This is a genomic window from Caballeronia sp. ATUFL_F2_KS9A (genome assembly GCF_023630765.1).
GTDB classification, from domain to species: Bacteria; Pseudomonadota; Gammaproteobacteria; order Burkholderiales; family Burkholderiaceae; genus Caballeronia; species Caballeronia zhejiangensis.
In genome coordinates this window covers 1-113181 of the sequence record NZ_JALQEK010000027.1, presented here as the reverse complement: position 1 = coordinate 113181, position 113181 = coordinate 1, and the positions used below count along the sequence as shown (strand labels likewise).

Annotated in this window: 108 protein-coding genes; 33 read left to right on the top strand and 75 right to left on the bottom strand. The window is 63.7% G+C overall.

The annotated features are described in order from the left end of the window. Positions 1–35 precede the first annotated feature (35 nt). The 4 genes from NCS67_RS15410 to NCS67_RS15395 form a co-directional block, all read right to left on the bottom strand. Complete coding sequence (locus NCS67_RS15410; RefSeq protein ID WP_008353671.1) at positions 36–275, bottom strand: hypothetical protein; 240 nt, start codon at positions 273–275, stop codon at positions 36–38. Positions 276–570: 295 nt separating this feature from the next. Further along, entirely contained in the window at positions 571–1077 is a 507-nt protein-coding gene (locus NCS67_RS15405; RefSeq protein ID WP_033537144.1) for a cupin domain-containing protein, read from the bottom strand. Positions 1078–1100: 23 nt separating this feature from the next. Continuing rightward, positions 1101–1895 (bottom strand): alpha/beta fold hydrolase, encoded by a 795-nt coding sequence (locus tag NCS67_RS15400; RefSeq protein WP_250435627.1) that lies wholly within the window; start codon positions 1893–1895, stop codon positions 1101–1103. Further along, positions 1892–2929, bottom strand: a complete 1038-nt coding sequence (locus tag NCS67_RS15395; RefSeq protein WP_250435625.1) for a M14 family zinc carboxypeptidase — start codon at positions 2927–2929, stop codon at positions 1892–1894. Before NCS67_RS15395 ends, NCS67_RS15400 begins: the two co-directional genes overlap by 4 nt. A 209-nt stretch (positions 2930–3138) precedes the next feature. Between NCS67_RS15395 and NCS67_RS15390 the strand changes: the two genes are divergently transcribed. After that, positions 3139–3390, top strand: coding sequence for a DUF4148 domain-containing protein (locus NCS67_RS15390; RefSeq protein ID WP_033537146.1), 252 nt, complete (start codon positions 3139–3141; stop codon positions 3388–3390). A gap of 11 nt (positions 3391–3401) precedes the next feature. On the opposite strand, the gene NCS67_RS15385 is transcribed toward NCS67_RS15390, so the two are convergent. The 4 genes from NCS67_RS15385 to NCS67_RS15370 form a co-directional block, all read right to left on the bottom strand. Next, entirely contained in the window at positions 3402–4583 is a 1182-nt protein-coding gene (locus tag NCS67_RS15385) for an acyl-CoA dehydrogenase family protein (protein ID WP_250435624.1), read from the bottom strand. A gap of 81 nt (positions 4584–4664) precedes the next feature. Continuing rightward, positions 4665–5045, bottom strand: a complete 381-nt coding sequence (locus tag NCS67_RS15380) for a nucleotide pyrophosphohydrolase (protein ID WP_008353680.1) — start codon at positions 5043–5045, stop codon at positions 4665–4667. Between the two features lie 73 nt (positions 5046–5118). Beyond that, positions 5119–6099, bottom strand: a complete 981-nt coding sequence (locus tag NCS67_RS15375; protein ID WP_250435623.1) for a 2-dehydropantoate 2-reductase — start codon at positions 6097–6099, stop codon at positions 5119–5121. Positions 6100–6167: 68 nt separating this feature from the next. Then, positions 6168–6356 (bottom strand): DUF2970 domain-containing protein, encoded by a 189-nt coding sequence (locus NCS67_RS15370; protein WP_008353682.1) that lies wholly within the window; start codon positions 6354–6356, stop codon positions 6168–6170. A 318-nt stretch (positions 6357–6674) separates the two neighbouring features. Between NCS67_RS15370 and NCS67_RS15365 the strand changes: the two genes are divergently transcribed. The 5 genes from NCS67_RS15365 (at position 6675) to NCS67_RS15345 (ending at position 9627) form a co-directional block, all read left to right on the top strand. Next, on the top strand, positions 6675–7109 hold the full coding sequence (locus NCS67_RS15365; protein ID WP_008353683.1) for an Hsp20/alpha crystallin family protein: 435 nt from the start codon (positions 6675–6677) through the stop codon (positions 7107–7109). 13 nt (positions 7110–7122) lie between these two features. Beyond that, on the top strand, positions 7123–7527 hold the full coding sequence (locus tag NCS67_RS15360) for an Hsp20/alpha crystallin family protein (protein WP_250435622.1): 405 nt from the start codon (positions 7123–7125) through the stop codon (positions 7525–7527). A 179-nt stretch (positions 7528–7706) separates the two neighbouring features. Then, a complete protein-coding gene (locus NCS67_RS15355; protein ID WP_284504101.1) occupies positions 7707–8453 on the top strand; it encodes an ABC transporter substrate-binding protein in 747 nt (248 codons plus the stop codon). A gap of 126 nt (positions 8454–8579) precedes the next feature. Then, positions 8580–9176, top strand: a complete 597-nt coding sequence (locus NCS67_RS15350) for an H-NS histone family protein (protein ID WP_250435620.1) — start codon at positions 8580–8582, stop codon at positions 9174–9176. Between the two features lie 190 nt (positions 9177–9366). Beyond that, the gene (locus NCS67_RS15345) at positions 9367–9627 is read left to right on the top strand and encodes a hypothetical protein (RefSeq protein WP_250435619.1); all 261 of its coding nucleotides are present in this window, start codon (positions 9367–9369) and stop codon (positions 9625–9627) included. 45 nt (positions 9628–9672) lie between these two features. Here the strand turns inward: NCS67_RS15345 and NCS67_RS15340 are convergent, their stop codons facing one another. Further along, a complete protein-coding gene (locus tag NCS67_RS15340) occupies positions 9673–11088 on the bottom strand; it encodes an aminotransferase-like domain-containing protein (protein ID WP_250435618.1) in 1416 nt (471 codons plus the stop codon). A 148-nt stretch (positions 11089–11236) separates the two neighbouring features. Between NCS67_RS15340 and aptA the strand changes: the two genes are divergently transcribed. Continuing rightward, entirely contained in the window at positions 11237–12565 is a 1329-nt protein-coding gene (gene aptA, locus NCS67_RS15335; RefSeq protein ID WP_250435617.1) for an omega-aminotransferase AptA, read from the top strand. Positions 12566–12619: 54 nt separating this feature from the next. On the opposite strand, the gene NCS67_RS15330 is transcribed toward aptA, so the two are convergent. The 5 genes from NCS67_RS15330 to NCS67_RS15310 all read right to left on the bottom strand — a co-directional run bounded on the left by NCS67_RS15330 (position 12620) and on the right by NCS67_RS15310 (position 18328). Then, positions 12620–13069 (bottom strand): PaaI family thioesterase, encoded by a 450-nt coding sequence (locus NCS67_RS15330; RefSeq protein ID WP_008353692.1) that lies wholly within the window; start codon positions 13067–13069, stop codon positions 12620–12622. Next, positions 13066–14529 carry an efflux transporter outer membrane subunit gene (locus NCS67_RS15325; RefSeq protein WP_250435616.1) on the bottom strand — a complete coding sequence of 488 codons (1464 nt, stop codon included), beginning with the start codon at positions 14527–14529 and terminating at the stop codon, positions 13066–13068. Before NCS67_RS15325 ends, NCS67_RS15330 begins: the two co-directional genes overlap by 4 nt. 27 nt (positions 14530–14556) lie before the next feature. Next, positions 14557–16131 (bottom strand): DHA2 family efflux MFS transporter permease subunit, encoded by a 1575-nt coding sequence (locus NCS67_RS15320; RefSeq protein WP_175979173.1) that lies wholly within the window; start codon positions 16129–16131, stop codon positions 14557–14559. An 11-nt stretch (positions 16132–16142) separates the two neighbouring features. After that, a complete protein-coding gene (locus NCS67_RS15315; RefSeq protein ID WP_250435614.1) occupies positions 16143–17234 on the bottom strand; it encodes an HlyD family secretion protein in 1092 nt (363 codons plus the stop codon). 155 nt (positions 17235–17389) lie between these two features. Further along, positions 17390–18328, bottom strand: coding sequence for a LysR family transcriptional regulator (locus NCS67_RS15310; protein WP_033537151.1), 939 nt, complete (start codon positions 18326–18328; stop codon positions 17390–17392). Between the two features lie 175 nt (positions 18329–18503). Between NCS67_RS15310 and NCS67_RS15305 the strand changes: the two genes are divergently transcribed. Then, positions 18504–19040, top strand: coding sequence for a carboxymuconolactone decarboxylase family protein (locus NCS67_RS15305; protein WP_008353697.1), 537 nt, complete (start codon positions 18504–18506; stop codon positions 19038–19040). Here NCS67_RS15305 and NCS67_RS15300 read toward each other — a convergent pair. From NCS67_RS15300 to NCS67_RS15290, 3 genes are all read right to left on the bottom strand, one after another. After that, positions 19037–19810, bottom strand: coding sequence for a slipin family protein (locus NCS67_RS15300; RefSeq protein ID WP_175979171.1), 774 nt, complete (start codon positions 19808–19810; stop codon positions 19037–19039). The two genes, NCS67_RS15305 and NCS67_RS15300, sit on opposite strands and share 4 nt — an antisense overlap. A 24-nt stretch (positions 19811–19834) precedes the next feature. Then, entirely contained in the window at positions 19835–21217 is a 1383-nt protein-coding gene (locus NCS67_RS15295; RefSeq protein WP_372492556.1) for an NfeD family protein, read from the bottom strand. Positions 21218–21293: 76 nt separating this feature from the next. After that, positions 21294–21776 (bottom strand): BON domain-containing protein, encoded by a 483-nt coding sequence (locus NCS67_RS15290; protein ID WP_250435612.1) that lies wholly within the window; start codon positions 21774–21776, stop codon positions 21294–21296. A 124-nt stretch (positions 21777–21900) separates the two neighbouring features. Between NCS67_RS15290 and NCS67_RS15285 the strand changes: the two genes are divergently transcribed. The 3 genes from NCS67_RS15285 to NCS67_RS15275 all read left to right on the top strand — a co-directional run bounded on the left by NCS67_RS15285 (position 21901) and on the right by NCS67_RS15275 (position 24070). After that, positions 21901–22320, top strand: coding sequence for a secondary thiamine-phosphate synthase enzyme YjbQ (locus tag NCS67_RS15285; RefSeq protein ID WP_008353705.1), 420 nt, complete (start codon positions 21901–21903; stop codon positions 22318–22320). A gap of 39 nt (positions 22321–22359) precedes the next feature. Next, positions 22360–23643: an aspartate carbamoyltransferase gene (locus NCS67_RS15280; RefSeq protein WP_033537153.1), complete on the top strand. Its 1284-nt coding sequence runs from the start codon at positions 22360–22362 to the stop codon at positions 23641–23643. A gap of 94 nt (positions 23644–23737) precedes the next feature. Further along, a complete protein-coding gene (locus tag NCS67_RS15275) occupies positions 23738–24070 on the top strand; it encodes a hypothetical protein (protein WP_008353709.1) in 333 nt (110 codons plus the stop codon). Between the two features lie 166 nt (positions 24071–24236). Here NCS67_RS15275 and NCS67_RS15270 read toward each other — a convergent pair whose 3' ends face one another. The 7 genes from NCS67_RS15270 to NCS67_RS15240 form a co-directional block, all read right to left on the bottom strand. Then, the gene (locus NCS67_RS15270; protein ID WP_250435610.1) at positions 24237–24512 is read right to left on the bottom strand and encodes a BrnT family toxin; all 276 of its coding nucleotides are present in this window, start codon (positions 24510–24512) and stop codon (positions 24237–24239) included. Positions 24513–24621: 109 nt separating this feature from the next. Further along, positions 24622–25386: a CDP-diacylglycerol diphosphatase gene (locus NCS67_RS15265; protein WP_250435608.1), complete on the bottom strand. Its 765-nt coding sequence runs from the start codon at positions 25384–25386 to the stop codon at positions 24622–24624. Between the two features lie 129 nt (positions 25387–25515). Further along, positions 25516–26979, bottom strand: a complete 1464-nt coding sequence (gene hydA / locus NCS67_RS15260; RefSeq protein WP_250435606.1) for a dihydropyrimidinase — start codon at positions 26977–26979, stop codon at positions 25516–25518. A gap of 744 nt (positions 26980–27723) precedes the next feature. Next, complete coding sequence (locus NCS67_RS15255) at positions 27724–29211, bottom strand: NCS1 family nucleobase:cation symporter-1 (RefSeq protein WP_008353715.1); 1488 nt, start codon at positions 29209–29211, stop codon at positions 27724–27726. 73 nt (positions 29212–29284) lie between these two features. After that, positions 29285–30571, bottom strand: coding sequence for an NAD-dependent dihydropyrimidine dehydrogenase subunit PreA (gene preA, locus NCS67_RS15250; protein WP_250435605.1), 1287 nt, complete (start codon positions 30569–30571; stop codon positions 29285–29287). Positions 30572–30592: 21 nt separating this feature from the next. Continuing rightward, the gene (locus tag NCS67_RS15245; RefSeq protein ID WP_250435604.1) at positions 30593–31927 is read right to left on the bottom strand and encodes an NAD(P)-dependent oxidoreductase; all 1335 of its coding nucleotides are present in this window, start codon (positions 31925–31927) and stop codon (positions 30593–30595) included. Positions 31928–32014: 87 nt separating this feature from the next. After that, positions 32015–33295, bottom strand: coding sequence for a Zn-dependent hydrolase (locus NCS67_RS15240; RefSeq protein ID WP_250435603.1), 1281 nt, complete (start codon positions 33293–33295; stop codon positions 32015–32017). Positions 33296–33676: 381 nt separating this feature from the next. On the opposite strand from NCS67_RS15240, the gene NCS67_RS15235 reads away from it, so the two are divergent. Beyond that, a complete protein-coding gene (locus tag NCS67_RS15235; RefSeq protein WP_075583504.1) occupies positions 33677–34399 on the top strand; it encodes a TetR/AcrR family transcriptional regulator in 723 nt (240 codons plus the stop codon). 178 nt (positions 34400–34577) lie between these two features. On the opposite strand, the gene NCS67_RS15230 is transcribed toward NCS67_RS15235, so the two are convergent. From NCS67_RS15230 to NCS67_RS15150, 17 genes are all read right to left on the bottom strand, one after another. Further along, positions 34578–34901, bottom strand: coding sequence for a DUF4148 domain-containing protein (locus NCS67_RS15230; protein ID WP_033536343.1), 324 nt, complete (start codon positions 34899–34901; stop codon positions 34578–34580). A 318-nt stretch (positions 34902–35219) separates the two neighbouring features. Further along, positions 35220–36026: an N-formylglutamate deformylase gene (gene hutG, locus NCS67_RS15225; protein ID WP_175979161.1), complete on the bottom strand. Its 807-nt coding sequence runs from the start codon at positions 36024–36026 to the stop codon at positions 35220–35222. Between the two features lie 8 nt (positions 36027–36034). Further along, on the bottom strand, positions 36035–37414 hold the full coding sequence (locus NCS67_RS15220) for a formimidoylglutamate deiminase (protein ID WP_175979160.1): 1380 nt from the start codon (positions 37412–37414) through the stop codon (positions 36035–36037). A 31-nt stretch (positions 37415–37445) separates the two neighbouring features. After that, positions 37446–38018, bottom strand: coding sequence for a HutD/Ves family protein (locus tag NCS67_RS15215; RefSeq protein ID WP_250435602.1), 573 nt, complete (start codon positions 38016–38018; stop codon positions 37446–37448). Positions 38019–38020: 2 nt separating this feature from the next. Beyond that, the gene (gene hutC, locus NCS67_RS15210) at positions 38021–38716 is read right to left on the bottom strand and encodes a histidine utilization transcriptional repressor HutC (RefSeq protein ID WP_008353725.1); all 696 of its coding nucleotides are present in this window, start codon (positions 38714–38716) and stop codon (positions 38021–38023) included. Then, a complete protein-coding gene (hutH, locus tag NCS67_RS15205) occupies positions 38713–40242 on the bottom strand; it encodes a histidine ammonia-lyase (RefSeq protein ID WP_008353726.1) in 1530 nt (509 codons plus the stop codon). The genes hutC and hutH overlap by 4 nt, the downstream gene beginning before the upstream one ends. Positions 40243–40364: 122 nt before the next feature. Next, positions 40365–40844 (bottom strand): GNAT family N-acetyltransferase, encoded by a 480-nt coding sequence (locus NCS67_RS15200; RefSeq protein WP_008353727.1) that lies wholly within the window; start codon positions 40842–40844, stop codon positions 40365–40367. A gap of 168 nt (positions 40845–41012) precedes the next feature. Further along, a complete protein-coding gene (crcB, locus tag NCS67_RS15195) occupies positions 41013–41390 on the bottom strand; it encodes a fluoride efflux transporter CrcB (protein ID WP_008353729.1) in 378 nt (125 codons plus the stop codon). A gap of 33 nt (positions 41391–41423) precedes the next feature. Further along, positions 41424–41672 (bottom strand): hypothetical protein, encoded by a 249-nt coding sequence (locus NCS67_RS15190; protein ID WP_033536342.1) that lies wholly within the window; start codon positions 41670–41672, stop codon positions 41424–41426. A gap of 57 nt (positions 41673–41729) precedes the next feature. After that, entirely contained in the window at positions 41730–42548 is an 819-nt protein-coding gene (locus NCS67_RS15185) for a M55 family metallopeptidase (RefSeq protein ID WP_250435600.1), read from the bottom strand. Next, the gene (locus NCS67_RS15180) at positions 42545–43555 is read right to left on the bottom strand and encodes a DmpA family aminopeptidase (protein WP_250435597.1); all 1011 of its coding nucleotides are present in this window, start codon (positions 43553–43555) and stop codon (positions 42545–42547) included. The genes NCS67_RS15185 and NCS67_RS15180 overlap by 4 nt, the downstream gene beginning before the upstream one ends. After that, positions 43552–44442: a glutathione ABC transporter permease GsiD gene (gsiD, locus tag NCS67_RS15175; RefSeq protein WP_250435594.1), complete on the bottom strand. Its 891-nt coding sequence runs from the start codon at positions 44440–44442 to the stop codon at positions 43552–43554. Before gsiD ends, NCS67_RS15180 begins: the two co-directional genes overlap by 4 nt. Positions 44443–44449: 7 nt before the next feature. Further along, entirely contained in the window at positions 44450–45370 is a 921-nt protein-coding gene (gene gsiC, locus NCS67_RS15170; protein ID WP_008353734.1) for a glutathione ABC transporter permease GsiC, read from the bottom strand. A 46-nt stretch (positions 45371–45416) separates the two neighbouring features. Then, the gene (gsiB, locus tag NCS67_RS15165) at positions 45417–46967 is read right to left on the bottom strand and encodes a glutathione ABC transporter substrate-binding protein GsiB (protein WP_250435592.1); all 1551 of its coding nucleotides are present in this window, start codon (positions 46965–46967) and stop codon (positions 45417–45419) included. Positions 46968–47016: 49 nt separating this feature from the next. Then, on the bottom strand, positions 47017–48909 hold the full coding sequence (locus NCS67_RS15160) for a dipeptide ABC transporter ATP-binding protein (protein ID WP_250435590.1): 1893 nt from the start codon (positions 48907–48909) through the stop codon (positions 47017–47019). After that, positions 48906–49880, bottom strand: a complete 975-nt coding sequence (locus NCS67_RS15155) for an isoaspartyl peptidase/L-asparaginase family protein (RefSeq protein ID WP_008353738.1) — start codon at positions 49878–49880, stop codon at positions 48906–48908. Before NCS67_RS15155 ends, NCS67_RS15160 begins: the two co-directional genes overlap by 4 nt. Then, positions 49877–50851 carry a MurR/RpiR family transcriptional regulator gene (locus NCS67_RS15150; protein ID WP_250435588.1) on the bottom strand — a complete coding sequence of 325 codons (975 nt, stop codon included), beginning with the start codon at positions 50849–50851 and terminating at the stop codon, positions 49877–49879. The genes NCS67_RS15155 and NCS67_RS15150 overlap by 4 nt, the downstream gene beginning before the upstream one ends. 218 nt (positions 50852–51069) lie before the next feature. Here NCS67_RS15150 and NCS67_RS15145 point away from each other — a divergent pair, with 218 nt between their 5' ends. Further along, positions 51070–52335 (top strand): mechanosensitive ion channel family protein, encoded by a 1266-nt coding sequence (locus tag NCS67_RS15145; protein ID WP_008353740.1) that lies wholly within the window; start codon positions 51070–51072, stop codon positions 52333–52335. 187 nt (positions 52336–52522) lie between these two features. After that, entirely contained in the window at positions 52523–53515 is a 993-nt protein-coding gene (locus tag NCS67_RS15140; protein ID WP_250435586.1) for a LysR family transcriptional regulator, read from the top strand. 13 nt (positions 53516–53528) lie between these two features. Here NCS67_RS15140 and NCS67_RS15135 read toward each other — a convergent pair whose 3' ends face one another. After that, entirely contained in the window at positions 53529–53825 is a 297-nt protein-coding gene (locus NCS67_RS15135) for a YciI-like protein (protein WP_008353742.1), read from the bottom strand. Positions 53826–53975: 150 nt separating this feature from the next. Between NCS67_RS15135 and NCS67_RS15130 the strand changes: the two genes are divergently transcribed. Further along, the gene (locus NCS67_RS15130) at positions 53976–54212 is read left to right on the top strand and encodes a hypothetical protein (protein WP_008353743.1); all 237 of its coding nucleotides are present in this window, start codon (positions 53976–53978) and stop codon (positions 54210–54212) included. Between the two features lie 140 nt (positions 54213–54352). After that, positions 54353–56167: an OmpA family protein gene (locus NCS67_RS15125; RefSeq protein ID WP_250435584.1), complete on the top strand. Its 1815-nt coding sequence runs from the start codon at positions 54353–54355 to the stop codon at positions 56165–56167. A gap of 97 nt (positions 56168–56264) precedes the next feature. Here the strand turns inward: NCS67_RS15125 and NCS67_RS15120 are convergent, their stop codons facing one another. Next, complete coding sequence (locus tag NCS67_RS15120) at positions 56265–56753, bottom strand: hypothetical protein (RefSeq protein ID WP_008353745.1); 489 nt, start codon at positions 56751–56753, stop codon at positions 56265–56267. Positions 56754–56957: 204 nt separating this feature from the next. Between NCS67_RS15120 and NCS67_RS15115 the strand changes: the two genes are divergently transcribed. Beyond that, a complete protein-coding gene (locus tag NCS67_RS15115; RefSeq protein ID WP_008353746.1) occupies positions 56958–57209 on the top strand; it encodes a GlsB/YeaQ/YmgE family stress response membrane protein in 252 nt (83 codons plus the stop codon). A 65-nt stretch (positions 57210–57274) separates the two neighbouring features. Here the strand turns inward: NCS67_RS15115 and hutI are convergent, their stop codons facing one another. From hutI to NCS67_RS15100, 3 genes are all read right to left on the bottom strand, one after another. Further along, on the bottom strand, positions 57275–58495 hold the full coding sequence (hutI, locus tag NCS67_RS15110; RefSeq protein ID WP_008353748.1) for an imidazolonepropionase: 1221 nt from the start codon (positions 58493–58495) through the stop codon (positions 57275–57277). Further along, positions 58492–60168, bottom strand: coding sequence for a urocanate hydratase (gene hutU / locus NCS67_RS15105; RefSeq protein ID WP_250435582.1), 1677 nt, complete (start codon positions 60166–60168; stop codon positions 58492–58494). The genes hutI and hutU overlap by 4 nt, the downstream gene beginning before the upstream one ends. 155 nt (positions 60169–60323) lie before the next feature. Further along, the gene (locus tag NCS67_RS15100; RefSeq protein ID WP_008353751.1) at positions 60324–60788 is read right to left on the bottom strand and encodes an Lrp/AsnC family transcriptional regulator; all 465 of its coding nucleotides are present in this window, start codon (positions 60786–60788) and stop codon (positions 60324–60326) included. 129 nt (positions 60789–60917) lie between these two features. Here NCS67_RS15100 and NCS67_RS15095 point away from each other — a divergent pair, with 129 nt between their 5' ends. Next, positions 60918–61541: a LysE family translocator gene (locus NCS67_RS15095; protein ID WP_250435580.1), complete on the top strand. Its 624-nt coding sequence runs from the start codon at positions 60918–60920 to the stop codon at positions 61539–61541. A gap of 1 nt (position 61542) precedes the next feature. Here the strand turns inward: NCS67_RS15095 and NCS67_RS15090 are convergent, their stop codons facing one another. Continuing rightward, complete coding sequence (locus NCS67_RS15090; protein WP_250435578.1) at positions 61543–62772, bottom strand: ROK family transcriptional regulator; 1230 nt, start codon at positions 62770–62772, stop codon at positions 61543–61545. A 172-nt stretch (positions 62773–62944) separates the two neighbouring features. On the opposite strand from NCS67_RS15090, the gene NCS67_RS15085 reads away from it, so the two are divergent. Beyond that, positions 62945–63154: a hypothetical protein gene (locus NCS67_RS15085; protein WP_008353754.1), complete on the top strand. Its 210-nt coding sequence runs from the start codon at positions 62945–62947 to the stop codon at positions 63152–63154. Between the two features lie 10 nt (positions 63155–63164). Here the strand turns inward: NCS67_RS15085 and NCS67_RS15080 are convergent, their stop codons facing one another. From NCS67_RS15080 to NCS67_RS15070, 3 genes are all read right to left on the bottom strand, one after another. Further along, positions 63165–66134 carry a putative bifunctional diguanylate cyclase/phosphodiesterase gene (locus NCS67_RS15080; RefSeq protein ID WP_008353755.1) on the bottom strand — a complete coding sequence of 990 codons (2970 nt, stop codon included), beginning with the start codon at positions 66132–66134 and terminating at the stop codon, positions 63165–63167. Between the two features lie 154 nt (positions 66135–66288). Further along, entirely contained in the window at positions 66289–67065 is a 777-nt protein-coding gene (locus tag NCS67_RS15075; RefSeq protein ID WP_175979147.1) for an N-acyl amino acid synthase FeeM domain-containing protein, read from the bottom strand. Between the two features lie 554 nt (positions 67066–67619). After that, complete coding sequence (locus NCS67_RS15070) at positions 67620–68042, bottom strand: hypothetical protein (RefSeq protein WP_008353757.1); 423 nt, start codon at positions 68040–68042, stop codon at positions 67620–67622. Between the two features lie 325 nt (positions 68043–68367). Here NCS67_RS15070 and NCS67_RS15065 point away from each other — a divergent pair, with 325 nt between their 5' ends. After that, positions 68368–69588 (top strand): EAL domain-containing protein, encoded by a 1221-nt coding sequence (locus NCS67_RS15065; RefSeq protein WP_144403698.1) that lies wholly within the window; start codon positions 68368–68370, stop codon positions 69586–69588. Between the two features lie 12 nt (positions 69589–69600). Here NCS67_RS15065 and pip read toward each other — a convergent pair whose 3' ends face one another. Further along, complete coding sequence (gene pip / locus NCS67_RS15060; protein WP_008353760.1) at positions 69601–70590, bottom strand: prolyl aminopeptidase; 990 nt, start codon at positions 70588–70590, stop codon at positions 69601–69603. Positions 70591–70743: 153 nt separating this feature from the next. On the opposite strand from pip, the gene NCS67_RS15055 reads away from it, so the two are divergent. Further along, entirely contained in the window at positions 70744–71457 is a 714-nt protein-coding gene (locus NCS67_RS15055) for a lysophospholipid acyltransferase family protein (RefSeq protein ID WP_250435576.1), read from the top strand. Positions 71458–71464: 7 nt separating this feature from the next. On the opposite strand, the gene NCS67_RS15050 is transcribed toward NCS67_RS15055, so the two are convergent. Continuing rightward, positions 71465–71983, bottom strand: coding sequence for a response regulator transcription factor (locus NCS67_RS15050; protein ID WP_235366236.1), 519 nt, complete (start codon positions 71981–71983; stop codon positions 71465–71467). A 53-nt stretch (positions 71984–72036) separates the two neighbouring features. Continuing rightward, entirely contained in the window at positions 72037–72975 is a 939-nt protein-coding gene (pcaQ, locus tag NCS67_RS15045) for a pca operon transcription factor PcaQ (RefSeq protein ID WP_034471860.1), read from the bottom strand. Between the two features lie 115 nt (positions 72976–73090). Between pcaQ and pcaH the strand changes: the two genes are divergently transcribed. From pcaH to NCS67_RS15030, 3 genes are all read left to right on the top strand, one after another. Beyond that, on the top strand, positions 73091–73792 hold the full coding sequence (pcaH, locus tag NCS67_RS15040; protein ID WP_033536333.1) for a protocatechuate 3,4-dioxygenase subunit beta: 702 nt from the start codon (positions 73091–73093) through the stop codon (positions 73790–73792). Between the two features lie 6 nt (positions 73793–73798). Further along, positions 73799–74407: a protocatechuate 3,4-dioxygenase subunit alpha gene (gene pcaG, locus NCS67_RS15035; RefSeq protein ID WP_008353765.1), complete on the top strand. Its 609-nt coding sequence runs from the start codon at positions 73799–73801 to the stop codon at positions 74405–74407. 87 nt (positions 74408–74494) lie between these two features. Further along, positions 74495–74800 (top strand): DUF2288 domain-containing protein, encoded by a 306-nt coding sequence (locus NCS67_RS15030; protein ID WP_008353766.1) that lies wholly within the window; start codon positions 74495–74497, stop codon positions 74798–74800. Between the two features lie 48 nt (positions 74801–74848). Here the strand turns inward: NCS67_RS15030 and NCS67_RS15025 are convergent, their stop codons facing one another. After that, complete coding sequence (locus tag NCS67_RS15025; RefSeq protein WP_250435575.1) at positions 74849–75937, bottom strand: AI-2E family transporter; 1089 nt, start codon at positions 75935–75937, stop codon at positions 74849–74851. A gap of 174 nt (positions 75938–76111) precedes the next feature. On the opposite strand from NCS67_RS15025, the gene NCS67_RS15020 reads away from it, so the two are divergent. Next, positions 76112–76639 carry an OmpA family protein gene (locus NCS67_RS15020; protein WP_167561848.1) on the top strand — a complete coding sequence of 176 codons (528 nt, stop codon included), beginning with the start codon at positions 76112–76114 and terminating at the stop codon, positions 76637–76639. Here NCS67_RS15020 and NCS67_RS15015 read toward each other — a convergent pair. From NCS67_RS15015 to NCS67_RS15005, 3 genes are read right to left on the bottom strand one after another with little or no spacing between them, the layout of a single operon-like run. Continuing rightward, positions 76629–78632, bottom strand: a complete 2004-nt coding sequence (locus NCS67_RS15015) for an acetyl/propionyl/methylcrotonyl-CoA carboxylase subunit alpha (RefSeq protein ID WP_008353769.1) — start codon at positions 78630–78632, stop codon at positions 76629–76631. The two genes, NCS67_RS15020 and NCS67_RS15015, sit on opposite strands and share 11 nt — an antisense overlap. 17 nt (positions 78633–78649) lie before the next feature. Then, complete coding sequence (locus NCS67_RS15010; protein ID WP_175979144.1) at positions 78650–80257, bottom strand: carboxyl transferase domain-containing protein; 1608 nt, start codon at positions 80255–80257, stop codon at positions 78650–78652. A gap of 10 nt (positions 80258–80267) precedes the next feature. Then, on the bottom strand, positions 80268–81449 hold the full coding sequence (locus NCS67_RS15005) for an isovaleryl-CoA dehydrogenase (protein WP_062603797.1): 1182 nt from the start codon (positions 81447–81449) through the stop codon (positions 80268–80270). Between the two features lie 163 nt (positions 81450–81612). Here NCS67_RS15005 and NCS67_RS15000 point away from each other — a divergent pair, with 163 nt between their 5' ends. Next, positions 81613–82347: a TetR/AcrR family transcriptional regulator gene (locus NCS67_RS15000; RefSeq protein WP_008353774.1), complete on the top strand. Its 735-nt coding sequence runs from the start codon at positions 81613–81615 to the stop codon at positions 82345–82347. On the opposite strand, the gene NCS67_RS14995 is transcribed toward NCS67_RS15000, so the two are convergent. Together NCS67_RS14995 and NCS67_RS14990 are read right to left on the bottom strand one after the other, a co-directional pair. Continuing rightward, positions 82337–83233 carry a ferritin-like domain-containing protein gene (locus NCS67_RS14995; protein WP_250435573.1) on the bottom strand — a complete coding sequence of 299 codons (897 nt, stop codon included), beginning with the start codon at positions 83231–83233 and terminating at the stop codon, positions 82337–82339. The genes NCS67_RS15000 and NCS67_RS14995 overlap by 11 nt on opposite strands. 86 nt (positions 83234–83319) lie before the next feature. After that, a complete protein-coding gene (locus NCS67_RS14990; RefSeq protein WP_250435572.1) occupies positions 83320–84732 on the bottom strand; it encodes an MFS transporter in 1413 nt (470 codons plus the stop codon). A 374-nt stretch (positions 84733–85106) separates the two neighbouring features. Between NCS67_RS14990 and NCS67_RS14985 the strand changes: the two genes are divergently transcribed. Both NCS67_RS14985 and NCS67_RS14980 read left to right on the top strand, forming a co-directional pair. Next, positions 85107–85901 (top strand): ABC transporter substrate-binding protein, encoded by a 795-nt coding sequence (locus NCS67_RS14985; protein WP_008353777.1) that lies wholly within the window; start codon positions 85107–85109, stop codon positions 85899–85901. Positions 85902–86100: 199 nt separating this feature from the next. Then, positions 86101–87216: a succinylglutamate desuccinylase/aspartoacylase family protein gene (locus NCS67_RS14980; RefSeq protein ID WP_175979142.1), complete on the top strand. Its 1116-nt coding sequence runs from the start codon at positions 86101–86103 to the stop codon at positions 87214–87216. Between the two features lie 15 nt (positions 87217–87231). Here NCS67_RS14980 and NCS67_RS14975 read toward each other — a convergent pair whose 3' ends face one another. After that, a complete protein-coding gene (locus NCS67_RS14975; protein WP_175979141.1) occupies positions 87232–87600 on the bottom strand; it encodes a nuclear transport factor 2 family protein in 369 nt (122 codons plus the stop codon). Positions 87601–87840: 240 nt separating this feature from the next. Between NCS67_RS14975 and NCS67_RS14970 the strand changes: the two genes are divergently transcribed. Next, on the top strand, positions 87841–89037 hold the full coding sequence (locus NCS67_RS14970) for a porin (RefSeq protein WP_250435571.1): 1197 nt from the start codon (positions 87841–87843) through the stop codon (positions 89035–89037). Positions 89038–89097: 60 nt separating this feature from the next. Here NCS67_RS14970 and NCS67_RS14965 read toward each other — a convergent pair whose 3' ends face one another. The 4 genes from NCS67_RS14965 to NCS67_RS14950 all read right to left on the bottom strand — a co-directional run bounded on the left by NCS67_RS14965 (position 89098) and on the right by NCS67_RS14950 (position 94052). Then, positions 89098–90744: a bifunctional aspartate transaminase/aspartate 4-decarboxylase gene (locus NCS67_RS14965; RefSeq protein WP_008353781.1), complete on the bottom strand. Its 1647-nt coding sequence runs from the start codon at positions 90742–90744 to the stop codon at positions 89098–89100. A 49-nt stretch (positions 90745–90793) separates the two neighbouring features. Next, entirely contained in the window at positions 90794–92485 is a 1692-nt protein-coding gene (aspT, locus tag NCS67_RS14960; protein WP_008353783.1) for an aspartate-alanine antiporter, read from the bottom strand. Between the two features lie 157 nt (positions 92486–92642). Beyond that, a complete protein-coding gene (locus tag NCS67_RS14955) occupies positions 92643–93704 on the bottom strand; it encodes an alkene reductase (RefSeq protein WP_250435570.1) in 1062 nt (353 codons plus the stop codon). 54 nt (positions 93705–93758) lie between these two features. Further along, positions 93759–94052, bottom strand: coding sequence for an ArsR/SmtB family transcription factor (locus NCS67_RS14950; protein ID WP_008353786.1), 294 nt, complete (start codon positions 94050–94052; stop codon positions 93759–93761). Positions 94053–94238: 186 nt separating this feature from the next. On the opposite strand from NCS67_RS14950, the gene NCS67_RS14945 reads away from it, so the two are divergent. Then, positions 94239–94646, top strand: a complete 408-nt coding sequence (locus NCS67_RS14945; protein ID WP_250435569.1) for a DUF6232 family protein — start codon at positions 94239–94241, stop codon at positions 94644–94646. Positions 94647–94756: 110 nt separating this feature from the next. Continuing rightward, entirely contained in the window at positions 94757–95083 is a 327-nt protein-coding gene (locus tag NCS67_RS14940; RefSeq protein WP_250435568.1) for a hypothetical protein, read from the top strand. A gap of 8 nt (positions 95084–95091) precedes the next feature. On the opposite strand, the gene NCS67_RS14935 is transcribed toward NCS67_RS14940, so the two are convergent. The 6 genes from NCS67_RS14935 to NCS67_RS14910 all read right to left on the bottom strand — a co-directional run bounded on the left by NCS67_RS14935 (position 95092) and on the right by NCS67_RS14910 (position 103279). Further along, the gene (locus NCS67_RS14935; RefSeq protein ID WP_250435567.1) at positions 95092–97545 is read right to left on the bottom strand and encodes a glycogen/starch/alpha-glucan phosphorylase; all 2454 of its coding nucleotides are present in this window, start codon (positions 97543–97545) and stop codon (positions 95092–95094) included. A 245-nt stretch (positions 97546–97790) separates the two neighbouring features. Continuing rightward, positions 97791–98609, bottom strand: a complete 819-nt coding sequence (gene phnV / locus NCS67_RS14930) for a 2-aminoethylphosphonate ABC transport system, membrane component PhnV (protein ID WP_175979137.1) — start codon at positions 98607–98609, stop codon at positions 97791–97793. 1 nt (position 98610) lies between these two features. Continuing rightward, complete coding sequence (locus NCS67_RS14925; RefSeq protein WP_250435566.1) at positions 98611–99552, bottom strand: 2-aminoethylphosphonate ABC transporter permease subunit; 942 nt, start codon at positions 99550–99552, stop codon at positions 98611–98613. Then, positions 99530–100591 (bottom strand): 2-aminoethylphosphonate ABC transport system ATP-binding subunit PhnT, encoded by a 1062-nt coding sequence (gene phnT, locus NCS67_RS14920; protein ID WP_250435565.1) that lies wholly within the window; start codon positions 100589–100591, stop codon positions 99530–99532. Before phnT ends, NCS67_RS14925 begins: the two co-directional genes overlap by 23 nt. Beyond that, a complete protein-coding gene (gene phnS, locus NCS67_RS14915) occupies positions 100591–101664 on the bottom strand; it encodes a 2-aminoethylphosphonate ABC transporter substrate-binding protein (protein WP_250435564.1) in 1074 nt (357 codons plus the stop codon). Before phnS ends, phnT begins: the two co-directional genes overlap by 1 nt. An 859-nt stretch (positions 101665–102523) precedes the next feature. Next, the gene (locus NCS67_RS14910; RefSeq protein WP_250435636.1) at positions 102524–103279 is read right to left on the bottom strand and encodes a DeoR/GlpR family DNA-binding transcription regulator; all 756 of its coding nucleotides are present in this window, start codon (positions 103277–103279) and stop codon (positions 102524–102526) included. Between the two features lie 181 nt (positions 103280–103460). Between NCS67_RS14910 and NCS67_RS14905 the strand changes: the two genes are divergently transcribed. Together NCS67_RS14905 and NCS67_RS14900 are read left to right on the top strand one after the other, a co-directional pair. Continuing rightward, positions 103461–103646, top strand: a complete 186-nt coding sequence (locus tag NCS67_RS14905) for a hypothetical protein (RefSeq protein WP_008353795.1) — start codon at positions 103461–103463, stop codon at positions 103644–103646. An 87-nt stretch (positions 103647–103733) separates the two neighbouring features. Then, positions 103734–104618, top strand: coding sequence for a DMT family transporter (locus NCS67_RS14900; protein ID WP_250435563.1), 885 nt, complete (start codon positions 103734–103736; stop codon positions 104616–104618). A gap of 15 nt (positions 104619–104633) precedes the next feature. Here NCS67_RS14900 and NCS67_RS14895 read toward each other — a convergent pair whose 3' ends face one another. The 5 genes from NCS67_RS14895 to katE all read right to left on the bottom strand — a co-directional run bounded on the left by NCS67_RS14895 (position 104634) and on the right by katE (position 112730). Continuing rightward, positions 104634–105875, bottom strand: a complete 1242-nt coding sequence (locus NCS67_RS14895; RefSeq protein WP_250435562.1) for a L,D-transpeptidase — start codon at positions 105873–105875, stop codon at positions 104634–104636. A gap of 207 nt (positions 105876–106082) precedes the next feature. Next, on the bottom strand, positions 106083–106349 hold the full coding sequence (locus NCS67_RS14890; protein WP_008353799.1) for a hypothetical protein: 267 nt from the start codon (positions 106347–106349) through the stop codon (positions 106083–106085). A 227-nt stretch (positions 106350–106576) separates the two neighbouring features. Further along, positions 106577–107110: a hypothetical protein gene (locus NCS67_RS14885; RefSeq protein ID WP_008353800.1), complete on the bottom strand. Its 534-nt coding sequence runs from the start codon at positions 107108–107110 to the stop codon at positions 106577–106579. Positions 107111–107235: 125 nt separating this feature from the next. Then, the gene (locus NCS67_RS14880) at positions 107236–110391 is read right to left on the bottom strand and encodes an ATP-binding protein (RefSeq protein WP_250435561.1); all 3156 of its coding nucleotides are present in this window, start codon (positions 110389–110391) and stop codon (positions 107236–107238) included. A gap of 218 nt (positions 110392–110609) precedes the next feature. Next, the gene (gene katE, locus NCS67_RS14875) at positions 110610–112730 is read right to left on the bottom strand and encodes a catalase HPII (protein ID WP_250435560.1); all 2121 of its coding nucleotides are present in this window, start codon (positions 112728–112730) and stop codon (positions 110610–110612) included. Between the last annotated feature and the right edge of the window lie 451 nt (positions 112731–113181).

Here is a 113181-nt window from a genome sequence, read left to right as displayed (position 1 = left end):
TGGGACGATAACGGGGCGAGCGTGTGCCGCCCCGATCAGGAATACCCTTGACGCCGCTCGCTGCGGCTGAAACTCTGGCGCGAGCGCCAGTCTTCCGAGCGCAGGACGTGTTCGCCGTCCTCGCGTGCCTCTTCCTCGGATCCGAAGCCTTCGTCGCTATACGCGACGACCTTCATTCCGCCTCCCGCCGCTCGCTCGACGGTGATGCCCCAATGCCACCCTCCTTCCTGATGAAAGACGTGCAGCGTCGGTTGCGACGATGTGGTCAGTTCCATATGTGCGGCTCCCTCAGGCTGACGACCGTAATGCTTACCGGCCCGCCCGATGAAACGCTCTGTGCTTGCCGGCGTTTGATTGTTCGTGTCGATGCTCGAATGCGTGCGGCGGCGGCCTGTGCCACCTGCCAGGAACAGCATACGCAATGGGATGCTGCGTTGCAACACGAGATTTCCCCTATGCGTCGCGCGAAACGCACGTCCGTTACATGAGCTAACAGGAAATTCGTGACGGTTACATGGATGAAGCATGGAAGGCGGCGACGACGGTGTTCGCCATCCGCCTGCTGCATTTCTATTCGCCGTCCCAGTAGTGCAGCGAATCGCTTGCGCGAAACACGGCGCGCAAGCCCTTCACGCCCGGCTCGTCGGCGACAAGCACGGCCTGGCGGCCCGTATCCGGATACTCGACCACTTCGGGCGATTGCATCGTGCTGACCGCAAGGTAGCGCAACGGTTGCGCGCCCGTGTTGACGATCTGATGCGCCGTCGATGCATCGCCCGGCGGGCAGGCGATGACGTCGCCCGCGCGAATCGCATGCGTCTCCTGGCCGATGCGGACTTCGCCCTCGCCTTCCACCACGAAGAACATCTCCTCGTTCACGCGATGATGATGAAACGGAAACGCGCGCTTGCCCGCTTCGAGCACGATGAGGCTATAGCCGAGCTTCCTCGCGCCGAGCATGCCGCCGATACGCGCGATGCGCGGCGCGTAACGTTCGGCGGCGGCGCCCGTCGGCGCGAATTCCGGCGGCAGCGGTTGCGGTTCGAGCGCATCGAGATTGATGATGGGCGGTTTCATATTGACCTTGAAACAAATGGGTGTCATGCACTCGTCACGGAAACGTCACGCGTGCGCTTGCGCTCGTCGAGCCACGCGGCGATGGCTGCGCACGTCCAGTTGGCATCGTCGTGAGGCAGATCGTGGCCCGCCCACGGATGCACCGCGTGCGAGGCACGCCATTGCGCCGCGATGCGCAGCGAGCATATCGGATCGACGAGCCGGTCCGCCGCCGACGATAGCAGCAATACGGGACATGGCGGTGCATCGACGCGCGCGCGAAAGCGCGCCGCCGCCGCGAGTTGACGCAGCGCGTTCGCCGCGCTCGCGCCACGCGTGCGCCGAAGATGCGCCCAGTGCGCGATATCCGCGTCACGCGTGTCGATACGATTGCACGTCAGCGCGTGGATGAGCGTTTCGCATCGCTCGGGCAGCGTCCACGTCATCGCGATTCGCGCGAGCATCGGCCACGCATTGGGACGCAGGCGTTCGGACACGCCCGCGAACGGGCGCATGCTGGTGTTGATCAGCACGAGCCGCTCGATCTCGTCGGGATGATGTTCGGCCCACGCAGTGGCGACCATCGCGCCGAGCGACATCGCAAGCACGCGGCACGGCATGCGTATGTTCAGCGCGGCGGCGCGCTCGCGAACGAACGCCATCATCCTGACGACGGAAAGCGGCGCCCCATGCGCGCGTTCGACGCCATTGCCCGGCAGATCGATGCATATCGCGCGCTCGCCCGCGCCTGCGAGCCCATGCGCGGCGAGCGCCGCATCGAACGCGCCCCAGTGACGCGCTTCACGCGTGAGGCCGCGCAGAAGGATCCACTGGCTCATCGCAGGGCCGTGCGTTGCCAGTGCTCGCGCGCGCGCCGCAGCACGTCCTCGCGGAATTCGCCGCTCGGCAGCCAGCGACGCGACGAGAACGCCGCGCGCGTGAGGAAATCGAAGAAGTTCGGATGACGCCGCAGCACGCGCCTCGTCCGGTGCGCCTTGATCGGATTGAAGATGCCGAGGCGCGAGAAAAGCTGCATCGGATTCTTTCGAATCCAGCGCCACGAGCCGAGTTCGAGCGTCATCGGAAGGAAGATGTTGGGTGCGCGCGAGCGGTCATACGCGAAATCCCACAGATCGCCGTGCAGCAGGTATTGATGACTCTGCGGCTCGAACGCGTAGCCATGATGCGGATACGACTCCTCGAACATCGTCTTCAGCAGAAACATTTCCGGCAGATGCGCGATTTGCCGCTCGGTGCGCGCGTAGGGAAACCAGATGCTGTCGTCCCAGCCGAAGCCCGAATGACAATCGAGCGCGAAGCTCAACGGCCGCGACATCAACTGTTCCTCGACAACGGAAAGCAGCGCCGCGCTCTCCACTTCCATGCGGCCATCGGCCGGGCCGCGATACCACGGCAGCCACGGCCCGATGCGCTGTCCGCCCGCGAGAAACGGCACGCGTCCTTCGGCGCTTTGCGGCGCGTTGCGCATCAGATCGACGCCATTCGGATTCGCGCGGGTGCGCGCGAACATGCCGCCGGGATTGACGATCGGCATGAAGATGAGCCGCACCGCGCGCAGTTGATGATGCAGCGTGTCGTCCCATTCGAGCCGTCGCAACAGCGCGCGCATGTATTCGAGGACGAGTTGCGTGCCGATGCATTCGAGCCCATGCACGCCGCCGAAAAAGCCGATGGCGGGCGCTTGCGGATCGTCCGAGCCGATCGCCGCGGTCAGGATCGGAAACATATGCCCGCGTGCGCGCACTTCGCCGATCGTGTGCCACGCGAAGCGCGCGCCGCCCGCGATGCGAATCGCTTTCAGTTCGTCCATCTCCGGAAAACTGCTGCTGATGGCAACGCTCGACGTGCTCATGACTGGGCCTGTTTGTCGTGTATTCGTTGGCTCAGGCTATGGTTCTATGAATCGCCGGAACGCCCCGCCCGAAGAAATCGAGTATAGGGCGGTTCGTCAGCACACGACATATGAAACGCGACGCGCCGAACGCGAACAACGTGTTCTGCGCGTTTTCGTTCCGTCACCTAGAATGAAATCGCCGTGCTACGCGGTGTGAGGTATTCGTCATGACATCCATTTCCCGCATCATCCTCGGCGCGCTCGCTTTGTGCTGCGCCGCGTCCGCGCTCGCGCAACCGCCGGCGCAAACCACCGATCCGAACGCGCCGAAAACGCGCGACCAGGTCCGGCAGGAATTTCTGCTGTGGCGCTCGGTCGGCTACGATCCGAACGACTGGCTGGACTACCCGGACAACGCGATGCGCGCGAGCCGCATCATCGCGCAACGGCAGGCTCGCGGCGAAACCCGCGTGCAGTAAGCGCGCATTCGTCAGGCCGATTCGCCGCGCGGCTTCGGCCCGCGCAGGATGCGCCGCGCGATGCTCCATCGATGCACTTCCGACGGACCGTCGTAGATACGGAACGCGCGCATATCCGCGAAAATCCGCGCGACGACGGTTTCGTGCGTGACGCCCTGCCCGCCGAGCACCTGCACCGAGCGGTCGACGACCCGCCACAGCGCCTCCGACGACACCACTTTCGCGATGCTCGATTCGTGCTTGCCGAGCACGCCCTGATCGAGCACCCACGCGCAATGCCTGATGGCGAGACGCGTGACGTGCAGATCCATTTCGTTATCGGCGAGCATGAAGCCGACGCCTTCGTGCTCGCCCAATGCCTTGCCGAACGCCTGACGCTGCCGCGCATGCGCCGTCGCGACATCGTGCGCGCGCCGCGCGGCGCCGAGCCAGCGCATGCAGTGCGTGAGACGCGCCGGCGATAGCCGCACCTGCGCGTAGCGAAATCCTTCGCCCGGCTCGCCCAATACGTTTTCCTTCGGCACGCGCAGGCCCTCGAAGCGCACGACGCCGTGGCCGCCGGGAAAGCACGTATCGAGCGAATCCATCGCGCGCTCGATCACGATGCCGGGGCTCGACATATCGGCGAGGAACATCGTCGCGGGACCGTCGGCGAACTTCGCCATGATGATCGCGACCGCCGCGCCTTCCGCGCCCGTGATGAACCATTTGCGTCCGTCGATCACGTAGTCGTCGCCGTCCTGCACGGCGATGGTCTGCAGCATCGCCGGATCGGCGCCCGCACCCGGCGGCGGCTCGGTCATGCAGAAACACGAGCGAATCTCGCCCGCCGCGAGCGGACGCAGCCAGCGCTCCTTTTGCTGCGGCGTAGCGATGGCTTCGAGCAGATGCATGTTCCCTTCGTCGGGCGCGGCGATGTTCAGCGCGACCGGACCGAGCGGCGAATAGCCCGCCTCCTCGAACAGAATGGCTTTCGCGACGTGATTCAGGCCCAGGCCGCCGAATTCGGGCGATACGTGGCTCGACAACAGCTTCGCCGCGCGCCCTTTCGCGATCAACTCGGCGCGCAGCGCTTCGTTCGGGCCATGCGGCGTGCAACGCGGATCGCGCTCGAACGGCACGATCTCTTCAGCGATGAAAGCGCGCACGCGCGCCTGCAGATCGGTCAACTCCGGAGAAAGCGAAAAGTCCATCGACAATCCTCTAAGGGAACGGGCTGAACGCCAAGCTTAACCGCGCGGGCGCATCGTGCGCCAGTGACGTTCGTCCGGGTGTCAGTCGTCGTACTCCGTGTACTTGCGCGCGTCGCCCTTCACTTTGTGCGCCGGATATTTCGACCGGTTCAGCGCCATCTTCTCGATCAGCGCGCGATGCAGATCGACGTCGAGGGAGTCGGCGAGCATCACGAGATAGGCGAGCACGTCCGCCATTTCGTGGCGAATGGCTTGCAGCTTCGATTCGTCGAGTTCGGTTCTGTCGCCGGTGGCGAGCCACGTGAACGGTTCGAGCAACTCGCTCGCTTCCACCGACAACGCCGCAGCCAGATTCTTCGGCGAATGAAAGCGGCTCCAGTCCCGCTCGCGGACGAACTCGCGCAGCATGTCGCGCATTGCGACGAGCTCGCTCGCGGTTTCCCGCTGATCCTGTTGCTCCATGGGGTTCCTCTGAAGATGTCGGGTGTGCGCGAAGGTGCTGCCTTCGCCGGACAGAGTGGCGCGGTGAGCCGGCTTAGGCCGGATAGAGCCTGAGCGTGCGCGCATGCAGGCGTGCGAGCCCGAGAAGCGCATCGGTGAACGGCGTCGGCACGCCGGTCATCGCGCCCAACTCGCGCACGGACGCGACGAGCGCATCGAGCTCGACCGCCTTGCCCGCCTGAACGTCCTGCAACATCGACGTTTTCATCGCGCCGAGCTTGAGCGTCACGGCGTGGCGATCCTCGGGCTTTTGTTCGATGGGAATGCCGAAGCGCGCGCCGATTTCCTTCGCTTCGAGCATCACGTTCGTGACGAAGCCGCGCACGAGATCGTCGCTGAGAATGCGGTCGGTGGTCGCGCCGGTGATCGCGCTGATGGGGTTCATCGTCATGTTGCCCCATAGCTTGAACCAGACGTCGCGTTGAATCTGCGCGGAGAGCGTGGCGTCGAAGCCCGCCTTCGAGAAGAGCGAAACGAGCGATTCGGTGCGTGCGGTCGGTGCGCCCGTCGCCTCGCCCAGAATCAGCCCCTTGCCCTGATGATGCCGGATGACGCCCGGCGCTTCTACGAAGCAACTCGCGTGCACGACGCAACCGACCGTCTGCGTGCCCGGAATCGCCGCGGCGATCTTGCCTTGCGGATCGACGGACGAAAGACGTTTGCCGGTGAACGGTTCGCCAAGGCCGTCGCAGAACCACCAGGGCACGCCGTTCATCGCGGTCAGCACGGGGGTTTGATTCGACAGCAGCGGCGCGATATGCGCGGCGACGGATTCCATCGCGGGCGCCTTCACTGCAACCACGACGAGATCCTGCACGCCGAGATCAGCGGGTTCGGCGCTCGCCGCGACCTTCACGACATGCGTGGCGTCCTTTTCGACGAGCCGCAACCCTTCCGTCTTCAGCGCATCGAGCGTCGCGCCGCGCGCGACCACGCTGACATCGCAGCCCGCCTGCGCGAGCTTCACGCCGATCCATCCGCCGATGGCGCCCGCGCCATAAACGCATACTTTCATCGTTCCCGTCCTCGCTCGTGGCAATCATCCGATCGCCATTGTAAGAGCGGGACGGCGCGCTCGTGCGTTCAGTGCGCGATGCCCGTGGCGAGCTTCGCCACCGTCAGCAGCGTCAGGCCGAATGCGCCCGCGAGCATCACGGCGATGACCGGCAATAGCGGCAACCTGACCTGCGCGAAGTCTGCGTTGTGCGAAGCGCGCTTGCGCACGCCGAAAAAGCTCCAAAGCACGATGCGCAACATCTTCAAGAGTTCCATGAGCGGCTCCTTCGCCTGAATCCGTATCGATCTTTCACGCGATGATGATGCCGGCTCCATGAGATGAAAAACAGCAGCAGTTGCGCTGTATTCGACGGTAGCAGAACGACCTGCAAGAAGCGCATTCGGACGGATGTAAGCGCGCTTCGGCTTCTTTCAAGAGCCGCCCGGAGAAAAAAAATTGCGCTTGAAACATAGCGCGGCGGTATTGAAACGATAGCCTTCGCACCTACTTTCGATGCACTGACGGCGATAACCGCGTCGTCGATTCAACTTCCTGTTGCAGGCCGCGCTGGCCGCACTATCGGAGACTGGACCATGAGTGACTTTTATTTCAGCGGCGACGTTTTCTCTGAACTGGACCGCATGCAGCGGCAGATGTCCTCGCTCTTCGGCAATCTTCCTTCGAGCATGCGTTCGAGCCGCGCGGATGCTTTCCCGCGTCTGAACATCGGCAGCACGGACGATGCGATTCATATCGTCGCGTTCGCGCCGGGCGTCGAGCCTGCATCGCTCGATGTGACCGTCGATAAAGGCACGCTCACCATTAGCGGCGAACGCAAGGCGCAGGCAACGGTGGAAGGCGCGCGCACGTATGCGAAAGAGCGCTTCACCGGCAGCTTCCGCCGCGTGATCGAACTGCCGCAAAACGCGGACGCGGACAAGGTCGAAGCGCGCTATGAGAACGGCACGTTGTCCATCACCATCGGCAAGCGCGAAGCATCGAAGCCGCGTGCGATCACCATTCAGTAAGAGGAAGCACATCATGACCGAGAACACTCAAGTCGCCGCGCAAAACACGAACGACGCTGCGCGCAAGAACGAAGACAATGCACGCCGCGCAACGGTCACACCCGCGGTCGATATCGTCGAGGATAGCAATGGCATCACGCTGTGGGCCGATCTGCCCGGCGTCTCGCGCGAGAAGCTCGACGTGAAGGTGCACGATGCGCGCCTCACCATCGAAGCCGAAGCAGCATTGCCTGTGCCGGGCACGGTGCGCGTGCATCATGCCGAACTGCGCGCGCCGCGTTTCGTACGCGCCTTCACGGTGAGCGAAGACTTCGACACGACGAAGATCGACGCGAATCTCAGCAATGGCGTGCTGAGACTCACGATTCCGCGTCGCGAGCAAGCGCGTCCGCGCCGCGTCGAAGTACGCGCGGGTTAAGCATCGGAAAAGTTATCAGTTTTGTCTCGAGCGGCCGTGATTTTTCGCGGCCGCTTTTTCTTTTGCACTGCGCGCACGCCTCTATAATCTTCAACGGCGGTCTAATTCGCCAACCATTCGAATACTCATAGAAAGAAGGGACTATCGTGAAGAGGCTGGTAACGGTGTTGTTGGGTTCGATGCTTGCCGTATCGATCGGAGCGCATGCAAAAGAGTGGTCGACTATCCGCTTCGGCGTCGATGCGAGTTATCCGCCTTTCGAATCGAAAGCGCCCGACGGCACGCTGGTCGGCTTCGATATCGATGTCGGCAATGAACTATGCCGGCGTCTCAGCGCGAAATGCGTATGGGTCGAAAATGCATTCGACGGCATGATTCCCGGCCTCAAATCGCGCAAGTTCGACGGCGTGCTCTCCACGATGTCGATGACGCCCGCGCGCGTCAAGCAGATCGCGTTCTCCAGCAAGCTCTTTCACGTGCCCACGCGCCTCGTCGCCAAACGCGATGCGAACATCCGGCCGACGGCGGAATCGCTCGCGGGAAAAGCTGTCGGCGTCGAGCAAGGCTCGATGCAGGAAACGTATGCGAAGGTGCATTGGGGCGCGAAAGGCGTGAAGGTCGTGTCTTATGCGGATCAGGATCAGGTTTATCAGGATCTGCTCGCCGGACGGCTCGATGCGTCCCTGCAAAACGCGGTGCAAGCCGAACGCGGCTTTCTCGAGACGCCGCGCGGCAAGCCCTACGGTTTCGCGGGCGGCGCGCTGGAAGACAGTGCGATCTTCGGTCCGGGCACGGCAATCGGCCTGCGCAAGGAAGATACGGACCTGAAGGATAAGCTCGACGGCGCCATCGCCGCGATGATCAAGGATGGCACGTATAAGCGCATCGAACAGAAGTACTTCGACTTCGATATCTACGGCGAGTGATTTGGAATACGTTGCCCGCGAACGATCCATCCAATGCGGATAACTTCGTGCGCGGGCGGCGAGGTTATCCCGCTTGCTTCGCTCTCGCCTAGACTCACATACATAACCGACAACAAGGAGACAACGATGGCGACGCTCAAGCAGATGCAGGCGAAGTTGAAGAAGCTCCAGGCGCAGACCGAGAAGCTGATCGCGAAACGCGCGCAAGCCGTACTCGACGATATTCGCGCGCTGATGGAAAGGCACGGCCTCACGACCGCGGATATCGACCGTCACGGCAAGAAGGCCAAACGCGCGGGCAAGCCGCAGGTCGCGTACCCCGCGCCCGCCGGCCGTCACGAAGCGATGACCAAGCTCGCGAAGAAGGGCAAGCTGCCCGCGAAGTATCGCAATCCGAAGACGGGTGAAACGTGGAGCGGCTGGGCGCGCCCGCCCGCGTGGATCGCGAACGTGAAGGATCGCAGCAAGTTTCTGATCGATGCGGAAAGTGCGGAGAACGCGGTCAAACCGAAGGCTGTAGCGAGGAAAGCGGCGGCGAAAAAAACTGCTGCGAAGAAGAAAGCAGCGGCGCCGGCAGCAAGGAAATCCGTCGCGGCGAAACCGGCAGTGAAACCGGCGGTGAAGCGCAGCGCGCCCCGCAAACGCGCGGCAAAAGCCGCATTGCCGGAACAAGGCGGTGCCGAAACATCGCCATCCACGACAACGGGCGATGCTTCCGTATGAAACCCTGACGTCATCCCATTGTTTGAGATCGACGAAAACTCAATTGGCTTTTCGTGCGATTAAAAAAAGGCTCAGTCCTTCTACACTGCGTTCACATGTCGGGGGCGTTTCGTAGCAACGATTCGCTTCTCCGATTGCAGTTGTCGCTTCAGACAACCGCATCTCCTCATATCTTCGTTGGAGCGTCCTCGTGAACAAGCGACTCGTAGTGGGCTTTGCTATTGCATTGACTTCTCTTTTCGCCGGCTCGGCATTTGCAAGCGGTTATGGACCGGCGCCGCATTATCGTCCCGATGTCGGTGCGCCGGCTTCGCAGCATGGCGTCAGCGCGCAGACCTTCGCTGCGGAAGAAGCCGCACAAGGACGCGGCGATTTCGGCAATACGGAACGCACCGCGCAGATTCAACGCGGGCAAGTTTCGGCTTCCGCTTCTTCGCAAGTGGCGCAATAAATATCCGATTAACGGACACGATGATTTCACTTTGTAGTGTCCGTTTTAAAAGCCTTTTATCGTTCTTTCCAGAAATGTCCAAAGCGCATCGTCCACGGAATAAGGGACGTTGAATCGAAAACATGCGCTTTGAGCATCGTCCGGACGGAAATAAGAGCCGGGCGCGAGCCATATGCCGTGCTGCAATGCGCGTGTCGCGACGTCGCTTCCATCCGCCGGATCGATCGGCAACGCGCCCCACAGGAAAAGCCCCGCGCGCGGACGCCGGAACAATTCGACGCCCAGCGCATCCATGCGTTCTTCGACGAGCGCATGCGCATCCTTGAGCTTTTCCACGACGAATTCGACATGCCGCGCGTAGCGCCCTTCCGTCAGCACTTTCTCGACGATGCGCTCCGTCGCCTCCGATGACGTCAGCCCGACCGCCATCTTCGTGCGCGCCAGTTCGCGCAATACGTCGCGCTCGGCGATGACATAACCGCAGCGCAACGCGGGCGTGATCGTCTTCGCGAAACCGCCGACGTAGAGCACGCGGCTGAGCCCTTCCATGGCGGCGAGCAACGGCGCGCCGGGCGCGGCGAGCTCGCGGTTCACATCGTCCTCGACGACCCACAGGCCGTGCCGCTCCGCAATCTGCATCAGCCGAAACGCCGACGCCATGCCGAAGGTCGCGCCCGTCGGATTCTGCAAGGTCGTGTTGAGAAAGACCGCTTTCGGTCGATGCTCGACGACGATGCGCTCGAACACATCGGTATCGACACCGGCCGCCGTGCGTGGCACGCCATGCACCTGCAAACCCGCGAGCCGCAGAATCTGCAGCAGATTGCAGTAGCCCGGATCTTCGACGACGACCGCATCGCCCGGACGCAGCAGCGTGCGCACGATGAGATCGAGCGCCTGCGTCGCGCCCGCGGTCAGCAGCACGTTCGATGCGGCGTCGATCGGCAAGCCGTGGCGGTCCATCTGCTCCGCGATCCGCTCGCGCAGCGGCGCGAAGCCGTACGGATGCCCGTAATCCGCGATGCGCGCCGCCGGTACGCGGCTCACCGCGCGCAACGCGTGCTGCAGACCGCTCTCGTTGACCCATTCGTTCGGCAGCCAGCCGCAGCCCGATTTGATCGGCACGGAATGATCGGCGAATACGTCCGACAAAAGCCACGTTGCGGTGAGGCTCGGCGGCTGCCATTCGATGGCGCGCACGCGCTCGCTGCGTCCGCGTATTGCCACGCGATAACCCGATCCGCGCCGCGCCGTGACGAGGCCCATCGACACGAGCCTGCCATACGCTTCCGTCACCGTGAATGTGCTGAGACTTTCGGCTTCGGCAAGACGCCGCACCGATGGCAGAAGCGCGCCCTCGCGCAACGTCTGCTCCTCGATCGCCGAGGAGAACGCGCGCACGATTTGTTCGACGAGCGTCGGCGCCTGCCGCGCGCCGCGCTCCAGCTTGAGTTCGATCATGGCGTCGAGAATAACGCGGAGAAAGTCCGCCGGCCAATACAGTTTGCAGCATTCTGCCAGCACAGTTGGCAGCGCAGTGAAGCAACTGTCTATGCCTTGCAATTTTGCCGGGGAATACAGTGGCCGTACTTCTTCAGGAGACCCCGTGATGACCGCTCGCCCCGTGATCGAAGACCTCTCGTCGTTCTGGATGCCGTTCACCGCCAATCGCCAGTTCAAGGCCGCGCCGCGCATGCTCGACAGCGCCAAGGGCATGTACTACCGCTCGACCGATGGCCGCGAAGTGCTCGACGGCACGGCCGGACTGTGGTGCGTGAACGCAGGCCATTGCCGCGACGAGATCGTCGATGCGGTGCAAAAGGCACTTTCGACGCTCGATTTCGCGCCGACCTTCCAGATGGGCCATCCGCTCGCATTCGAAGCGGCTTCCAAAGTCGCGAGCCTGATGCCCGAAGGCCTCGACCGCATCTTCTTCACGAACTCGGGCTCCGAGTCGGTCGATACGGCGCTCAAGATCGCGCTGGCGTATCACCGCGCGCGCGGCGAAGGCCAGCGCACGCGTCTGATCGGCCGTGAGCGCGGCTATCACGGCGTCGGCTTCGGCGGCATTTCGGTCGGCGGCATCGCGCCGAATCGCAAGACGTTCTCGGGCGCGCTGCTGCCGTCGGTCGATCATCTGCCGCATACGCACGATCTCGCGCACAACGCATTCACGAAGGGCCAGCCCGCGTGGGGCGATCATCTCGCCGATGACCTCGAGCGCATCGTCGCGCTGCACGATCCGTCGACGATCGCCGCCGTGATCGTCGAGCCGCTCGCCGGTTCGACAGGCGTGCTCGTGCCGCCGCAAGGCTATCTGCAAAAGCTGCGCGATATCTGCACGAAGTACGGCATTCTTCTGATCTTCGACGAAGTCATCACCGGCTTCGGACGCTTGGGTAAAGCGACGGCCAGCGAATACTTCGGCGTAACGCCCGACCTCATCACGATGGCCAAGGCCATCAACAACGCGACCATTCCGATGGGCGCCGTCGCCGCGCATCGCAACGTGCACGACACGGTCGTCAACGCGGGCGCGGCCAACGCCATCGAACTGTTCCATGGCTACACCTATTCGGCGCACCCGGTCGCGACCGCAGCGGCCATCGCGACGCTCGATCTGTATCAGCGCGACAAGCTGTTCGAGCGCGCGGCATCGAAGGCCGCGAAGTTCGAAAGCGCCGCACACGCGCTGCGCGATGCGCCGTTCGTGAAGGACATTCGCAATCTTGGCCTCGTCGCGGGCATCGAGCTCGATCCGCGCGAAGGCGCACCCGGCGCGCGCGCGTATGAAGTGTTCGTCAAGTGCTTCGAGGCGGGCGTGCTCGTGCGCTACACCGGCGATATCCTCGCGTTCTCACCGCCGCTCATCATCGAAGACGATCAGATCGATCAGATCTTCGCGACGGTGCGAAAGGCGCTGGAAAGCGTGAAATAAGCGGCTTTTGCGGTTGCTCGCGGCCCGGCTTCCTGCGATGGAAAGCCGGGCTTTTTATCGCTCCATGACAAGCAACGTAGATGTCGCCGATGCGAACAATCTGCCGCTCGCGTCCTTGAGCGTCGCTTCGGCGAACGCGGCGCGCCGTCCGATCGACAGCACGCGTCCTTCCGCGCGCAACACGCCCGAGTCGCGCGTGAGCGCCTTGTGATACGCGACCTTCAGTTCGAGCGTCGTGTACGCCTGCGTCGCGGTCAGGCATGAATGCACCGAGCAGCCGCACGCGGAATCGAGCAGCGTCGCCGCATAGCCGCCGTGCACGGTGCCGATCGGGTTATACGCGTGATCGCCGGGGACGCCCGCGAACACTGCCCTGCCCGCTTCCACTTCGATGAAATCGAAATCCAGCGATACCAGAATGCCCGGCTTGCGCCCGCTTGCGATCAACCTGCGCAATTGCGCGAGACCGTCGAGGCCGGCGGCGGTTTCTTCGATCAAACTCATTTCGGCGTCTCCGTTTTATCGCTGGCGGTCTTGATCGCATCGTCGTCGCCGGCCGCGCTCCAACCGCCGCCGAGCGAGCGATAAAGCGCCACCGCGGCAAGCGCGTGTTCGCGCTTCGATTGATTCAGCGCATCGGCATCGCGCAGATACGATTGTTGCGCGTCGAGCACATCGAGAAAGCTGGCCGCGCCGCCCTTGTACAACTGCGTCGACAGCGTGAGCGATTGACCGGATGCCGAGAGCGCTTCGGTGAGACGCGCGGTCGATTCGGTCGTGCTGACGAGATCGCTGCGCGTATCCTCGACATCCTTCAGCGCTTCGAGCATCGTCTGACGCAGATGCAGTTCCGACTCGCGCATCCGGCTCTCGTTCTGCTCGACCTGCGCCGTGATGCGTCCGGCGTTGAAGATCGGGCTCGTCGCGTTGAGCGCGGCGGAAAAGAGGTTATCGGTCAGCGTCGGCAAGCCGAGATACGATGAGGCGAGCAAGCCATCCGACAAGCGCAGCGAGAACTTCGGATAACGCTCGGCACGCGCGACGCCCACTTCCGCCGCGCGCTGCTGAACGGTCGCATACGCGACGAGCACATCGGGGCGGCGCAACAAGGCATCGGACGGCAACATCTGCGGCGCGCCGCTGGCGGGAACGGGAATCACGGGCGCGTCGCCCGCATCCGCGAGCATCAGCCTGTCGATGGATTCCGGCGTGCGGCCCGAATACACCGCGATCAGACTCAGCTGATGCTGGATCGTCGATTGCGTGCGCGGGATGCGCGATTGCAGGTCGCTCAACTGATTCTGCGCACGCGCGACATCGAGCTGAGTCGACAGACCGTATTGCAGGCGTCGTTGCGTGAGTTTCAACGCGCGTTCGCGAATCTGCAGATTGTCTTGCAGGATCTTCGATTCCGCCTGCGCCCAGCGAAGGTCGACATACGCAGCGGCCGTATCCGCGGCGAGCGCGAGCCTGATCTGATCCGCGGCGTGTTCGCGGCCGACGAGCTGCGCCTGCGATGCCAGCAGTTCCAGCCGCTCGCCGCCGAACACGTCCGGCGTCCAGCTCAGCGCGAGGCCGAAGCCCGCCTGCTTCACATAGCCGAGCGGCGGCGGCGTGTTCTGCCGCGTGTACGCGCCGCCCGCGCTCGCATCCAGTTGCGGGAGCAAGGCCGCGCGGCGTTGCGTCGTGAGCGCTTGCGCCTGCTTCACGCGCTCGACGGCGGCTTGAACATCGAGGTTATCGTTCAGCACCGACGCGACGAGTTCATGCATCACCGGATCGTTGAACTGATTCCACCATGCAGCGGGATCGACGGCCTGTCTCGGCACATCGACGCTCCAGTCCGTGGGCGCGGTCGCGTTGACCGTCGCGGGAAGATCGGCGTGCGTGGCGGGCTGCACCGCGCACGCGGCGAGCGTCAGCGCGGTCACGCCGGAAAGTATTGCGACGAGAAGTTTCTTCATGATCGAAGCATCCAGATAAGGCCCGGTTCAATGCGCGTCGGACGAAGGCGGCGCGCTCGTGATCGGCTTGGCGAACATCACCGTCATCAGGCCGAAGAGGAAACACAGCGCGAGCACGTAGAAGCAATCGGCGAAGGTCAGCACGAGCGCCTCGCGCATCACGAGCGCGTGCAGCGATGCCAGCCCCGCTTGCGACGCGTTCAACGCATCGCCGGCGACGGAAGCGAGATGCGCCGAACTGCGCGCGATCATGTCGTCGACGACCGGCCGGCCAATCGTCACGCTCTCGTTCAGATGCAGGTAATGCAGATTGAGGCGATCGTTGAGCATCGTCGCGCTCACCGCGATGCCGATTGCGCCGCCGAGATTGCGCATCAGATTGAACAGCCCGCTCGCCGATTTGAGCCGCGATGGCGGAAGCGAACCGAGCGCCATCGTCACGATGGGCGGTACCGCGAATTGCTGGCCGATGCCGCGCAGCGCCTGCGGCAGCAGGAACTGTTGCCAGCCCCAGTCGTGCGTCAGCGGCGTATAGAAGTAACAGCCCGCGCCGAAGCAGATCAGACCGAATGCGAGCAGCACGCGCATGTCGATGAAGCGCGACGCGAACCCGTACACGCCGATGGAAAGCAGTTGAAAACAGCCGACGGAAAGCAGCGCGAGACCCGTATGCAGCGAATCGAAGCCACGCACGCGCGCAAGGAACACGGGCGTCAGAAACACCGACACGAAGATGCCGATGCCCGTCACGAACGAAAGCAGACTGCCGATCGCGAAGTTGCGCACCGCGAGCGCACGCAGATCGACGATCGGATCCTTCGCCGTGAACGCATGCACGAGGAACAGGAAGCCGCAGATCCCCGAAATCCACGCACAGACGATGATGACGTCGTCGCCGAACCAGTTCTTGCGCGGCCCTTCTTCGAGCACGTATTCCAGACAGCCGAGAAAGCCCGACATCAGCACGATGCCGATGTAATCGCCCTTCTTCAGCAGCGAAACATTGGGCTCGTCGACGTGCACGTACTTCGGCACGAGCAACGCGACGACGAGACCCGGCACCACGTTCAGATAGAAGAGCCAGTGCCACGACCATTGATCGGTGATCCATCCGCCGATCACCGGTCCGACTGCGGGCGCGAGCGACGCCAGCGCGCCGATAGTTGTAGATGCAATCAATCGCTGCTTGCCGGGGAACAGCACGAAGGCGGTCGTGAAGACGGTCGGGATCATCGCGGCGCCGAGCGCGCCTTGCAGTCCGCGAAAGAGGATCATCGAATTGATGTCCCACGCCATGCCGCACAACATGCTCGTGAGCGTGAAGCCGATTGCCGATGCGACGAACAGCCAGCGCGTGGAGAACACTTTCGAGAGCCAGCCCGACATCGGAATGACGAGAATTTCGGCAATCAGATACGACGTCTGCACCCACGACAGCTCGTCCTGGCTCGCCGACAATCCGCCGCCGATATCCTTGAGCGACGACGCGACGATCTGGATATCGAGCGTCGCCATGAAGAAGCCGAGGCACATCAGCGCGAAGGCGAACACGCGTTGCCGTATCGGCTGGCTCGCGGGATCGGAAGGAATGGTGTGTGTCATCGCCGCGCTCCTCAGCCGTTCGACTGCTTCGCGAGATGCACCTTCACCGTCGCCGACAAGCCCGGACGCAGCACCGTTTCCATGCCCTTCGGCACATCGAGGCGGATGCGAACCGGCACCCGCTGCACGATCTTCGTGAAGTTGCCCGTCGCGTTCTCGGCGGGCAGCACGCTGAAGGTCGCGCCGGTCGCGGGCGCGAGACTTTCGACGTGACCGGTGAGCGGCACGCTCGATGCGTCGAGTTCGACGTCGGCTTCGTCGCCCGCGCGCATCTTCTTCAACTGATCTTCCTTGAAGTTCGCATCGACCCAAAGGCCCGTCGACGGAACGATGGTCAGCAGCGATGTGCCCACGTTCGCGAGCACGCCCACGCGCGCCGTGCGATTGCCGACATAGCCATCGACCGGCGAGCGGATCGTCGTGTATTCGACGTTCAGCTCCGCGACACGACGTGCCGCTTCCGCTGTCGCGACGCGCGCCTGCGCATCGGCGATCTGCGCTTCGATCACGCTCAACTGACGCTTGGCCGCGACGAGCGACGCGCCGCTGCGATCCACCGCCGCCTGCGCCTTCGTGTAGTCCGCGTCCGCGCGCTCGACGATCTGGTTCGACACCGCATCGTCCTTCACGAGTTCGCGATAGCGCGAACGGTCCTGCCCGGTGCGCGTGAGTTCCGCCGACGACGCGCGCACTTCCGCCTGCTGCTGGTTGATGACGGCCGCCTGCAGCGCGTCCTTCGCCTGCAACTCGACCACCGCCGCGCGCGCGCCCGACAATTCGGCGTCGGCTTGAGCGAGGCGCGCATCGTAATCGCGGGCGTCGAGGCGGATCAGCACTTGCCCCGCCTTAACGGACTGATTGTCCTGCACGAGCACGTCGGTGACGAAACCGTTCACCTTCGGCGCGAGGACGGTGACATCGCCGCCGACGTAGGCATCGTCGGTCGTCTGAATGAAGCGCAGCACGAGCGCCCAGTACGTGGCCGCCGCGATCAGCACGAGCCCGACCAGGCCAAGCGCGAGCAGCATCCAGGGAATCTTGCGCGCGGGCCGCGCGAGCGCCGGCGCCGCTACCGAAGGAATATTCGTCGTAGGAGTCGTCATCTGCGATGAGTGCATATGCACAATTAAGTTTGAAGGAAGGCTTGAATCGATTGCCCGTCATAGCCCGGAAGACTAGTTGTGCATATGCACCAAGTCAACCGTCACGGCGCGCATGAATGAATGACGCAGACGGAAAGAATCGCGCCGAGCCTGTGCTACAAGGCGCGAAGACGGTTTGCCGGCGCGTCGGGACGCAGGCTCCCGTCGGCGCAGAAGCGCACGGCATGCTCGACGAACGCGCGCACCTTGGCCGGCAACAGCGCGCGCGTGCTGTACGCGATCCGGATTTCGATCGCGGAATCGACGCGCTCGTAGGCGTCGAGCAGCGTGACGAGCCGCCCCGACGCGACCTCGTCGGCCACGAGCGCCGTCGGCAACACGCCGATGCCGAAGCCCTGCAAGGCCATCTCGCGATTGAACACCGCACTGTTCGACGTGATGTCGTGACTGAGCGGCACGCGCAGTTCCTCGCCGCCGATGCGGAACGTGAGCGCCGGCTTGCGGATCGACGGCGACATCGGCACGAAAACATGATCGGCGAGTTCGGACGGATGGCGCGGCGCGGGACGTTGCGCGAGATACGCGGGGCTCGCGACGAGCACGAGCGGAATGGTTTCCAGCAGGCGCGTGACGGCGGTATCGGTCGATAGCATGAACGGCAGCACGATGGCGAGATCGTAGCCTTCGCCGACGAGATCGATGGGTCGCTCCGTCAGCGTCACGTCGAGGCGCACATGCGGATGCGCGCGCCTGAAGCTCGCGACGAGCGGCGCGTAGCGGCTCATCATCACGGTCGTGTGCGAGACGAGCCGCAACAGGCCGGTCGCTTCGCTCGCGCGGTTCGACGCGCGCTCTTCCATCGCCTGCAATTCGTCGAGCAGACGCGAGCAGTCGGCGAAGAAGCGCTCGGCGGTTTCCGTCAGCGAGATCTGCCGCGTCGTGCGATTGAAGAGCCGGCTGCCGAGGCGGTCTTCGAGGCCGGCGATGGCACGCGATACGACGGGCGGCGACAAGCCGAGTATGTCGGCCGCACGCGCGAAGCTCTTCGCTTCGACCACCGTGCAAAACACCTTCAGGCTCGTCAGATAGTCCATGTGCGCGTTCGCGATGCGTGCGGAAGCCCCGATCATGGCACGAAGCCGCCGCATTCGCACGATGAGACGATCGCGCGGTTTTACGAGCCGCGCGAGCATTCACGCGAAAGACGCACGCGCCTAAAGTTCAACCCATGCCATCCACATGGCCAACCACCGAACGAAGGAGCACACCATGTCACGTCTTTCCCAAATCAACGTCAACGAAGCAACGGGCGTCACCGCCGATCTTTTCGCCGCGATCAAGAAGGCCGCGGGCAAGGTGCCGAACGCTTACGCGACCATCGGCACGCATAGCCCGGCCGCGCTCGGCGCAGCGCTCAACGGCGATGCGATTCTCGCGAAGAGCAGCCTCGACAAGGCCGATGTCGAAGCGATCAAGCTCGCCGTCAGCGAACTCGCGGGCTGTGATTACTGTGCCGCCGCGCATACGCTCGTCGGCAAGATGGTCGGGCTGTCGCAGAAGGAAACGCAGCAAATTCGCGCGGGCGAAGCGACCGGCAATGCAAAGCGCGATGCGCTCGTGCGCTTCGTGCGGCATGTCGCGGGCACGACCGGCACGATCGACGCGGCGCGTCTTACCGAAGTGCGCGAAGCGGGCTATTCGGAAGCGCAAGTCATCGACACGCTGTTTGCGATGAGCGTCATCAATTTCACGAACCTCGTGAACCGCGTGAACGACACGGTGATCGACTTCCCTGCTCTCGTCTAAGTTTGCGTCGAGCCTTTGGTCAGCCGGTCGATGACGGAACTCACGAGATCGACCGGCACCGGAAAGACGATCGTCGAGTTCTTGTCGCCGGCGATCGACGTGAGCGTTTGCAGATAGCGCAACTGCATCGCCTGCGGCTGCTGCGCGAGCATCTGCGCAGCTTGCAGCAGCTTCTCCGATGCCTGCAATTCGCCTTCCGCATGGATGATCTTCGCGCGCCGCTCGCGCTCCGCTTCGGCCTGGCGGGCGATCGCGCGGATCATCGTTTCGTTGATGTCGACGTCCTTGATCTCGACGTTCGATACCTTGATGCCCCATGCGTCCGTCTGCGAATCGAGCACGCGCTGGATGTCGGTATTGAGGCGCTCGCGCTCGGACAGCAACTCGTCGAGCTCGTGCTTGCCGAGAATCGCGCGCAACGTCGTTTGTGCGAGCTGGCTCGTTGCTTCGAGAAAACGCGCGACCTGAATCACCGCCTTCTCCGGATCGACGACGCGAAAGTACACGACCGCATTCACCTTCACCGACACGTTGTCGCGCGTGATGACGTCCTGCGGCGGCACGTCGAACACGACGGTGCGCAAGTCCATTCGCACGACCTGCTGCACGACCGGAATGATGAGCACGAGCCCCGGCCCTTTCACCTTCCAGAAGCGCCCGAGCATGAACACGACGCCGCGCTCGTACTCGCGAAAAATACGCACCGCCGACGCGACGATGAAGATGACGAACGCAATGACAATGCCGCTGAAACCGAAGGTAAGCCCCATTTTCAAGCCTCGTTGTCGATGTGTTCAGGAATGGCCCGCCTCGCGTTCGCCTTCGAGCGGCTCGACGGTCAGCGTGAGACCGTGGCGCGACATCACCCGCACGCGCGCGCCTTCTTGCGGCAACGCTCGCGGCGCGTCCGCCTGCACGCGCCAGCGTTCGCCCTGCACGCGCGCCCAGCCGCTGCCGGATTCGTGCGCCAGCATCACGCCGATGGTGCCGAGCATCGCTTCGCCGCCGCTCACGACGGGCCGCTTGCGCGCTTTCAACGCGACGCCCGACACGGTGAACACGAAGAGCGCCGTGAAGAGCGCGAGCCCGGCAACGAGCCCGACGGGAATGCCGAAGCCGGGAACGTCGGTATCGATCAGCATGAGCGCGCCGATCGCGAACGCGATGATTCCGCCGATGCCGAGCGAGCCGAATGTCGGCAGAAACATTTCCGCGACGAGAAAGCCCATGCCGAGCACGATCAATCCGAGTCCGACGAAACTGATCGGCAATAGTTGCAAAGCGAACAATCCGACGAGCAGGCAGATCGCGCCCGCGACGCCCGGCAGCACCATGCCCGGATTCGCGAACTCGAAGAAGAGGCCGTACATGCCGATCATCATCAGGATGAGCGCGACGCTCGGGTCGGTGATCGTCGCGAGAAAGCGGCTGCGCCAGTCGGGTTGCAGCACGACGAGCGGCGCCTGTTTCGTCGCGAGAACGCGATCGCCGCTCGCGGTTTTGACATGACGGCCGTCGAGTTTCGCGAGCAGGTCGGGAACGTCGTTGGCGGTCACGTCGATGACCTTCTGCTCCAGCGCTTCCGTCGCCGATAACGCGACCGCCTCGCGCACCGCGCGCTCGGCCCATTGCACGTTGCGTCCGCGCAATTGCGCGAGGCCGCGGATGTAGGCGGCGGCGTCCTGCATCTGCTTGCGCGTTTCGGTCGATTGCGCGTCTGCGTTCGACGCCGCCTTGCCCTCACGCTCCGATCCGCCGATGCCAAGCTGCACCGGCGACGCCGCGCCCAGATTCGTGCCGGGCGCCATCGCGGCGATATGGCTCGCGTACGTGATGTACGTGCCCGCGCTCGCAGCGCGCGCCCCGCTCGGCGCGATGAACGCGGCCACCGGCACCGGCGACGCGAGCATCGCCTGAATGATCGAGCGCATCGAGAGATCGAGGCCGCCGGGCGTGTCGAGTTCGAGCACGACGAGTTGCGCGTGCTCGTCTGCGGCGCGGGCGAGCGAGCGCACGACGTAATCCGCGCTCGCCGGCCCGATCGCGCCCTTCAGCGGAATCACGACGACGGGCGCCGCCACGGCGGCTACGGCGCTCATCGGCACGAGGGCGAACGCCATCAGCAGCAGCGCGTGGCGCACGCGTCTGCACAGCCAGTCAGCGAAGTTCGTTTTCATCGGCGAAAGCCGGACGCGCATATGCGCGGCGGTTCCTCGTGTTTGGTCTCTCTTTTAGCTTAGGTCAATTGCGAGATCACGGCCGGCGCGTCGTTCGGTCGATGACCTTTTCGACGTCGGCCGTTTCGCCGAGCTCTTTCACGAAGCGCGCCGTGTCGAAGTCGCCCGACACGCAGCCGTCGAGATAGATGAAGCGGCGCTGCAACGTGAGCCACAAACTCGTTTTCTCGCGCCACTGCAGCGAGGCGTTGAGCGAATTCAGGCGCCGCGTCACGCTTTCGGCGATTTCCTTGTCGTAGTCGTAGCTGTTGGCGAGCCGGCAGCGCCCCGCGATCCAGCAGCTATTGCCGCGTTCGATGCGGTAATGCGCTTCGTCGAGCCATTCCTGATGCGTTTCGAACGGGCCGCGCGGAGCGGCGCAATCGGCGATGGCGCTCGAAACGTGCAGAAACGGATCGTTGCCGCGGTTCTCGCGCCTTTCTTCGGCGTGTGTCCCGTACGGGGCCGCGGCGAGCACAGCCGCCAGCGCGAGCGTTCCGTAAGCCGCGTTTCGTGTCATCGTGCGCGCCTTTCGTGGAGCCATCGTCCAGACAGCATAGTTCATCGCGTCGAATCGAACGCCACGCGGGAAGCCGGTAAACTCACGATGTGGCGCACCGCCCATTCCTCGCACCGAGACCGACATGAAACAGGCACTCCACCATCTGACGGTCGCGACAGGCTCGCGCGGCCTGCACGAAGTCACCCGCGACGTCGATCACTGGATCGACCTTCAGGACATCCGCACTGGCTTGCTCACGCTGTTTTGCCGGCATACGTCGGCATCGTTGCTGATTCAGGAGAACGCCGACCCCGACGTGCGCGTGGATCTCGAACGCTATTTCGAGTCGGTCGCGCCGGAAGCGCCCGGCCGCTACGTGCACGACACCGAAGGCCCCGACGACATGCCCGCGCATCTGCGCACCGCGCTGACCACGGTGCAGCTTTCGATTCCCGTCGAGGCCGGCCGGATGGTGCTCGGCACTTGGCAGGGCATCTACGTGTTCGAGCACCGGACGGCGCAGCATCAGCGCGAACTCGTCTTGCATCTGATCGGCGAGTGACCTAATATACGCACCGCGTATATTTCGGGAGCGGTGACGGTGACTCAGGAACTTCAGCAGCAGACGATTCTTCGCGATGCGATGCGGCGTCTGAACATGACGCGCGACGCGTTCGCATCGCGCATCGGCGTGTCGCGGCGTGCGTTGGACACATGGTTGCTGCCGGACGAATCGCCGGAGTCGCGCGCGATGCCGGAGATCGCCGCGCGCTATGTCGGCGAGATTCTCGGCGGTTTGCCGGAAGGTGGCCCATATACGCAAAGCGCACATTTGACCATCGACTTCGAAGGCCGGCCGCAATTGCTTTCGATCGACCAGTTTTCGCGCGACTCGGCTGAAGCGCTGTTCCGCACGGCCGACATGATGCAGCCCATCGCGCGGCGCAAAAAAATCACGCGCGTGCTCGAAGGCGCGGTGCTTGCGAACCTGTTCTTCGAGGCCAGCACGCGCACGCGCGTGAGTTTCGGCGCGGCGTTCGCGCGCCTCGGCGGCTCCGTGTGCGACACGACCGGCTTCACCTTTTCGTCGATGGCGAAAGGCGAGTCGATCTACGACACGAGCCGCGTCATCAGCGGATACGCCGACGCGATTGTCGTGCGGCATCCGGAGCAAGGCTCCGTCGCGGAATTCGCGCGCGCGACGAACATTCCCGTCATCAATGCCGGCGACGGCCCGGGCGAGCATCCGAGTCAGGCGCTGCTCGATCTGTATACGATCCAGCGCGAGTTTTCGCGTCTCGGCAAGATCGTCGATGGCGCGCATATCGCGATGGTCGGCGATCTCAAGTACGGCCGCACCGTGCATTCGCTCGCCAAGCTGCTCTCGCTTTACAAGGGGCTGAAGTTCACGCTCGTGTCGCCGGGTTCGCTGGAGATGCCGGCGCATATCATCGAGCGCATCGCGCGCGGCGATCATGTGATCGAACAAACGAGCGACTTGCGCGCGGGACTCGCGGGCGCCGACGTGGTCTACGCGACGCGCATTCAGAAAGAGCGTTTCGCCGATGAGTCCATCGAAGGCTATACGCCGGATTTCCAGATCAACCAGGCGCTCGTCGACGATGTATGCGGACGCGACACGCTCATCATGCATCCGCTGCCGCGCGACAGCCGCCCCGGTGCGAACGATCTCGCCACCGACCTGAATCACGACTCGCGCCTCGCGATCTTCCGTCAGACCGACAACGGCATTGCGGTTCGCATGGCGATTTTCGCGGTGCTGCTCGGCGTCGAGCATCAGGTGCGTCACTCGATGCGCGATGCGGCATGGAAGTCGCCTGCTTCCATCGGTCCGGACGATGCGGTCTTTCATGGCTTCGATTGATACGTTTTTTACACGCGGCGCACATGTCTTTGCGTGACGTTGACGCGAGCCGCCGTATCCTTCTACACAAGGGAAACGTGATGGAGCAACGGCCATGGATATGTCGCTTGCGTGGGCGGTCAGCCGTCGAAAATTGCAGGATGATGGGTTAGGTGCATGTCAACGTGTGCGGGTTCTGGCGCTTGCGCATTTCGCGGATAGCGAAGCGTCGCGGGAACGCATACGCGCGTTGTTTCATTCGCCGCTTGGCATCTACGTGAGTCAGGCGCAGCGTGAAGGCTGCGAACTGCGGCTCGAATTCGATACTGCTAGCGAAGACCTTGCGTTCACCTTGCGAACGTTGAAGCGCGTCTTGCCGGAAGCGCGTGTCGAAGGGATCGCGCCGCGTGTGTTTGCGCATCGGATGAACACGCGCGACGCGGGATGAGGGTCATGCGGCCGGAAGCTCGCCAGACATCGACTGCCGACGATGATAAGCGGCGGATGATTCCAGTCGCTCAAACTCTTCGTAGGACAGATTCCACGTATCCGGATCGAGTTCGATGCCGCGCTGAATCGCCGCCTCTTCCTCGGGCGTAGGAAGGATGAATCCTCTATACGTTTGTTGCATACCGATTTATCTCTCTTCTGTTGGCGCGGCGCAAACTGATGATGCGCCGCGTTTCGTTTCTCTGCGTGAACACTACGCAAAACATGAGGCCTCGAATAGGCGCGAAACCGACTTCGCGTACCTCTCCATAGTCGCGACGACCATCAACCTTCGGCGCGACATCGTCCCACGCAATCTCCCTCGCAAGCTCCAGCGACACACCATGCTGAAGCCGATTGATCGCGTCCTTCAACGGGTCAAACGTGATGTCGAAGTGCATTCATTGTGGTTCCCAGAAGTAGAAGTGACAAGGCGCGAAAGTTCTGATTTGCGGATTGCGATTCATCCGAACTCCGAACGATCTGCGTCACTTCATTCTTCTGAAAACCTCACGGCTTTTCTAAAGACCGATTGGCCAACGAGCACGTATGATCCTGCAGCTCTTCGGATGACGCCCAGTTGCCCGGCTGAACGTGATCGTTGAGAAGAAAGAACGCATGCGCGCCATCGCCACGCACGGCGCCGACGAGCAGCAGCGTCTGTTCGCCCATGGTCTGGCCGCGGCTTGCGGCATAGGGCGCGACGAGCTTGAAGGGATCCGTATGCGCGAGATCAGCATCATCGATACGCATCGCGCTGTACACATGGCCGCGCAATCTCACCGGCAGCGGCTTCCACGCCGTGCCGATGCCCGGTCCCAGTTCGCGCAGCGTCTGGGCGACATCCGACGCGAGACAGTCGATATGAATGTGCAATTGATTCTGCGTGCGCCCGCTTGCCGAGTTGATCGCGAGCGAAATTTCGTCGCGCGGCAGCGTCCGGCGCAACGCGCGAAAGACATAGCCGCGCGCATTCCATGCGTCGCGAAAGTAATTCGGCGCGTGGGGCTCGAGCAGTTCGGGACTTTCGATGCCGCTCACGCGCGCGGTCGGAATCAGCAGATATTGCGCGACGCCGACGATATCCTTCAGCACCGCATAGCCGCCCGCCAGATTCACGTCCGCGCATTTCTGCCGGACCTGCGCGCCCTCGGCGGCGGGCTCGCAGTAGTCGTGGACGATTTCCCACAGCGCGTTGGGATTTGCCGCGCACGCTAGCGGCAGACAGAGCAAACCTGGCGCGGCGAGGCGGCGTAGCTTCTTTGTGATTTTCATCGGCATGATCGGGCGGCGCAAAAAATCGATAGCCTGCCGGATTATGCTTGCAGGCGCGTGACCACGCCGCGAAACGTGACAAAACTCCGCGTCGAATGCAACGCGGAGCTTCGTCGACCGATGCGCAAATCAAGCCGACTCAGCGCGATTCACGGGATGCGGTTCCTTCAGCTTGTTGGCGACGCGCGCCGCCTCGAAGTACGACGCGTTCGGCGGACGCTTCAGATACTGTCCCGCGCCGCGTTCCGCGCGCAGATCGCCGTCGGTCCACGCGAGCGCGCCGCGCGTGAGCGTGTGCGTCGCGACGCCCTGCACTTGCATGCCTTCGAAGACGTTGAAATCGACCTTTTGATGATGCGCCTTTACGGAGATCGTGCGCGTCGCGTTCGGATCCCATACGACGAGATCTGCGTCCGCGCCTATCTGCACCGCCCCCTTTCGCGGATAGAGATTGAAGATTTGCGCCGCGTTCGTCGATGTCACGCGCACGAATTCGTTCGGCGTGAGACGTCCCATGTTGACGCCGTGATGCCACAGCACCGACATGCGATCTTCCACGCCGCCGCAACCGTTGGGGATCTTCGTGAAGTCCTCGCGGCCCATCGCCTTCTGCGATGCGCAGAACACGCAATGATCCGTCGCCGTCGTATGAAGCTGTCCCGATTGCAGCCCGCGCCACAATGCTTCGCGGTGCTCGCTCGTGCGAAACGGCGGGCTCATCACGTGCGCGGCGGCGCGCGTCCAGTCGGGATCGCGATACACCGATTCATCGATCACCAGATGGCCCGGCAACACTTCACCGAACACGCGCAGTCCTTCGTTGCGCGCCTTGGCGATGACATCGACTGCATCTTTCGCCGACACATGCACGATATAGAGCGGCACGCCGAGCACTTGCGCGATGCGGATCGCGCGATTGGCCGCCTCGCCTTCCACTTCGGGCGGACGCGACAACGGATGCGCCTCCGGTCCTCTGAAGCCTTTCGCAAGTAGTTGCTTCTGCAACTGAAAGACGAGCTCGCCGTTTTCCGCGTGCACGGTCGGCAGCGCGCCGAGTTCAAGCGAGCGCGTGAAGCTGTTCACGAGCACTTCGTCGTCGGCCATGATTGCGTTTTTGTAGGCCATGAAGTGCTTGAAGCTCGACACACCGTGTTCGTGAACGAGCAGGCCCATGTCGCGATGCACCGACTCGTCCCACCACGTCACCGCGACGTGAAAGCCGTAGTCCGCCGATGCTTTCTCAGCCCAGCCGCGCCATTCTTTGAACGCATCCATGAGTGGTTGCTTCGGGCTCGGAATCACGAAGTCGATGATACTCGTCGTGCCGCCTGACAATCCCGCTGCGGTGCCGGTATAGAAATCGTCGCTCGCGGTGGTGCCCATGAAGGGCAGTTCCATGTGCGTGTGCGGATCGATGCCGCCCGGCATGACGTACTGACCGCCGGCGTCTATGGTGTGCGTATCGGCCGGTGCCTTTATGTCGAGGCCTATCGCCAGGATCGTGCCACCGGCTTGCGGGTCTGCGCAGAGAACATCGGCGCGGTAGGTGCGGTCAGCGTCGATGATGGTGCCGCCGCGGATCAATGTTGGCATTGAAGTGTCCCTCCGGGGGGGTTGTCGTTGCGTTGCGTTGCGTTGCTTGTTCGCTTCCGCTCTCGTGAAATCCTTTGTTCGTGTCGGTCTATTAGCACTGCCCCTGTGCGGGGCGGCACTCACTTTCTTTGCTGCTGCAAAGAAAGTAAGCAAAGAAAGCAGCTCCCGATACGCCCGCGGTCACACGCAATTTGGGTAGTCCTCTCGTCCATCGTGGGCTGCCTAAAGAGTGCCCTCATAGGCCCCATCGGGCTTGGCTCGCGCACGGTCCGTCTCATCGCACCACACACCAAACCGGTTCAGCACCAAATAGCTCCAGCCCGCTTCGCGGCCGAACGGCCAATCGGGTCCGCGAGTGCTTCTTTACTTACCCTTCCCTCTGACCACGCCGCGTGTTCCTCACGTTGGTTTCCCTTGCAGACCCGGCGGCAGCGCGTAGCGCTGTGCCGAAGCTGTTTCGTGCTGATCCAGCGCCCTTGGAAAACTAGCTTGTCAGACCGTGCGCGATCCAAGCCCGGTGAGTCCTTCGATGGCACTCTTTAGGCGAGTGCCATCTGCGACGAGAGGACTACCCAAATTGCGTGTGACCGCGGGCCTTAACGAGCTGCTTTCTTTGGTTACTTTCTTTGCAGCAGCAAAGAAAGTGACTGCCGCCCCGCACAGGGGCAACGCTCATAGACCACTAAGAAAACGGGATCCGGCGAAGCAAAAGCAAAAGCAAAAGCGAAAGCGAAAGCAAAAAACTCAAGCACTCAAAACCCTGGCCCGCGCGCCACCGCGCAACTTCATCCACGATCCATACACAACGGCAGCCAGCACGAGACCAACGAACCACGCATACGTATAGAGCGTATTGAAAAACGCGGGCACGTTAGGAAAGGAACCCGGAAACGCAGTGTGCAAAAAACCCGGCAGATTCGGCAGCACGCCGACCAAAAGCGCCACCACCGCCGCCACATTCCATCCGCCGCTATACGAATACTCACCGTCTTCATCGAAGAGTTCGCGCTGATCGAGCCGCGTGCCGCGAACCAAAAAGTAATCGACCATCAGAATGCCCGCGACCGGACCGAGCAGCGCCGAATAGCCCACGAGCCACGTGAAGATGTAACCCTGCGTAGTCGCGAGAATCTTCCAAGGCATCATGACGATGGCTATCGTCGCCGTAATCATGCCGCCCGCGCGATACGAAATCCCCTTCGGCCAAAGGCTCGAAAAATCGTAAGCCGGTCCAACAAGATTGGCCGCCAGATTGCAGCACATCGTATCGAGCGTGAGGATGATCAGTGCCACGCCTACACCGATGCCCGTCATGCGGCTCGTGAGATCGATCGGATCCCAGATCGCCTTCCCGTAGATCACGACCGTCGCCGACGTGACGACAACCGAGATCACCGAGAGCAGCGCCATCGGCACAGGCAGGCCGATCGATTGCCCGATCACCTGATCGCGTTGCGTGCGCGCGAAGCGCGTGAAGTCGGGAATGTTCAGCGCGAGCGTCGCCCAGAAGCCGACCATCGCCGTGAGCCCCGGCCAGAACGTAGCCCAGAAAAGCCCCTCCTTCTTGCCGCCCGCGACGAACTGCGACGGCGCCGAAAGCATGGAACCGATGCCGCCCGCCTTGCTCGTCGCCCACCACACGAGCGCGATGCACATCACAACCTTGATCGGCGCAGACCAGCTTTCGAGCCAGCGAATCGAATCGGTGCCGTGCCAGATGAAGTAGAGCTGCAAGGCCCAGAACACGAGAAAGCACGCAAGTTGTCCGAGCGAGATATCGATGAGCGGCAGCGCCGCGCCATGCAATGCGTTTCCCGTCAGGATATTCAAGAGCGTATAGATGGCGCTGCCGCCCAGCCACGTCTGAATGCCGTACCAACCGCACGCGACGATCGCACGCAGCAGCGCCGGCAACTTCGCGCCTTGCGTGCCGAACGACGAGCGCACGAGTACCGCATACGGAATGCCGTGCTTCGCGCCCGCATGGCCGATCAGCAACATCGGCACGAGCACGATCATGTTGCCGAGCAGAACCGTCAACACCGCCTGCCACGGCGACATGCCCTGGTCCGTGAGACCCGCGGCCAGCATGTATGACGCAATGTTCATCACCATGCCGACCCACAGCGCCGCGAAGTGATACCACTTCCACGTGCGCTGTGCGGGGCCGGTCGGTGCGAGGTCATCGTTATACAAGCTGCTCGTCTCGACGTCATGCGCTGTCTGATTCATCGGATGCACTCCGGTTGAGTGTGCGGTTGATCATGGGGATTCAACGACGACGAGCGCTACGTTATGTCTATGTTCATGCCGCTTTCGCGGGTTCTTCCGCATCGATGCGCGCGGGATTGTTCGGATGCGTGGTCCAGTTCGCATATTCGCCCGCATCGACGCGTTCCATCGTGATGCACTGCTCGACAGGACAAACGTGCATGCACAGATTGCAGCCGACGCATTCCGAATCGACCACTTCGAAATGACGCTTGCCGTCCTTCTCCTTCACGATCGCCTGATGCGATGTGTCCTCGCAAGCGATATGACACAGCCCGCACTGGATGCACTTGTCCTGATCGATGCGCGCCTTGATGTCGTACTTGAGATTGAGATGCTTCCAGTCCGTGACGTTCGGCACGGCGCGCCCGCGAATGTCATCAAGCGTTGCGTAGCCTTTCTCGTCCATCCAGTTCGAGAGGCCATCGGCGAGATCGGACACGATGCGAAAGCCGTAGTGCATCGCGGCCGTGCACACCTGCACGCTGCCCGCGCCAAGCACCATGAATTCCGCCGCATCGCGCCACGATGAAATGCCGCCGATGCCGGAGATAGGCAGATTCGGCGTCTGCGGATCGCGCGCGATTTCGGCGACCATGTTCAGCGCGATCGGCTTCACGGCGGGACCACAATAGCCGCCGTGCGTGCCCTTGCCGTCGACGGTCGGCATCGGCGCCATCTGATCGAGATCGACCGCAACGATCGAGTTGATCGTGTTGATGAGCGACACGCCATCGGCGCCGCCTTTGAACGCGGCGCGCGAACCCATGCGAATATCGCTGATGTTCGGCGTGAGCTTCACGAGGCACGGCAGCTTCGTGCCTTCCTTCACCCAGCGCGTCACCATTTCGACATATTCAGGCACTTGTCCGACGGCCGCGCCCATGCCGCGTTCGCTCATGCCATGCGGACAACCGAAGTTCAGTTCCACCGCATCTGCGCCCGTGTCTTCCACTTGCGTGAGAATCCACTTCCAGTCCTTCTCGTTGCACGGAACCATCAACGAGACGATAAGCGCGCGATCGGGCCAGTCGCGCTTCACCTGTTCGATCTCGCGCAAGTTCACGTCGAGCGGTCTGTCCGTAATCAGTTCGATGTTATTCAGTCCTGCGATTCTTTGTCCGTTCCATTGCACCGCGCCGTAACGCGAACTCACGTTCACGACGTGCGGATCAAGCCCGAGCGTCTTCCACACGACGCCGCCCCAGCCCGCTTCGAAAGCGCGGTTGACGTTGTAGGCTTTGTCGGTCGGCGGCGCAGACGCGAGCCAGAAAGGATTCGGCGACGTGATGCCGGCGATGTTGCAAGTCAGATCGGCCATGTTCGTGGTTCTCCTTTTGGCTCAGGCGGCTTTGATCGCAGTCAGCTCGAACGACGCGTCGATGGACGCGGCCGCCAGCTTGCCGTCCTGTACGGCCTGCACGGTGAGATCGAGTCCTTCATGGGTCGCGCAATCGCCGCCGGCCCAGACTTTCGCGAGCGTCGTCTGACGGTTCTCGTCGGTGACGATGCGCCCGCCATCGAGCGTCAATAACTCGCGATCGATTCCGACGGGAACAAGCGTTTGCCCGATCGCCTTCAGCACCATGTCCGCTTCGATCACGAAGCGCTCGCCGCCGCGTTCGAACTCGACGCCCGTCACCTGCCCGTTATCGCCGACCAATCGCACCGGATTCGCGTGCGTGACGATGCTCACGCCGTTCGTCTGCGCGAACTCACGTTCGGCCCACGTCGCGCTCATGTTCTCGACGCCCCGTCGATACGCCATCGTCACGTTCGTCGCGCCAAGTTTGCGGCTTTGAACGCACGCATCGACCGCCGTGTTGCCGCCGCCGATCACGACGACGCGCCGCCCGACCGGCACGCTCGCGAGATCATCTGCCTCGCGCACTTGCTCGATGAAATCGACCGCGTTCATCACGCCTTCGAGCGCTTCGCCTTCGAGCGCCAGCTCGCGCACGCCAGCAAGGCCGAACGCGATGAACACTGCGTCGTATTGCTTGCGCAACCCGTCGAGCGTGAAGTCGCGGCCGAGCGACTGACCTATGTTGATCTCGATACCGCCGATCGAATACAGCCATTCGATTTCGCGCTGCGCATAATCCTCGACGGTCTTGTACGCAGCAATGCCGTATTCGTTGAGTCCGCCTGGCTTCTCGCGCGCATCGAAGATCACCGCGCGATGCCCCGCAAGCGCAAGCCGATACGCACACGCGAGTCCCGCCGGTCCCGCACCGACGATCGCAATGCGGCGCCCGGTTTCCGGCGCGCGTTCGAATAACGCGACGCCTCTGGCCATCGCCCAATCGGTCGCATGACGCTGCAACGCGCCGATCTTCACCGGCTCGTCGCCCTGATGGTTGCGTACGCAACTACCCTCGCAAAGAATCTCCGTCGGGCACACGCGCGCGCACATTCCGCCGAACGGATTGGCCGACAGGATATCGACGGCCGCGCCCTTCAGATTGCCGTTGCCGATCTTGCGGATGAAGCCTGGAATGTCGATGCTCGTCGGACATGCCTGGACGCACGGCGCGTCGTAGCAGTAGTGGCAGCGGCTCGCGGCGGCAGCGGCGGCGGTGGCGTCGAGGAGCGGCGCGACATCCGCGAATTCGCATGCGAGCTGTTCCTGCGTGAGGCGATGGCTCGCGATATCGCCGGTCGATTTCATGGTCATGCGCGTTCCTTGTGAGGACGTACGAGTGCCCGCCGTCCGCGTTCGATCGACGCGGACAGTGCTGAACGTAACAACAGAAAACGTCGCTTATGAAGCCGGTTCCGACGCGCGCTCCAGCATTGCGTGCAGCAGCACGTTCGCGCCTGCCTCGATCCATTCCTGCGTCGCGTCTTCGATCTCGTTGTGGCTGATGCCATCGACGCACGGCACGAACACCATCGACGTCGGCGCGACCTGCGCGAGATAGCACGCATCGTGGCCCGCGCCCGACACCATGTCGCGATGCGAATAGCCGAAGCGCTGCGCCGCCGCCCGCACGGAAGCGACGCACGCGGCGTCGAACTTGACGGGCTCGTAGTAGAAGATCTGTTCGAGCGCGGTCTCCAGACCGATCTCGCCCGCGATGCGTGCCACGCCCTCGCGCAACGCGGCATCCATGCGCGCGAGCACGGCATCGTCGGGATGACGGAAATCGACGGTGAAGAACACGCGGCCCGGAATCACGTTGCGCGAGTTCGGATGCACTTGCATCATGCCGACCGTCGCGCACCCGAGCGGCGCGTTGTCGAGGCCGATGCGGTTCACGAGATCGACCACGCGCGATGCGCCGAGGAGCGCATCCTTGCGGCGCGGCATCGGGGTCGGGCCTGCGTGGGCTTCCTGGCCCGTCAGCGTGATCTCGTACCAGCGCTGACCTTGCGCATCGGTGACGACGCCGATCGTCTTGTCTTCGGCCTCGAGTATCGGCCCTTGCTCGATATGCAGCTCGAACGCCGCGTGCAGCTTGCGGCCGCCGCACGGCACATCGCCCGCATAACCGATGCGCTCGAGTTCTTCGCCGATCGTCTTGCCATCGACGTCCTTGCGCGACAGACCGTAATCGAGCGAGAACACGCCCGCGAACACGCCCGACGCAACCATCGCCGGTGCGAAGCGCGAGCCTTCCTCGTTGGTCCAGATGACGACTTCGATCGGATGCTCGGTTTCGATGCCGCGATCGTTGAGCGAGCGGATCACTTCGAGTCCGCCAAGCACACCGTAGATGCCGTCGAAGCGCCCGCCCGTAGGCTGTGAATCCGCGTGCGAGCCAGTAACCACCGGCAGCGCCTCGAGATTGCGTCCTGCGCGGCGCATGAACACGTTGCCCATCTGATCGACGCTCACCGTGCAGCCCGCTGCCTTCGCCCAGCTCACGATGAGATCGCGCCCTTCGCGATCGAGATCGGTCAGCGCGAGACGGCAGACACCGCCCTTCGGTGTCGCGCCGATTTTGGCCATCGTCATCAGGCTGACCCATAGACGCTGACCGTTCACCTTGATGGACGTATCGAGACCAGCTTCTCTGATTGCATCCGTTACGACGTTCATTCGCCTCGCTCCTTACGATCGGACTTCGTATGTGAGTGACTTCGTTTCGTGCATGCCGGACGTTTGCGGTGCGATGCTGCACGCGCCCGGTGCACGTTTTTCTTATGCGATGAATGATGCGAACGACACGCCTCTTCGATAAATCGAGCGCTCTTCAATCCTGTCCAGTTGGACAGGTTGTAGCCGATTAAAATAAGCAAATCAACGTCTTTCGTGTGCGGGCAAACACCGAGCAAATAAAGCGATAAGAGTGCCATTGCGATGCAGCATCGGCAGCTATTGGTTGCAATGGCTTTTTCGACGCGATGCAGCGCCAAACATGCGAATGGCACGAATGACGCGAATCAGGCACGATGCGGCACACGGCCCAAGAATTCGACGATGAAGAACTCGACGATGAGATACGACGACGCGGCGAACGGCATCGCCGGAAACGAAGACACTGCGCCGCCTTCACGGCGTAGCAAGGCGCAAATCCGCGAGAGCAACGAAGCGCAGCTTCTCGCTTGCGCCGAGGAAGTGTTCGCGGAGAAAGGACTCGAAGGCGCGAGCACGGCGATGATCGCCGAACGCGCCGGCTTGCCGAAGGCCAACCTGCATTACTACTTTCCGACAAAGCTCGCGCTCTATCGGCGCGTGCTCGAAGATCTGTTCGAGGACTGGCATCGCGCGGCGGATACCTTCGAATGCAGCGACGATCCCGTGGAAGCGATCGGCGGCTATGTGCGCGCAAAGATGGACCTGTCGCGACGCAGGCCGCTCGGCTCGAAGGTGTGGGCGAGCGAGATCATCCACGGCGCGCATCACATGCAGGACATTCTCAACGAACGCGTGAAGCCCTGGCTCGATACACGCGTCATCGTCATCGAAAGCTGGATCGCGCGCGGCTTGCTCGCGCCGGTCGAGCCGGACACGTTCATGTTCATGATCTGGGCGATCACGCAGCACTATGCCGACTTCGATGCGCAGATACGCGCGTTGAAAGGCAAGCGCGCGCTCACACGCAAGGCCTTCGATGAACAGACGGAAGAAGTCGTGCGACTCGTGATTCGCGCGTGCGGGGCGGTGTCGCCGCGCATGGAAGAGAAAGACGACGCGCAATAAAAAACGCCGGCCGCTCGATGGCGGCCGGCGTTCACTGCTTGCTTCTTGCTTCTTGCTGCTGTACTGCTTTACTACGCACTACTACTGCATTCTCGCAAGTACTGCACTTTCTGATGCTTGCTGCTACTTCAACCGCTACTGCTCACCACATCTACTGCCCTGCTGCATCAACCTTCGATTAGTGACCGAAGTAGACCGAGTTGCGATCCGACATCGACACGTTGGCGCGTGCGGCCGGAGCAGCTACGCCCGATTGCGAAGTGCCAGCGGTCGAAGGACCATAAGCGTTCGCGCCATTTTCAGCGTTCACGCGTGCTTGAGCGGCCTGCAGATTCTGCGGATAGTTCACGCGGTCTTCCGACGGGTTGTAGCCAGCCTTTTCCAGTTGAACCAGTTCAGCGCGGACTTGAGCGCGAGTCACCGGCGCATTGCTTTGTGCCGAAGCGAAAGTCGGGGCAGCCAAAGCAGCAGCGACGACGAGTGCGGGAACGAATGCCTTGATCATGATGAACCTCCAGTAGTCTTGTTTTGAAATCGAAACCGAATCGGAAGCTTTTTAAGCGTTTTCTGATTTCGTTTCGCTTGAAGACAGTGTAGGAGGCCGCGGACTTAGGGGAAACCCCAATTTCAAGGAAACATAATTGTCCGGACCGCAACAATGCGTTTCGCTCCGTGTTGCGCGGCGTGCGCGGGATCGCGTGGCGGACCCTGCTTAAGTTACTGTTTTTCCAGCGTAATTTTCACGTCCGCCGCGCGCACGCGAGATCGCTGCGAATCCGGCCATTACGCCGACGCCAGCAATTCGTCATCCGGCTGACAGTCAGCAAGCCGCGGTCACATAGGCAAGCGCGGCCGATACGAGCTCGCGCAACAGCGGTTCGATCGCGTTCGCCTTGGCTTCGTCGTAAGCGAATGGCGGCGTTTCTTCCATGTAGCTGACCTGCGTAAGCTCCAGTTGAACCGCGTGAACGCCCTCTTCGGGCCGCCCGTAACGCCGGGTGATATAGCCGCCCTTGAAGCGCCCGTTGGCCACCGTCGTGTACCGGCCGTCGCGCTCGACGATGCTCGCAAGCCGTTCCGCCAGCCCCGGCGCCGCCGACGCGCCATCCGCCGTGCCGAAGTTGAAATCGGTCAGGCGGCCATCGAAAAAGCGCGGCACGACCGAGCGGATCGAATGCGCTTCCCATAGCAGCACGCGGCCGTGCGTCCGCCGCAGCGCATCGAGCTCGCCGGCGAGCGCATCGTGATACGGCTGCCAGTACATCGCGCGGCGCGCATCGATCTGATCGCGCGACGGCTCGTGGCCCGGCTTGTAGAGCGGCGCCTTGTCGAAGGTATCGACCGGACAGAGCCCCGTCGTGTCGCGGCCGGGATAGAGATTCGCGTCGTCGGGCGGGCGGTTCAGATCGACGACATAGCGCGCGTAGTGCGGCGTCAGGATCGATGCGCCCAGATCGCGCGCAAACGCATAGAGGCGTTCGAGATGCCAATCGCAATCCTCGGTGAGCTTGGCGACGGGCGTCATCTCGTCGGCGAGCGCGCAGGGAATCTGCGTGCCGCGGTGCGGAATCGAAATCAGGAGCGGCGCGTTGCCGCGTTCCAGCGTGAAGATCGAAGAGCCGTTCATGTGAGACCTCAATCCAGCAAGCCGCGCAAGGCGGCGCGATAACGCGCGAGCGCTTCGTCTTCGTCGGCGTGACGGCGCGCGTTGATCACCTTGCGGCCGGAGACGAAGACATCGCGGATCGGCGTCTCGCCATGCTCGCAAAACACCGCGCTCGACATCCACGCGTCGCTCGCATGTCCGCCGATGCCCGGATGCGCGTCGTCGAGCACGAGCCAGTCGGCGCGCAAGCCTTGCGCGAGCGCACCGACAGCGCGTCCCGTCGCGTGCGCGCCGCCATCGAGCGCGGCATCGAAAAGACGATCGGCCGGACGGCTTTGCGTCGGCGACGCCAGCACGTTGCGTTGCTGGCGGCAAAGGCGCTGCCCGTATTCCAGCAGACGCAGCTCCGAGCGCCAGTCGACGCCGACATGACTGTCGGACCCGACGCCGATGCGCCCGCCCGCGTCGAGATAATCGCGCGACGGGAACACGCCGTCGCCGAGATTCGCTTCGGTCGTGAGACACAGACCCGCGACCGCGCCGCTCGCCGCGAGACGCGCGCATTCGTGGGCATCGACGTGCGTCGCGTGCACGAGGCACCAGCGCTCATCGACGTTGAAATGTTCGAGCAGCCAGTCCACCGGACGATGCCCCGTAGCCGCGACGCAGGCGTCCACTTCGGCCATCTGTTCGGCGATATGGATATGCACCGGCGCGCGCTCAAAGCGCGCATCGATTCCCTCGATGAGCGCCGCGAGCGATTCGCCCGACACCGCGCGCAACGAATGCGGCGCGACGCCGTAACGCCGCGCGCCGTTTTCGGGCCGCGAGCGCGCGAGGGCGTCGATGAGCCCGAGCAGCGAATCGGGCGTATTGAGAAAGCGCCGCTGATCGTCGCGCGGCGCGCTCTTGCCGAAGCCGCTGTATTCGTAGAGCACCGGCAGCATCGTCATGCCGATGCCCGCGCGCTCCGCCGCATCGACGACGCGCTCCGCGAGTTCCGCGCGATTCGCGTACGGCGCGCCATCGGGCGCGTGATGCACGTAGTGAAACTCGCACACCGACGTGTAGCCCGCCTTCAGCATCTCGATGTAAAGCCAGTGCGCGATATCCGCGATCGATTCCGGGCCGATCCGCGCGGCGAAGCGATACATGAGATCGCGCCAGCTCCAGAACGTATCGGCGACGCTCGCGCGATACTCGGTGAGGCCCGCCATCGCACGCTGGAACGCGTGCGAGTGCAGATTCGGCATGCCGGGCAGGATCGGTCCTTTCGCGCGCTCGACGCCCGCGGGCGCCGCGCTGTCCGGCGTGACGCGCACGAGCGTGCCGGCGTCGTCCCATTCGAGCAGCACGTCGCGACGCCAGCCATCGGCGAGGCGCGCGTGCTCCGCGAAGAATGCGTTCATCGCTTGTCTCCGTTGTTATGTCGATGCGCGTCTACATCATGTCGATGCCGATATGCAGCCACGATGCGCCATCCCGCACAGCGCATTCGAGCGCGCTCGCGCCATCGATGCGCGAGGTGTCGCCTGCTTCGAGCGTATGGCATGTGTCGTCGGCGAACTTGATGTCGAGCCGCCCTTGCACGCAGAACAGAAACGTCACGTCGTGTTCGAACGCGAGCGAGCATGACGCGCGCCCGGCGTTCACCGTTGCGCGCGCGCGATCGCGGCGCACCATCACGTTGAAATCGCGCGTCGGGCCGGCGAGGAGCGTGGCGTGAATCGGCGTCTCGCCGGCAAAGCGCGCGATTGCGAGCGGCGCATCGAGAACATGCACGTTGCCGTGCGCTTCCGTCAGACGCATGCCCGCGCCGTCGAGCAGCACGAGCACGCGATCGAGGCCCTCGAACTTCGAGAACGCACCGTCGGATGCGACGTCGGCGAGCGACAGACGCCACGCGAACGCATCGAGCGACACGCCCTGCGGCCCCGCCGCGATCTCGCGCGTGATGCCGCCGCCGTTCTTCCACGGCGTGGGCGTCAGCGAATCGGCACGAATGATCGTCACGTTCAGAAGTGTCCGGTGAATTGGTAGCGGTCGCCGGGATGCCAGAGATTCGCAACCGACGCCACCGCATCGCGCGACCACGTGCGCCGATGCAGCAGCAGACACGGCTCGTGCTCGGCCATCGCGAGCGCGAGCCGAATTTCCGCCGACGGCACCGATGCCTCGATCCGATACTCGACCCGCTGCAGCGGCGCGGCGGTCATCAGATACTGGTTCGGCGTGATCGTCGTGAAATCCTGGCGCGCGTATTCCGGCGCCAGCGCGGGATTCACGTAACGTTCTTCCATCTGTACCGGCTCGTCGTTTTCGAAATGCAGCACGCGCGAATGAAACACCGGGCTGCCGAGCGCGAGATGCATTTCGGCGGCGAGCGCTTCATCGACGATCGACGCGCCCAAATGCAGCACCTGCGCGCGATACGTGTGACCGCGCGCGACGATTTCATCCGAAATGCTGCGAATCTCGACGAGCGTCGACGCGTATTTCGGCTGCGCGACGAAGGTGCCCGCGCCCTGCACGCGCGTCAGCACCTGTTCGGCGGTCAGTTCGCGCAGCGCGCGGTTCACGGTCATGCGCGCGACCTTGAATTCGCGCGCAAGCTCGTTTTCGGAAGGCACCTGGTCGCCCTCCTTCCACTCGCCGATATGAATGCGCTGGAGAATGTAGTCCTTGATCTCCTGATACGCGGGCGTGCTCATTCAGCTTGTTCCGACGCGAACGAGAACGGGCTGTGCCGCGCGATCGCGCCTTGCTGCACGAGCGTCGCGATCGCGGCGATGTCGGGCGCGAAGTAATGGTCGAGGTCGTAGTGCGGCACGTGCGCGCGCAGCGTCTTCATCACTTCGGCGAGCGGCGCGCTCGTCTGATGCGGCGCGCGCAGATCGACGCCTTGCGCCGCCGCGAGCAGTTCGATCGCGAGGATGTTCGCGGTGTTGCTGGCGATGTCGCCGAGCTTGCGCGCGGCGAACGTCGCCATCGAGACGTGGTCTTCCTGGTTCGCGGACGTCGGCAGCGAATCGACCGACGCCGGATGCGCGAGCGTCTTGTTCTCCGATGCGAGCGCGGCCGCCGTCACGTGCGCGATCATGAAGCCGGAGTTGACGCCGCCATCGCGCACCAGGAACGGCGGCAGGCCCGAGAGGGTCGCGTCGATCAAAAGCGCGATGCGGCGTTCCGCGAGCGCGCCGATTTCGGCTGCGGCGAGCGCGAGATTGTCGGCGGCGAACGCGACCGGCTCCGCGTGGAAGTTGCCGCCCGAGAGCACTTCGCCCGTATCGGGGAAGATCAGCGGGTTGTCGGAGACGGCGTTCGATTCGATCAGCAGGACATCCGCCGCGTGGCGCATCTGGTCGAGGCACGCGCCCATCACCTGCGGCTGGCAGCGCAGGCTGTACGGGTCCTGCACCTTGTCGCAATCCGCGTGCGACAGATTGATGCCGGAGCCCTTCAGCAGCGTGCGATACGCCGATGCGGCTTCCATCTGCCCGCGATGACCGCGCAGTTCATGGATGCGCGCATCGAACGGAACGACCGAGCCGGCGGCTGCATCGACGGACAGCGCGCCCGCGACGAGCGCGGTGCGGAACAGATCTTCGATCGCGAAAAGGTTGTAAAGCGCGAGCGCCGCCGACGCCTGCGTGCCGTTCAGCAGCGCGAGACCTTCCTTCGCCTGCAGCGTGAGCGGCTTGAGGCCCGCGACCGCCAGACCGTCGAGCGCACTGGCGCGCTCGCCGCGAATCGTGACTTCGCCGATGCCGAGCAGCACCGTCGACATATGCGCGAGCGGCGCGAGGTCGCCCGATGCGCCGACCGAACCCTTGATCGGGATGATCGGCAGGACGTCGGCGTTGAAGAGCGTGATGAGCGCGTCGATGACTTCGCGGCGGATGCCCGAATGGCCGCGCCCGAGACTCGACAGCTTGAGCGCCATCAAAAGCCGCACGACCGGACGCGACATCGGCTCGCCCACGCCCACCGCATGCGACAGCACGAGATTCTTTTGCAGCAGTTCCAGCTGATCGGCCGGAATGTGCGTATTGGCGAGCCGCCCGAAGCCCGTATTGATGCCGTAAGCCGGATCGCCCTTCGCGGCGATCGCGGCGACTGCGCGCGCGCTGGCATCGATCGCGTCGAAGCTGGCCGGATCGAGCAGAAGCGGGTCCGAGCCTCGCGCGATGCGGCGCAGTTGCGGCAGCGTCAGTTTTCCGGGCGTAAGCGTGATCATGGTTCGTCCTGTCTATACAAGTTAGACTCAAGTCTAATCGCGCAGAAAGGACGAAACAAGGGGTTATCCGGGATTTCACTAGGCTCGCCCCGAAAGATCGACGCGTGTTGTCTATACAGATTTCACAGATCCAGCACTTTCTCCATCACGAACTGGACAAAGCGCTGCTGCCGCACGACGACGGCGCGCGCCAGCAGCATCGTGAAACCGCAATATTCGAAGAAAGGCCGCCCCGTGACGCTCGAATAGGTATGCAGCGTCGTCAGGCCGAGCACCTCCGCTTCGGCCTCGATGCGCGCGAGCAGCGACGTCGCCACGCTTTTGCGCTGATGTATCGGATCGACGAACATCATGTCGATGAGACCGTTCTTCTCGAGATCGGCGAAGCCCGCGAGTTCGCCGTCGACAAGTCCGACCCAAGTCGGGCGGCTCAAGCGCGCGAGTTCCCATTCGTCGCGATCGGCTTGCGACCAGGCTGCGATCTGCGCTTCGTTATAGTCGGCCGATGCCGTTTCGCGAACGGCGCGTTGGAACAGATCGATTACACCGTCGAGATCGCTCGCACGATACGGTCTGACTTCGATGAGCGGCAGGCCTGGCATTTCATCACCTTCGTTACTGTCAAAAGAAAAAACCGCTGCCGAAGCAGCGAGGGTCTAGCGTTCAAAACGCGGGAAAAAAAACTTTACGGGAATGAGCGGAATCGGCGCGCGCAAACGTTCAAATCGATAAAAAGACGGATGCCGATGCCGCGCCGCCGATCGGGTCCTTCAGGAAGCGACGGCCACCGTCGCGATGCCGAGCGCGGTCATCACGAGCGACGCGCCAACGTGAATCGCGATCTCCCCGAGCGCCCAGCCGAGCCGCCCTTGCTGCAGATGCGCGACCACTTCGGCCGAGAACGTGGAAAACGTGGACAGGCCGCCCATCAATCCGGTGATGATGAACAGGCGCCACTCCACCGAAATATCGGGAAAGCGCGCGAAAAAAGCGACTGCGACGCCGATGATGTAGCCCGCAATGACGTTCGCCGCAAAGGTGCCGAGCGGCAGATTCGGAAAAATCGCATTCAGGCGCAAGCCGAGGACCCATCTGAGCAACGAACCCAGCCCGCCGCCGAGCCCCACGGCGATGATCGACAGATACATGAAATGTGTTAAATCAGTTCGAAGAAAACTGCGTTATGCCCCGCGGGCGAGCCGCTCGATCAGCGCGCCACGGCTCGTCTCGACGATCCAGCCGCCCTTGTGCCGCACATGCGCCGCCCATGTGCCGTCGCGCCGCTCTTCCCAGCAACCGGCATCGTGACCGTCGATGAAGAGCGAGCCGCGCACGACAAGTTGCGGATCGGCGGGATCGAGGACTTCGTCGTCGTTATGTTCAAGCTTCACGGTATGCATGAGCGTCGTCTGCAAGCAAGTCGAAACCATGAGCGGTCTCGCGAAAGACGCCATTCTAACGATACTCGAAGCGCCTGGTTCAACCACTCACCGTATCATGAAAGACATTGCCGAAAGGCAATTGAGTATCCGCACGACATGCTCCATCGAAGGCGCATCGAAAGCGAGCGTCACGGCATCGATGCGTTCGAGCGTCGGCCATTGGCAGAAGAGATCGGCGAATGCGCTCGTTTGCGCGCGCAACTCGCAGCGGTGTTCCGTGATCGCCGGACGGCGGGCATGTCCGGAAGACGTTTCGATCGTTTCGCGCGCGGCGAGCCGGATCGCCTCGCACGCTGCGGCGGGCGTTTCGGTGACACCGCTCGAATAGCCGTGCGCCGTCTTCACGCAGAGAAAGCGCGCGCCTGGGAATGCGGGCAGCGTTTCGGCGCCGAACACGTCGTCGCCGGTCAGCAGCGCGACGCGTGCGCCGCGTTCCTCGGCAAGCCGCCCATAGAGTCCGGCCTCGCCCACTTCCTCGCCGTCGAGCATGACGCGCGCAAAGGCCGCGCTGTTGATCGTATGCGCGAGAATGCCGCGGCTTTGCGCGCGCGCGTGATAGCCGATCATGAACACGATTTCCGGCGATGCCTCCAGTCCCGCCATCATGCCGAGCGTGCGCGGCTTGCCGAGCACGAGCCGCGCGCGTTGATCGATGAGATCGGGCATCAGATTGCGAAAGCCGCCATGCGAATCGTTGATCCAGACTTGCGTCGCGCCGCCATCGAATGCACCTTGCGCGGCCGCATCGGCTTCGCGCGACATCCAGCGGCGCGCCTGTTCGTATTCCGTGTTGCCGGCGCGCGTCTGCTCCGGATGAAACACGCCCGCGATGCCTTCGATATCCACCGAGATCAGCACTTTCATGGTCGTGTTCTCAATGCGTCCTTGAGTGAGATGCGCCGATGACCGTTGCGCCCGGCGACCGTTTCCGCGCTGTAAAGCGCATCGAGGATCGCCTGTTCGGTGGCATCGGCGGCGGCTTGAAACAGCGGATCGAGACGCGCGTCGTTGATGAGCGGCGGCATCGCGATGAAGTCTGCATCGTGCGGCACGGTGTACGCGGTCGTGAAGGCGAGCGAGATGTCGCCGCTGCCGTGTCCGAAGACCGATCCGGTGCGTGCGAGACCGGCGGCGGCGCGCATCGCGAGACGGCGCAACTGACGTGCATCGAGCGGCGCATCGGTGGCGATCAACATGATGATCGATCCTTGCTCGGGCTTCTCATCGATGCTCGATTGAAGTTTGCGACCGAGCGCTTCGCCTTCGACAATCAATTGCTGCAGCTTGCCGAAATTGGCGAGCACGAGCGCGCCCGTCGTATAAGCGTCGCCGCCGATATGCACCACACGCGAAGCCGAACCCATGCCGCCCTTCAGTTCGAAGCACGACATGCCCCGCCCGGCGCCGACCGCGCCGCGCTCGAACTCGACACTGCACGCATCGAGTGCGCTCGTGTAGTGCGCTTCGTGAATCGCGAGCGCCTGCATGTCGTTGAGATAGCCATCGTTGCATTCGAACACGAGCGGATTCACGCTCGGGTCTTCGCGTCCGATGCGCGGATTCGCAGCAATGGCCGCGCGAATCTGCGCATTGGCGAGCGTGCCGACGCCGAATGTGTTGGTCAGCGCGATCGGCGTTTCGATCACGCCGAGCTCGTCGACCTGAACGAGCCCGACGCTCTTGCCGAACCCGTTGATGACGCACGCCGCAGCGGGCACCTTGTGGCGATACACGTCGCCGTCATGCGGACGAATCACCGTGACGCCGGTCTGCACCGCGCCTTGCGCAAGCGTGCAATGACCGACCGTCACGCCCGCGACATCCGCGATCGTGCCGCGCGGCCCCGCGACGAGCGAGCCGATGTGCATCATGGCCGGTCGAGCTTCGGATCGAGCGCGTCGCGCAGGCCGTCGCCGAGCAGATTGAACGCGAGCACCGTGAAGAAGATCGCGAGACTCGGGAAGATGGCGACATGCGGCGCCATCGCCATGTCGGCGCGCGCTTCGTTGAGCATCGCGCCCCACTCGGGCGTCGGCGGCTGCGCGCCGAGTCCGAGAAACGACAGGCTCGCGGCCGTGATGATCGACGTGCCGATCCGCATCGTGAAGTACACGACCACCGATGAAATCGTGCCGGGCAGAATGTGCCGCGCGAGTATCGTCCAGTCCGAGGCGCCGATGCTCTTGGCCGCCTCGATATACGTGAGATGCTTCAGCGCGAGCGTATTGCCGCGCACGAGCCGCGCGAACGCGGGAACGCTGAAGATCGCGACCGCGCACACGACATTCACCATGCCGTTACCGAGAATCGCGACGACGCCGATCGCGAGCAGAATGCCGGGAAACGCGAAGAGCACGTCCGCGATACGCATCACGATGCGGTCCCACCATCCTTCGTAGTAGCCCGCGAGCAAGCCGAAGAACGTGCCGATCACCGCGCCGAGCACGACCGAGAGCAATCCCGCCGTCAACGATATGCGGCTGCCGACGAGTATGCGGCTCAGAATGTCGCGGCCCAGAGCATCGACGCCGAACCAGTGCGCAGCCGAAGGACCGGCGTTGAGGGCGTCGTAGTCGAAGTAGTTTTCCGGGTCATACGGCGCGATGTACGGCGCGATGATCGCGATCACGATCAGCAGCAGCACGAACACGGCCGCGATCATCGCGATGTGTTGCCGCCTGAACTTGCGCCAGAACTCGGTCCACGGCGTGCGGATCTCTTGCGGCGCGGTTGCCGCGCTTTCGGCTGTCACGCTCATCGCGTCCTCACTTGAAGCGAATGGTCGGATTGATGATCGCGTACAGCACGTCCACGATCAGATTGATCACGATGAACTCCAGCGAGAACAGCAGCACCTCTGCCTGAATCACGGGATAGTCGCGCATCTCGACGGCATCGACGAGCAGGCGGCCAAGGCCCGGCCAGTTGAACACCTTCTCGACGACGATCGAGCCGCCGAGCAGAAAGCCGAATTGCAGGCCCATCATCGTGACGACGGGAATCATCGCGTTGCGCAGGCAGTGCTTCACGATGACCATCGGCTCATGCACGCCCTTGGCGCGCGCGGTACGCACGAAGTCCTCGCCGAGCACTTCGACGAACGACGCGCGCGTGAAGCGCGCCATGACGGCGGCCACCGCCGCGCCCAGCGTGATCGATGGCAGCACGTAGCCTTTCCACGTTCCGTCATCGACGATGGGCAGCCAGCCGAGCTTCACCGAGAAGATTTCCATCAGCAGCATGCCGAGCGCGAAGGCCGGAAACGAGATGCCCGACACCGCGAGCGTCATGCCCAGTCGATCGGGCCAGCGATTGCGCCACACCGCCGACACGATGCCGATGGTCATGCCGAAGATCACGGCCCATACCATGCTCGCGAGCGTGAGCCACAAGGTCGGCATGAAGCGCTCGGCGATTTCCGTCGACACGGGCCGCTTGCTGCGCGTGGACATGCCGAAATCGAAATGCACGACCTTGCCGAAGAAGCTCACGAGCTGTTGCGGCAGCGGCTTGTCGAGGCCGAGATCGGCGCGCACGAGCGCGACCGTGGCTTCGTCGGCTTCCGCGCCTGCTGCGAGACGCGCGGGATCGCCCGGCAGCATGTGCACGAAGAAGAACACCAGCACTGCGACGATGAAGAGTGTCGGCAGCAATCCGAACAGGCGTTTGGCGATGAAGTTGAGCATCGTGTTCGTCAGATAAGGCCGGGCGATGAAGCCCGGCCGTCGTCCATCACTTGATTGCGATTTCGTCGAAGTTGAACGAGCCGTCCGGCATTACGTATGCGCCCGACAGACGCTTGCTGCGCGCATACACGACCTTTTCCGTGACGAGGAAGATCCACGGTGCGTCGGCCCAGATGCGTTTTTGCGCATCGGCGTAGAGCTTCGCTTTCTCGTTGCGATCGGTCGTCGCGAGCGCTTTTTGCAGATCGTCATCGACTTGATCGTTCTTGTAGTACGCCGTGTTGAAGAGCTTCGGCGGGAACGAGCCGCCGCTCAGGAGCGGCGAGATCGCCCAGTCCGCTTCGCCCGTCGACGACGACCAGCCGATGTAGAGCATGCGTACCGGCGCGGTCTTCGGATCGGGCGCGCTCTCGATGCGCTGCACGCGCTGCCCCGCTTCGAGCGCTTCGACCGATGCCTTCACGCCCACTTGCGCGAGTTGCTGCTGCACGAACTGGATGATCTTCTGCGCGGTCGTGTGGTTATAGCCGGACCACAACACGGTTTCGAAGCCGTTCGGATAACCGGCTTCCTTCAACAGCTCGCGCGCCTTCGCGGGATCGTATTTCCACGGTCCGAGCTTCGGCGTCGCGTAGTCGACGCCCGGCGGCACGACGCCTTCGGACGGCACGGCATAACCCGCGAACGCGACCTTGACGAGCGCTTCCTTGTTGATCGCGTAGTTCATCGCCTCGCGCACCTTCGGATTGTCGAAGGGCTTCTGCAGCGTATTCATGCTGACGTAGCGCTGAATGATCGAAGGCGCCGCGATCAGATCGACCTTCGGACTCGACTTGAGCGTCGCGGCCTGCTCGAACGGAATCGAGAACGCGAAGTCCGCTTCGCCCGTTTGCATGAGCGCGGCGCGCGTGTTGTTATCGACCACGGGCTTCCAGTCGATCATGTCGATCTTCGGCAAGCCCTTGCGCCAGTAGCCCGTGAACTTCTTCACTTTCAGGTCGTCGGTCTGCTTCCATTCGACGAACTCGAACGGCCCCGTGCCGACCGGATGGAACGCGATGTCCTTGCCGTATTTCTGCAGCGCGGTCGGCGAGATCATCACCGCCGACGGGTGCGCGAGCACGTTGATGAACGCCGAGAACGGAATCTTCAGCGTGATCTTCACCGTGTACGGATCGACCACTTCGGTCTTCTCGATCTTGTTGAAGAGGTTGTAGCGCTTCAGCTTGTTGTCCGGATTCGTCACGCGGTCGAAGACGGCCTTCACCGCATCGGCGTTGAAGTCGGTGCCGTCCTGGAACTTCACGTCCTTGCGCAGATGGATCGTGTACACCTTCGCGTCGGGGCTCGCCTCGTAGCTCGTCGCGAGCACGTTGCGAATCTTCATGTCCTTGTCGAAACCGAACAAGCCTTCGTAGAACGACTTCGCCACGGCTTGCGAGAGCGTGTCGTTGGCGTCGTACGGATCCATCGTCGTGAAGGTCGAGGCGACGGCCATCACGGCGGTGCTTTGCGCGTGCGCAGCGACCGGCGCGAGAACGGTCAATGTGGCGAACGCGCTTGCTGCGAGCATCGCGCGCAATTTGAAGGACGGCATCGTTGGACTCCTTGTTGAAGTGCTTTTCGAGGTGCTCTTCGAATTGCTTTTAGTAAGCGCCGCCAACTTGATGCTCGGCGACAAAGTGATCAGGTCCGACAGCAACCAGTTTTGCGACGATCGGCTCATCGCCGAGCTTGCGGATCGGGCTTGGAATCTCGTCGGCGGCGAGCATGCGCTTCGCGTGCCGACGCGACGGATCGGCGACCGGCACCGCGCTCATCAGCTTGCGCGTGTACGGATGACGCGGCGCTTCGAACACCGCCGCGCGCGGCCCGATCTCGACGATCTGCCCGAGATACATCACCGCCACGCGATGACTCACGCGCTCCACGACCGCCATGTCGTGCGAAATGAAGAGATACGCGACGCCCAGTTCGCGCTGCAAATCCAGCATCAGATTGACGATCTGCGCGCGCACGGAGACATCGAGCGCGGACACGGATTCATCGGCGATCACGACTTTCGGGTTCAACGCGAGCGCGCGCGCAATCGCGATGCGCTGCCTCTGACCGCCCGAGAATTCATGCGGATAACGTTGCGCGGCTTCGGGCGGCAAGCCCACTTTGTCGAGCAGCCAGTCGACCCGCGCCTGTGCTTCTCTTCCGCTCGCGACGCCATGCACGAGCAGCGGTTCCATCACCGAAAAGCCCACGGTCAGACGCGGATTGAGCGACGCGAACGGGTCCTGAAAAATGAACTGGATATTGCGCCTGAGCGCCTGCAACGCGTGACCTTCGAGCTTGCTGATATCGCGTCCGTCGAATTCGATGGAACCGCTCTGGCTCTCGACGAGCCTGAGCAGCGAACGTCCCGTCGTCGATTTGCCGCAACCCGATTCGCCGACGAGCGCAAGCGTTTCGCCAGGCCGCAAGTCGAAGCTCACGCGTTCGACCGCGTGCACTGCCGCCGTCGTTCGGCCAAAGAGGCCGCTCTTCACCGGAAAGCGCGTGACCAGATCGCGCACGCGCAGTATCGGTTCAATGGCTTCATCGACGGCGGGCTGCTTCTCCTTCTCGACCGCTTCCGACGGACGCAACGCGCTCGCATCGTCGGGCGCGATGTCGGCGGACTCGACTTCGAGGATCGGAAATTTCGCGGGACGATCGGTGCCGCGCATCGCGCCGAGCGTCGGCACGGCGGCGAGGAGCGCTTTCGTGTACGGATGCTTCGGCGCATGAAACAGCGCGTCCGATGGCGCCTCTTCCACCTTCTCGCCGCGATACATGACGAGCACGCGATCGGCCACTTCCGCGACCACGCCCATGTCGTGCGTGATGAAGATCACGCCCATGTTCATCTCGTCCTGCAAGCCGCGCACGAGTTGCAGGATCTGCGCCTGAATCGTCACGTCGAGCGCGGTCGTCGGCTCATCGGCGATCAAGAGCGCGGGCTTGCACGAGAGCGCCATCGCGATCATCACGCGCTGGCGCATGCCGCCCGACAACTGATGCGGATAGCGCGCGAACACGCGCCTCGCCTCGGGAATCCGCACGAGATCGAGCAGACGCAATGCCTCGGCGCGCGCATCGGAACGGCTCTTGCCTTGATGCAACGCGATCGCTTCCGCAATCTGGTCGCCGACCGTGAACACAGGATTGAGCGATGTCATCGGCTCCTGGAAGATCATCGCGATGTCCGCGCCGCGTACACCGCGCATCGTCGCCGACGGTGCTTTCGCGAGATCGAGCACTTGCCCGTTGCGCCGGCGAAACGCGATGCTGCCCGACACGATCTGTCCGCCGCCATGCTCGACGAGACGCATGAGCGCGAGCGACGTGACCGACTTGCCCGAGCCCGATTCGCCGACGATCGCAAGCGTCTCGCCGCGGTCGACGCTAAACGAGATGTTGCGCACCGCTTCGATGGTGCGCGAGCGCGAGCGGAAATTCACGGACAGGCCGTGTACGTCGATGACGCACGCTTCGGGCAGCGTCATCATCGATAGATCGCCGTGACGGGCGCTTCGCCCACGCGCGCGAATCCGCGATACATGCCTTCCGTGTTGAACGGCAGCACGACGTTGCCTTTCGCATCGACGGCGACGAGTCCGCCGCGTCCTTCGATGCGCGGCAGCTTGTTCATCACGACATCGTTCGATGCTTCTTCCAGCGACACGCCGCGATATTCCATCTGCGCCGACACGTCATACGCCGCGAGCATGCGGATGAACATCTCGCCCGTGCCCGTGGTCGAAACCGCGCACGTCGCGTCGTTCGCATAGCAGCCCGCGCCGATCAGGGGCGCATCGCCGACGCGACCCGCCTGCTTGTTCGTGATGCCGCCCGTCGACGTCGCCGCCGCGAGATGACCGTTCGAATCGAGCGCGACCGCGCCGACCGTGCCGAACTTCTTGTCGGGATCGATAGGATCGTCCGGGCCGTTATCGAAGGCGAATTTCGTCATCGCATCGTGATCGAGCATGGTGCCGGACGTGCCACGCGCCTTCTGCCATTGCTGAAAGCGCGCTTCCGTGTAGAAGTACGACGGATCGACGAATTCGAGACCCTGCGACTGCGCGAAGGCTTCCGCGCCGGCGCCCGTAAACATGACGTGATCGCTCGCGTCGAGCACGCGGCGCGCGGCGAGCACCGGGTTCTTCACGCGCGTCACGCAACTGATCGCGCCCGCTTCGAGCGTCGCGCCGTCCATCACGGAGGCGTCGAGTTCGTGCGTGCCGGCCGCCGTGAACACCGCGCCGTGCCCCGCGTTGAAGAGCGGACAGTCTTCGAGCAGACGCACGGCTTCGGTGACGGCGTCGAGCGCGCTGCCGCCATCGGCGAGCACGCGCTGAGCCGCGCTGAGAATGTCGGTGAGCGCGGCGAGATAGCGCCCTTCCGTTTCGGCGTTCATCGCGCTGCGCAGGAGCGTGCCCGCGCCGCCGTGAATCGCAATGACTGGTGTGACCTTCATGAGTCGCGCGGTTCCCTGTGAGTGTGTCGTTTCACGGTCGTGCGGCGCGTCGTATGAGCGGCGTGCGCATCTTTGGCGAGCGCCGGGGCGACGAGCCACGGCAACACGAATTCGGTCAATCCCGATGCCGCCTCCACCGAACGCTTCGCCCGATGCGCGACCGCATCGCACAGCGCTTCGATGACGGCGAGCACGGCGGTATCGCAATTCGCCGCGAGCCTGCGTTCGGCTCGGATCGCGAGCACGAGATCGGCGACCTGCGCGAGCGGCGACGCGGCGCTGTCCGTCAACGCGACCACGCGCAAGCCGTGATCGCGCGCGAGCCGCGCAAGCGTGATGGTGTCGTCGACATAGCGCGGGAACGCGATCGCGACGAGCACATCGCCGCGCGAAGCCGTGAAAAGCCTGCGCGCCGCGTGCGACGGCCCGCCCATCAGCGCGAGCGATTGCACGTTCGCGCAATACGGCGTGAGACCGTGCTCCATCAGGCCGGCGAGAAACGCGCTCGCGCCGTAGCCGATCACGAAGACGCGCGGCGCGGCGAGAATCGTATCGACGATCGCTTCGGCCCTCGCGCCATCGACGGATGTTTGCGCGAGACGCAGATTCGCCGCCGCCTGTGCAAGCGATGCATCGAATACTTCGGCGCCGCTCGCCGGCGATTCGAGCGCGGTGCGCAAGCGCTCGACCGGCGCGATGGTCGCCTCGAAGCCGCGCACGAGCGCCTCGCGAAACGCGGGATAGCCGGAGAAGCCGAGCGCACGCGCAAAACGGTTCGCCGTCGCCACCGACGCGCCCACCGCGCCCGCCAGTTCGTCGATACGCATCGTCGCCGAGCGGAACAGGTTCGCGAGCACGAACGCCCCCATGCGCCGATGGATCGGCGTGAGCGTCGGCATGGCCGCCGCGATGCGCGCGGAGATCAGATCGTCGGCGCTCGACGGCGCACGGACCGATAGTGAACGGGACATGAAATGCGCTGCGCCCTCATGGCGATTGAACGCGATGAAAGTATATTTACTCGAAAATCCGGCCAAAAAAAATTCATTTTCATCGAACTCGGGTTTTCGATAAGGCGCGCCACGGCCCGCAACTCGGCCGCATCCGATGCCTCGAACGCGCACGATCATGCACAATACGGAGCGCGTCGCGATGCAAGATCGCGCGTCTTCAGTCCTCCACGATCCCTATGAATTTCGATTTCCTGCCCGATCCGCTGCCGCATCTGCTCGCCATTCATCCGTGGGCGCAAACGGTCGCGGGTCTCGTCGCGCTCGCGCTGATCGCGCTCTTCGTGCAATGGGTCGTGGCCCGCATCGTGCTCCATGTCGCGCATCGCCTGCTCGTGCTCGCGGGGCATCAGAAGTGGGACCGCGCGTTCATCAAGCATCGCGCTTATCACCGGCTCTGGTATGCGGTGCCGTTCGCGACGGTCGCGCTCGGCATCGACGAAGTGCCGCGCATCGGTCACTGGGCGACGATCATCGGCCGCGTCGCGCACGGCGGCGCGTGGATCTGCATGTTCTTCGCCGCGGGCAGCGCGCTGTCCGCGTGGCAGGACGTTTATGCGGAAAGCAAGGAAGCGCAGACACGCTCGATCAAAGGCTACATCCAGATCGGCAAGCTCGGACTCGCGCTCGTATGCGGCGTGCTCGTCCTGTCGATACTGATCGACCGTTCGCCGCTCTGGATGCTCTCCGGTCTCGGCGCGCTTTCGGCCGTGCTGCTACTCGTGTTCAAGGACACCTTGCTGTCGCTCGTCGCGAGCACGCAACTGACGTCGAACGACATGCTGCGCATCGGCGACTGGATCGAAATGCCGCAAGCCGCCGCCGATGGCTTCGTGAAGGACATCGCGCTGCACACCGTCAAGGTGCAGAACTGGGACAACACCGTGACCACGGTGCCGACCTACAAGCTCTTTTCGGAGAGCTATCGCAACTATCGGCACATGTTCGAATCGGGCGGGCGGCGCATCAAGCGGACGATGCGTATCGACGCGCAATGCGTGCGCTTTCTCACCGAGGAAGAGACTGCGCGCCTGAAACGCTTTCGCCTGCTGCACGATTATCTGGAACAGAAGCAGACCGAGGTGGAGCAAACCAACCGCAATCTCGGCGAACTCGCGAACGAGCCCGCGAACCGGCGGCGGCTCACGAACATCGGCACGTTCCGCGCGTACGGGCTTGCGTTTTTGCAGCGCCATCCGGAGATTCGCCAGGACATGGCGATCATGGTGCGAATGATGGAGCCGCAATCGGACGGCATCCCTGTCGAGGTTTATTGCTTCACCGCGACGACCGCGTGGACGCAATACGAGCGCATTCAGGGCGACGTCTTCGATCATCTGCTCTCGATCCTTCCCGAGATGGGCCTGCGGCTTTATCAGGCGCCGTCGGGCAGCGACTTCTCGGGCGTCGCGGGCCGCCTGCGCGGCGAAATGCCGATGCTGTGACGCGCGCAGGATTCGCCGTCGAAAAGAATCAGGCAAGAATCCGCCATTTTTGTGTATTCACGTTGACGCTTCCCGTCCGTACGATTCAACCATCGCCGATGCGCCTTTTTTCCGCGGTTTCGCAGCCGCGGTGAAGTCGTTTTTTCTCGCGCATCGCCATTCAATCGTCATAAAAGGAAAACTCAACGTGATCGATCGCGTCCATGCCATGCGTGTCTTTACGCGTGTCGTCGATACGAACAGTTTCACGCGCGCCGCCGAGTCGCTCGGCATGCCGCGCGCGAGTGTTTCGACGACCGTGCAACAACTCGAAGCGCTAGTCGGCGTGCAATTGCTCGCACGCACGACGCGGCGCCTGAATCTCACCGTCGACGGCGCCGCTTATTACGAGCGCTGCGCGCAAATTCTCTCCGATATCGACGAGCTCGAATCCGGTTTCGGCGCGGGCGAAGAGCGCCTGCGCGGACGGCTGCGCGTCGAAATGCCGGATACCGTCGCGACGTCGATCGTCGTGCCCGCGCTGCCGGAGTTCCACGCGCGCTATCCGCAGATCGAACTGTCGATCGGCATCGGCAATCGCAATGTGGATCTCGTCGGCGAAGGCGTCGATTGCAGCGTGCAGCTCGGCGAATTGCCCGATTCCGGATTGATCGCGCGCCGGCTCGGCATGCTCGAACAGGTGACGTGCGCGAGTCCCGCGTATCTGGAGAAGCACGGCACGCCGGAAACGCTCGACGAGCTCGCGCAGCACGTCGCGGTGAACTGTCTTGCCGAGAAAAGCGGGCGCCCGGCCGATTTCGATTTCGCTGTCGACGGCGAAGCCGTCACGATGAAGATGCGCGGTTTCGTTCAGGTCGCGGACGAGCACGCGTACCTCGCGTGCGGCGTCGAAGGGCTCGGGCTCATTCAGCCGCTGCGGATCGCGGCGCAGCCTTATCTGCGCTCGGGACAGTTGCGCGAAGTGCTGCCGCAATGGAAATCGCCGCCGCTCAAGGTGTCGGTGGCGTTCCTGAAGAGCCGTCAGGCGACGCCGCGCGTATCCGCGTTCGTCGACTGGCTCGCGACGCTCTTCGAGCGTTCGCAACAGATCGACGATACGTTGACGAGCCTGTATCGCTCGGCGCAGCGGCGCGGTTCCTCGCGGCGGGACCGGCCGGAGGAAGAAACCGCCGACGCGTGATCTTCGCGTCGCGCTATCGCACGGGCGTGGCTGCGTTCGCGCCCACGACCGTGTTCCACTTGCGCACTTCCCAACGCTCCACCAGCCCGTTCGTCACGTAAGGATCGTTCTTCGCGAAATCTTCGGCGGCGGCGGGCGATTCGCTGTGAAACAGCAGCATCGCGCGATCGGTGGGTGCATCGAGCGCCCCGGCGAGCACGATTTCGCCCCGTTCGACCGCCGCCCACGCGAGCGCCAGATGTTCATCGCGAAACTGCGCGCGGCGCTCCAGATAGTCAGACCGAAGTTCGTAAATCAACAGATAATGCATCGCCATCTCCTTTGGTGCGAACAGTGCCGGATTTATCAAGCTAGTTTGTCCTATTTCCGAAAATAAAACCAAGAGTTCAATCGGAAGGCTCTGATCGCCTTGCGATCCCGTATCGAAGATCATGTGCGGATACTTGTAAAGGACTCTGCCATGAACCGCGATCAACCTCCCTGCAATATGTGCGCGAAGCACGATTGCCGCTCGTGCGCGTGGACGTCGCCGCTCGACGCTTCGTATCGCACGCTCATCCAGTCTCATTCCATGCTGTCGCTCGTCGCGCTTTCCGTGAAAAGCGCGGAAACCGCGCCCGCCGAACCGTCGTGGCTCGGCATCGCCTGCAAGCGGATTCTCAAATTTTTCTCGCAAATGAGCCCGCTTGCACGCTAAAAAAAGCGTAAGGCAAGTCGCATCGAAGCACCGTTTTTGTAAAGAAGTTTGCACGATTCTTTTTAGGATAACTGTGCATATAGAATCCGCTGCGCTTCTGCGCTTGCGTTAAGCGCTCATGTAGAAAGGAAATTCAGTCGATGAGCATCAATCTGGTCCAGGCGGTCAACGCCGCGATCTCGGAAAACGTCGCGGAGCAGTTGTCGCAGCAGTTCGGCATACCTGGGCAAATGGTCCGGCAACTCGCGGCGCGCATCGCGCCCGGACTCGTCGCCTCGCTCATGGACCGGGCGACGCTCGTGCCCGGCTCGCAGTCGGTCTACGCCGTCATCATGCAGCCGGAGACCAACGCCTACATCGCGGAACAGTTCTCAAAGCTGATCGCCACCACCGGCGGGCTCAAGCAGCTCGAAACCACCGGGCACTCGCTTGCCGCGCTCGCGACGGGCCAGCGTGTCGATGCCCTGACCGACGCCGTCTCGGCAGAAACCGGCGTTCCGACGCAAGCGACGTCGGCGCTCGCCGGCATCGTGGCGGCCGTGCTGTTCGGCGTCATGAAACGCCACTTCCTGCTTGCACAGTGGGGACTGCCGCAGGTGCCCAAGCTCCTGCGCGATCAGGTCGGCGAGATCAATTCGTCGATGTCGAACGCGGTCGCGACGGCCATCGGCGTTGGCAACACCGAAGGCTTCACCAGTTGCATCACGCCGCGCCTCGATACCGTCGCATCGAGCCTCGAACCGCGCATCGACGGCGACGTCGCGGTAGCGCTTGCGCCCGAACCCGTCGTGAAAGCCGTCACGCAAAGCGCCCCGGCGCCCAAACCCGCGCCGTCCTTGCCCCCCTCGCCGCCGCCGATGCGCGCACCGGTTCGCAAGCCGGCGGAGAAGCGTTCGAACAAGTGGATCTGGCTGCTTTTCGCTGTGTTGGCCGTCATCCTCGCGCTCGTCTATTACCGTGGCTTCACGCATGGCGAAAGCGTCGATCTGAGCGCCGCGCCAGCCACGCAGCCGGTCGCCGATGCGTCGACGCAGGCTTCCTCCGCGACGCCATCGGTCTCGCCGGTCAGCGATGAAACGCCGGCCGTGTCATCCATCGATGCGTCGGCCAACACGGCGGCGGCACCGCAATCGGCCTCGGCAATGAAAGCCGCGCCGGCTTCATGGAAAGACGCGCAGTTGCTGTTCAGCGTCAACTCGGCGGGCATCCCGGCGATCGAGGCGACGGTCGGCACCGAAGCAGAGAAGAAGCATCTCATCGACGCATTGACGGCTCGCTTCGGCAAAGCCTACACGGCTGATATTTCCGTCGTTGCCGAAACACGCCCGGCAGCCTGGCTTTCGCGTCTGAGCGACTTCTTCCCGCTCATGGCCGTGCCCGGCGCGGAAGCCAAGATCACCGGCTCGAAGGTGGAACTGAGCGGCGCGGCCGCAAACGCGAAGCTCGGCTGGGTCGATAGGATGAGAAGCTCGCTCGGCGGCATGTTCCAGGTCGCGGCGTTCGACGTGGACGGCGCGGTCGCCACGGCGACACGATCCTTTCGCAGCGCGCTAAAGAGCCTGCTCGCCACGGACACGCCTTGCTCCGGCGACAAGCTGACGCGCGTGCTCGACCTTCAGGTTGTCAATTTCGAGCGTTCGAGTGCGCAGGTGCCGGAAAGCGCCTACGCCACGCTCGGCGAGACGGCGCAGCTGCTCAAGAACTGCGCGGCCAAGGGTTCGATGGTGAATCTCGAAATCGCGGGTTATTCGGATGCCCAGGGCGGAGCGGCGGCCAAGCTGGAAGTGTCAAAGGAACGCGCTCAGGCGGTCCGAGGCTTCCTCGTGCGTAACGGCGTGCCGCCGCAATCGCTCACGGCAGCGGGCTACGGCGACGCCAATCCGATCGCCGACAACGATACTGCCAGCGGACGTTTCGCGAATCGCCGAATCGAGTTCGTCGTCAGAAAGGGCTGAGCGCCGCTTCGACTCGCAAGATTTCTTCAAACGCCGTCGCACGAAAGCGCGACGGCGTTTCTATTTGTGCCCGCGCCATGCGCGGTCTGCAGCCGATTCAGTTCGGCTTGGCGAAATCGTTCTCGGCCCAGCGTTCGGCGCTCGCCTTGCTGAGCTTGAACGCCGGCGACACACGCACGAACGCGAGCTGCGCGCCGTACGCATCGAAGGCTTTGAGATTGGCGTAGGGATCGTCTTCATCCGGAACGATCTCCAGCGTGACGGTGATGTCCTCACCCCGCACGTCGATGGTGACGTTCTTGTTCAACATCGCATGACGTTGCTGTTCATGGCGACGCAAGACTTCCGACGCCGTCTTGACGAGCGTGCGGAACGCGCCTGCATCGAGCGGCTTCGGATTTTTCTTGTCGCGGCCCATTGTCCACGGGCCGACGAGCGCGGGTTCCGCCTCGCCTGCCTGAATCATCTCGACGGCCCAGCCGTCGTCGTCCTCGTTCTTGATGACGCGCGCGGTCCAGCCGTCGTCGCGCCAGAGGCGGTCTTCGTGGATGGCTTCGTCGGTGGAGGGGAATTCGGAATCGGTCATATCGTAGCAACGCATGCAGAGAGGCAATGCGACGAATTTTACCTTGGGGCGGGACGCGGCATCGTTCGTGCTCCACGGGTTAGCCGAACGGCTAGTGTCATACCCAAACGCATTGCGCCGTGCTACTTTGGATGTACCGGATCGTCCGGAATCCTTCCGCAAACGCAATCAAAACGCCGTAAAACTTAGTCAAGGAGCGACCGCATGCTTGCATTTATCGGTACTTTGATCGTCGGACTCGTCGTCGGTCTCATCGCGCGCGCACTGAAGCCGGGCGACGACAGCATGGGCTGGATCATGACCATCGTCCTCGGCATCGCCGGATCGCTGATCGCGGGGTACGTCGGCCGGGCGCTCGGCTGGTATCAGCCGGGACAACCGGCGGGTTGGATCGCCTCGGTGATCGGCGCAATCATCCTGCTCGTCGTCTGGGGAATGATCCGCAAGCGCACGTAACGCCGCGCCTCATCGTTTCTTTTCTTGGTGAAACGCCTCGTTCCGGTTCGGACGAGGCGTTTGTTTCATCGGGCGATGCGCTCGATATCGACCTCCGCACCGCCCCGCACGACGCGGTTCGGGAGCGCGCCGCCGAGCCAGTACGAAAGCTCGGCCGGCCTGCCGATGCGCCAGGCGACGAAATCGGCGGTCTTGCCCGCTTCGAGCGATCCGTGCGTCGCGTGCAAGCCGAGCGCCTTTGCCGCATGCAAGGTCACGCCGGCGAGCGCTTCTTCGGGCGTCAGGCGAAAGAGCGTGCAGGCCATGTTGAGCATCATGCGCAGCGAAAGCGCGGGCGACGTTCCCGGATTCAGATCGCTCGCGAGCGCGATCGGCACACGATGCCGCCGCAGTGCGTCGATGGGCGGCAACTGCGTTTCACGCAACATGTAAAACGCGCCCGGCAAAAGCACGGCGACGGTGCCGGATTGCGCCATCGCGATGGCGTCGTCCTCGGTCATGTATTCGAGATGATCCGCCGACAACGCCCGATACCGCGCCGCCAGCGACGATCCATGCAAGGACGACAACTGCTCCGCGTGCACTTTGACTGGCACGCCGAGATCGCGCGCGCATCGGAACACGCGCTCGACTTGCTCCGTGGAGAACGCGATGTGCTCGCAAAACGCATCGACGGCATCGACCAGGCCTTCTTCGACGAGCGCTGGCAGCATCTCATCGCAGATATGGGCGATATAGTCATCCGCGCGATTCGCGTACTCGGGTGGCAACGCGTGCGCGGCGAGGCAGGTCGCGCGCACGGTCAGCGGCAGCGCTTCGCCGAGACGACGCGCGACGGCGAGCATCTTCCGCTCGTTCGCGAGATCGAGCCCGTAGCCTGACTTCACTTCGAGCGTGGTCACGCCTTCGCGCAGCAGGCCGAGCGCGCGTGTTTTCGCCGCTTTGAACAGCGCGTCTTCGCTGGCTTCGCGCGTCGCGCGCACCGTACTCGCGATGCCGCCGCCGCGCGCCGCGATCTCCGCGTAGCTCACGCCTTCGAGCCGCTCCTCGAATTCGCCGCTGCGATCGCCGCCGAAAACCAGATGCGTGTGACAGTCGATCAGACCCGGCGTCACCCACGCGCCATCGAGTTCGACACGTTCGCATTCGCCGATATCCGGCGCGGCCGCGCGCGGTCCGATCCACTCGATGCGCGCGCCATCGGTCAGGATCGCCGCGTCGTCGATGACCGAATACTTGCCGCCGGCCATCGTCGCGGCGTGGCAGTGTTGCCAGAGCTTTTTCATCGCTTGTCGATCATCGGCAGATCGAGGCCTTGATCGCGCGCGCATTCGATCGCGATGTCGTAACCGGCATCGGCATGGCGCATGACGCCCGTCGCCGGATCGTTGTGCAGCACGCGCGCGATGCGTGCATCGGCTTCACGACTCCCGTCGCAGACGATCACGACGCCCGCGTGCTGCGAAAAGCCCATGCCGACGCCGCCGCCGTGGTGGATCGAGACCCACGTCGCGCCGCTCGCCGTGTTCAGCAGCGCGTTGAGCAGCGGCCAGTCGGACACGGCGTCCGAGCCGTCCTGCATCGCTTCGGTTTCGCGATTCGGGCTCGCGACGGAGCCGGAATCGAGATGGTCGCGGCCGATCACGACCGGCGCCGACAATTCGCCGTTGCGCACCATCTCGTTGAACGCCAGGCCGAGCTTCGCGCGCAGCCCGAGGCCGACCCAGCAGATGCGCGCCGGCAAGCCCTGAAAACTGATCCGCTCACGCGCCATGTCGAGCCAGCGATGCAGATGCGCGTCATCGGCGATGATCTCCTTCACCTTCGCATCGGTCTTGTAGATGTCCTCGGGATTGCCCGAGAGCGCGGCCCAGCGGAACGGCCCGACGCCGCGGCAGAAGAGCGGCCGGATATACGCCGGCACGAAGCCCGGGAAGTCGAACGCGTTCTCGACGCCCTCTTCCTTGGCCATCTGGCGGATGTTGTTGCCGTAGTCGAAGGTCGGCACGCCCTGTTCGCGGAACGCGAGCATCGCGCGGACGTGCTCCGCCATCGATTGCTTCGCGGCCCTCACGGTCGCCGCGGGATCGCTTTGCGCGCGATCGCGATACTGCGCCCACGTCCAGCCTTTCGGCAGATAGCCATTGAGCGGATCGTGCGCGCTGGTCTGATCGGTGACCAAGTCCGGCCGAACGCCGCGACGCACAAGTTCGGGCAGCACGTCCGCCGCGTTCGCGCACAGTGCGATGGAGATCGCGCGGCCTTCGGACGTGTAGCGCCGGATGCGCGCGAGGGCGTCGTCGAGATCGGTCGCCTGTTCGTCGACGTAACGCGTCTTCAGACGGAAATCGATGCGGCTCTGCTGACATTCGATGTTCAGCGAACACGCGAGCGCGAGCGTCGCCGCGAGCGGCTGCGCGCCGCCCATGCCGCCGAGACCGGCGGTAAGCACCCAGCGACCTTTGAGATCGCCGCCGTAATGCTGTCGCCCGGCCTCGACGAAGGTTTCATACGTGCCCTGCACGATGCCCTGACTGCCGATATAGATCCAGCTTCCAGCGGTCATCTGGCCGTACATCGCGAGACCTTTCGCGTCGAGCTCGTTGAAGTGCTCCCAGTTCGCCCAGTGCGGCACGAGGTTCGAATTCGCGATCAGCACGCGCGGCGCGTTTTCGTGCGTCTTGAACACGCCGACTGGCTTGCCCGACTGGACGAGCAGCGTCTCGTCCGCTTCCAGACGCTTCAGCGTTTCGACGATCTTGTCGTAGCACGCCCAGTCGCGCGCCGCCCGGCCGATGCCGCCGTACACGACCAGTTCCTTCGGATTCTCGGCCACTTCGGGATCGAGATTGTTCATCAACATGCGCAGCGGCGCTTCGGTCAGCCAGCTCTTTGCGCTGAGTTGCGTGCCGCGCGGCGCGCGGATCTCGGTGTCGCGAAAACGGGAAGTCGAAGTCACGGATTGCTCCTGCGCATCAAGAAGTGAGTGTGGACAGACGCGAACGACAACCCGCGTCGAGTTCACTTCATCTTCTTGTATATACAACCTACGTTGTATTAGGGGAATCCCGAGGCTTGCCATTCGAGCGATGTCGCTTCTTGTCTAGACAATCTTCACGGCAGGGGAAGCCCGCTGTCGCGTTTGACTTCACGCAGCGAGAGCATCGATTCCACGGCGGTGACGCCCGGCAAAGTCCGCAGCACGTCGCGCATGAAGATGCCGTATTCGTCGAGATCGCGCGCGATGATCTGAAGCAGATAATCCGCCGTCCCCGAAATGTTGTGGCACGACACGATGCGGGCAATGCCCTGAATTTCGCGCTCGAAGCGATCCGAGAGCGCGCGGTCGTGCACGCTGAAGCGCACCTGCGCGAACGCGACGACGCCCAGTTCCAGCGCCTTGCGCGACAGCACGGCGCGATAGCCGTCGATGAATCCCTCGCTTTCGAGACGCCTGAGACGGCGCGCGCACGGCGTTTCGCTCAGGCCGACGCGCTCGGCCAGTTTCGCGACGGGCATGCGGCCGTCGTGTTGGAGCGCAGCAAGCATCGCGCGATCGATGCGGTCGATTTCAGTCATGGTGCTATCCCCTTTAAACTCTTCAAATTTTAGAGGAAAGCTGTAACCCGACTCGCAAAATCGCCTCAAAAGACCATAAATCGCTCTTTCCGAAGTGGCACGATAAAGCCTTCTGAACAGGAGCGCATCATGGTTTCGGCACACTTGCTTTGGGTTTTCATCGGCGCGCTCGCGGTCGTCTACGCGCTGCCCGGACCGGACATGGCGCTCGTGCTGCAGACGAGCGGCACGCGCGGATTCCGCCACGGACTCGCCGTCGCCGCCGGTCTCGCCACGGCACGCGCGACGCACGTCACGCTGTCGGCGCTCGGCGTTGCAGCGCTTTTGCGCAGCGCGCCGTGGCTTTACGACGGCGTGCGTATCGCGGGTGGCCTATATCTCTCGTACGTGGCGATCCAGATCTTCCGCTCGCCCGCTTTCGGACTCGAAGCCGCATCCGGACACACTGCATCCACGCTGCGCTCTGCCTACACGAAAGGCATTCTGAGCAGCATCCTCAATCCGAAGGCGCTGCTGTTCTGCTCCGTGCTGCTGCCGCAATTCGTGCGGCCGGAGACGGGGCCGGTCTGGTCGCAAGTGGTGGAATTGGGCGTCGTGCTGGTCGTTGTCGGCGTCGCGTTCGACCTGACGCTCGCGGCGGGCGCGGTGCGTATTTCCGGCTGGCTGCGCCGTCATCCGAAAGCGCAGACGGTGCAGCGCTGGACGTTCTCCGCGGCGCTGCTCGCATTCGCGGCGCGCCTTTCGCTCGAATGATTCAGACGTCGAGCGGCTTCAGAAAGAGCTCGTGCTTCGGCGCGAAGTGCGCGTAAAGCGGCAGGATCGCGCCGCCCATCGCGCGGGCGTCGGGGCCGATCTGCCCTTCGACGAGACGCGGCCGCGTCATGCCTTGCCAGTCGAAGTTGCCGAGCGCCGCATCGGTGCGGCCAATGACTTCGCGCAGCAGATTCCGGTCGATTTCACCGTCGATCACCACGGCTTCGAGATCGAGCAATGCAGCCGACGACGCGATGCCCGTCGCGATCGCGGGACACGTCTCGCGCATCCACGCTTCCGACAGCGCGCGCCACTCCGGCGACCACGCGCGCTCATCGTGCGCCGCGGCGGCCGGCGCGCCCGCCGCGGCGAGCGCCTTTTCCAGCACGTACACCGACGCCGTGTTGAGCAACTGCCCGGCGCGCTTGCCTTTCCCTCCGCCTCCGCCGACGAGCGGCAGCGATCCGATCGCGCCCGCATTCCCGCCCGGTCCCGCGTGCAATCGGCCATCGATGACAAGCCCGCCGCCGATGAACGTCCCGATGAACACATACAGGAAATCGCGCAGCCCGCGCCCCTGGCCCATCACGAGTTCGGCGGCGCACGCGGCGGTCGTGTCCTTCGCGAATTCGACCGGCAGCGCGGTCATCGCTTCGATGCGCGCGCGGATGTCGATGTCGTCCCACGCCGCGAGCGCGTCGGGCGGCGTGTCGAAGAAATCGCGCCAGCCGCCGATCCACAACGGCGCCGCGACACCGATGCCCGCGATCTTGCGCGCGTCGTCGGCGAGCGCGGCGGTGACGCGCGCGAGCCGCTCTTCCAGCGCGGGAAACAGCGTATGCGGATCCGGATACGGATACTCCAGCGTTTCGCGCGTGCGCACGTTGCCGGCGAAGTCCATCGACAGCACGTCGAGGCTGCGCCGCCCCACTTTCACGCCGATGGAAAACGCGCCGTCCGCGCGCAGCGAAATCGGCACCGACGGTTGCCCGATGCGCCCGCGCACGCGCGAACGCGGCTCTTTAGCGAGCAGGCCGTCTTCGATCAGATGATCGACGATCAGCGAAACCGTCTGCATCGACAGGCGCGTCATGCGCGCGACTTCGGCCTTCGGCAGCGCGCCATGCAGGCGGATTGCCTGCAAGACGATGCGCTCGTTGAACTGGCGCATGCCCAGTTGATTCGAGCCGATGGAGTGCATCGAAGCTTTGTGCGCGGGCCGCTCAGACATCGGCGCGTGCCTCGTGGCGCGAGCGTGCGCGCCGTGAGCGATTCATGTGTTTGTCCCCGCTGGATTAATTCGAGTCCTTTTATTTAAACATCCGCGCCGAATTTTTTCCGGATTTTTAGTCGGTTATGTTCGGGAGAGCGTCATCGCCGATCAACCTCGTCTTATCGAAAACATGAGCACCCTGGAAGCCCTTCACGCGATCGTCAACGACGAAAACGCGCCGCAAATCATTCGCGATCACATCGTCGATTCTTTGCAGTTCGCGCTGCGCAACCATCCCGGCTATTTCACGCGCAAGGAGATTCAATGGCTCGCGCAATGGGAAGACACGCGCATTCCCATCGCGGCGGCGAAGATTTTGAACGAGATGAAGACGGCTTGACGCGCGCCGCTCAGTGCGTGCCCGAGGCGCGCGCGTGCCATTCGTAGTCGAAGACGGTCGCCTGCACCGGCTCCGACAGGCTTTCGACGAAACCGATGACTTCCGGATCCTTGACGAAGCTCGCAGCCGAGCTCGCCGCGAGAATCGCCGAGCTGTCCTGCGGCCGCGCGACGAGGAAACCCTGCACATAGTCCACGCCGATCTCCTGCAGCGCGCGCAAGGTATCGATGTCCTCGACCCACTCCGCGACGCTGCGCATGCCGAGATTGCGCGCCAGCGCGACGATCGCCTCGACGATGGCGATATCGGCCGGATGCGCGCACATCGAGCGCACGAATTCGCCGTCGATCTTGAGCGCATCGGCGGATAGCGCCTTCAGATATTTGAACGACGTGTAGCCGGCGCCGAAGTCGTCGAGCGCGATCTTGCCGCCCATGTCGTGCACGCGCGCGATGAAACGCTGCGTGTTCTCCAGGTCGTGCAGCGCGACGCTTTCCGTGATTTCGAGGCACAGGTAATGCACGATCGACTGATGCCGCGCGAAGAGCGCGAAGATGTCCTCCATGAACTGCTCGTCGTTCAGCGAACCGCCTGAAAGATTCACGCAAATGAACTGCGTGTTGCCGAGCTGATGCCGATGCGCTTCGATCCAGTCCAGCAGCGTCGAGATGACCCAGCGATCGATCGCCGCAATGTTGCCCGATTCCTCCGCCGCGACGATCACCTTGCCTGCAGGCAGCGTTGCGCCATCGGGCGCGCGCATGCGCAGCAGCACTTCGAAGTTGAGCGATTCGGTCGGCTTGGTGAGCGACATGATCGGCTGCATCACGAGGAAAAGTCCCGGCGGCAGCCGATTGCGCCCGAGCGTCTCGACGAGCTTCAGTTCCTCCGCGCGCTCCTCGAACGCCGCCGCGCCCTTGCGGTACGTGACGAGATGCGTGTGCGCGACCTTTTTCGCTTCCCGGCACGCGCGATCCGCGTGTGAGAGCGCGTCCTGCACGCGCACGCCCTGCGAGCATTCGACGAGACCGATCGACGCCTTCACCTGAAACGCGCGATTGCCGACCTGATACGGCGCATCCGACAAAATGGAGATGAGTTCGCGGCATTGCGCGATGGCGTCTTCGATCGACGTGTCGTGCATCACGCAGACGAACTCGTCGCCGCCGATGCGTCCGACCGGATAACTGCGCGCGAAGTGCGCGCGCGTGCGGGCCGCGACCTGGCGCAGCACTTCGTCGCCGCTGCGATGGCCGAAGAGATCGTTGACGAGCTTGAAGCGGTCGAGATCGACATAGGCCAGCGCCCACGGCAGCGTCTCTTCGCTTTGCGCGGCAATCGCCTTCTCGACGCCGCGCCGGTTGAGCGAGCCCGTCAGAGAATCGTGCTCGGCGAGAAAGCGCAGGCGCTCGACGGCCTTCGACCGTTCGGTCGTGTCCTGCAGCGAGCCTTCGATCCAGCCGTTCGAGCGGATTGCCTTCAACAGATAGCGGCGCTCGGCGGTGCCGCGTTCGGGCGAGCCGCCCATTTCGAGTTCGCCGTCGCTGCCCTTCGACGCGAGCGCCTGCAGCGCGCCCCACGCGCCGGCTTCGAAGTAGTCGTTCCAGTGCCGCACCTTGTAGTCGGCCTTTTGCAGATCGAGCATCGCGCGCAACGCCGGATTGGCGCGCACGAAGTGACCGTCGGAATCGAGCGTGAAGAGGCCGATCGGCGTGACTTCGTAGGTGTTGCGCAGTTCCATCTGCGCCTGGCGGCGGAAATCGCGTTCCGCGCGCATCTGCTCGGCGATCGCGAACGCCGCCATCATGCTCGACGACAGCGCGGCCATCACCGTATTGACGCCGCCGACGAGCACCTTCAGCCCGAAGGCCGCGCCGAGCACTTCCGAGAACGTGGAGAAAAGCACGATCGCGAGCGACGCGACATACCACAGCACGGTGCGCGAACGCGCCATCCACACGAGCCGCGCGAGGAAGAACAACAGCACGCAAATGCCGAAACCCGCGATGACCCAGAGCGTCGGAATGAAAAGCTCATACGGCAACGCGATCGCGGCGGCGAGCAGCACAATGCCGACGTACTGAATGACGCGCAGCAGCCAGCGATAACCGACCACGCGCAACTCGCGCCGGAAAAGCTGTTGAAAGAGCGCGGCCGTCAACAGGTAATAGGCCGCGAAGGTGATTTGCCGCAATGGCTGAATGTATTCGGTCGGCAATACGCGGCCGAGCCATTGCATGTCCCAGCCCATCGCATTTGCGCAGAGGCGCAGATTGCCGACGAGCCATACCGCGAAAATCACATAGGTCCATTCGTGATTGATGAGCGCCGTCACGAAGACGAATACCGCGAGCGTCAGCAAACCGCCGGCGATCAATCCGGAGCTTTCCTGAAAATCGAGCGCCGAATTACGGAGGCCTTGCCATTCCCATGTAAATGCGTTGATTTGCGCGGGTCCGGAAAATGTGCCCCGGCAGAGAATGTTTTCCGGTTCTTTCAATCGCCCGACGTGAATCGAGAAACCGGCTTTAACCGCGCGCATCTGGCCGCTGACGGATTCGCGGCTCGCCTCGCCGAGCGGCGCAAGCGTGTCCGCGTTCCAGCAGGCAAGCGTTTGCGCGTGACGCGACGGCAATTCGACGACCGTCGATGAATGCGCGCTCATGCTTGGCGTGGTGAAACTGAACCAGACCGGCTTTTCCGAAAGACGCGTGCTGTAGCGCGATACCGGCGTGACGCCTCGAAGCGCCACGAGCGCGTCGCCGGGATTCATGATCGCGGCTTTATCGGCGACGACGCGCAGTTGGAGCGGAACCGCGCCGCGCGTTTCGTATTGACGCGGAAGGAAATAGAGCGTGGCGATCGTACCGAGCAAAATCAGAAAAGGCACGGCGTAAACGGCGACCGCGTACAGCGCGTCGTCGATCCACGAGCCCGTGCGTCTGAATCTCGATAAGGAAGCTGGAATAACCGACGCCATTCTTGGAAAAACCCCCGTTTGCGCCCAGCGCGAAATGCGCCGGCGCAGACAGCGGCGGAGGCCGAAGCCCCGCGCGCCGCCGCTTTTGGCCAACCGGACCGCTCCTGGTCCGGTTATTCGCTATTACCGTCCTAAATACGATCGTCCGTTTCTTTTACCTGCCGTAAGCCATCAACGGAGCGTCTGGGCATCGTACCGGTTCCCAGTCAAAAGATAAATCTACAGAATGCAAATCGATGTCCGGGTGATGCGTGTTCACCATGTAATTGAAGAGCGGATGACGGGCTTCTTCCCAGCGCTGGCGCGCCGCTGCGACGTCCTTCGCGAGCACGCGATGCGGCAGCCCGCCGACATGCGACATCGGCAGGAATTCGTTGACGCCGAAAACATCCTTGAAGAGCATCGCCTCATACTCCCGATCCAGCGGCGTGCGCGCCGTGATCACCATGTAGTCGATCCCGTGCAGTTCGCAGAACATCCAGAGCGCCTTGCACAGCGCCACTTTCACCACCCGCCCCACCATGCCGCCCGCGACGCCGAGACGCGTCGCTTCCGCGAGGCGGCTCGTCGCCAGATGATCCGGCAGACGCACCGACTGCTCGACGGCGAGCGGGCCGTACGCATTGGTCTGAATACGCATCGTCCCGAGCGGTGCGCCGTCGAGTTTCGATTCCGCGAGAAGCACCGCCGTGCCGCGATCGCGGTCCGACGGCTCGATCGTCATCTTTTCGGCGAATTCGGGCAGATGCCGCCCGTAGGCCGAACGTCTGATGCTCACGGCTTTCTGCAGTCCGCCATCGTCTTCGACGATACGGATAGTAAACGGCATGCGCTCCGTTTTCTGAAGCGCGGGGACGACCGTGAGAGTCGGGCGTACCGCCGATTCGGTCTGGTTAGCGGCGGCATTGTTGGCAAGGTTCAGACGTTCCATTTGTAAACCCCATTTTTTCTTGGCGATTGGAAAGGTGCCGCGTGTTGAGGACGTTTATTGGAGGGTTCCTTACACGGGCGGGTCGAGCCTCTCACGAAGTCGAAAAAGGGGGTGCGCGCTTGCCGCTGTTTCTCAGCAACTTTTGGGCTAATTCAGTGGAAGAAAGCTTCTAATCGGCGAAAAAGCCAATCGTCGGCCGCAGCCGCAAACCGAAATATGCATATGCCAGGAAGGTATATGCGCGCCCGATGAGGGTGAAAGAACGAGGGTAAGCAGCCACCGGCCAACGCGAGAGGCATTCAGGAGAATAGCGTTCGGCGAACAGTCGCGGAGCATCGCGTAAACGCTGGAAAACATTTAATAAAAGGGGTTCGGTAACGTTTGCTTACATTTTTCTTCGCAGATTCTGCGAAACCAAAAATATGCAAAGTTTGGGATTGCCGAAAGGCGATCGAGGAGGACGAAAAAAAGCGGGCGCCCTTCCGAAAGGACGCCCGCTCTATCACGACATAATCGTGTCGGCAGTATGAAACGCGCTGAAGCGAATTAAAAAATCAGTCCTCTTCGTCTAGCCAGGGGATATCCACGTCGGTAATGAACGCGACCATCGCGAGCGGACGGCCTTCCTGCCGCCCGATATTGCCGTCGGCGCGTTGCCACTCGCAGCGGAAAATCGTCGCGGGCGTGTCGGCGAGCAGCGTGATGGTGCGGATTTCGTCCGGATCGTTATCCTCGACCGGACCGTCGAGCGACACGAGCAATTGCTGCGGCCAGACGCCGTCGGCCGGATCGTAGATCTTGTCGCCGTCGTGGATGACGACGTGCGCCTCGACGCCGATCGTCGCCGACGCCTCGACGATCATCTTGCCGAGCGCGCGCAGCACCGCGGTGGCGCGGCCCGAGTTGGCCTGGCGGATCGCGAGATCGCCGCGCGTCAGCGCCTGCTCGAGTTTGGGGTTGGTTTTCTGTTGCGCCATCTATCTCTCTCAAGGGGTTCGTTGCGACTTTCGACGGGCACGGCCCGGCTTAAGTTGCACGCGGATCGTAGCATCGCACCAACAAAGATAGGTCGCGCGGGCGTCGGCGGCAAACCGGAGACGACAAAGCCCGCTCGACGCATGGACGGATCGCGCTCAAGTTTGCACGCGACCAGCCGATATTGCGCTCATCCCCACCGAAACGCGTGACTGCCGTGCCGTTCATCGACCTGACTGCTCCTTTGTGCGTTCGTCCGCCGGCGCTCGCTTCCCGCATGCCGTCTCCGGGCACCGCCGTGCGGCCGCCGCGACAGCGTCCCTGAACGTGCTGACCGGACATACGGAGATCGTCGACGGCATCACGCTGCGCACGCATCTGCAACCGATCTACAGCCTGCCGCACCAGCGCGAGGTGGGCTACGAGGCGCTGTTGCGCGGCGAAGCCGAAGACCGCGCGCTAGTCGGACCGTTCGATCTCTTCGCGCGCGCGATCGTCGCGGGCAAGCTGACCGAGCTCGACCGCATGAGCCATCTCACGCATCTGCGCAACGCGGCGCCGATGCTGCCCGCCGCGCACTGGCTCTTCGTCAACATCAATCCGGCGACCTTCACCGATCCCGGCTATGCCGCGCGGCTCGCGGCGGCCACGCGCGCATCCGGTCTCGCGCCCGAGCAACTGGTGATCGAAGTGCTCGAATCCGGCGGCACGGACGTCGCGGAAATCGCGCGCGCGACGCGTTCCTTTCGCGCGCAAGGCTTTCTCGTCGCGGTCGACGATTTCGGTGCGGGGCATTCCAACATCGACCGGCTGCTGACGCTGCGGCCGGACATCGTCAAGCTCGATCGCAGTCTCGTGCGGGCGAAAAGCGCTCACATGCGCGACGCGTTGCTGCCGAAGCTCGTCGATCTGCTGCACGAGTCGGGCATGTTCGTGGTCGCCGAAGGCATCGAGACGCACAAGGATCTGATGCTGGCGGCGCGCTCGAACGTCGATTTCGTCCAGGGCTATCTGCTCGGCATGCCGTCGGTGCGGCTCGCCGAGCGCGGCGCGGTCACGCCGCTTTTCGAAGACGTGTTCGACACGCTCGCGCAGATGCGCCGCACCGAGCGCCTCGCGGGCGATCTGCTTCTGCTGCCCTATCGCGCGGGACTCACGCAGGCGGCGCGGCGTTTCGCGTCGGGCGCGACGGCCGAAGCCTCTTGCGCCGACCTGCTCGCGCAGCCGTGCACGCTGAGTTGCTTTTTCCTCGATCAGGGCGGCCGCGAGTTCATGCCCGGCCTGGCGGGCGCGGCCGCGAGATCGCCGACCGCGCGGTTCGCGCCGATCGCCGATCCGTCGACGGGCCGCTGGGACAATCGTCCGTATTTCGTCGATGCGCACGCGAAGCCGCAGCAGGTCGTCGCGAGCACGCCGTATCTCTCGGTGACGGGCACGTCGCTATGTGTGACGCTGACGATCGCGACGCAGCGCAACGCCAAGCCGGTCGTGATCGGCGTCGATCTCGACTGGCGTCGCCTGAGCGAAGCGGCGCCCGCGATTCTCTGACTCTTCAGCGTCTCAGGCGGTCGCGCGCTTCGTCCGCGCGATCGCATCGGCGAGCGCCGCCGCGCCCGCGCGCAGCGCCGCGACATTGCCGGGCTCGAAAGTCCAGTGTCCCGCCGCATTCACGACGGTCAGTTCCGCGCCCGGCCAGTGAGCCGCGAGGTCGAGCGCCTGATCGGCCGGACACACCATGTCGAAGCGGCCATGCACGATCCGGCAAGGCAGATGCGCAATTCGCGCGATGAGCGGCAAGAGCGGGATCGGCGGCAGTTCGTTCGCCATGTAGTGCCGTTCGAGCAACGCCATCGAGATCGCCGCCGCGTTCGCTTCCGCGCTCGGACGTTTCTCTTCCTCGGCCGGTTCCTTCTCGGGCTTGTTGACGACGGAAAGCGTCGTCTCGTACTGCGTCCACGCGCGCGCGAGCCGCGTGCCGGCTTCGTCGAAGCGCGCGAGCGGCGCTTCGGTCATCCGCAAAATGTCCTGCCCGTTCGCGGGACGCTGGCCGCACGCCGCCTCGATGGCATCGAGGAACGCGCGATGCGCTTCCGGAAACACGCGCCGCACGTCCCATAGAAACCAGTCGATGTCCTCGCGCCGCGCGAGGAAGATGCCGCGCAGCAGAAAGCCCGTGCAGCGCTCGGGATGCGCGACGCCATACGCGAGCCCGAGCGTCGTGCCCCACGAGCCGCCGAAAATCGCCCATTGCTCGATCTGTAACGCGACGCGCAGCTTTTCCATATCGCCGACGAGCGCATCGATGCCGTTCGCTTCCAGCTTGCCGAACGGCGTGGACTTGCCGCAGCCGCGCTGATCGAAGAACACGACGCGCCATTTGTCCTGCTCCAGCACCTCGGCCCATTTGACGTTCATCGCGCCGCCGGGGCCGCCGTGCACGACGAGCATCACCGGCGCGTCGCGCGGGCCCTGCGCGCGCCAGTAGATCGAATGACCGTCGCCCACGTCGAGCATGCCTTCGTCGAACTGCACCGGCGTCTGATTTTCCATTGCGCTGTTTCCTTGCTGTGTGTTTCGTCGGGGTCCATTGTTGCATCGCTTCGATGACGCCGCATGACGCGAAACGCCGATCCAAGGCGTTTCACCCGATACGCTATGCTTGCGGATTCCCGCCGTTCATCCGACTGTCATTCACGAATCCCGATGCGACGCACCCTCGTCAAGTGGCTTTTTGCAACCTATCTGCTGGGCAGCGGCATCGTCTGGTCGGTTCTGATCCTGCCGCTCTTTCCGTTCGTCGGCCGCAACGGACGTTACCGGCTCGCGAAGCTCTGGTGCCGCGCGATGGTCGTGATGATGCGCGTCATCACCGGCGTGACGTGCTCGATCGAAGGTCTGGAGCATCTGCCCGACGGGCCGTGCATCATCCTGTCGCGTCACGAATCGACGTGGGAAACGCTTTCGTTCATGGCGCTCTTTCCGCGACGCATCAGCTTCGTGTTCAAGCACGAACTCATGAACATTCCGTTTTTCGGCTGGGTGCTGCGCGGGCTCGACATGGTGAGCCTCGACCGCGGCTCGATCCGTCAGGCGCATACGGCCGTGACGCGCGAATGCGCCGCGCGGCTGAAAAAGGGCGATTCCGTCGTGATCTTTCCGGAAGGCACGCGCGTCGCGCACGATGCGCCGCTCAAGCTGGCGTCGGGCGGCGTGCGTCTCGCGTGCGCGACGAAGGTGCCGGTCGTACCTGTCGTCCACGACGCGGGCAAGGTCTGGCCGGCGAAAGGGTGGCCGGATCGCGGCGGGCATATCCGCGTGATCGTCACGCCCTGCCTGCCGCTCGACTGCCAGATTCCGCAGGAATTGAACCGCCTCGCGCAGTCGCAAATGGACGATGCGCTCGCCGTGTTGCGCTAGACGGCGCTCAATACGGCGGACGTTTCTTTGCGGCGCACAAGCGGTTCACCGCGGCGATCAGCGTCCCCACGTCGACGGGCTTGCGCAAATAGCCGTCGTAGCTGACGAACGCCGGCGGGTTCGGATGCCCCGAAATCATCAGGAAAGGAATGTGCGCGAGCGACGCGTCGTTCTTCATCGTCTGGCAGAGCAGCGCGCCGCCCAAGCCCGGCATCATCCAGTCCGATACGACGATGTCCACGCTCTGTTCGCCGAGTATCGATAACGCCTTGTTGCCGTCGAACGCGCATAAGACATTGCAATCCTCGCCTTGCATAGAGAGGGTCCAGGCTTCGATGGTGGCGGGGTCGTCGTCGACGAGCAGTACAGTCTTCATCTTGCGAACTTGTTCGAGTGCGGCGCGTTTGTGCGGCGGGAGGTGCAGGACAAAGGCTGCCGGCAACATCGGTAGTGACTGCCGCCAAGGCCGATGGTTGCCGTCACCGCTTATCTGCAGCTTTTTGTCATAGTATTTCTTTCGCGCCAAATCTGCGCGGTAAATGCTGCTTCAGCAACTTGCGCGCCGCCCGGCGTCGGCGGTCATTTGCTCCCGGCGCGCGAGCGGCCGGCGTCGCGCAGTGCGTCGACGAGCGCTTCTTCCACCGGCGTGCGCGCGGCGTCGTTGCGGCGGATCAGGCCGATGGGCTCGTCGGTGCCCGCGAAGGGCATCGGCAGCGCGGCGAGCAGTCCGAGGCCGATGTCCTGCTCGACCGCGCCGGCCGGCACGAACCACACGGCGTCGTTGTTCATCGCGAGCGCGCGCCCAAGCGACACCGACAACGTTTCGACGAGCGCCGTCAGCGCGTGCGCGCCGAACGCGGTCAGCACGCTTTCCGCCGATTGACGGATCAGCGTGCCGAAAGGCGGCACGACGATCACGAAGCGCGCGAGCAGCGCGGGCGTGAGCGGCGTTTCGAGCGTCAGCGGATGCTCGCGGCGCACGACCACCGCGAGCGGCTCGCGATAAATCTGCTCGAAGGACAGCCCGTGCATCGCTTCCGGCTCGGACAAGCGTCCGACGACGAGATCGACGTCGCCCGCCTTCAGCTTTTCCAGCAAGAGCGCGTTGGAATCGGTCCAGACGGACAGCGACACCGCCGGCCACTGCTGCCGGAACGATGTCAGCGCGGGCGAAAGCAGCACCGGCGCGACCGTCGGCAGAACGCCTATCGAAATGGATCCCGGCACGTCGCCACGTTCCCGCAGAAGCATGTCGACGCCCTCGCGCAGCGACGCCACGCACGCGCTCGCGTGCGGCGCGAAGAGCCGGCCCTCGCGCGTAGGCACCGCGCCGCGCCGCCCACGCTCGAACAGCCGCACGCCTAGAATGGATTCGAGCTCGCCGATCGTTTTGGAAACGGCGGGCTGCGTGATCGACAGACTATCGGCGGCGCGCTGCACGCTGCCGAGTTGCGTGACGGCCAGAAAACACTGGAGATGCCGGAACTTGACGCGGGTGTTGGTGAAATCGGTATCCATGACGATCCGTTATGCAAGATGGCACGAAACATCATTTTCCATAACTTGTGTCGTTCTATAAAGTAGCCGTCAGAAACATCCTATTCAACTTCCACAAATACAGGAGACAGTCGACATGACCTCCCCCATCCTCACACCGCGTGACTGGGAATCCCATCCCGCGTATCTGTCGCCGGGTTACCGGTCGTCGGTCCTGCGCAGCCCCGGTTTGCCGCTCATTCCGCTGAAGGAAAATCTGCGCAACCGCCGCGTGCCGGTCTACGGTGCTGAAGACTTGGGCGTGCTCGACAACGACCTCACCCGTAACGCCGCGAAAAACGGCGAACCGCTCGGCGAGCGGATCATCGTGACGGGCCGTGTGCTCGACGAAGGCGGCCGTCCGGTGCGCAACACGCTCGTGGAAGTGTGGCAGGCGAACGCCGCCGGCCGCTACGTGCACAAGGCGGACCAGCACGATGCGCCGCTCGATCCGAACTTCCTCGGCGCGGGCCGCTGCCTGACCGACGACGAAGGCCGCTATCGCTTCATGACGATCAAGCCGGGCGCGTATCCGTGGGGCAACCACCCGAACGCGTGGCGTCCGCAGCACATCCACTTCTCGCTCTTCGGCGAATATTTCGGCTCGCGCCTCGTCACGCAGATGTATTTCCCCGGCGATCCGCTGCTCGATCTCGATCCGATCTACCAAGGCATTCCCGAGCACGCTCGCAAGCGTCTGGTTTCGGCCTTTTCGATCGACACGACGCAGGAAAACTACGCGCTTGGCTACGAATTCGACATCGTGCTGCGCGGCCCGGACCAAACGCCGACGGAGTAACCGAACATGACCACGCTGAAACAGACCCCTTCGCAGACCGTCGGACCGTACTTCGCTTACGGCCTCGTTCCCGAGCAGTACAACTTCGATCTGAAGAGCCTCTTCACCGCATCGGCGGCGGATCGTGAAGTGCCGGGCGAGCATATCGCCGTCGTCGGCAACGTGTTCGACGCGGAAGGCAAGCCCGTCAACGACGCGCTCATCGAAATCGCCCAAGCCGATGCGAACGGCCGCTACGTGCAGAGCGCGCAGGAAGCGCGGGAGTCGGGCTTTCGCGGTTTCGCGCGCTGCGGCACGGGCACGGATCCGAAGCTGCGCTTCATCTTCGATACGGTGAAGCCGGGCGCAACCGCCGACGATTCCGCGCCGCACCTCGATGTCATCGTGCTGATGCGCGGCATGCTGCTGCACACCTACACGCGCATCTACTTCGAGGACGAAACCGAAGCCAACGCGAAGGACACCGTGCTGCAGAGCGTGCCGGCGGAGCGCCGTCATACGCTTGTCGCGAAGCGCGAAGCGGGCGCGTCGGCCAAGCCGGGTTCGTCGGGCACGATCTATCGCTTCGACATCCATCTGCGCGGCCCGAACGAGACGGTTTTCTTCGATCTGTAAAGTTTCTCGCAGCAGTCGTTCGAAACGAGGGCGTCCGGCACTGCGCTATAGTGTCGGACGCCTTTCGTTTTTCTCCGCACTCTTTCCATGTCCGACGCTCCCACGCCCAGCCCGCTCTACGTCAAGCTTCTCGCCGAAACCGCCCAGATCGGCTGGTCCGAGCTGGAGCGCTTTTTCGCGCAAGGCAAGCTCATCTGGGTGAAGGGCGATCTCGATCTCGTAAGCGTCGCGGAAGCCATCGCCAACGACGACAAGCAGCAGGTCACGCAATGGCTTTCGGCGGGACTCGTCGAACGCATGCAGGCCGAGACCGCCGCCGATGTCGCCGCGCGCGATCCGCAACTGTGGGCGGTGGTGCTGTCGCCGTGGGTGTGCGTCCAGGAACGCGGGTGAACGGATGCAGTCGCGCTGCCTCGCGACACCGCAGTAAGCGCTGAAGCGCTAACTGCGGTTGTCGACGTAATCCGTCCACAGCACGACGAGAATCGTCATCAGCGCCGGGCCGATGAAAAGGCCGATCAGCCCGAACGTCTCCGCGCCGCCGAGAATGCCGAACAGCACGAGCAGAAACGGCAGCCGCGCCGATCCGCCGATCAGCACCGGCCGCACGAAGTGCTCCGCCACGAACACCACGATCAGCCCGAACACGGCGACGCACGCCGCCGCGATGGTCGAGCCTTGCGCGAGCAGCCATAGCGCCGAGCCGAGAAAGACGATCGGCGCGCAGAACGGCAGCATCGCCGCGACGGCCGTCAGCATGCCCAGCAGCGTCGCATGCGGCACGCCCGTCACCGCATAGGCGACGCCGAGCAGCGCGCCCTCCCCCAAGCCGACGACCACGAGCCCCACGACCGTGCTGCGCACCGATTCGGCCATCCGGCGAACGATCGCGGCGCCATCCGGGCCGAACGCGCGGCGCGAACCCGCGAGCAGTTGCTCGCCGAGCTTCGAACCCGCGAGAAACACGAAGAAGAGCGTCATCAGCATGAAGCCGAAGATGACGAAACCATGCACGACGCGCCCGCCGAAGTGCCGCGTCATCGCGACGACCGTCGCGCTATGCAGGTTCTTCACTGCGGGCGATGCTTCGAGCGGCGTCGCGAGATTCTCCTGCCACCAGCGCGCGACTTGTTGCGAACCCATCGGCAGATGCTCGATGAACGCGGGCATCGGAAGGCCGGTGCGCAGCACTTCGTGGAACCAGTGGAGCATGTCGCGCGCTTCGCTCACCGTCTGCGCCGCGACGATGAAAAACGGCACGACGAAAAGCAGGCCGATGGCCGCGGTCAGCCCGACAGCAAGCACGTTGTGATGCCGTGTGAACATGGGCCGGCGTTCGAGCCAGCCGAAAGCCGGCCACAGCGCAATCGCGATCACGCTCGCCCAGACGACCGCCGGAATGAAGGTACGCGCCGTATAGAGCGCGACCAGAACGAGCACGGCATAGAGCGCGGCGGAAGCGGTGCGCTGCATCTTTCGCGTGCGCTCGGATGAGTCCGGGGTCGGGTCGTTGCGCGGCTGGATCGGCATGGATGATGAGGCTCTGTTCGTGAGATCGATGACCGGCGAAACATGAAAGCTCGCCAGCATTGTAATCACGCACGAATCATTCCACTCGATGCGCGCTGTCAGGCAACGTTATTTACAGAAGGCACCTTTCGCGCTCCCTATAATCGAGACTCGATTTCGATGCAGGACTATGCAATGAAGGCAATGGCTTCGCGCGCAACGGTGGGCGCATGTGTGTCGCTCGCGCTGCTCGCCGGATGTTCAAGCGGGCTCAATCGGTCGAAGGAAGACCGGTTGAACGCGCAATACGGCATCACGATGTTGCCGGTCAAGGGAGGCGTGGAGATGCGCTTGCCGAACACGCCGCTCTTCGATACCGATGAATCGACGCTTCGCCGCAGCGATTCGCCGATGCTCGATCGCGCGGCGCAAGTGTTGAAGCGCAGCATGCGGCCCGTGCTGATCGAAGGCCATACCGACAACGAAGGCTCGCTCGCCTATAACCGCGCACTGTCGGCGGCGCGCGCCGATGCCGTCGCGCAGGCGTTGATCGCGCGCGGCGTGCCCGCCGAACGCATCACGACGAAGGGCATGGCGTATCTGCGGCCCATCGCGACGAACGACACCCGTGAAGGGCGCGCACTGAATCGCCGCGTGGAAATTCTCGTGCGCGCCGAGAGCGAAGAGACGCTGCTCGGCGCGCCCGCCAAGGTCAAGCGCTAGCGGCCTGCTCGACTTCCAGCACGAGCAATTGCGAGCCGTCGGCGACCTGATCGCCGACCTCGAACAGAATCTCGCCGATCTTGCCCGTCGCCGGAGCCACGATCGTGTGCTCCATCTTCATCGCTTCCATCACCATCAGCGGCGCGCCCTTCGTCACGGATGCGCCCGTTTCCACGAGCACCGCGATCACCTTGCCGGGCATCGGCGCGGTGAGACGGCCTTCGTGCTCGGCATCGCCCGCGTGCGCCATCAGGTTCTGCCATTCGAACTGGAACGCCGCGCCTTCGTGGAAGACGTGGAAGACGTCGCCGTCGGTGAAGACATGGCCTTTGATCAGCGCATCGTCGAGTTGCACCGCGAACGATGTCTCGCCGCTATGCGACCAGTCGAAGCGCGCGCTGGCATCGTCGAGACGCAGGCGCTTCTCGCCGTTCTTCGTGAACACGACCTTGAGCGTTTCGTCGGTATCGAGCGCGCGCCAGTTCAAATCCTGGCTGTAGCCGCCCGCCATGCGCCAGTGCGACAGCGCATCCCACGGCGAATGTCCGTGCGCCTCGCCGCCCTCGCGCGTGAGCAGCGCGGCGCATGCGAGCGCGAGCCCCTTCTTGCGCGAGACGTGCGTCGGCGCGAAGAGCGCATCGTGATGACGCTCGATCAGGCCCGTATCGAGATCAGCCGACGCGAACGGCTCGCTCTTCACGATGCGCTGCAGGAACTCGACGTTCGTCGACAAGCCGACGATCTCGCATTCCGCCAGCGCGCGCGCCATGCGGGCGAGCGCGTCGCGACGGTCGCGCCCATGCACGATCAGCTTCGCGATCATCGGATCGTAGAACGGCGTGATGGCATCGCCCTGACGCACGCCGCTATCGACGCGCACGTCGCCATCGATCGAAAACTCAACCGCGTGCGGCATGCGCACGTGCTTGAGCGTGCCCGTCGACGGCAGAAAGCCGCGCGACGGATTCTCCGCATAGATGCGCGCCTCGATCGCGTGGCCATGCACCTTCAGCTCGTTTTGCTTCAACGGCAGCGGCTCGCCCGCCGCCACGCGCAGTTGCCACTCGACGAGATCGAGGCCCGTAACCATCTCTGTCACCGGATGCTCGACCTGCAGGCGCGTGTTCATCTCCATGAAGTAGAACTGGCCGTCCTGCGTCATGATGAATTCGACCGTGCCCGCGCCGACGTAATTCACGGCGCGCGCCGCCGCGACCGCAGCTTCGCCCATCGCGCGACGGGTTTCGTCGTTGAGGCCGGGCGCGGGCGCTTCTTCCAATACTTTCTGATGGCGCCGCTGCACGGAGCAATCGCGATCGAATAGATAGACCGCGTTGCCGTGCTTGTCCGCGAAAACCTGCACTTCGACGTGACGGGGACGCAGCAGATACTTCTCGATCAACACGCGATCGTTGCCGAAGCTCGACGCCGCCTCGCGCTTGCACGACGCGAGCGCCGCCGCGAAATCCTCGCTTCTCTCGACGACGCGCATGCCCTTGCCGCCGCCGCCCGCGCTCGCTTTCAGCAGCACCGGATAACCGATGCGATCCGCTTCGCGCTGAAGCAGCGACGGATCCTGATCGTCGCCGTGATAGCCGGGCACGAGCGGCACCGATGCGGATTGCATCAGCGCTTTCGCGGCGGCTTTCGAACCCATCGCGCTGATCGCCTCGACGGGCGGTCCGATGAACACGAGTCCGGCTTTTTCGCACGCGTTCGCGAATGCTTCGTTTTCCGAAAGAAATCCGTAGCCCGGATGAATTGCTTGCGCGCCGGTTTTCTTCGCTGCATCGACGATGCGCTCGATGCGCAGATAACTCTCCGACGCCGCCGATCCGCCGACATGCACCGCTTCATCGCAGACATCGACGTGTTTCGCTTTGGCATCGGCGTCCGAATACACCGCGACGCTGCCGACGTTCAGGCGCTTCGCCGTCGCCGCGACGCGGCATGCGATCTCGCCGCGGTTCGCTATGAGTATTTTGTTGAACATGGCGTTACATCCCGAGGTCACATGCGGAACACGCCGAAGCGTGTTTCTTCGATAGGTGCGTTCATCGTCGCGGCCAATCCGAGGCCCAGAACGTCGCGGGTCTGCGCGGGATCGATCACGCCGTCGTCCCACAGACGCGCGCTCGCGTAATACGGATGCCCTTGCACTTCGTATTGATCGCGGATCGGCGCCTTGAACGCTTCCTCGTCCTCCTTCGACCACGTGCCGCCCTTCTTCTCGATGCCGTCGCGCCGCACCGTCGCGAGCACGGACGCGGCCTGCTCGCCGCCCATCACCGAGATGCGCGCGTTCGGCCACATCCACAGAAAGCGCGGCGAATACGCGCGGCCGCACATGCCGTAATTGCCCGCGCCGAACGAGCCGCCGATGATCACCGTGAACTTCGGCACCTTGGCGGTCGCGACCGCCGTCACCATCTTGGCGCCGTTGCGCGCGATGCCTTCGTTCTCGTACTTGCGGCCGACCATGAAGCCCGTGATGTTCTGCAGGAACACGAGCGGAATCTTGCGTTGCGCGCACAGTTCGATGAAATGCGCGCCCTTCAAGGCGGATTCGCTGAAGAGAATGCCATTGTTCGCGACGATGCCGACCGGATGCCCCCAGATATGCGCGAAACCGCAGACGAGCGTCGTGCCGTAGCGCGCCTTGAATTCGTCGAAAGCGGAATCGTCGACGATGCGCGCGATCACTTCACGCACGTCGAAAGGCTTGCGCGTATCGACGGGAATCACGCCGTAGACGCTTTGCGGGTCATAGCGCGGCGGCAGCGGTTCTTTCAATGCGAGCGTCGGCGTCTTCACGCGATTCAGATTGCCGACGATGCTGCGCGCGATGCCGAGCGCATGCGCGTCGTTCTGCGCGAGATGATCGGCGACGCCGGACAGACGCGTATGGACATCGCCGCCGCCGAGATCTTCGGCGCTGACTTCTTCGCCCGTCGCGGCTTTCACCAACGGCGGACCGCCGAGAAAGATCGTGCCTTGATTCTTGACGATGATCGATTCATCGCTCATCGCGGGCACGTACGCGCCGCCCGCCGTGCACGAGCCCATCACCACGGCGATCTGCGCGATGCCTTGCGCCGACATGTTCGCCTGGTTGTAGAAGATGCGGCCGAAGTGATCGCGATCGGGAAACACGTCGTCCTGATTCGGCAGATTCGCGCCGCCCGAATCGACGAGATACACGCACGGCAGGCGGTTCTGCTCCGCTATTTCCTGCGCGCGCAAATGCTTCTTCACGGTGACGGGATAGTACGTGCCGCCCTTGACCGTCGCGTCGTTGCACACGACGACGCACTCCTGCCCCGCAATGCGCCCGATGCCGGTGATGATGCCCGCGCCGGGCGCGTCATCGTTGTACATACCGTACGCCGCGAGCTGCGACAGTTCGAGAAACGGCGTGCCCGGATCGAGCAGTTGCGCGATGCGATCGCGCGGCAGCAGCTTGTTGCGCGATACGTGCTTGTCGCGCGCGGCCGCGCCGCCGCCTTCCGCGATCTTGGCGATCTTCTCTTTGAGGTCCGCGACGAGCGCTTCGAGCGCCGCCGCGTTCGTGCGGAATTCCTCGCCGCGCGGATTCAGTTTCGATTCGATGATCGTCATGACGCGCGCCTCAAGCCGTCTCGGCGAACAGTTCGCGGCCGATCAGCATGCGGCGGATTTCGCTCGTGCCTGCGCCGATTTCATAGAGCTTCGCATCGCGCCACAGACGGCCGACCGGATATTCGTTGATGTAGCCGTTGCCCCCGAGCACCTGAATCGCTTCGCCGGCCATCCACGTCGCTTTTTCGGCGGTGTAGAGAATGACGCCCGCGCAGTCCTTGCGCACTTGCCGCACGTGGTCCGAGCCGAGCGTATCGAGCTGACGGCCGACGGCGTAAAGATACGCGCGGCACGCTTGCAGCGTCGAGTACATGTCCGCGACCTTCCCCTGAATGAGCTGGAATTCCCCGATCGCCTGACCGAACTGCTTGCGATCGTGGATATACGGCACGACCGCGTCCATGCACGCGAGCATGATGCCGGTCGGCCCGCCCGCGAGCACCGCGCGCTCGTAGTCGAGGCCGCTCATCAGCACTTTCGTGCCGCCGTTCAGTTGACCGAGAATGTTCTCCTTCGGCACTTCGACGTTCTCGAACACGAGTTCGCCGGTATGCGAGCCGCGCATGCCGAGCTTGTCGAGCTTCTGCGCAACCGAAAAGCCTTTCATGCCCTTCTCGACGATGAACGCCGTGATGCCGCGCGGACCGGCTTCGATGTCCGTCTTCGCGTACACGACGAGCGTGTCGCAATCCGGCCCGTTGGTGATCCACATCTTGGTGCCGTTGAGCACGTAGTGATCGCCCTTTTCCTCGGCGCGCAGCTTCATGCTGACGACGTCGGAACCGGCGTTCGGCTCGCTCATCGCCAGTGCGCCGATATGCTCGCCGGACACGAGCTTCGGCAGATACTTGCGCTTTTGCGCCTCGGTGCCATTGCGATGAATCTGGTTCACGCACAGATTCGAATGCGCGCCGTACGACAACCCGACCGACGCCGACGCCCGCGAAATCTCTTCCATCGCGACCATGTGCGCCGTATAGCCCATGTTCGCGCCGCCGTATTCCTCGGAGACCGTCATGCCGAGCACGCCGAGATCGCCGAATTTCTTCCAGAGGTCCATCGGGAACTGATCGCTGTGATCGATCTCGCCCGCGCGCGGTGCGATTTCCTTCGCTGCGAAATTGGCGAGCGAGTCGCGCAACATGTCGATGTCTTCGCCCAACGCGAAATTCAGGCCGGGTACGTTGCTCATGGGTCGTCTCCTCCAGATGCGATGTTTTCGGTGCGTCCTGAAATATGAGCCTCACTCACACAGGACCACAAACCACGGAATGGGGCAATTTCACGCTCAAATCGCCTAGCCGTCAATAGATTTTTGAGCTACGCTCACATTTATTTCCCCACGTTTCCCGCCAATGTCGACGCAAACCACCGCCACCGGCCGCCGCGCGCCCGCCGGCGTCAAATCGCAGCAGCGCGTGAAGGACATCCTGCAGGCGGGGCGCGACGTCTTCGCCGAGAAAGGCTACGACGCCGCGACGAGCGCCGAGATCGCGCAGCGCGCGGGCATTTCGGAAGCGACGGTGTTCAGCTATTTCAGCGGCAAGCGCGAGTTGTGCGCGCGCGTCATCGCGGATTGGTACGACGAAATCATCGATGCGTTCGAGAGCGGCCTCCCGCGCGACGGCTCCGTGCGGCAGCAGTTCGCGTTCATCGTCAGAACGCACATGCGGCTGATGCTGATGAACGGCACCGGGTTGTGCGCGCTCGTACTGTCGGAAGGCCGCACGAAGCAGCACGATCTCTCCGACACGCTGACCGAGCTGCAACGCCGCTACACCGCGCCGCTGATGGACGTGCTCGCGCGCGGCCAGGCGCTCGGCCACGTGCGCGCCGACATGCCGTTGCGTCTGTTGCGCTCGCTCGTTTTCGGGCCGATGGAGCACGTCCTGTGGGACGCGACGCTCGCGAAGCGCCGCCTGAGTCAGACTCAGATCGAGACGACGGCGAACGAATTGGTGGAAGTATTGTGGGCGGCGCTGCAGCCGCCGAACGCGCAGCTGGCGGCGCTCGCGCAGTTCCGGCAGGACGTCGAGGAAGCGTCGCGGCGCTTCGAAGCGAGCGCCGCGCGCGAGAAACCTACTTCTTGACGAAGCGCAGCGCGAGCCGCGCGAGTTTCGGCACGGTCGTCGGACGCAGCAGGCGCGCGTCGTAACCGCCCATGCGGCGATCATTTTCGGCCAGACACAGTTCGATCAGCGAGCGAACCGATACATCGCCGGCGACCGAATCGCCGACATTCGCCGGAAAGTTCGCATCCTGCGCCGCGCCGCTCTTGTCGAAGCCGCGCGCGAGCGAGATGCGGTCGCGAATCAGCGAAATCCACACGCTCGCGGTCTTGACCAGGAACCACGGCTTGCGATACCAAGGCAGACTCCGCCGATACCACGCGACCCAGTTCGCGAAAAACAGGATGTGCCGCGCCTCTTCCTGAATCACCGGCTCGAAGGTTTCGACGAGTTCCTCGGGAAAATAACCCGATTGTCGCGCCGCCTCGAATAGGCCGAACGCGAAGAAACTGTCGATGCACTCGCTGTAACCCGTGAGCATCCACGCGCGCAATGCATCGTCGGGAGCGGGATACGGCGGTTCGGGCGCGAGCTCGATGCCATATGCCTCGACGAGCTTCGACAGCACCAGCTTGTGCCGCGCTTCCTCGCCGCCGTTCATGCGCAAGGCTTCGCGCAATTGCGGATCGCCGACGGTGCCCGCGTAGGTCGCGACGCGGATCGACGCGCGCCCTTCCGTCTGCACCGCGATATCCCAGATCGGCAGCGAAGTCACGCGCTTCAACGCCGCGGGATCGAGCTTCGGCCAGTCGATGACGGCCGGCTTGTACGGATTGTGCGTCGTCAGCAACATCTCGCAGAACATGCGCTTGTGCAGGTCCGAACCGATCGGAATCTTCCCCGTCGACCGGTACGTCCAGTTGCGCATCGCATGATCTGCTTCCACCGGGTTGAGCGTGTCGGACATATTCGAATATTGGCCGCCGAATGGGTAGGTCCTGCGGATTTTGGCATACAGGACGCTGACTCGCAGCATCATGCGCGCATTTTCGCCTATCGCGAGATTTTCTCCAGCGCGAGATCGCGCGTTCGCGGGCCCATGAAACCGATCGCGGCCATCACGATCAGCATCGCCGACGCGATGAACACGAACACGCCCGTCGTCCCGAAACCCTTCAGCACGCCCGCGATGATGAACGACGTGAAAATCGCGGAGAAACGGCTCCACGAATACACGAAACCGACGGCGCGCGCGCGGATGCTCGTCGGAAAGAGTTCGGTCTGATACGCGTGATAGCTGTACGACATGATGTTCGCGGAGAGCGTGAGGCCGACGCCCATCGCGATCAGAAACGCCGGGTTGCCCGACTGGCTGAAGGCCAGCCCGCAGACGATGTTGAGCGCGGCCATCGCGACGATCGCGGTCTTGCGCTCGATCCTGTCGGCAATGGCGAGCCCGATGATCGGTCCGACCGGCGCGGCGATCGCAATGATGCTCGAATACATCAGGCTCGACGTCACCGTGATGCCCTGCTTGACCAGCAGCGTCGGCACCCAGTTGGCGAAGCCGTAAAAACCGACGGTCTGGAATATGTTGAAGATGATCATCATCGCGGCGCGCTTGCCGTAGGGCGGCTTCCACATGTCGGCGAACGCGCCGCGCCGCTCCGCTGTCTCGACGGCGGGTTCGGGCAGCGGCAGCGGCTTGCCGTATTCGCGCGCGACTTTCTCTTCGAGCGCGCGCATCACGCGATCGGCTTCGTCGAGGCGTCCTTTCTGCGCGAGCCAGCGCGGGCTTTCGGGCAGCGTGCGGCGAATCCACCAGACGAAGAGCGCCCCGTGCGCGCCGATGATGACGACCCAGCGCCAGCCGTCGATGCCGAAGGGCGCGCGCGGCACGAGCAGATAGGCGAGAAACGCGACCACCGGCACCGCCATGAAACCGACCGCCTGCTCGCACGCGAACGCGCGCCCGCGGATGTGTTTCGGCGCGAGTTCGGAGATATACGTGCCGATCGTCACCAGTTCCACCCCGATGCCCACGCCCGCGACGAAGCGCCAGATGTTCAGGCCGGTCGCCGTCTCTTGGAACGCCATGACGAGGTTGGCGCCGGTGTACCAGAGCAGCGAATACGTGAAGATCGCGCGCCGTCCGAAGCGGTCGGCGAGAAATCCGCAGGCGATCGTGCCGATGAAAAGCCCCGCGAACAGCGACGCGATAAAGCTCGCGACGCCCGTCATGCCGAAAAGTCCGCTGGTCGTCGGCGTGAGAATGCCGCTTTTGACGAGACCCGGTGCGACGTATCCGGAATACAGCAGATCGTAGAGCTCGAAGAAGAAACCGAGGCTCAAAAGGACGATGAGCGTCCAGACGGAGCGCGTGGCGGGCAGGCGATCGAGCCGGGCGGAAATGCTGCCGGCGGTGACGGGAAGCGCCTGTGCGTGTGCGCTGCGGGGTGTTGCCATCGGGGTGTCTCCTCATGAGGCGGGGTGCGCCGCGCGGCATCGCTGGCGCGGCGCGGTCGGACGAGGGACGAATTTTAACCGGGTAGGTAACATGAGCTGGAAGCTGAATCCCGTCGCCTCGTGCGTCACACCGATCGCCATCGGACTGCCGGGGTTCCGGAAGAACCACCCGCTCAGCCCCCGATACGAAGAAAAGCTCTAAAGCCCCGCTATCCGGGCTTTTACTAGCTCCCGAACTATTTTGGCTTGGTAACCTTCTGCCGATTCTGAACGGACACGATCCGCGGAATATCATGCTCTGGCGCCCAACGACGCGCCGGACGTCCGGTACGAGACCTTCCGGGCTGAACTGACCACCTTCTGGAGTTAAAACAGTGAAGAAACTGCTCGCGGCACTGACGATGTCCCTTCTCGCCGCCACGTCGCTCACCGCCGTCACGCCGGCGCTTGCGAAGGACTATTCGACGATCCGTTTCGGCGTCGACGCAAGCTATCCCCCGTTCGAGTCGAAGGGTTCCGACGGCAAGCTGGTCGGTTTCGACATCGATCTCGGCAATGAGATCTGCGCGCGCCTGAAGGCGAAGTGCGTGTGGGTGGAAAACGACTTCGACGGCATGATTCCCGCGCTCAAGGCGAAGAAGTTCGACGGCGTGCTTTCCTCGATGTCGATGACGCCGCAACGCGCCGAGCAGATCGCCTTCTCGAGCAAGCTCTTCAACACGCCGACGCGCCTCGTCGCGAAAAAGGGCAGCAACATCCTGCCGACGGCCGAAAGTCTGAAGGGCAAGAACGTGGGCGTCGAACAGGGCACGATCCAGGAAACCTACGCCAAGACCTACTGGGCGCCGAAGGGCGTGACAGTCACGCCGTACCAGAACCAGGACCAGGTCTATGCCGATCTGATCTCGGGCCGCCTGGACGCCGCGCTGCAAGACGCGGTGCAGGCTGAAATCGGCTTCCTGAAGACGCCGCGCGGCGCGGGCTACGACTTCGCCGGTCAAAACATCGACGATCCGAAGACGCTCGGCAACGGCGCGGGCATCGGTCTGCGCAAGGAAGACACCGATCTGAAGGCAAAGATCGACAAGGCTATCGCCGACATCATCAAGGACGGCACCTACAAGAAGCTCGAAAAGAAGTACTTCGACTTCGACGTGTACGGCAGCTAAGCCGCTCGCCACAAGCCACACCGGCTGACGAACGGGCTCCGCGCTCAAGGGCGCGGAGCCCGTTTGCTTTTCGGACAGCGGTTTCGGCGGCCGATTTCCGCTAAGATCGAACGTTCGAGACAGCGCCGACGGAAGGAGACGCCGCGGCGCGGAGCACTTTTCCGAGGCAAGACCGCGCACTCGCCTGCGCGCGACCAACATGCAAACCAGAACTCATTCCCTGATCTCGCCGACGCTCGGCACTTCCCGCAACATCACGAGTTTTCACTACGGCCCCGGCGGCGGCCAGAAAATCTACGTCCAGTCGTCGCTGCACGCGGACGAACTGCCCGGCATGCTCGTCGCATGGCGTCTGCGCCGCCAGCTCGCCGAATTCGAAGCGGCGGGCAAGCTGCGCGGCGAAGTCGTCATCGTGCCGGTGCCGAATCCGATCGGCCTGTCGCAACATTTGCACGGCACGCTGATGGGCCGCTTCGAGACCAACAGCGGTCACAACTTCAACCGCAATTTCCACGATCTCGCCGCGCTGATCGCGCCGCGCATCGAAGCGCGCCTCGGCAAGGACGCCGGCGCGAACAAGCTCGCCGTGCGCGCCGCGATGAAAGAAGCGCTCGACGAGCAGACGCCGCACACCGAGCTCGAATCGCAACGCCTCGCGCTGCAAAAGCTTTCCTTCGACGCCGATGTCGTGCTCGATCTGCACTGCGATCTCGACGCCGCGCTGCATCTCTACACCAATCCGGACATCTGGGACGAAGTCGAGCCGCTCGCGCGCTATCTCGATGCAAGAGCGTCGTTGCTCGCGCTGAATTCGGTCGGCAATCCGTTCGACGAAATCCACAGCTTCTGCTGGTCGGATTTGCGCCAGCGTTACGGCGAGCGCTTCCCGATTCCGAATGGCGGCATTTCGGTGACGGTCGAACTGCGCAGCCAGCACGACGTGTCCTACGAACTCGCGGATAAAGACGCGCAGGCCATCGTCAACTATCTGATCCACCGCGGCGTGATCGACGCGCCCGTGCCCGAGCAGCCGCCGCTCGCGTATCCGGCGACGCCGCTCGCGGGCGCGGAGCCGATCGTCGCGCCGGCGTCGGGCGTGCTCGTGTTTCGCGCGCAAGTGGGCGCGTTCATCGAAGCGGGCGAGCCGATCGCCGATATCGTCGATCCGCTCACCGATGTCGTCACCACGCTCAAGTGCACGACCTCCGGCGTGATGTACGCACGGCATATCACGCGCTTCGCGACGGCCGGGCTGGAAGTGGCGCGCATTGCGGGCGCGAAGGCCTATCGCACGGGCTCGCTGCTGTCGGCGTAAGCGTTTCGCGGCGGATCAGAACGGCGCGAGACAACATTGCGCCGCGACGATCTTCCACGCGCCGCCAATGTCACCCCACGTTCGCGTGTAGCGCAAGCTGCCCGCGAACGGCGCGCCCGCGAACGTTCCCGAAAGCGCCACGCGCGTGACCGTCACGGCAAACGCGCCGTACACGCGCACGCTCTGATCCTCGACGTCCAGTTTCTCGATGCGCTGCATGCCGTAACGATGCCCGTTGAGATCGTCGGACTTCGTCCAGACCTTGCCGGTCGCATCGACGAAACTGAGGTCGTCGGCCAATAGCGCATCGAGTGCGTCCACGTCCGATGCCAGCATCGCCTTCTTCAGGCGCTCCTCCAGTTCGCGGATTCCTTGCTCGTCCATGTTTTCGCTCGCGGTGACGGAACCGAGAGCATCGCATCGGACGCGCCGAATACACAAGCGCCGATATTTCGCCATCCCTGTTGCACGCGCGACACACCGCAAGGCGGCTGAAAGCACTGTCACATTTCTTTCTTTAGCGCCCGCTACATTTGCGCCCGTCGAACGCCACGCGCCATCAGAGCGCGACGCACTGCAGACACCGTCAACAACCACACCGCGAACCATCATACGGAGCTTGTTTTGAAGAAGAATCTCTTGGCGACCGCCGCGCTCGCCACCTTTGCCGCCCTCGCCGCCACGTCCGCGCAAGCGCAAAGCAGCGTAACGCTCTACGGCATCATCGACGCCGGCATCAGCTACGTGAACAACAGCACGCAAACCGCGACGCGCGCGGGCGATAAGCTCTTCAAGTACGACGACGGCGTCGCGCAAGGCAGCCGTTGGGGCCTGAAGGGTTCGGAAGACCTGGGTGGCGGCCTGAAGGCGATCTTCACGTTGGAGAACGGCTTCAATAGCGGCACCGGCACGCTCGGCCAGGGCGGCGCGCTGTTCGGCCGTCAGGCATACGTCGGTCTCGCGAAGAACGACGTCGGCTCGCTGACCTTCGGCCGTCAATATTCGTTCTCGACCGATTACCTCGGCAGCAACTATTCGATCGGCGGCCAGACGCTCGCGGGCAACTACGCGTATCACATGAACGACGTCGACCAGCTGACGTCGAGCCGCATCAACAACGCGGTCAAGTTCAGCAGCGCGAGCTTCTACGGCGTGACGTTCGGCGCGATGTACGGCTTCTCGAACCAGGCAGGCGCGTTCGCGGGCACGCCCAACACGACCGTCGGCACGACCACGACGGCGGGTTCGTCGCGCGCGTACAGCTTCGGCCTGAACTACAAGGCGGGTCCGTTCGGCATCGGCGCGGCGTACACCGACATCCGCTATCCGGCGGCATCGACGCCCGCGTTCAGCACGGCCGTCGCGAACATCCAGACGATGGGCACCGCGAACGCCGGCAAGGATCTGCGCACGTTCGGCGTCGGCGCGAACTACGCGTTCGGCGCGGCGACCGTGTTCGGCCTGTGGACCAACACGCTGTTCGAGCCGATCAACGGCGCGAGCTCCAAGCTCAACGCGTTCGATATCGGCGGCAAGTACAGCTTCACGTCGGCGCTGTCGGCCGGCCTCGGCTACTCGTACCTGAACATGACGGGCAACTCGAGCGGCCACTGGAACCAGGTCGACGCGAGCGTCGACTACGCGCTTTCCAAGCGCACCGATGTGTACGTGCTCGGCATCTATCAGAAGGCTTCGGGTTCGAACCGCGGCGTCGAGAATCAGGCGTCGATCGGTTCGTCGTCGTCGAGCTACTTCGGCACGTCGGGTCTGGGCGAAGACGATCAGCTTGCGTTCCGCATCGGCATCCGCCACAAGTTCTGAGCTTGCTTGCTGAGTTGACATGAGATCGGGCCGCCAGACGTATCGGGCGGCCCGATTTGTTTACCTCTTGTCGGACTTCTTGCCGACGGCCTTGTTATAGCGCTCGATGTACTCGTCCATCAGCTTACGGATCGCGCGGCCGATCTGCATGTAGTCGCTCTCGTTCAGATTCGCGAGCGACACGCGCCCCGACGGATGCTGCGTGCCGAAGCCGCGCCCCGGCAGCAGCACGACACGCGCTTCTTTCGCGAGCCTGAAGAGCATCTCCGAAGGCTCCGTGTTCTTGATGACCCAGTCGACCAGTTCGCGGCCGTGCCTGCGCTCGCCGAGATATTCGATATCGAGGATCGTGTAGTAATCGACTTCGTTCTTGTCCTCTTCTTCGAGCGCGATGCCGATCTCGCGATACAGCGCCTGCTTGCGGCTGCGGATCAGGCGCTTCAACGCGTTCTTGTACGCGTCGGGCGTGTCCATCAGCGAGAAGAGCGAGAACAGCACCATCTGCACCTGCTGCGGCGTCGACAATCCCGCCGTGTGATTCAGCGCGACGGTACGGCTGTCCGCAACCAGCCGGTCGATGAACTTGAGCTTGTCGGGCTCCGTCGTGATCGATTCGTAGCGTTCGTGAAGCTCCGCCCGTTTGTCCTTCGGCAGCGCGGCGAGCTGCTTGTCGAGCACGTTGTCGCGATGCGTCGCGATCGCGCCGAGACGCCAGCCGGTCGCGCCGAAATACTTGGAATACGAATAAACGAGGATCGTGTTCTTCGGGCACAACGCGAAGAGCGACACGAAATCGTCGGCGAAGGTGCCGTAGACGTCGTCGGTCAGAAGGATCAGATCGGGCCGCTCTTTCACGATCTCCGCGATGTATTCGAGGCTTTCGTCGTCCATCTTCACCGATGGCGGATTGCTCGGATTCACGAGGAAAAACGCCTTCACTTTCGGATCGCGCAGCTTGTCGAGCTCGGCCTTCGAGTATTGCCAGCCGCGGGCGACGTCCGCCTCCAGATTGACGACCTTCAGCTTGTAATCGTTCAGGCGCGGAATCTCGATGTACGGCGTGAAGATCGGGGTGCCGAGCGCGATCGTGTCGCCGGGCGCGATCAGGAAGTTCTCGCGCATCGTGTTGAAGATGTAGGTCATCGCGGCGGTGCCGCCTTCGACCGCGAAGACATCGAATTCGCCGACGAACGGATGCTTGCCGATCATCTCGCGCCGCAGGTATTGCGCGACGATCTGCTCCGACAGCTTCAGCATGCGGTCCGGCACGGGATAGTTCGATCCGAGGATGCCTTCGCACATCTCATAGAGAAAGTCGCCCGCGTTCAGGCCCAGCTGATCGCGCACATACGACACCGCGCCCGCAAGAAACGCGATGCCCGGCACGCCCTTGTTCTCGCGCGCGAAAATCTCGAAGCGCTCTTCGAGCCCTTCGCGCTTCGGAAAACCGCCGACGCCTTCCGGCATGTACGCGAACGAGCGCTCGGACTCGCGCATCGCGAAGAGGCCGAGTTGCCAGAAACCATGACGCGGTATCGTCGCGAGAAAGTTCGGATTGCCGCGCCCCGCATTGAGCATCGCGAGATTGGCCGGACGCTCGACCGCCCCGCCGCCCGCCGCCTTTATGAGCTCGTCCTTCAGCTCGAACGGGCTGAGCGCCGCCATGCCGGCGCGGTCGTTGGAACCCGATTTATCGGACTTTGCCATCCAACACCTCCAGAATTGATGATGGAAACAATGCGGCAGGAAGACCGCGTCACGTCAGCAGCATCACGATGACCATGCCCCAGATCGTGAGCAGCGTATTGCCGACCGCGTACGTCACCGTGTAGCCGAGGCCCGGCACCTGGCTCTTCGCGGCGTCGCAGATCATGCCGAGCGCGGCGGTGGTCGTGCGCGCGCCGGCGCAGATGCCGAGCAGGATCGCGGGATGAAACTTGAACACGTACTTCGCGATGTACATGCCGATGATGAGCGGCACCGCCGACGCGAAAATGCCCCACAGAAAGAGACTCACGCCGAGCTTCTGCAAGCCCGCGACGAAGCCCGGCCCCGCCGAAATCCCCACGACCGCGATAAAGACGTTCAGGCCGACTGAGTTCATGAACCAGATCGTCGGCGACGGAATGCGGCCGAACGTCGGATGGATCGCGCGCAGCCAGCCGAACACGATGCCCGCGATGAGCGCGCCGCCCGCCGTCGACAGCGTGAGCGGAATCGCGCCGACATGCAGCACGAGCGCGCCGATCAACGCGCCGAGCGTGATCGCGAGGCCGACGAACGCCATGTCGGCGGCGTCGGTCGGACGGTCGAGCACGCCGATCGCCTTCGCCGCCGCCGACGTGTCCTGCGTGCGGCCGACGAGCGTGATCGTGTCGCCCCGATGCAGCTTCGTGCTCGGCAGAATCGGTATCTGCGTTTCGGTCGCGCCGCGCTTGATCTTGCGCAGAAACACGCCGCGCGAAGCGGGCATATGCGCGAGCTCCTGCAGCGTCTTGCCGTCGACGGCCTTGCTCGTCACGTAGATATCGACGCCTTCGATCGGCACGGCGAGCAGTTCGGCGTCGTCCACTTCGGTCGCGACGCCGCCGAGCAGATCGACGAGCAGCTCGCGCCGCCCGGAGACCGCGACGACATCGCCCGGTTGCAGCACGTCGTCGATCTTCGCTTCCTGAATGGTTCCGCCCCGCCGAATCCGCTCGATGAAGAGCCGCGCGCCTTCCGGCTCCAGCGCTTCGGCCTGCGCGACCGACATGCCCGCCGCGCGCCCGTGCTCCGCCACGCGATACGCGCGCAGTTCGAACTTGTGCCACGCCTGCCCCGCGCCGCCGAGATCGCCGCCGCCGCCGAGCGTCGCCTCGTATTCCTTGCAGGCCGCGACGAGGTCGATGTTGAGCAGCTTCGGCCCGAGCATCGCGAGAATCAGCGCGGAGCCGATCGTCCCGAAGATATAGGTCACGGCGTAGGCGGTCGGCATCGCGTCGAGCAGCGCCTTCGCCTGATCCGGCGGCAGGCCGAGCCGGTTGATGGCGTCGGTGGCGAGGCCCATCGAAGCGGAAATTGTCTGCGAGCCCGCGAACAGGCCCGCCGCCGAGCCGACGTCATAACCCGCGATCTTCGCCGCCGCGTAAGGCGCCGCGAGGCACAGCACGCACTGGATGACGGAGAAGATCGCCTGCGGCAAGCCGTCTTTCGCGATGCCGCGCACGAACTGCGGACCGACGCCGTAACCGACGGCGAACAGGAACATCAGAAAGAAGACCGATTTGACGTTCGACGAAATGGTGATGCCTAGTTGCCCGATGGCGATGGCCGCGAGCAAGGTCGCCGTCACGGCGCCGAGGCTGAAGCCGCGAAAGCTTTTTCCGCCGACCCAATAGCCGACGCCGAGCGACAGAAAGATGGCGATTTCAGGATAACTGCGCAGTGTTGCCGTAAGCCAGGACATAGGCACTCCTTTGCGGTATGAGCCGCTCGCACATCAGCGATGAAGGGAATGAATGATCCGAACGCCAGCAATACACTATTTGGTGCAGCTTTGAAACCATCAATGAAAACAGCGGCCGGAGCCGCTGTTTTCATCGAGACGCTAACTTCGACGCGTCTTATTCCGCCGTTTCGAGCAACGGGTAATCCGTATAGCCCTTCGCGCCCGGCGCATAGAACGTCGACGTGTCCCAGTTGTTGAGATCGGCATCGACTTCGAAGCGGCGCACCAGATCCGCATTCGCGATGAAGGGCTTGCCCCACGCGACGGCATCGGCGTCGCCGCGGGCGATGATCGCTTCGGCGCTGGCCTTCGTGAAGCCTTCGTTGGCGATATACACGCCGCCGAACGCCTTCTTCAATTGCGGCCCGAGGCTGTCGGCGGCTTCATGCTCGCGTGCCGCGATGAACGCGATCTTGCGGCGGCCCAGTTCACGCGCGACGTAACCGAAGGTCGCGGCGCGATCGCTGTCGCCCATCGTGTGCGAATCCGCGCGCGGCGCGAGATGCACGCCGACGCGATCCGCGCCCCAAACTTCGATAGCCTGATCGACGACTTCGAGCAGCAGGCGCGCACGATTTTCGATCGGGCCGCCGTAGGCGTCGGTACGCTTGTTCGTGCTGTCCTGCAGGAACTGGTCGAGCAGATAGCCGTTCGCGCCGTGCACTTCGACGCCGTCGAAGCCCGCGCGCTTCGCGTTTTCCGCGCCCTTGCGGTACGCCGCGACGACACCGGCGATCTCATCCAGTTCGAGCGCGCGCGGCGTCACATACGGACGCTGCGGACGCACGAGGCTCACGTGTCCTCCCGCCGCGATCGCGCTCGGCGCGACCGGCAGTTCGCCATTCAAAAAGATCGGATCGGAAATGCGGCCGACGTGCCACAGTTGCAGGAAGATCTTGCCGCCCGTTTCGTGCACGGCCTTCGTGACGAGCTTCCAGCCTTCCACTTGCTCGTCGGACCAGATGCCCGGCGTGTCGGCATAGCCGACGCCTTGCGGCGTCACCGACGTCGCTTCGCTCAGAATCAGCCCCGCCGATGCGCGGTCTGCGTAGTACTGCGCCATCAACGCGTTCGGCACGCGTTCGACGCCCGCGCGCTGACGCGTGAGCGGCGCCATGATGATGCGGTTCTTCAACGTGAGTGCGCCAACTTTAAGCGGATCGAAAAGAGTCGACATGAATTGGATTCCTAATGAAATTGAAAGCAGACTTTCACCGAATGGCAAGCAAGCTCAGAGATTCCCGATGGAATCGCGAAACGCCTGAATGACCGCTTCGTCGCGCTTGAAGAACACCCACTGTCCAACGCGCTTCGTGGTGACGAGTCCGGCTTTGTGCAAGGTCGCGAGATGCGCCGAAACGGTGGACTGCGACATGCCGCAGCGCCCATCGATCTGACCCGCGCAAACGCCGTGCACGTGCGGCAATTCCTGATCAGGGAAATGCAGCTCGGGTTCCTTCAGCCATTCCAGAATCTCGCGGCGAAGGGGGTTGGCGAGGGCCTTGTGAATTGCGTCGATGTCCATTTCGTTGCTCGTCCGTCTGACGGACGGAACGTGCAGCCTGTTCCGAATCGTCTTGCTGCGAAGTATATATCGTAAATTTACGATATGCAAACCCCGCCGAATGCGTCGATGTGCGACATGCCGCCGCGCCGCGCCGTCTGGTACGCTCCCCGGTTTCATCGGCTGCAAGAAGACTGCACAAACCTTATGGATACTCCTTTCAATGAACGTGGCGTGACGCTTTCGCGCGCCGGACTCTCGGCGTCCGGTCAGATGATTCCGCTGCGCGATCTGCGCGCCGCGCGCGTCGTGATGATCCCGCGCCAGAAGCCTTTGCCGGTCATCATCGCGCTGATCGGGCTGATCGTGCTCGGCGCGGGCATCTTCACCGGCTCGGGCGCGGCGCTCGTGCTCGGCGTGATGATCGTCGTCGTGGGTTATCTCACCTGGATCACGCAGGACGTGATCTATCAGTTGATGGTCGCGACGCCCGACGGCGAGCGCGAAGTGCTCATCACGAAGGATCAGGAATTCGCGGACAAGGTCGCGGCGCTCGTCGGCGAGGCGGTCGCGAAACATGCGGCGAGCGCAGGCGCGAAGTCATCGCAAGCCTGATCTTGATGCGCCGTTTACACGGCGGCGCGCTTCTTTAGCCCGGCCTTTAGGCGCGCGGCGCTAGAGTGCGGGCATCGCCACAACGAGCCGTCGCCGGACGGCTTCCATCGATGGATATCCGCACATCAGACTCGATCGCTCTTTCCCGCGTGGTCAACGGCGGCTCGCCGCGCCGCCGCGAAGCACGCCACTGCGTCGCGTTCGATCTCACCGTTCCGGGACTGGATTCGTCGGCCGCACGCGACATGCTCGCGTATGCGTTCGGCGCGGGCACGCAGGCTTATATCGTGGAGACGAGCCGCCTCCGCGATTGCACCACGCTCCATGTCGAGACCGATCGCGATGACATCAACGATGTCATCGGCACGCTCACCGCGCATTTTCCCAACGCAACGCTCGGCCGCGTGACGCGCATTACGCGCATCACACGGCGCTGAACGCGTCGTCAGGTGAGCTGCAACGGCTCGACGTGCCAGATGTCGCGCGCATACTCCGCGATCGTGCGGTCCGACGAAAAAATGCCCATGCCCGCGACGTTCTCGATCGCGCTCCGCGTCCACGCATCCTTGTCGCGGTACTTGAGATCGACTTCGGTCTGCGTCTTGTCGAAGCTGTCGAAATCGGCGAGCACCATGTAGTGATCGCCCCAGTCCACGAGCGTATGGAAGATGTCGTAGAAACGGTGCGGCTCTTCCGGCGAGAAGTGCCCGAGTCGAATCTGGTCGAGCGCGACTTTGAGCTCCGCGTTTTCCTCGTAAATCTGCCGTGGCCGATAACCCGCCGCGCGCAACGATTCGATCTCGTCGGTCGTGTTGCCGAAGATGAAAATATTCTCGCGCCCCACGGCACCGCAGATCTCGATGTTCGCGCCATCGAGCGTGCCGATTGTCAGTGCGCCGTTCAACGCGAGCTTCATGTTGCCGGTGCCCGATGCTTCGGTGCCCGCCATCGAAATCTGCTCCGACAGATCCGCCGCCGGAATGATGAGCTCGGCCACGGAAACGCCGTAGTTCGGAATAAAGCCGACCTTCAGCCGATCGCCGATGAGCGGGTCCGTGTTGATCTTGCGGGACACATCGTTGATGAGCTTGATGATGTTCTTCGCCATCTTGTACGCGGACGCCGCCTTGCCCGCGAACATCACGACGCGCGGCGTCCAGTCCTGCTCCGGATTTTCGCGGATGCGGTTATAGCGCACGATCACATACAGGATGTTGAGCAATTGCCGCTTGTATTCGTGGATGCGCTTCACCTGCAGATCGAACAGCGCTTCCGGATTGATGATCGCGTTGGCGTCCCGTTTCGCGCGTTCCACGAGCCGCAGCTTGTTGGCGAACTTCGCATCGTGAAAGGCCTTGCAGAACTCCGGATCGTCACGCCATTCGCGCAGCCTGCCAAGCTCGAAGAGATCGGTGCGCCAGCGCGGCCCGAGCCGCTTGTCGATCAGCGATGACAGCGACGGACTCGCCTGCGCGAGCCATCGGCGCGGCGTGATGCCGTTCGTCACGTTCGTGAAGCGCTCCGGATACATGCGCGCGAAGTCGGAGAAGATGTTCTGCACCATCAGTTGCGAGTGCAGCTTCGATACGCCGTTCACCTTGTGACTCGCGACGATCGCGAGATGCGCCATGCGCACGCGCCGCTGGCCGAATTCATCGACGAGCGAGATGCGCCGAATCAGTTCGACATCGCGCCCGAACTTCTCGGTGACTTGCTTCAGGAACTGCGCGTTGATCTCGAAGATGATCTCCAGATGCCGCGGCAGCAAGCGCGCGAGCATCTCGACGTCCCATGTTTCGAGCGCTTCGGGCATCAGCGTGTGATTCGTGTAGGAGAACATCTGCTGCACAAGCTTCCACGCCTTGTCCCACGGCAGATGATGCCGATCGACGAGCAGGCGCATCAACTCCGGAATCGCGAGCACCGGATGCGTGTCGTTCAGATGCACGGCGACCTTTTCCGCGAGCCGACCGAAGTGCGTATGCGTGCGCTGATAGCGGCGTATCAGATCCTGCATCGTCGCGGAGACGAAGAAGTATTCCTGACGCAGACGCAACTCGCGTCCGGCCTGAGTCGAGTCGTCGGGATACAAGAGACGCGACACATGTTCCGATGTGTTCTTCGCCTCCACCGCGCGCCGATAGTCGCCCTGATTGAACGCGGAGAGATCGAACTCGTCGGTTGCGCGCGCGGACCACAGGCGCAGCGTGTTGGTGGCCGTTGTCGCGAAGCCGGGAATAACCGTGTCGTAGGCCATCGCGTTGACGTGCTCGGTGTCGATCCAGTCGGTGCGATCGTCATGTTGCACCGTGCGCCCGCCGAAATGCACGGTGTACACGACTTCGGGCCGCGGAAACTCCCACGGATTGCCCGCGCGCAGCCAGTAATCGGGCATCTCGACCTGATTGCCGTCGACGATCGTCTGACGGAACATCCCGTATTCGTAACGGATGCCATAGCCGAAGCCCGGCACGCCGACCGTCGCCATCGAATCGAGGAAACAGGCCGCAAGGCGTCCGAGGCCGCCATTGCCGAGCGCGGCGTCCGGCTCGAGTTCCTCGAGCGCCGCGAGATCGACGCCCAAGCCGGCGAGCGCATCGCGCACTTCGTCGTAGATGCCTAGCGCGAGCAGCGCATTGCTGAAAGTTCTGCCGATGAGAAATTCCATCGACAGATAGTAGACGCGTTTCACGTCCTGTTCGTATTGGAGCCGCGTGGTGCGCATCCAGCGCGCGACGAGACGATCCCGCACGGCCAGTTCAGCGGCGTGAAGCCAGTCCCGTGGCTGCGCGGTGACTGCATCCTTGCCGACGCCGTACATCAGGCGGTTCGAGATGGAGCGCCTGAGCGCATCGACTGTACTGTTGAGCTGGTCGAATTCCAGATCGACGGATGTCATCGAAACCTCCGGTGTTTGCAACATATGCAACGACCGCGAAAGCCTGACGGGAGTTCAATCCGGACGCACCGAATTGGCGCCCTGCCCCGGTCTGGCGGGTGCGGACGTGCCTGAACGTGCAGGTTACGCCAGTTTTATTTTTTTTGGTATGACAAGGCGGAAACGGAGAGCGGCCCGCAAATTGCTAACGAAGAGCTTGCGGGCACATGATGGCATCGATATTTAGTTCGGATTCCGTATGTTTGTCATGCGATGGAGCGGCGTGGCGCGCGTGCGGCGATCAGCAGAAGCGCCGCGAGCGATACGCCCAGCAGAATCAGCGAGAGCGCGGACGCAGGCAGATAGTAACCGCGATTCACCTGCCCGACGACGACGATCGGCACCGTCGCGAATCCGGGCGGATACACGGTGAGCGTCGCGCCAAGTTCGCCGAGCGAGAGCGCGAAACCGAGCGCGAGGCTCGCGCGGATCGCGGGCACGAGTTGCGGCAATACCACGCGCGCGAGCACCATGCGCGGCGGCGCGCCGAGACTCGCGGCGGCTTCGCGCAGCGTCGTGAGCTCGGGGCGCAGCGCCGCGGCGGCGCATCGATAACAGAACGGCAACACGAGCGCGAGTTGCACGAGCACGACGATTGCGGCCGATCCCGACAGATCGAGCGGACGCTTGTGATACGCGATCAACACGGCGAGCCCGAGGACGACGCTCGGCACGCCGCTGCCCATCATCGCGACGGCATCGACGAGTGCGCCGAGACCGCGCCGGTCGCGTCCTTCCAGCGCGAGCGCGAGCCAGAGTCCCAGCGCGGTGCCGAGAAACGCGACGCCCAGGCCGACTTCGAGACTCGTCGCGACCGCATCGAGATCGCTCGATGAAAGACGCGCGAACCAGCGCGTGGAAAAACCATCGGGCAGGATCGTGCCGGACCAGTGCGACGCGACGCTCGACAACGCGACGACGATCACCGGCAGCACGAAGAGCCAGAAGCACAGCAACGCGAAGAGGCCCGTGAACGCATGACGCAGGAGCGCGCGAGGTCTGAACGCAGCAGCGATGAGTTGCATGTCAGCGCTCTCCCGAACGGCGACTCGTTTGCCGATTCACGCGTCGATACAACGCATAGAGCGATAGCGACATCAACAGCATCACGACCGAACCCGCGGCCGCGGTGGCCAGATCGAGGTCGACGGTCGCGGCGCTGTAGATCGCGATCGGCAAGGTGATCAGATGTGCGCTGCCGAGCACGAGCAGAATGCCGAACTCGTTCAACGTCAGCAGAAAGCAGAGGATCGTGCCTGCCGCGATGCCCGGCCACGCGAGCGGCAAGACGACTTTCGTCGCGACCATCCAGCCATCGGCGCCGAGGCTCTTTGCGGCTTCGACGAGCCGCATGTCGAGCGTCGCATACGATGCGAGCGTCGGACGCACGACGAACGGCGCATAGAACACGACCTCCGCGAGAATCACGCCGCCGATGCCGAAAAGGAAATCGAGCGGCGGCGCATCGAGCGAAAAGATCCGCTGCAGACCGATGCTCACCGAACCTTGCGAGCCGTATAGAAAGATCAGCGTGAACGCGACCAGAAACGACGGAAACGCGACGAACAATTCCAGAAAACGCGTGAGCAGGCGCGCGAGCGCGAACGGCCTGAAGAACAGCATCGATGCGAGCGCGACGCCGAGCAACGAAGCGATGCTCGCGCTCGCGAAGAGAATCCCGAGCGTCGTGCCGATCATCCCGCGCGTTTCGGGGTTGCTGAAGAACGCGCTGTACGCGTGCAGCGAGAAACCGTGCGGCCCGGTCACACTCGACATGACGAGGCGCGCGAGCGGATACACCACGAGCGGCCCGAGCACGACGACGAGAATGAAGAGCAGATGCCACCGCGCCTTGCGCTCGCGGCGTTGCGCTTCTTTGGCGTGCGCTGCGAATTGCGCGGAGAGATAGGCGTCGCAGATGCCGCGTTCGTCGCGCGCGACGCTGTCAGGGACGAACAAGGACGACATCGTCAGCCTCGAAGCGAAGGGAAACGCGCGCGCCTTTGTCCGGCATGCGCGAATGGCCGCGCTGCGTCGTCACGAGCACGGGCTCGCCGGGCAACGCATCGAGCGCAACGGAAATGGAAAGCGCCGCGCCATACCATTCGACGGACGCGATCGTGCCATGCAGATGGCCTTCTCCCAACGGCGCGATCGCGAATCGTTCGGGACGAATGCACGCGAGACGTTCGCGCTCGTCGTGCCGCGCATCGCCGACGGGATACACCACGCGCGGCGGCAGCAAATTCGCGGCACCGAGATAGCGCGCGACGAACGCATCGTTGGGCGCGTCGTACAGCTCGCGCGGCGCACCGAGTTGCGCGATGCGGCCATCGCGCATCAGCAGCGTGCGGTCGGAGAGCACGAGCGCATCGTCCTGATCGTGCGTCACGCAGACGATCGTCAGATTCGGCAAGCGCTCATGCAACGCCTTCAGCTCGCTGCGCACCGAAGCGCGCAGATTCGCATCGAGCGCCGAGAGCGGCTCGTCGAGCAGCAGCACGTCCGGCTCGATGACGAGCGCGCGCGCCAGCGCCACGCGCTGCTGCATGCCGCCGGAAAGCTGCGCGGGCATGACGTGACCGGCATCGGAAAGCTGCACGAGCTTGAGCGCATCGGCGACGCGTCGCGCGATCTCGCCCGTCTTCAGCTTCCGTGCGCGCAAGCCGAACGCGACGTTGTCGAACACCGAGAAATGCGGGAACAGCGCATAGCTTTGGAACAGCAGCCCGAGATTGCGCTGATGCGGCGGCACGTGCGTGAGATCGCGGCCCGCGACGGCGAGCGTGCCCGCGAGCGCATCGGCCTTCACGAAGCCGGCGATGAAGCGCAGCAGCGTGGTCTTGCCGCATCCGCTCCGGCCGAGCACGGTGAGGAATTCGCCGCGTTCGATGCGAAGCGAGAGATCGTCGAGCACGGTACGCGTGCCGAAGCGCACCGTCAGACGATCGATGTGCACGCCCGGCGTTTGATCGACGCCGAACGCTTCCTTGGGGACGGCGCTCATCAGGACTTCGGCTTGACGACGTCGGTCTGCTTGCCGGTGTTGCCGATCACTTCGGTCTTCCAGCGCTCGGTCCAGCCCGCCTTCTTCTGCATGACTTCGTTCCAGTCGACGGGAATGAGCTTCACGCCGGAGATCGCCTGCTTGACGGCTTCGCCGTTCTTGCCGGCGAGCGGCACGTCGGTGCGGCCGGGGATGCCGTAGATATCGGGCACTTTCGACTGCACATCCGACGACATCAGATAGTCGATGAGCTTCTTGCCCGCCGCCTGATTCGGTCCGCTCTTGATGAGGCCGATTGCATACGGAAGCTGGAATGTGCTCGGCGCTTCGCCTGCCTTGTGCGACAGGAAGAGCGGCTTGATGGAGAGACCGCCGTTCGCGGCATCGTCGAGGTCCATTTGCAGATCGCCGTTCGCGAATGCGATCTCGTTACGCGAGAGCAGCACGTCGAGATAGCCCGTGCCCTTCGTATGGAACTTCGCGTGTTGTTCGAGATCCTTCAGGTAATTGAAAGCCTGGTCTTCGCCCATCAGCGCGGACGTCAGGATGATGACGGCCATGCCGTCGCCTGCCGTGGCTGGATTCGAGTATGCGATCTTGCCGGAGTAGTTCGGATGCAGGAGATCGGCGAAGGTCTTGGGCGCGGTTTTCGTGACTTCGGGATTGATCGCGAACGAGAAATAGTTGTTCACGAAGGTGGCCCATGCGCCGTCTTTTTCCTTCGCGATGGCGGGCACGTTCTTGTAGTTCACGCTCTGATACGGCTGCAGCAGGCCGCCTTGTTGCGCTTGCTGGATGAACGGCGGCAGCGTGACGAGGACGTCTGCTTTCGGCGAATCCTTTTCGACGGTCGCGCGGTTCACCACTTCGCCGCTGCCCGCCGTGACGATGTTGACCTTCACGCCTTCCTTCTTTTCGAATGCGGGAAGCACGTCCTTGTAGAGATTCTCGAGGCCATCGGCGGTGTAGAGGACGACGGCGTCGGCGGCGTGAGCGGGCATCGCGGCAAGCAGAGCAAACGCGGCGGCGAACGCCGGCAGCACAGTGCGCGCGAAGCGGGAATCGCGGGTCATGGTGGTCTCTCGTGTCGGGGATCGATGAAGGTCGGGGGCGACCTTCGACCCGGAATATTGCAGAGATGTGTGACATCGACGTGAAGGCGCCACGGGTCGCCACGTATTTGCATATTTCGCCAAGGGGTTTGTGGTTTGTTCTTTGCTGTCTGCTTTTAGCTCTGTGCTTTTTGCCGGATCCCGTTTTCGTGTCGGTCTATTAGCACTGCCCCTGTGCGGGGCGGCACTCACTTTCTTTGCTGCTGCAAAGAAAGTAAGCAAAGAAAGCAGCTCGTCACGGCCCGCGGTCACACGCAATTTGGGTAGTTCTCTCGTCACAGGCGGCACTCGCCTAACGAGTGCCCTCAAACACCCAGTCGGGCTTGGCTCGCGCACGGTCTGCCGCCCGAAAACGTTAAGCGCGCTGGTTCAGCACGAAATAGCTTCGGCACAGCGCTACGCGCTGCCGCCGGGTCCGCAAGGGAAACCGGCGAGCGGCGAGTGCCGTGAGATGGAGACGTTAGTAGAGAAGCACATGCATCCCCGCTTGACCGGTCGGCCGCGAAGCGGGCCGGAGCTATTTGGTGCTGAACCCGTTTGTTGTGTGGTGCGATGACACAGACCGTGCGCGAGCCAAGCCCGATTAGGTGTTTGAGGGCACTCTTTAGGCAGCCCACGATCGACGAGAGGACTACCCAAATTGCGTGTGACCGCGGGCGTATCGGAAGCTGCTTTCTTTGCTTACTTTCTTTGCAGCAGCAAAGAAAGTAAGTGCCGCCCCGCACAGGGGCAACGCTAATAGACCACTAAGAAAACGGGATCCGGCGAAAACCCCGGAGCCGACACGAAAACGAGACCCATCGAAAGCGAACAACAAAAATCAAGCAACAACGACCTCAAGCCCCCGCGCGGCCAGCGCCCTTCGGACCCCCCGCTCAGGCAGAGCTTCACAAACCAGAAACCGAACCGCCTCGAACCCGGCGATCCTAACTGGCAAAACCAGGCCGAACTTCGAGCAATCAGCAACCACGACCGGGCACGCAGCAGACGCGATCATGCTCCCGCGCACCTCAGCGGCGAGCCGCGAATAATCCGTCAGATGCGCGTCATTCGTAATCCCCCCCGCCCCGACGAAAGCAAAATCCGCGTGATACTGCGCAAGCTGCTGAATGGTATCGAGCCCGAACGTCGCATCTTCGAGATCGGCGATCTCGCCACCCAGCAAAGTCACGCGATTGCCATTGCGCCGCGCCAGCAACATCGCGATACGCCAGTCGTTCGTATACACCGTCAGCCGATGCCGCTGCCCCAACGCACGCGCCAACGCCTGCGTCGTGCTTCCCGAATCGATGACGAGCGACGCCCCGTCCGGCACGAACGCCGCCGCGCGCACGCCGATCGCATGTTTCGCCGCCGCGTTCTCGGTTTCGCGCACATCGACGTGCGGCTCGCGCCGGTCGACCGATAACGCGCCGCCATGCGTCGTCGTCACGAGCCCGCGTCCGGCGAGCGCGTTGAGATCGCGCCGCACCGTCTCGCGCGACACCGACAACGCACGCACGAGATCCGCCACCGCGAGCGCGCCATGCTTGTCCAATTCGGAGAGGATGTACTGGTGACGTTGTTCGGCGAGCATCGTTCGATGAAGAAAGGCAAGGCGGCGTGTGGAGTTTAGCGGCCCTATGTGGCATTTCTCTGGCAAGCGCGATTCGTCAAGCCACGACGCGCAATGAATTCTTTCCCCCGGGTACGCAATCGACAAGCACGCCTCCGCTAGACTTCGTGCCTTATGCACGAGCTTTGAACGAGGCAACACGATGTACAAGAAAGGCGTGGTGATCGAAATCCAGTTCCCTCCCGAACGTCTGAACGACGCGGCTGGCGATCCCTACTGGATCGACCTCACACTCGACGAGGCAAAGCGCTTGCATGCGCAACTATCGCGGCGTTTCGAGGGCGAAGCGCGCGCCAATCAGCCGCTCGATACGTTCACCATCGAATGACGCGCCGCGCCGAAGTGCACGGTTAGACAAGACGCGCGCAAGCGTTCCGGCCGATACTGCGGCATTTCGTTTCGCCGCTTGCCTCACATGGTCTCGATTCTCGCCGCGCCCGTCTTCGTGTTTCTCTGGTCGACGGGTTTCATCGTCGCAAGGGCGATCACGCCCTACGTCGATCCGAATCTCTATTTGCTCGCGCGCTTCGGCGGCACGACGCTGCTGTTTCTCGCAATCGCCGTCGTCACGCGCGCGCCATGGCCGAAAGGCGGGGACATCGGCCGCCATCTGTTCGCCGGCGTGCTGCTGCAAGGCGTCTATCTCGGCGCGGGCTACTGGGCCGTCGCGCAAGGCATGGGCGCGGGCATCATGGCGCTGCTCGGCGCGCTGCAACCGCTTCTGACCGCCGCCGTCGCCGCGCGGCTCTTCGGTGAACGGCTCTCGCCGCGCGCATGGAGCGGGCTCGTGCTCGGCCTCTTCGGCGTGGCGCTCGTGCTCGCGCCGAAGATCGCGGCGAGCGGCGCGCCCGTCACGCACGCATCGTCCGGACACGCGCCGCAATGGCTCGTCGCGACGATCGCCGTGCTCGCCGTCGTCGCGATCACCGCGGGCACGCTGTATCAGAAGACTTCGCTCGCGCGCGCCGATATCCGCAGCGCCAGCGCGTTGCAAAACGCGGGCGCGACGATCGTCGCGCTCGTGCTCGTGATCGCGCTAGGCGAGCATCGCTTCATCGTCTCCACGACGACGTGGCTCGCGCTCGCGTGGGGCATCGTGATGCTCTCGGGCGTCGCGACGACGCTGCTCGTATGGATGGTCCGTCGCGGCGACGCATCGCGCGCGACCGCCCTGCTCTTTCTCGCGCCGCCGCTCGCCGCGCTCGAAAGCTATCTCGCATTCGGCGAGACGCTCGACGCGATGCAGCTCGCGGGCTTCGGCGTCGCGCTCGCGGGCGTGCTGCTCGCGCGCTCGAAATAGCACGCCCGGCACGCCTCAATCGACCGTGTCCGCGCCCGCCGGGATGTGCTCGCGCACCGCCTTGCCCGGACCCGGCGCCCACGCGGGCCGCGTCTTCCTTCCGGTATCGACGACGACGAGATAGTGCCCCGCCCAGGGCGTCGTCTTGCGCGTGGCCTTCAGCACCCACATCGACTGGCCTTCGGATACGCGCGCCTCGTATTGCGCATCGAGAATGCCGTGATGATCGAAGAACGTGTTGAGCGTCGACGGAATCCGCACGCAGCCCTTCGAGTGCCGCATGCCGAGCAGCGGCTCCAGTTTCTCGGGATCGGTGGCGTGCATCTGAAAGCGCATCGGCGACTTGCCGCCATGGCCCCAGCCGCGCTCGCCTTCGGCCCAGCCGAAATCGTAGATACGCATATCGCGCGCGCCGTAGCCGCGAATCTTGAACTCGTTGAGCGTGCCCTCGGCGCGAAAGTCCATGTTGCCCGGCACATGCTGGAAGACGCCGAGCGGCGTGAGGAAGTGATCGTAACTGCCGGGACGCCCCGTCGATACCGGCGATGCGCCGATCATCGACCACGCATCGTCGGCCTTCGCGCGGAAATAGACGAAGATCGCCTGCACGTTCGCGCTGCGATCGACCATCACGACGAATTCGTTGACGAGGCCGCCGTGACCGTCTTCTTCCAGCGTACGTTGCAGCAGACGGCCGTAGCCCTGCTGATCCGCGACGGGCACATTGAGCCGCCGATCGACTTCCTTCGCGAAAGTCTGCCGCATCGCATACGCGCCGGCCGGCTGCATGCCGCTGCGCTGGGCGAGATTCGGCTCGGGTGTTTCCGGCGGCAAGGGCACTTCGGGCACGGCCGCTTCCGATGCCGCGCTCGCCGCCGATGCCGCGCTGGCTGCGCTCGCCGCCGATGCAGCCGATGCAGCCGACGCCGCCGATGCAGCCGACGCAGCCGACGCCTCCGGAGCCGGTTGCGCGGGCATCGGCACGGGCATGGCGGGAAGCGCGCGCTCGGGCGCGCTCGCGGCTTGCGGAATGCTTGCGCCCTGCGGCATCGGCGGCACCGGGATAGAGCGGGCGACGGGCGCGACGGGCAACGCCGTCACGCGTCCCTGCGCGACCGCTCCCGATGCGCCCGAGGCCGCCTGAGGCTGCGCGCGAGCCGCCGTCGAGATCGAAAGAAGCGCGCCCGCCGCAGCGCACACGAGAAACCTTGCACCGATCGGCGTCTTGTTCGTCCTGCTCTTTCCTGCCTGATGCATTGATTTGATTGATCCGCTTTGCCATTCGCCAACGGACGATCCACCGGATCGCCCGGTTCGAGCGGCCCATGCGCGAGACTGCGCGCATCGACAAAAAAGCCGGCGCGCACGACGCGCCGGCTTCGCCGCTACTTGAGGTTCGTCAACGGAAGCGCAGCAAAGTTCGTTCCGACCGCACGCGCGACGATGCGCGGCGCAGCGGAAACATCAATGCAGACGGATGGAGGCGTCGCCGGACGCGGAAGCCCGGGCACGCAAAGGTTCGTCGTGAAAGCGCTGATGGCACAGCTTCTGGGCGATCGCCTCGCCGATGTAAGGCACATCGGTCGCGAGCCTGGCGGTCGCGTAGGCGTGAGCGGTGCCCGCGCCGTGAACTTCGATGTCGCTCGCATACTGCCCGAGTTCGTGCTCGAGAAATCGCCGCACGTCGCGCGCGGCGCAGCGTTGAGGAAGATTCCAGACGAGCAGGTTCATCGTCGTCACCTTCTTGCGCGTGCGAAAACAGGCCGCCGGCTCTGCCTCGCGATCATCCGCGCCGCGAGCGTACCGACAACGAAGAGGGACACATACGCGAGCATCATGGCGACTCCAGGACTAATTTCGAGATAGCTCCATACTAATCCCGTTAATGGCGCGTGTGATGCGACATTCCGCCTATTTCAATAGATGTTCTAAATCGGACGGATAAGCCGAACGCATCGTTACAGGCCCGTACAGGTCATGCTGGAAAGATTCGGATACCGATTCGGCCAGTCCCCCGCCATTGCGGTTTGCGCTTCTTTCAGCGTCATGTCGCCGGTGCAGACGCAGCGCTTCAGGTACACCGCGAGCCGTTCCTTTCGGCGCTGGCCCTCGCGCCCTTCCCAGCGGCGCAGATCGAGATTCGCGGGCGAGTTGGGCGAGCCGCCGAGCAGCACCGGCATACGATGATCGAGCGCGTATTCCGACGCGAACGACGGATCGATGCTGCGCTGCTTGAGCAGCCGCTCCTTCTGACGCATCTGGATTTCAAACGACGGCAGCACGCGGTCGACGTAACCCGGAATGCAGATCGTATCGACGATGGTCGCCTGCGTGACGCGCGCATCGAGCCATTCGGCGCGCTGGGCGCGCGGCGTGCCGGGCACGCATGCGAGCATCGCGCAGCAGCACGCGAGCGCCGCGCGCGCGGCCCGGCGGGCGCGGCGCGCGCCCGGTTTCGGTTCCTCGGTGAACCCGGTATCCCTTCGACTCATGCGTTTCGTGCGCCATCGATCGCGGCCTCGGTCCGCCGCTTGTTTTCAAGATGATCGGAGGTTCAATTAAAGCACACGAAACGCGCGCCGCACGCGAAGAGTTGCTCGCGATCCGCGAAGCCGCGTCACGTCGACGCGCCGGACGCCGGACAAACCGATGCCGACGCCGCGTCGAGCGCCGCATCGAGCGCCTCGGCCGCCGCGACGAACGCCGCGAACGATGCCGCGATGCGCGCATCGTCCTCGCCGTTGCGATCGTCGTCGACCGCCAGTTCGCAGTCGCGCTGCAACGTGACGCACGCGCGCATGAACGACGCCGCGCCGATCACCGCCGCCGCGCCCTTCATGCGATGGGCGATGTCGCGCAGCAAGGCGTGGTCGTTGTCGGCGAACGCGGCTTGCGCGCCGGCGAGATCGCTCGCGTTCGCGGATTTCAGCGTATCGACGAGCGTCCCGGCCTGCTCACCGAAACCGGCGAGCAACGCGGCATCCAGAACCGGCTCGCCGGATTCGCGCGTCGCCGATGCGACCGGCGCTGCAACCGGCACGCGGCCGTCGCGCGTCGCGCCGAGCAAGGCCTCGCGCAGCGCGTCGAGGCCGAGCGGCTTCACGAGGCACGCGTTCATGCCCGATGCGACCGCGCGCAATGCCGCCTCGGGCTGCGCGTTCGCTGTCAGGCCGATGATCGGCACGGCGCGCGTCGCCGGATGCTTCGCTTCGTCCTCGCGAATCGTGCGGGCCAGTTCCTCGCCGCTCATTTCGGGCATCGAGCAGTCGGTCAGAATCACGTCGACGGCGTGCGGCGCGGCGCGCCAGCGTGCGAGCGCGCTCTTGCCGTCTACGGCCAGTTGCGCGACGCCGCCGAGCAGCCGGATTTGTCCGTCGAGCACGATGCGGTTCGCCGGATGATCGTCGACGACGAGCACGCGCAAGCCCGCAAGCGATTCCGCCGATACGCCCGTCTCCACGGCCGGCGCATCGGCGGCGCACGCGACGGCATCCGCCTCGGGCAAATCGAGCCGCACGGTGAAGCGCGTGCCGCGCCCCGGCTCGCTCGCCAGCTCGATCGCGCCGCCCATCATCTCGACGAGCCGCTTGCTGATCGTGAGGCCGAGGCCGGTGCCACCGACGCTGCGCGCACGGCCATCGTGCGTCTGCACGAACGGCGTGAACAGCAGCGCCTGCTTCCCGGGCGCGATGCCGATGCCCGTATCGGACACCGCGAGCGTCACCACGCGCCTGCCGTCCAGCGCCGGCGCGACGTCGTGTTCGAGCGTGACCGCGCCGGTATCGGTGAACTTGATCGCGTTCGAGAGCAGATTGCCGACGATCTGCCGTAAACGCTGACCATCGGCACGAATCCAGACGGGACCGTCGCCGGAAAGCCGCTTCACGACGAGCGCGATGCCCTTAGCGCGGGCGGCCGGCTCGTAGATCGCCGCGACGCCCGCGATCCACGATTCGAGCTCGAGCGGCGCGGGCGCGAGCACGAGGCGCTCCGCCTCGATCTTCGCGACGTCGAGCAGATCGTCGATCATGCCGAGCAGATCGCGCGCGGCGTGATGCGCGGTCGACAGCGCGCGCTCGGTCGCGGCGCGCTCGCCGGGCGCACGCAGCTCCATTTCCAGCAGGCCGAGCACGGCGTTCATCGGCGTGCGGATTTCGTGGCTCATCGTCGCGAGGAACGTCGATTTCGCGCGATTCGCCGTTTCCGCCTCTTCCTTCGCGGCGCGCATGGCGCGTTCGGCGGCGATCCGTCGCGCGATCTGCACGCGCAGCGTCAACGCCCAGCCCGCGAGCGCGAGCAAAAGCGCAATGCCGAGCAGCGCGCCCAGCTCGACTTGCGGACGGCGGCGCTCCCACATCATTTCGGGATGCTCGGCGAGCTTCCAGCGCGTGCGGATCGATTCGAGTTCCGGCGGCGGCAGGCTCGCGATCGCGCGATTCACGATGCCGAGCAGCACCGGCTCGCCCGCACTGACGATGAGTCCGTGCGGAATCGGCTTCGTCGACAGCACGCCGCTGATCGTGAGCGTGCCGCGAAACGGATTGCCCACGGCGTAATTGGCGAAAGGCAGATCGGCGACGGCCGCATCGGCGTCGCCGTTGGCCACGGCGCGAAACGGACCGTCGAACGGTTTCGAATCGACGATGCGCGCTTGCGGCGCATCCTCGCGCACGAAGTTCAGGATCGGCCAATCGTGCGAAATCGCGATGCGCTTGCCGGCGAGCGCGGCGGCGTCGCGCAAGGGCGGACGGCCCACGGCGGTCACGATCGCAAAAATGCTTTCGCCCGTCGGCGTGGTCGCCTCGCCGCCGGGCAACGGCGACAACGCGCCGAGACTGAACGGCACGATCGCGGACGCGCCGCTCTTCAGATCGGCGCGCAACTGCGCCATCGACGTGCGTATGCGCGGCTCGAAGCGCAAGCCGGTCACGCGCGCGATCGCGTCGAGGATATCGACGGCGATGCCCGCCGCGTTGCCGCGCTGATCGCGGAACATCAGCGGCGCGGCCTGCGCGAGCATCGAATAATGCACGACGGGATGCGCCGCGATCCACGCTGCTTCCTCGCGCGTGAGCGGGATCGGCGTGTTGCGCGTGATCGCGGACGCCGCCGGCTGCCAGCGCTCGTGCGTCACGAGCGCGAAGCTCGGCGGCAATGCGGCGAGCGCATCGTCGACGCGCTTGCGCAGCGCATCGGCGTCGGCGCGTCCGGGCGCGAACGCGAAACTGTAGCCGCCTTCGTCGAAGGTCGCGAAACCGGTGATCGTCAGGTTCGGCAAATCGAAATGATCGATCGTGTACGAGGCCACGGTCATGTCGCCGACGAAGGCGTCCGCGTCGCCGAGCGACACCGCGAGCAGCGCGCCGGTCAGATCGGGATAAGCCACGGGTTCGAGCGATGGATACGCCGCGCGCAGACGCGCCGGCGACGTCTGCGCGGCCACGTAAGCAAGCCGATGCGTCGGCGGATGGGAATGGAGCGGCTCGACGTAGATCAGCTTCGTCGGCAGATACGGGCGGCTGAACGCGAGCGGTTCGCCGGCGTCTTCGCCTGTCGCGCCCGTCGCCATGTCGATGTCGCCGAGCCTGAGCGCCGCGATCATCGCCGGCCTGTCGGGAAAGAAGCGCCAGTCCGGATCGATTCCGAGCGCACTCGCGACGGCGTTCGCGAAATCGGCCGAGATGCCGCGCGGCAAGCCCGGCCGCGCCGAACAATGATTCACCGAATCGGCCATGTCGAGCGGCGGCGCCATGCCCGGCACCGCGCCGATCACGATGGACTCCTTCGCATGCGCAAACCCGCACGCGATGCAGAGCACACACGCGAGAACAGCGCACGCGCCCCGCCCGGCGCCGGCGCGATGCTGCGCTAGATTGAACACGTCACGCCCCGATGGACCCGAGTGCGGCTAGTGTCTCAAAAACACCCGGGCGCGTATATCGACGGCGTGACGCATGAAGCCGCGCTTCGTTGCGCGGCGCGAAACGCGCGTCAGGCGGGCACCGACTCCGCCTTTTGCGCGCGCGACCACACGCGATGCTTGCTCATCGCTTCGATGAAGCTCTTCAGCACGGCATTCGCGTCGCTGCCCACGGCGACGCCTTCCTCGCCGCCCGGCAGATGCGCGGCCGCGAGCAGGTCCTCGCCGTCGCCGATCGCGCCGATGGCCTTCAGATGCTTGAACGCTTCGAGCACGAAGTGACGCGCGTCGCCGGATTCCGACAGCGTCTTCGCGCTGTCCTTGCCGCCCGCGACGATCACGCCGTCGAACATGATCGACGGCATGCCGAGGATGGTCGCATCGGCCTCGATGCCTTGCGCGGGCGAGCCGAGCGTCGGCGAGATGACCTTTGCGTGCGCGCCCTCGGCTTTCAGCGCGTCCTGTACGGCCTTGATGCTCGCGGCATCGGCGCCGGGCGCGGCGAGAATGGCGACTTTGCGCGTCTTGATCGACGGCTTCGTTTTCGCGACGATCGACAGCGCCGGCGATTCCGTCACCGAAGACTTGCCGAGCTCGTCGGCATCCGCGTTCTTCTTCGGCGCGGGCAAGCCGAGATTCTCGGCGACGCGCGCGGCGAGCGTCTCATCGATGTTCGCGAGAATGCCGAGCTGGCGCTCGCGGATGTGCTTGCGCTCGACCTTCGACAACTCGAACGAATACGCGCCGACGATGTGATCCTTTTCCGGATCGGTCATGCTGTTCCAGAAGAGCGTGGCTTGCGAATAATGGTCCTTGAACGACGGGCTGCGCACGCGGATCTTCGAGCCTTCGACGCGCTCCGTGTAGCTTTCGAAGCCGCCGCCCGATGCGGCGGGCGGGGTTTCCTTCGGCCATCCGCCGTCGATGGAATTCGGCTCGTAGGACGCCTGTCCCTTGTCGATCGTCTGGCGATGCATCGCGTCGCGCTGGCCGTTGGCGAGTGGCGCGAGTGACCGGTTGATCGGAATTTCGTGGAAGTTCGGGCCGCCGAGCCGGCTGATCTGCGTGTCGGTGTAGGAGAACAGACGCCCTTGCAGCAGCGGATCGTTGGTGAAGTCGATGCCCGGCACGATGTGCCCGGGGCAGAACGCGACCTGCTCGGTTTCGGCGAAGAAGTTGTCGGGATTGCGATTCAGCGTGAGCTTGCCGATCATCTTGAGCGGCACGAGCTCTTCGGGAATGATCTTGGTCGGATCGAGCAGATCGAAGTCGAACTTGTGTTCATCCTCTTCTTCGACGATCTGCACGCCGAGTTCCCATTCGGGATAGTCGCCGTTGTCGATCGCTTCCCAGAGATCCCGCCGATGGAAGTCCGAATCCTTGCCCGCGAGTTTCTGCGCTTCGTCCCAGAGCAACGATGCGGAGCCGATCGTCGGCCGCCAGTGGAACTTGACGAAGCGTCCTTTGCCTTGCGCGTTGATGAAGCGGAAGGTGTGGATGCCGAAGCCTTCCATCGTGCGCAGGCTGCGGGGAATCGCGCGATCGGACATGGTCCAGAGCACCATGTGCGCCGATTCGGGCACGAGCGAGACGAAGTCCCAGAAGGTGTCGTGCGCGGATGCGCCTTGCGGCATTTCGTTGTGCGGCTCGGGTTTGACCGCGTGGACGAAGTCGGGGAACTTGATCGCGTCCTGAATGAAGAATACCGGCATGTTGTTGCCGACGAGATCGAAATTGCCTTCTTCGGTGTAGAACTTGACGGCGAAGCCGCGCACGTCGCGAACGGTATCGGCTGAGCCGCGCGAGCCTTGCACGGTCGAGAAGCGCACGTAGACGGGCGTTTCCTTCGACGGGTCTTGCAGGAAGGCGGCCTTCGTCAGTTCGGCCTGCGATTCGTGCACCTTGAAGACGCCGTGAGCGGCCGAGCCTCGGGCGTGGACGATGCGTTCCGGAATGCGCTCGTGGTCGAAGTGCGTGATTTTTTCACGCATGATGAAGTCTTCGAGCAACGAAGGGCCGCGTTCGCCGGCGCGCAGGGTGTTCTGGTTATCGGCGATCTTGACGCCCTGGTTTGTCGTCAGGGCCTGGTTGGTCGCGTCGGAGCGGAACGTTTCGAGGGATTCGACTTTTTTGTTGGTGTTGCTCTGCGAGGGGGTGCGGGCTACGCCGCCTTCGGGCGGTTGCTTCTCCATTGCCATTTTTTTGCGGACTCCGGGGTTTGGGTGAGGACTTGCGGTCCTCTATCGCAATTGATGTTCCCGGGCGGGGGTGCTTTTCGCCGTGGTTGTTTTCGCCGGATCCCGTTTTCTTTGTGGTCTATTAGCACTGCCCCTGTGCGGGGCGGCAGTCACTTTCCTTGCTGTAGTCGCCGGATCCCGTTTTCTTAGCGGTCTATTAGCACTGCCCCTGTGCGGGGCGGCACTCACTTTCTTTGCTGCTGCAAAGAAAGTAAGCAAAGAAAGCAGCTTTTCAGGCCCGCGGTCACACGCAATTTGGGTAGTCCTCTCGTCCCAGGCGGCACTCGCCTAAAGAGTGCCCTCAAACACCTAATCGGGCTTGGCTCGCACACGGTCTGCCAACCAATAACTTCGAGGGCGCTGGTTCAGCACGAAACAGCATCGGCACAGCGCTACGCGCTGCCGC

Bases quoted from the DNA above. Each gene is read 5' to 3' on its own strand.
- NCS67_RS15410 (WP_008353671.1), bottom strand. From the start codon at position 275: ATGGAACTGACCACATCGTCGCAACCGACGCTGCACGTCTTTCATCAG.
- NCS67_RS15405 (WP_033537144.1), bottom strand. From the start codon at position 1,077: ATGAAACCGCCCATCATCAATCTCGATGCGCTCGAACCGCAACCGCTG.
- NCS67_RS15400 (WP_250435627.1), bottom strand. From the start codon at position 1,895: ATGAGCCAGTGGATCCTTCTGCGCGGCCTCACGCGTGAAGCGCGTCAC.
- NCS67_RS15395 (WP_250435625.1), bottom strand. From the start codon at position 2,929: ATGAGCACGTCGAGCGTTGCCATCAGCAGCAGTTTTCCGGAGATGGAC.
- NCS67_RS15390 (WP_033537146.1), top strand. From the start codon at position 3,139: ATGACATCCATTTCCCGCATCATCCTCGGCGCGCTCGCTTTGTGCTGC.
- NCS67_RS15385 (WP_250435624.1), bottom strand. From the start codon at position 4,583: ATGGACTTTTCGCTTTCTCCGGAGTTGACCGATCTGCAGGCGCGCGTG.
- NCS67_RS15380 (WP_008353680.1), bottom strand. From the start codon at position 5,045: ATGGAGCAACAGGATCAGCGGGAAACCGCGAGCGAGCTCGTCGCAATG.
- NCS67_RS15375 (WP_250435623.1), bottom strand. From the start codon at position 6,099: ATGAAAGTATGCGTTTATGGCGCGGGCGCCATCGGCGGATGGATCGGC.
- NCS67_RS15370 (WP_008353682.1), bottom strand. From the start codon at position 6,356: ATGGAACTCTTGAAGATGTTGCGCATCGTGCTTTGGAGCTTTTTCGGC.
- NCS67_RS15365 (WP_008353683.1), top strand. From the start codon at position 6,675: ATGAGTGACTTTTATTTCAGCGGCGACGTTTTCTCTGAACTGGACCGC.
- NCS67_RS15360 (WP_250435622.1), top strand. From the start codon at position 7,123: ATGACCGAGAACACTCAAGTCGCCGCGCAAAACACGAACGACGCTGCG.
- NCS67_RS15355 (WP_284504101.1), top strand. From the start codon at position 7,707: ATGCTTGCCGTATCGATCGGAGCGCATGCAAAAGAGTGGTCGACTATC.
- NCS67_RS15350 (WP_250435620.1), top strand. From the start codon at position 8,580: ATGGCGACGCTCAAGCAGATGCAGGCGAAGTTGAAGAAGCTCCAGGCG.
- NCS67_RS15340 (WP_250435618.1), bottom strand. From the start codon at position 11,088: ATGATCGAACTCAAGCTGGAGCGCGGCGCGCGGCAGGCGCCGACGCTC.
- aptA (WP_250435617.1), top strand. From the start codon at position 11,237: ATGACCGCTCGCCCCGTGATCGAAGACCTCTCGTCGTTCTGGATGCCG.
- NCS67_RS15330 (WP_008353692.1), bottom strand. From the start codon at position 13,069: ATGAGTTTGATCGAAGAAACCGCCGCCGGCCTCGACGGTCTCGCGCAA.
- NCS67_RS15325 (WP_250435616.1), bottom strand. From the start codon at position 14,529: ATGAAGAAACTTCTCGTCGCAATACTTTCCGGCGTGACCGCGCTGACG.
- NCS67_RS15320 (WP_175979173.1), bottom strand. From the start codon at position 16,131: ATGACACACACCATTCCTTCCGATCCCGCGAGCCAGCCGATACGGCAA.
- NCS67_RS15315 (WP_250435614.1), bottom strand. From the start codon at position 17,234: ATGACGACTCCTACGACGAATATTCCTTCGGTAGCGGCGCCGGCGCTC.
- NCS67_RS15310 (WP_033537151.1), bottom strand. From the start codon at position 18,328: ATGGACTATCTGACGAGCCTGAAGGTGTTTTGCACGGTGGTCGAAGCG.
- NCS67_RS15305 (WP_008353697.1), top strand. From the start codon at position 18,504: ATGTCACGTCTTTCCCAAATCAACGTCAACGAAGCAACGGGCGTCACC.
- NCS67_RS15300 (WP_175979171.1), bottom strand. From the start codon at position 19,810: ATGGGGCTTACCTTCGGTTTCAGCGGCATTGTCATTGCGTTCGTCATC.
- NCS67_RS15295 (WP_372492556.1), bottom strand. From the start codon at position 21,217: ATGAAAACGAACTTCGCTGACTGGCTGTGCAGACGCGTGCGCCACGCG.
- NCS67_RS15290 (WP_250435612.1), bottom strand. From the start codon at position 21,776: ATGACACGAAACGCGGCTTACGGAACGCTCGCGCTGGCGGCTGTGCTC.
- NCS67_RS15285 (WP_008353705.1), top strand. From the start codon at position 21,901: ATGAAACAGGCACTCCACCATCTGACGGTCGCGACAGGCTCGCGCGGC.
- NCS67_RS15275 (WP_008353709.1), top strand. From the start codon at position 23,738: ATGGATATGTCGCTTGCGTGGGCGGTCAGCCGTCGAAAATTGCAGGAT.
- NCS67_RS15270 (WP_250435610.1), bottom strand. From the start codon at position 24,512: ATGCACTTCGACATCACGTTTGACCCGTTGAAGGACGCGATCAATCGG.
- NCS67_RS15265 (WP_250435608.1), bottom strand. From the start codon at position 25,386: ATGAAAATCACAAAGAAGCTACGCCGCCTCGCCGCGCCAGGTTTGCTC.
- hydA (WP_250435606.1), bottom strand. From the start codon at position 26,979: ATGCCAACATTGATCCGCGGCGGCACCATCATCGACGCTGACCGCACC.
- NCS67_RS15255 (WP_008353715.1), bottom strand. From the start codon at position 29,211: ATGAATCAGACAGCGCATGACGTCGAGACGAGCAGCTTGTATAACGAT.
- preA (WP_250435605.1), bottom strand. From the start codon at position 30,571: ATGGCCGATCTGACTTGCAACATCGCCGGCATCACGTCGCCGAATCCT.
- NCS67_RS15245 (WP_250435604.1), bottom strand. From the start codon at position 31,927: ATGACCATGAAATCGACCGGCGATATCGCGAGCCATCGCCTCACGCAG.
- NCS67_RS15240 (WP_250435603.1), bottom strand. From the start codon at position 33,295: ATGAACGTCGTAACGGATGCAATCAGAGAAGCTGGTCTCGATACGTCC.
- NCS67_RS15235 (WP_075583504.1), top strand. From the start codon at position 33,677: ATGAAGAACTCGACGATGAGATACGACGACGCGGCGAACGGCATCGCC.
- hutG (WP_175979161.1), bottom strand. From the start codon at position 36,026: ATGAACGGCTCTTCGATCTTCACGCTGGAACGCGGCAACGCGCCGCTC.
- NCS67_RS15220 (WP_175979160.1), bottom strand. From the start codon at position 37,414: ATGAACGCATTCTTCGCGGAGCACGCGCGCCTCGCCGATGGCTGGCGT.
- hutC (WP_008353725.1), bottom strand. From the start codon at position 38,716: ATGAGCACGCCCGCGTATCAGGAGATCAAGGACTACATTCTCCAGCGC.
- hutH (WP_008353726.1), bottom strand. From the start codon at position 40,242: ATGATCACGCTTACGCCCGGAAAACTGACGCTGCCGCAACTGCGCCGC.
- NCS67_RS15200 (WP_008353727.1), bottom strand. From the start codon at position 40,844: ATGCCAGGCCTGCCGCTCATCGAAGTCAGACCGTATCGTGCGAGCGAT.
- crcB (WP_008353729.1), bottom strand. From the start codon at position 41,390: ATGTATCTGTCGATCATCGCCGTGGGGCTCGGCGGCGGGCTGGGTTCG.
- NCS67_RS15190 (WP_033536342.1), bottom strand. From the start codon at position 41,672: ATGGTTTCGACTTGCTTGCAGACGACGCTCATGCATACCGTGAAGCTT.
- NCS67_RS15185 (WP_250435600.1), bottom strand. From the start codon at position 42,548: ATGAAAGTGCTGATCTCGGTGGATATCGAAGGCATCGCGGGCGTGTTT.
- NCS67_RS15180 (WP_250435597.1), bottom strand. From the start codon at position 43,555: ATGATGCACATCGGCTCGCTCGTCGCGGGGCCGCGCGGCACGATCGCG.
- gsiD (WP_250435594.1), bottom strand. From the start codon at position 44,442: ATGAGCGTGACAGCCGAAAGCGCGGCAACCGCGCCGCAAGAGATCCGC.
- gsiC (WP_008353734.1), bottom strand. From the start codon at position 45,370: ATGCTCAACTTCATCGCCAAACGCCTGTTCGGATTGCTGCCGACACTC.
- gsiB (WP_250435592.1), bottom strand. From the start codon at position 46,967: ATGCCGTCCTTCAAATTGCGCGCGATGCTCGCAGCAAGCGCGTTCGCC.
- NCS67_RS15160 (WP_250435590.1), bottom strand. From the start codon at position 48,909: ATGATGACGCTGCCCGAAGCGTGCGTCATCGACGTACACGGCCTGTCC.
- NCS67_RS15155 (WP_008353738.1), bottom strand. From the start codon at position 49,880: ATGAAGGTCACACCAGTCATTGCGATTCACGGCGGCGCGGGCACGCTC.
- NCS67_RS15150 (WP_250435588.1), bottom strand. From the start codon at position 50,851: ATGTCCCGTTCACTATCGGTCCGTGCGCCGTCGAGCGCCGACGATCTG.
- NCS67_RS15145 (WP_008353740.1), top strand. From the start codon at position 51,070: ATGAATTTCGATTTCCTGCCCGATCCGCTGCCGCATCTGCTCGCCATT.
- NCS67_RS15135 (WP_008353742.1), bottom strand. From the start codon at position 53,825: ATGCATTATCTGTTGATTTACGAACTTCGGTCTGACTATCTGGAGCGC.
- NCS67_RS15130 (WP_008353743.1), top strand. From the start codon at position 53,976: ATGAACCGCGATCAACCTCCCTGCAATATGTGCGCGAAGCACGATTGC.
- NCS67_RS15125 (WP_250435584.1), top strand. From the start codon at position 54,353: ATGAGCATCAATCTGGTCCAGGCGGTCAACGCCGCGATCTCGGAAAAC.
- NCS67_RS15120 (WP_008353745.1), bottom strand. From the start codon at position 56,753: ATGACCGATTCCGAATTCCCCTCCACCGACGAAGCCATCCACGAAGAC.
- NCS67_RS15115 (WP_008353746.1), top strand. From the start codon at position 56,958: ATGCTTGCATTTATCGGTACTTTGATCGTCGGACTCGTCGTCGGTCTC.
- hutI (WP_008353748.1), bottom strand. From the start codon at position 58,495: ATGAAAAAGCTCTGGCAACACTGCCACGCCGCGACGATGGCCGGCGGC.
- NCS67_RS15100 (WP_008353751.1), bottom strand. From the start codon at position 60,788: ATGACTGAAATCGACCGCATCGATCGCGCGATGCTTGCTGCGCTCCAA.
- NCS67_RS15095 (WP_250435580.1), top strand. From the start codon at position 60,918: ATGGTTTCGGCACACTTGCTTTGGGTTTTCATCGGCGCGCTCGCGGTC.
- NCS67_RS15090 (WP_250435578.1), bottom strand. From the start codon at position 62,772: ATGTCTGAGCGGCCCGCGCACAAAGCTTCGATGCACTCCATCGGCTCG.
- NCS67_RS15085 (WP_008353754.1), top strand. From the start codon at position 62,945: ATGAGCACCCTGGAAGCCCTTCACGCGATCGTCAACGACGAAAACGCG.
- NCS67_RS15080 (WP_008353755.1), bottom strand. From the start codon at position 66,134: ATGGCGTCGGTTATTCCAGCTTCCTTATCGAGATTCAGACGCACGGGC.
- NCS67_RS15075 (WP_175979147.1), bottom strand. From the start codon at position 67,065: ATGGAACGTCTGAACCTTGCCAACAATGCCGCCGCTAACCAGACCGAA.
- NCS67_RS15070 (WP_008353757.1), bottom strand. From the start codon at position 68,042: ATGGCGCAACAGAAAACCAACCCCAAACTCGAGCAGGCGCTGACGCGC.
- pip (WP_008353760.1), bottom strand. From the start codon at position 70,590: ATGGAAAATCAGACGCCGGTGCAGTTCGACGAAGGCATGCTCGACGTG.
- NCS67_RS15055 (WP_250435576.1), top strand. From the start codon at position 70,744: ATGCGACGCACCCTCGTCAAGTGGCTTTTTGCAACCTATCTGCTGGGC.
- pcaQ (WP_034471860.1), bottom strand. From the start codon at position 72,975: ATGGATACCGATTTCACCAACACCCGCGTCAAGTTCCGGCATCTCCAG.
- pcaH (WP_033536333.1), top strand. From the start codon at position 73,091: ATGACCTCCCCCATCCTCACACCGCGTGACTGGGAATCCCATCCCGCG.
- pcaG (WP_008353765.1), top strand. From the start codon at position 73,799: ATGACCACGCTGAAACAGACCCCTTCGCAGACCGTCGGACCGTACTTC.
- NCS67_RS15030 (WP_008353766.1), top strand. From the start codon at position 74,495: ATGTCCGACGCTCCCACGCCCAGCCCGCTCTACGTCAAGCTTCTCGCC.
- NCS67_RS15025 (WP_250435575.1), bottom strand. From the start codon at position 75,937: ATGCCGATCCAGCCGCGCAACGACCCGACCCCGGACTCATCCGAGCGC.
- NCS67_RS15020 (WP_167561848.1), top strand. From the start codon at position 76,112: ATGAAGGCAATGGCTTCGCGCGCAACGGTGGGCGCATGTGTGTCGCTC.
- NCS67_RS15015 (WP_008353769.1), bottom strand. From the start codon at position 78,632: ATGTTCAACAAAATACTCATAGCGAACCGCGGCGAGATCGCATGCCGC.
- NCS67_RS15010 (WP_175979144.1), bottom strand. From the start codon at position 80,257: ATGACGATCATCGAATCGAAACTGAATCCGCGCGGCGAGGAATTCCGC.
- NCS67_RS15005 (WP_062603797.1), bottom strand. From the start codon at position 81,449: ATGAGCAACGTACCCGGCCTGAATTTCGCGTTGGGCGAAGACATCGAC.
- NCS67_RS15000 (WP_008353774.1), top strand. From the start codon at position 81,613: ATGTCGACGCAAACCACCGCCACCGGCCGCCGCGCGCCCGCCGGCGTC.
- NCS67_RS14995 (WP_250435573.1), bottom strand. From the start codon at position 83,233: ATGTCCGACACGCTCAACCCGGTGGAAGCAGATCATGCGATGCGCAAC.
- NCS67_RS14990 (WP_250435572.1), bottom strand. From the start codon at position 84,732: ATGGCAACACCCCGCAGCGCACACGCACAGGCGCTTCCCGTCACCGCC.
- NCS67_RS14980 (WP_175979142.1), top strand. From the start codon at position 86,101: ATGCAAACCAGAACTCATTCCCTGATCTCGCCGACGCTCGGCACTTCC.
- NCS67_RS14975 (WP_175979141.1), bottom strand. From the start codon at position 87,600: ATGGACGAGCAAGGAATCCGCGAACTGGAGGAGCGCCTGAAGAAGGCG.
- NCS67_RS14965 (WP_008353781.1), bottom strand. From the start codon at position 90,744: ATGGCAAAGTCCGATAAATCGGGTTCCAACGACCGCGCCGGCATGGCG.
- aspT (WP_008353783.1), bottom strand. From the start codon at position 92,485: ATGTCCTGGCTTACGGCAACACTGCGCAGTTATCCTGAAATCGCCATC.
- NCS67_RS14955 (WP_250435570.1), bottom strand. From the start codon at position 93,704: ATGTCGACTCTTTTCGATCCGCTTAAAGTTGGCGCACTCACGTTGAAG.
- NCS67_RS14950 (WP_008353786.1), bottom strand. From the start codon at position 94,052: ATGGACATCGACGCAATTCACAAGGCCCTCGCCAACCCCCTTCGCCGC.
- NCS67_RS14945 (WP_250435569.1), top strand. From the start codon at position 94,239: ATGGATACTCCTTTCAATGAACGTGGCGTGACGCTTTCGCGCGCCGGA.
- NCS67_RS14940 (WP_250435568.1), top strand. From the start codon at position 94,757: ATGGATATCCGCACATCAGACTCGATCGCTCTTTCCCGCGTGGTCAAC.
- NCS67_RS14935 (WP_250435567.1), bottom strand. From the start codon at position 97,545: ATGACATCCGTCGATCTGGAATTCGACCAGCTCAACAGTACAGTCGAT.
- phnV (WP_175979137.1), bottom strand. From the start codon at position 98,609: ATGCAACTCATCGCTGCTGCGTTCAGACCTCGCGCGCTCCTGCGTCAT.
- NCS67_RS14925 (WP_250435566.1), bottom strand. From the start codon at position 99,552: ATGTCGTCCTTGTTCGTCCCTGACAGCGTCGCGCGCGACGAACGCGGC.
- phnT (WP_250435565.1), bottom strand. From the start codon at position 100,591: ATGAGCGCCGTCCCCAAGGAAGCGTTCGGCGTCGATCAAACGCCGGGC.
- phnS (WP_250435564.1), bottom strand. From the start codon at position 101,664: ATGACCCGCGATTCCCGCTTCGCGCGCACTGTGCTGCCGGCGTTCGCC.
- NCS67_RS14910 (WP_250435636.1), bottom strand. From the start codon at position 103,279: ATGCTCGCCGAACAACGTCACCAGTACATCCTCTCCGAATTGGACAAG.
- NCS67_RS14905 (WP_008353795.1), top strand. From the start codon at position 103,461: ATGTACAAGAAAGGCGTGGTGATCGAAATCCAGTTCCCTCCCGAACGT.
- NCS67_RS14900 (WP_250435563.1), top strand. From the start codon at position 103,734: ATGGTCTCGATTCTCGCCGCGCCCGTCTTCGTGTTTCTCTGGTCGACG.
- NCS67_RS14895 (WP_250435562.1), bottom strand. From the start codon at position 105,875: ATGCATCAGGCAGGAAAGAGCAGGACGAACAAGACGCCGATCGGTGCA.
- NCS67_RS14890 (WP_008353799.1), bottom strand. From the start codon at position 106,349: ATGAACCTGCTCGTCTGGAATCTTCCTCAACGCTGCGCCGCGCGCGAC.
- NCS67_RS14885 (WP_008353800.1), bottom strand. From the start codon at position 107,110: ATGAGTCGAAGGGATACCGGGTTCACCGAGGAACCGAAACCGGGCGCG.
- katE (WP_250435560.1), bottom strand. From the start codon at position 112,730: ATGGAGAAGCAACCGCCCGAAGGCGGCGTAGCCCGCACCCCCTCGCAG.